This window comes from Pseudomonas sp. NPDC077408, assembly GCF_050269105.1.
In the GTDB taxonomy this organism is placed as follows: Bacteria; Pseudomonadota; Gammaproteobacteria; order Pseudomonadales; family Pseudomonadaceae; genus Stutzerimonas.
On the sequence record NZ_JBNNHS010000001.1, the window covers coordinates 224526 to 337312 of the forward strand.

The following is a 112787-nucleotide window of genomic DNA, read 5'->3' on the forward strand; positions in this document are numbered from 1 at the left end:
GGGGTTGCTTGGCAGGCTCACGATCAGCATCTGACCGGGCTGTAAGGTCAGCGGGCAGTCCGCATCGTCGTTCAGCGCGATACTGCTCGGCGGCGTACTGGCGCAACCGGCCAGCAGGAACAACGGGGCGAACGACAGCAAACGGGCAAGAGGCATGGGCGACCGGCTCCAGAGGGAAGAAAGAAAACGCTCGGGCGTCGGTGGAAACCATAAGGCGCCAGGGCCGGTGGGTAAAGCCATTCGCAACGGCGACCGGCTATACGCAAGCGGAAGGGGCCGTGCCGCCGGTTCACGGCCCTGATTCCAGTATCAGAACAAGACCTTGACCACGTCACTGAAGCGCTTGGCGAAGTGCATCGTCAGGCCTTCTTTCAGATAGTCCGGCAACTCCTCGAAATCCCCACGATTCAGCTCCGGGATGATCAGTTCGTACAGTTTCAAGCGCCGCGCCGCGATGACCTTCTCTCGCAATCCACCGATCGGCAGCACCAGCCCGGTCAGGGTCAGCTCGCCGGTCATGGCCACGCCTTTCTTGGGCGCCTGGTTACGTGCCAACGACAGCAGTGCGCTGGCCATGCTGATGCCGGCACTCGGGCCATCCTTTGGCGTAGCGCCTTCCGGCACGTGCATATGCACGAAGGCCTGATCAAAGAACTTCGGATCGCCTTTGAATTCCTTCAGGTGCGAATTGACGTAACTGAAAGCGATTTCAGCCGACTCCTTCATGACATCACCCAGCTTGCCGGTGAGCTTAAAGCCACGGTTGAGCGTATGAATCCGCGTAGCCTCGATCGGCAGTGTTGCGCCGCCCATGCTGTTCCAGGCCAACCCGGTGACCACGCCGACTCCAGTGAGCAGCTGTTCAGGGTGCCAATACGCCATGCCCAGGTAGCTTTCGATATCTTTCGGCCCGATCTTGATCTTGCTCTCAGGTTCATCGAGCAGCTTGACCACGGCCTTACGCACCACCTTGCCGAGCTGCTTGTCGAGCTGTCGAACACCGGCCTCGCGCGCGTAGCCTTCGATGAGGTTGCGCAACGCACTGTCGTTGATCGCCAACCGGTTCTTCGGCACCCCGGCGCGCTGCAACTGCCGCGGCCAGAGGTGGCGCTTGGCGATCGCCAGTTTCTCTTCGGTGATGTAACCCGACAGCCGGATGATCTCCATGCGGTCGAGCAGCGGGCCCGGGATCGAATAAAGGCTGTTGGCGGTGCAGACGAACAGGACCTTGGACAGGTCCAGGCGCAAATCAAGGTAATGATCGAGGAAACCGACGTTCTGTTCCGGATCCAGCGTTTCCAACAGCGCCGAGGCCGGATCGCCCTGATGGCTATTGCCGAGCTTGTCGACCTCGTCGAGCATGATCACCGGGTTCATCACTTCGACTTCCTTCAGTGCCTGGACCAGTTTGCCGGGCAGGGCGCCGATGTAGGTGCGGCGATGGCCCTTGATCTCGGCCTCGTCTCGCATGCCGCCAACGCTGAAGCGGTAGAAGGGGCGGCCCAGCGATTCGGCAATGGACTTGCCAATGCTGGTCTTGCCGACGCCTGGCGGGCCCACAAGGAGCACGATGGAGCCGGAGATTTCACCGCGGAATGCGCCGACGGCGAGGAACTCGATGATCCGGCTTTTGATATCGTCGAGCCCGGCATGGTGCGCGTTGAGCACCTTGCGGGCGTGCTCCAGATCGAGCTTGTCTTCGCTGTACAGGCCCCAGGGCATTGAGGTCGCCCAGTCCAGATAGTTACGGGTTACCGCATACTCCGGCGAACCGGTTTCCAGCACCGAGAGCTTGGTCAGCTCGTCGTCGATCCGCTTCTGGGCGGCTGGTGGTACTACCTTGCCCTCAAGGCGGGAACGAAACTCGTCGGCATCAGCGCTGCGGTCGTCCTTGGTGATCCCCAGTTCTTGCTGGATGATCTTCAGCTGTTCCTTTAGGAAGAACTCACGCTGACGTTCGCCGATCTTGCGGTTCACTTCGCCGGTCAGTTCTTTCTGCAGCTTGGCGACTTCGACTTCCTTGCGCAGCAGGGGCAGCACCTTCTCCATACGCTTGAGCACGGGCACGGTGTCCAGGACCTCTTGCAGCTCGATGCCTGGCGCCGTGGTCAGCGCCGCAGCGAAGTCGGTTAACGGCGACGGCGCGTTCGGGCTAAAGCGGTTGAGGTAGTTCTTCAGCTCCTCGCTGTACAGTGGATTGAGCGGCAGCAGCTCCTTGATCGCATTGATCAACGCCATGCCGTAGGCCTTCACCTCGTCGCGGGGATCTTCATCGCTCTGCGGGTATTCGACTTCCACCAAATAGGGCGGTTTACGGCGCAGCCACCCTTTGATTCGAACGCGGGCCATGCCCTGGGCGACGAATTGCAACCTGCCGCTTTCCTTCGATGCGTGGTGCACGCGAACCATGGTGCCGTGTTCGGGCAGGCTGTCCGGATCGAAGCTGGCGGCATCCTGTGCTGGGCTGTCCATATAGAAGAGTGCCAGACGCTGATGCGGCGTCTTGGAAACCAGCTCCAGAGTCTCAGCCCAGGGCTCTTCGTTGACGATAATCGGCAGCACCTGTGCGGGAAAGAAAGGCCGATTGTGGATCGGGACGATGTACAGCTTGTCGGGCAGGTCCTGATCCGGCAGCACCAGACCCGTGGAAGAGGCGTTTTGCTCGAATTCTTGATGGATGTCGTCGTTCATGCGGCACCTGTGGCGAGTACGTGCTCTTTAGATGGGTATCTGGCGAATGATTTCAATCCAATCGTTGCCTGGCTGTTTTTGCCCACGGCTATAAAAACCGCCAAGCCTCCGGTAGAGTGCGGCCCATACCCCAGGTGCCCCTCCATGCTCAATGCCCGTCTGCTGCGCCTTGATGATCAGGCCCACGAACATGCTCACGACTACCACCAGTTGGTGCTGTCGCTCTCGGGCAGTGCCGCGTTTGAGGTCGACGGCGCGGGCGGTGAGGTGTGCCGTATGCGTGCCTGCCTGGTGCCGGGATACGCCGAACACGAGTTCGCCGGCAAGGGTGATAACCGCATGCTCATCATCGACCTCGATGAGCAGGACCTCAGCGCCGACGATCCGCGCCTGCTGGCGCAGTTGTTCGAAACGCCTCGTTATCCGGCGCTGGATGCCGACTTTCACAACCTGCTGAACTACGCGGGCGCCGAACTGGCCCGCTATGGCAGCGACCCGTTGCTGGCACGGGCGCTGGGCGGTGTGCTGTTGCGTGCGTTGCACTTGCGGGTGTTTGGCGAAGCGACATACCAGCCGAAAGGGCCGCTGGACATCGCGCGCCTGGATGCGCATATCGAAAGCAATCTCGCGCGCCGGATCACGGTAGCCGAGCTGGCGCAGGTGGTGTGCCTGAGCCCCAGCCACTTCCACGTGCAGTTCAAAGACAGCGTCGGCCTTACCCCGCATCAATACCTGCTGAAGAGTCGCCTCGATCGCGCCGCCAGGCTGCTGCGCGAAAGCCCGCTGCCCCTGGTGCGGATCGCTGAAGAGTGTGGCTTCTCCAGCCAGAGCGCCTTGACTACCGCCACCCGTCGTTACCTCGGGCTGACGCCGAAACGGCTGCGACGCAGCGACGAGTGACCGACCCTAAACGCACCGAGACGGTGCGTTTCGCGTTCTACCGCCCCCGCTATGCACCGCTTTAGCGACTTTTCATGACAGGGTTTTGACGCTCATCAAAACCCATAGGTTTTTGAAAAAGTTCCGTAGTTTTGCGCAACAACCGAAAACGCCCCCGCCTTAGATTCGCCTACCCGTTTGGCGAACCGCCCGCGCATTGCTGCCCGCGCGTCGCCGTCGAACCAGATCCAAACACAACAACACTCCACGAGAGGAGCGGCGCGATGTTCAAAGCCGGTCAAGTCTTGCAGGGCGATTTCGCCAACCTGAAAGCCGCCGAATTCTTCCCCGCCATCAGCGCCAATTACAGCGTTGACGAGGCGGCCTACCTGAACGAGCTGTTGCAACTGGCCGATCCTGGCGAGGCGGGCATCGAAGCCATTCGCCGCGAAGCGCGCAGCCTGATCGAAGCGGTGCGCGGTCGTGATAACGCCGTCGACACCCTCGACGCACTGCTGCGCCAGTACAGCCTGGATACGCATGAAGGCCTGATGCTCATGTGCCTGGCCGAAGCCCTGCTGCGTGTGCCGGATTCGGCCACGGCCGACGCGCTGATCCGCGACAAGCTCAACGCCGCCGAGTGGGAACGCCATTTAGGCCAGAGCGACAACGTGCTGGTCAATTTCGCGGCCTGGGGTCTGGTGATGACTGGCAAGGTGGTCGACCCGGACAATTCCGACGGCCGCCCGAAGAATGTCATTGGCCGGCTGGTCAAGCGCTCCGGCGAGCCGGTCATCCGCGCCGCGATGAATCAGGCGATGAAGCTGATGGGCAAGCAGTTCGTGCTTGGCCGGACCATATCCGAAGCCTTGAAGAACGGCCGTCCCGAGCGCGAGAAGGGCTACACCTATTCTTTCGACATGCTCGGCGAAGCGGCGCTGACTACCGAAGACGCGCGCAAGTACATGGCTGACTACCGGCAGGCTGTAGAAACCGTCGGCGCCGAGCCGCAGGTCGGTCCGGGACCGCGCCCGTCGGTGTCGATCAAGCTGTCCGCGTTGCACCCGCGTTATGAAGTGGCTCAACGTGAGCGCGTGCTCACCGAACTGTTCGAAAGCGTTCGCGAGCTGGCGATCCTGGCGCGCCGCCTGGATGTCGGTATCACCATCGATGCCGAGGAGGCCGATCGCCTCGAGCTCTCGCTGGAACTCTACGAAAAACTGATGCGCGACCCGGCTATTGCCGGCTGGGGCGAGTTCGGCCTGGTGATTCAGGCGTATTCCAAGCGCTGCCTGCCGGTCCTGGTCTGGCTGACCCTGTTGGGTAAAGAGCTGAACGCGCGCATCCCGCTGCGTCTGGTGAAGGGCGCCTATTGGGACAGCGAAATCAAGCAGTGTCAGGTTCAGGGCCTGGACGGGTATCCGGTATTCACCCGCAAGGAAGGTACCGATACCTCCTATCTGGCCTGCGCGCGCTACCTGTTGTCCGAGCACACCCGCGGCGTGATCTACCCGCAGTTCGCCAGCCACAACGCGCACACCGTGAGCTGCATCCTGTCGATGGTCGGCCAGTTGAAGACGCCGCGCGAGTTCGAATTCCAGCGCCTGCACGGCATGGGCGACGCGCTCTACGACACCGTGATCGAAAAGTACCGCAAGAACGTACGCATCTATGCGCCGGTCGGTGCCCACAAGGACCTGCTGCCGTATCTGGTGCGTCGTCTGCTGGAAAACGGCGCCAACTCATCGTTCGTTCACCAGCTGGTCGACCCGCGTGTGCCGGTCGAAACCCTGATAGACCACCCGGTCACCCAGCTGCGTCAGTTCAAGACCCTCGGCAACCATCGCATCCCGCTTCCGCCGGCGCTGTACGGCAACCGGACCAACTCGCAAGGCATCAACATGAACATCCAGACTCAGTGGAACGAACTGTCCAGCGCCTACCAGACTTTCCTTGACCGCCAGTGGCAAGCCGCGCCGGTGATCGCCGGCCAGAAGCTCACTGGGACGCCGCACAAGGTGCATTGCCCGTATCAGCTCAGCCAGGAAGTAGGTACCGCGCAGTTCGCCACTGCCGAGCAAGCCAAGCAGGCCATCGATGGTCTGGCCGCTTTCTGGCCGCACTGGAACGCGACGCCGATCGAGCAACGTGCGCAGATCCTCGAGCGTCTTGGTGACCTGCTGGAGGCCAACCGCGCCGAGCTGATGGCCATGTGCACGCTGGAAGCCGGCAAGACGCTGCAGGACGGCATCGACGAAGTCCGCGAGGCGGTCGATTTCTGCCGTTACTACGCGCTGCAAGCCCGCCTGAAACTTGGCCGCGAAGAACTCAAAGGTCCGACCGGCGAGCGTAACGAGCTGTTCCATGAAGGGCGCGGCGTGTTCGTCTGCATCAGCCCTTGGAACTTCCCGCTGGCGATTTACCTCGGCCAGATCACCGCGGCTCTGGTCGCCGGTAATACCGTGCTCGCCAAGCCGGCCGAGCAGACCAGCCTGATCGCCGCCCGTGCGCTGGAGCTGATGTTCGAAGCTGGCCTGCCGAAGGAGGCGATTGCCTTCCTGCCGGGCGAGGGCGCGACCCTGGGCGGTGTGTTCTGCCGCGACCCGCGTGTGGTCGGTGTGTGCTTTACCGGTTCGACCGACACGGCGCGCATCATCAACCGCCAGCTGGCCGAGAAGGAGGGCGCCATCGCCGCCCTGATCGCCGAAACCGGCGGCCAGAACGCGATGATCGTCGACTCCACCGCGTTGCCCGAGCAGGTGGTCAAGGATGCGGTCGGTTCCGCCTTCACCAGCGCTGGTCAGCGCTGCTCGGCGCTGCGCGTGCTCTACGTTCAGCGCGACATCGCCGATCGTGTCATCGAGTTGATCAAGGGGGCGATGGATCAGTTGAAAGTGGGCCCGACCCACCTGCGCGAAAATGACCTGGGCCCGGTGATTGACGCCGAAGCCCGCGAAGGCCTGTTGGCGCATATCCAGCAACTCAAGGCCGAAGGCAAGCTGATCGCCGAAGCCAAGCTGCCGGGCAGCCTCAACGGTCACTTCGTCGCGCCCGTGGCGTTCGAAATCGGCGGGATTCACGAGCTGAAAAAAGAGCAATTCGGCCCTGTATTGCACGTGGTGCGCTTCGACGCGGCGGAGCTGGAGAAGGTCGTCGCTGACATCAACGCCACCGGTTATGGCCTGACCCTCGGTATCCACAGCCGCAACGAGGAAACCGCAGCCCGCATCGAAGCGCTGGCGCGGGTCGGCAACCTCTACGTCAACCGTAACCAGGTCGGCGCGGTGGTTGGCGTGCAGCCGTTCGGTGGCTGTGGCCTGTCCGGTACTGGCCCGAAAGCCGGTGGCCCGAGCTACTTGCTGCGCTTCGTCAACGAACGCACGACTTCCACCAACACCACGGCTGTAGGCGGTAACGCGTCCCTGCTGTCGCTGGGCGACGATTGAGGGGCCTGGCGGCCTGCATTCGCCGCGAGGGCGCGCCTCCCACAAAGGCAGCGGTGTACACCTGCCGCTTTCGTGGGAGGCCCGCCTCGGGGCGAAGCTTTTAAGCTCAAGCTTTGTATGCCGCACTGGTTTCACTCCGGCCGCCCCGGCGATCGGATCACAACAACAACCAGAACAGTTGGCGGATCGCTCTTCCGCCTCTGATGGGCTCAGGTGAGCCCGTCCCGGTGATGGCGCGAACCGCCATCGCCCTCTGCCAGGTGGGATCGGGAATACCCTCGCGCCCATCAACAACAACTAACGAGGGAACAAAATGAGCATCAGTACTCCCACTTTGATCACGTTCGTGATCTACATCGGCGCCATGCTGTTGATCGGCTTCGTCGCCTACCGTGCCACCAAGAACTTCGATGACTACATCCTGGGGGGACGTAGCCTGGGAAGTTTCGTCACCGCACTGTCGGCAGGCGCTTCGGATATGAGCGGCTGGCTGCTGATGGGCCTGCCAGGGGCCATCTTCGTCGCGGGGCTTTCCGAAAGCTGGATCGCCATCGGCCTGATTGCCGGTGCCTGGCTGAACTGGCTGTTCGTCGCCGGGCGCCTGCGTGTGCACACCGAGCGCAACAAGAACGCACTAACCCTGCCTGACTACTTCTCCCACCGCTTCGAAGATGAAAGCCGCACGTTGCGGATCTTCTCGGCTTTGGTCGTACTGGTGTTCTTCACCATCTACTGCGCCTCCGGTGTGGTCGCCGGCGCGCGTCTGTTCGAGAGCAGCTTCGGCATCCCGTATGATCTGGCGCTGTGGATCGGTGCTGCTGCAACCATCCTCTACGTATTCATCGGCGGTTTCCTCGCGGTCAGCTGGACCGACACGGTGCAAGCTACGCTGATGATCTTCGCGCTGCTGATCACCCCGGTGTTCGTAATCCTGGCGCTGGGGGACATGGGCGCTGCGATGGACACCATTGCTACGCAGAACCCGGCTGCGTTCGACATGTTCAACGGCCTGTCCTTTGTCGCCATCGTGTCCTTGCTGGCTTGGGGCCTGGGCTACTTCGGTCAGCCGCACATTCTGGTGCGCTTCATGGCCGCCGATTCGGTCAAGACCATCCCCAACGCCCGCCGCATCGGTATGGCCTGGATGATCCTGACGCTGGCCGGCGCCGTCGCGGTGGGCTTCTTCGGCATCGCCTATTTTGCAGGCCATCCGGAATTGGCCGGTCCGGTCAGCGAGAACGGTGAGCGGGTGTTCATGGAGCTGGTGAAGATCCTGTTCAACCCCTGGGTTGCCGGCATCATCCTTTCCGGTGTTCTGGCTGCCGTGATGAGTACGCTCAGCGCACAGCTGCTGGTCAGCTCCAGCGCGCTGACGCAGGACTTCTACAAAGCCATGCTGCGCAAGAACGCCTCGCAGACCGAGCTGGTCTGGGTGGGTCGGGCAATGGTCCTGCTGATCGCCTTTATCGCCCTTGGCATCGCTTCCAACCCGGACAGCAAGGTGCTGGGCCTGGTCTCCTACGCTTGGGCGGGCTTTGGTGCTGCCTTTGGTCCGGTGGTGCTGATTTCGCTGCTGTGGAAGAACATGACGCGCAACGGCGCGCTGGCTGGCATGGTCGTCGGTGCGGTGACCGTGGTGGTGTGGAAGGAATTCATCGGCATGGGTCTTTACGAGATCATCCCGGGCTTCATCCTCGCCAGCCTTGCCATCGTGATCTTCAGCAAGGTCGGAGCCGGTGCTTCACCGAGCATGATCAAGCGCTTCGAGGACGCCGAGCGCGAATATCAAGGCCGCTGATTGAGTAGCTGACGTAACCAAAAACCCCGCTGCCGGCATTCCGGCAGCGGGGTTTTCTTTTGTATCCGCGATCAACCATTAACCGCTGGTCGGCGATGGCTCATGTGGCGTGGTTAGTCGTCGACAACAAGGTTCTTGCGATCGTCCTTAGCGCCTGCTGCGATCAGATGCTCAGCCATGTCTTCGGTCACGTGAACGCTATGGCCGCTGATATGAGCCATGGACATCCGAGCTGCTGGATCTGTCGAGACTCGGACGTCCTTGATGGCGCAGGTCTGGGTGGCGTTTTCGAGTGTGGTTGAACAGGTGCCGTTTGCAGTATCGATGTTGACTGTCATGGCGGGTCTCCTCGGGTGTGCGATGGAGCCGCACTGAAAGGTGCAGCTACTCAGAGTGAGACCGTAGCCAGGACGATCTGTTTGTGCGTAGCGGTAATTGAATCCGACAACGGCGTAGGTAGAAGCGAAAATTATGCTGATCAACTGATGGCAATAGGCTAGCCTGATCAGGCCAGCAGGTTGCCAAGGAAGGCGGTAGTCCCACGGTAATCGTCAAGGTGGCGGAGTCAGCCAGATGTTCAATCGTGTTGTGTGGTCCAGTTGTTTTCTGCTGCTTTGCGCCCTCACCAAATCAGCGCAGGCCCAGCCGTTCAGCGCGTTTGTGTTCGACGCGCAGGGGCGTCCGGTGGAGGGCTCCGTGCTCAGCCTGGCGGGGCAGGCGCAAGCCAAACCCGTCGCCGTGGCGGTCATGGATCAGATCGACAAACAGTTCTCACCGGCCGTGCTGGCCGTTGCGACCGGCACCGCGGTGAGCTTTCCCAATGGCGATGACATTCGCCATCAGGTCTACTCGTTTTCAGCGGCAAAGCGGTTCGAGCTGCGCCTCTACGAAGGCACGCCGAGCGAGCCTGTTATCTTCGATCAACCGGGGCTGGTGGTGCTGGGCTGCAACATCCATGACTGGATGCTCGGCTACGTCTATATCACCGATGACCCATGGTTCGCCGTCAGCGACGAGCAGGGTCGCATCCATTTGGACGTGCCGGCCGGCCAGTATCCCTCTACGCTCTGGCACCCGGCGTTGGTTGATATGCCGCCTATCCAGGCGGGGCGGCTGGAAGTGGGGGCTGTGCCGATCAAGCTGAAGCTGCCGATTGCTATTGCCGCTGCGCTGCAACCCTCGGCGCCGCCACCCACACCCTTTGCCGACGCGTTCAGAAAAGCCGCCCATGACGCGCACCCTTAGTTTTCACGCACGTCTTTCGTGGATCCTCGCCGCCTTTCTGCTGGTGGTGATCGGCGCTCTGTATTTCTCTGTGCGTCTGGTGACCGAAGCGGCCGTGAGCCGGCAGGCCGCCGAGCGGCTCGATTCCGGGTTACGAGTATTCGAGCGTTTGATCGACATTCGCAGTCGTCAGCTGCGTGACGGCGTACAGGTGCTGGTCGCGGATTTCGGCTTCAAGGAGGCGGTGGCCACCGGCGATACCCTGACCTTGCAATCGGCGATGGCCAATCAGGCCGCCCGGATCAATGCCAGCGAAGCCATGCTGATCGGCCTGGACGGTCGGGTGCTGGCCTCGAGCCTGTCCAGTGCCGTACCCGGCGATACCTTCCGCTACGCCGCCGAACTGCGAGACGCGCGAGGGCAGGGGCCGACCCTGCTCATCGTAGTGCTCGATCAACAGGCGCACCTGTTGGTCGAGGCCGAAGTCCGCGCGCCTTTGCCCATTGCGCGGGTGGTGATGGGATTCGCCATGGACGAAGCGCTTGCGCACGAGCTCAAGGAACTAACGGGCCTGGACGTGTCCTTTCTGGCCAAGGCGGAGGGCAACAGCGAACAGCTGGCGACCACACTCAAGTCCGAGGCCCATGCCGAACTGATCGATGGTTGGAGTCGTCATGATCATGCCAACGGCATCGAAGAGCTGACACTCGATGGTGAGCGCTATCTCAACGAGGACGTGGTGCTGTCGCAGGGTGACGGCTATCGCGTGATTGCCCTGGCCCACAGCTCGCTGGACGACGCGCTGGCGGGCTTTCATCAGTTAGATACGCGGATCCTGCTGATTACGCTCGTTGGCCTGATTGCCTCCTTGTTGGGGGCGCTGATGTTGGCGCGTAGCCTTTCAGGACCGGTGAACGCGCTGGCTCAAGCCGCCCAGCGGGTCGGTCGCGGTGACTACCACACGCCCATCGAACTGGACCGCGATGATGAACTCGGCAGCCTGGCCAAAGCACTGAACCAGATGCAGCGCGGCATCGCCGAACGTGAGCAACTGATTGCACACAACATGCTGCACGACGATGTGACGGGCCTGCCCAATCGATCCCTGGCCGCCGAATTGCTTTCCCGCGCTGTCGAGGCCGGCCGGATCACGGCGGTGTTGCACATTGGTATCGGCAACCTCGACGCTGTGCAGGACAGCGGCGGCTCCGAAGGCGTAGACCAGGCGCTGCGCGAGCTGACCCAGCGCCTGCAGGCAGGCTTGCAGCCCGGTGATCACCTGGCGAGGATGCTCTCCGATGAATTCCTGCTGATCGTCAGCGATACCTCCGCTGACAACGCCTTCAGCGCAGCGGTGGCGGTGCAGCAGGCATTGGCCCTGCCAGTGCGCGTCGCCGAGCTTGAAATGCGCATCGAAGCGCACATCGGCGTGGCCGGTTATCCGGACGATGCCGGCAGCGTCGACGAGTTGCTGCGCCGCGCCAGGATCGCCATGCAGGACGCGGCGCAGATGCCGGACGGTCTGCAGCTCTACCAGCATGGGCGTGACGATGCCCATCAGCGGCAGATCAGCCTGATTCGCGACCTACGGCATGCCGCAAACGGAGGTGGTCTACATCTGCATTTTCAGCCCAAGGTTGATCTCGAACACGGTCGGGTCTACCAAGCCGAGGCGCTGCTGCGCTGGAATCACCCGATCTATGGCCTGGTGTCGCCCGGCGAATTCATTCCGTTGGCTGAACGCACGGGCAGCATCCAGCTGCTTACCGCCTGGGTGATCGAGGCGGTGCTGCGGCAGCTACATATCTGGAACGGTCGCGGTCTGTACATGGAGGTGTCGTTGAACATTTCCGCCGAGGACCTCAGCAGCCTGACCCTGGAGCAACGGGTGACCGAGTTGCTGCAGCGCTACGTGATTCCGGGGGACCAGCTGGTATTCGAGATTACCGAAAGCGCCATGATGCGCGATCCAGAGCGCGCGCTGACGATGCTTCATCGGTTGCGTGCGTTGGGTATTCGGTTGTCGGTGGACGACTTCGGTACCGGCTTCTCCTCGCTCGCTCAACTGCGGCGCATGCCGGTACAGGAGTTGAAGATCGATCAGTCGTTCATTCGCGAGCTGGACGACACCTGTGGCGATGCGGTGATTGTCCGTTCGACCATCGACATGAGCCATGCGCTGGGCCTCAAGGTCGTCGCCGAAGGCGTCGAACATGGCGAAACGCGTGATCTTTTGCGGGCTTGGGGGTGCGACACCTTGCAGGGGTATTTTTTCAGCCGACCGTTGCCTGCTGATGCCTTCGAGGCCTGGTTGAAACAGCAACCCCACCTGGCTGCGCGACCGCTCAAGGAGCCTTCATGACAGCCCTGCGAACACTGCTGCTGGCCGTGTGCTGCGTGCCGATGATCGCCAGTGCCGATGCGGGGCGTTTATTGGCTACCGGTGGCGCGACGGGGATCGAAGGTGCTGCAGGCGGCGGGATCACGCCATGGGCTGTGCTGGCGGGGTACGGCGAGCGAGGCGAGTGGGGCGGCGATGTCTTCGCGACTCGTGTCGAAACGGGCGACTACCGGCTAGATGTCGCCGGTGTGGCGTTTGCCTTCGATAATCGCCTTGAGCTGTCTTTTGCGCGGCAGCGTTTCGATCTCGGCAATCTGGCGCGGGACCTGTCGCTCCCGGAAAACAGCCTCAGCCAGGACATCTTCGGCGTCAAACTGCGGTTATTCGGCGATCTTCTCTATGACCGGTTGCCGCAGGTTTCGCTAGGCGCACAGCATAAACGTCAGAAGGACTTCCTGATCCCGTCGTTGATCGGTGCTCAGCGCGACGAAGACACCGAGGCCTACCTCACCGCGAGTCGGCTTATCCTCGGCGGTGCCTTTGGTTACAACCTGCTGCTCAACGGCGGCGTCCGTTACAGCCGCGCCAACGAACTCGGCCTGCTCGGCTTCGGCGGTGACCGTCGAGACAGCCGCAGCCTGCTCAAGGAAGGCTCAGCCGCTGTGTTGTTCAATCCGAACTGGGTGCTCGGCGTCGAATACCGGGAGAAGCCCGACAACCTGTCGTTCGCCGGCGAAAGCGATTGGGCGGATTTGTTTCTCGGCTATTTCCCCAACAAGCGCCTTGCCGTGGTGCTGGCTTATGCGCGGCTCGGTGAAATTGCCACGCTGGACAATCAGGATGGCGCTTACCTGTCCGTACAAGGGAGCTTTTGATGCATCGGCTCGTCCTGCTGTTCTGTTTGTGGCTTGCTGCCTGCACCCAGCAAGCGATCAAGGATGACAGCCTGTACCGGCAGCTGGGTGGCGAGCCCGGTATTACCCGCATCGTGGAAGGGATGCTGCTGCGCATTGCCCGGGACCCGCGCATCGTCGAACACTTTCAAGCTGTCGACATCCAGCGTGTGCGCGACAAGCTGATCGAGCGGTTCTGCGTCGAGGCGGGCGGCCCGTGCACTTACACCGGCGACAGCATGGAGGAAAGCCACAAGGGCCTGGCGCTGACACCCAGCGACTTCAATGCGTTGGTGGAAGATCTGCAGGCGGCGATGACCGATGAGGGTGTCTCGATGCCCGCGCAGAACCGTTTGCTGGCGCGCCTGGCGCCCATGCGCGGGCAAGTCATCGACCGCTGAAAGCGCTAGCGGTGACGATCAAAACAAACCGCTGCATGACCGGTCCGCCAGCCTGGTCAGGCAAAGACGGCCATAGGTCGTTCCGTTCGCACCTTTCCCGGTCAAAACTGTCCGGTCACGAGCGCAGCGTGCATCGAGACGCTATGCTTTCGTTCTAACCCGACCCATCCGTTGCCAACGCTGCGCCACAAGCGTTCGCGTTTCGTCAGTGGAGGCGGGGGCCTGGCCCCTGCAGCACAAGGAAAACAAAACCAATGAATGTGAGTACCCCCACTCTGATCACCTTCGTGATCTACATCGCGGCGATGATCCTTATCGGTTTCACTGCCTACCGCGCTACCAAGAACTTCGACGACTACATCCTCGGCGGCCGCAGCCTCGGCAGTTTCGTCACCGCATTGTCGGCGGGCGCGTCCGACATGAGCGGCTGGTTGCTGATGGGTCTGCCGGGCGCCATCTTCGTTGCGGGCCTGTCCGAAAGCTGGATCGCCATCGGCCTGATTGCTGGCGCCTGGCTCAACTGGATCTTCGTCGCTGGCCGTCTGCGCGTGCACACCGAGCACAATCACAACGCCCTGACACTGCCGGACTATTTCTCTCATCGCTTCGAGGACACCAGTCGCCTGCTGCGCATCTTTTCGGCGCTGGTGATTCTTGTGTTCTTCACCATTTACTGCGCCTCCGGCGTGGTGGCGGGCGCCCGCCTGTTCGAGTCGACCTTTGGGATGGAATACGGTACCGCGCTGTGGGTAGGTGCAGCGGCAACCATTCTTTACGTGTTCATCGGCGGCTTCCTCGCGGTGAGCTGGACCGACACCGTGCAGGCCACACTGATGATCTTCGCGCTGTTGATCACACCGGTCTTCGTGATTCTGGCACTGGGCGACATGGGCACTGCCATGGACACGATCGCGGCGCAGGATCCGTCGAATTTCGACATGTTCAAGGGACTGTCCTTCATCGCCATCATTTCGCTGCTCGGCTGGGGTCTTGGCTACTTCGGTCAGCCTCACATCCTGGTGCGCTTCATGGCGGCCGATTCGGTGAAGACCATTCCCAACGCCCGCCGCATCGGTATGACCTGGATGATCCTGACGCTCGCAGGCGCTGTAACCGTAGGCTTCCTCGGTATCGCTTACTTCGCCGACAACCCCGCGCTGGCCGGTCCGGTCACTGAGAACGGCGAGCGGGTGTTCATGGAACTGGTCAAGCTGATGTTCAACCCCTGGGTGGCCGGCATCATCCTCTCCGGCGTACTGGCTGCCGTCATGAGTACTCTCAGCGCGCAGCTGCTGGTCAGCTCCAGCGCACTGACCCAGGACTTCTACAAAGCCTTCCTGCGCAAGGGCGCGTCGCAGACCGAACTGGTCTGGGTCGGTCGCGGCATGGTGCTGCTGATTGCCTTGATCGCCATCGGCATTGCGTCAAACCCGGACAGCAAGGTGCTGGGATTGGTGTCCTACGCCTGGGCAGGCTTCGGCGCTGCATTCGGGCCAGTGGTGTTGATCTCGCTGGTGTGGAAGCGCATGACGCGCAACGGTGCGCTGGCGGGCATGTTGGTCGGCGCTATCACCGTGGTGGTGTGGAAGGAGTTCATTGGGCTCGGACTGTACGAAATCATCCCAGGCTTCATCCTCGCCAGCATCGCCATCTACGTGGTGAGCATCATGGGCAAGGAGCCGGCGGCTTCCATTCAGCAGCGTTTCGAAGTGGCTGACGCGGAGTACCGTGCCGGCTGATCGCACCGCGTCGGGATCATCGTCACAGCGGCGATGATCCTCGCGCTTCGCTTCTCGCTTGAATCTCCTGTCGTTACTCCCCGCCGCAGAGGATACTGGTCCTCAGGCGCCAGCCCTTGGCGCCCAAAGGAAATTCAGGAGTATTCCAATGAAAGCGCAATCCGTGATGACTCGCGCCGCAGCCGTCGTGCTGGCGGCTCTGTTGATGACTGGCTGCAGCCTGCGCTTGCCAGGCGTCGGTATCGACATCGGTGATGGCGGTGGCGGTGGCGGTGGCGGTGGCCACGGCGGCAATCACTGCCCGCCGGGCCAGGCCAAGAAGGGTAACTGCTGACCCAGGCGAAACCCCTCGCACCAACTGAATGGCGACTGCCATTCAGTACCCCTCCAAGTGACGCCAGGATCTTCTCCTGCTTGATTCGGTTTCCTTGTTCGCCTCGCTTACCCGTGCTCACCCATCATAACCACGACGACAGTCCTGATATTTACGAGACGACATAGCCGCTCATCCCCTGAGCCGCCGAACGGTTTGACAGGTCTAACCTTTCTGCCACGGTTAGTCTGGAGTGCGCGTACCGCTTGCGCTTGGCAAGCCCGGCAAAGCTCGCATCGCTAAAACAAAAACAATAAACATCTGAGGAACCTCTCATGCTTCCAAGCAAGTTGGCTTTAGCCTGCACGCGTGCCATCGCCGGTGTGGTGCTGGTCGGTACTATCGGAATAGCTGCCGATGTTCAGGCACGGTCCAAGCCGATCAAGCCCCCGGTCTCCCACAGCGAATCACGTGAACAGGATTCGCGCGCCTTCGTTCCGATTGTCTCGCCGTTGGCCGCATTTCCCGGTCTGCCCAGCGAGCGCTGGACCGGCGTTTACGAGGGCGCGTCCTACCAGATCGAAGTGCCACCTAATTGGAACGGCATGCTCGTCATGTATGCGCACGGCTATCGCGGTACCGGACCCGAACTGACCGTTGGACCGCCGCCGATCCGTCCATGGCTACTGCAACAGGGATACGCCTGGGCAGCCTCCAGCTACAGCAAGAATTACTACGATGTGCGCGCCGGCATTGAAGACACCAACGCGCTGGCGCTGGCCTTCAGCGAGCTGACCGGCAAAGCCCAGCCGAGCAAGACCTACATAACCGGGCATTCCATGGGCGGCCACGTCGCGGCGGCCGCGGTGGAAGCCGAGACCTACGCCACCGCTAACAATCCGGTGCGCTACAGCGGCTCGGTGCCGATGTGCGGCGTCACGGGTGACGTCTATGAATTTGAATACTTGATGAACTTCACCCTGGCCGCACAGCACTTGGCCGGGCAGGGCCCGACCACCTTCCCGGCGGCAGATTTCCAGGCCAAATTGCCGCAGATTATCGGAACGCTGTGGGACAGCTACCCGACCGACCCGTCGCCGCAGGGTGAGAAGCTGGAAGGCATCGTTCGTGACCTCAGCGGTGGTGAACGCCCCATCTTTGCTGAAGGCTTCCGCACCAGCCTGCAAAGTGTCGTGTTGGGCACCGGAGGCCAAGACGGTTCGGTAAACGGTATTCTGGCCGACTCGCTCAGTGGCAACCTCGCCACCCGCTACCAGTTCGACACGAACAAAGCGATGTCCCGCGAAGAACGCGAGTTCAACGACTCGATCATCCGCGTGGTCGGCCATCCACCGGCCAACAGCATCCGTCCGGACGGGCTGCGCTGGATTCCGGTCGTGAACGGCCAGTTCAACGTCCCGGTGGTCAGCATCCACACCCTCGGCGACCTCTACGTGCCGTTCAAGCACCAGCAGATCTATCGCCGCAACGCCGAAGCCAACGGCAACGGGGACTTGCTGGTGCAGCGTGCCATTCGCGCGCCCAGCCACTGTGACTTCACGTATCAGGAACAGGTTGAAGCGATGGCCGCGATGCTCCAGTGGGAGCAGCAAGGCATCAAGCCGGCGGGCGATAACGTCCTCAACCCGCGTGTAGTCGCCAATCCCGCCTACGGCTGCGAGTTCACCCGTAACGACGGCACGCAGAATCGGACGGCACTGCCGGCCTGCCCAGGGAGTTGAAACACTAGCGCCTGAGTCCAGAAAGCCCTGCTCAAACAGGGCTTTTTGTTATCCGATAGCGGGTCAGGCTTTCCCTCGGGACGACCCGCCATGCAGGCTCGCGTTACCCCAACTCCGAAGCGCATCCTGTTTGATGCTCGAAATGTTCCAGTCTCCCTCGCTGTTCTCGAAGCCAAATTCATAGCTGCCGCACGAGTGAAAGAAGTCGTCGTCCGAGCCGGCAGGGTCAAAGCGAAGAATCAAGTAATTGCACCGCGCACTGACAGCGCGCTCGTCTGCGCCGGGCGTAATTAGCAAATTGGAAAAGCTGTGGTGCTTGGCCAGCGTGTCTACGGCGTTCTGCCTGCGGCTGACGAAGTCCTGCCCACTCATCGTCGTGGGCTGCTCCCGCCCCGAGGACGAGTAATCAATCGCGACCTGTGGCGCCAGGCACTCGACCATGGCAGGCCAATCCCGCCGATCAAAGGACAGGAAGAACCGGCAGAGCAGGTCGTTAATCTGCATGAAGACGGCTGGGTCGACTGTTTTCAAAATACGCTCCCTTGGCGTGGCTAATACTCGATGGATTAAAGCACCGCGTGGCCATCCAGGCGAAAGCCGCACGCCAGTGAAGGCCTCGCGCCTGCAGCGGCCGGCCTCCCCACCGATCGCTCACCGATCGCTCATCGTGATCGGGGAAAGCTGCGCTGCTGGAGCAAGCCGTCCTCTCTCTTATTTTGACCCCGCACGTCCGGTCTGATTGACCCGGCCCTCGGCTCTGAATACTGTATGCACATACAGTAATGAGGTCTGTGCCATGCCCGTGCATTTCCTGGGGCCCGCCGCTCCGTCCGCCATCGTCCTGCCGCTTTTCAGCTTCTGCATACCCGCTGGCTTCCCCAGCCCCGCGCAGGACCACATGGAAGGCACGCTCTCGCTCGATGACCTGATGAACATCCGCGCGCCACACACCTACCTGGCGCGAGCGGACGGCGACAGCATGATCGACGTTGGCATCTTCGACCGGGACATCCTGGTCATCGATCGAGGGCGTGAGGCGGAGAAAGGGGAGGTTGTCATCGCTGCGCTTAACAACGAGCCGCTGGTGAAGATCTTTGATCGGCAGGGCGACCGGATCGTCCTGCGCTCGGCCAATCCCAAATTCCCCCCACGTTATCTGCTCGAAAGCGAAGAACTCTACGTCTGGGGCGTGGTGCCCTTCAGTGTGCGCACCCATGGCAAATACTGACCGCGTACTGGCCCTGATCGACTGCAACTCGTTTTACGCCGCCTGCGAGCGCGTCTTCCGGCCCGATCTGCTGCGTAAACCAATCGTTGTGTTGTCCAACAACGACGGCTGCGTAATCGCCCGCTCGGCCGAGGCCAAGGCCCTCGGCATCAAGATGGCCGCCCCGTACTTCCAGATCCGAGATGACCTGAGGCGCTGGGGCGTGGTGGTGTTCTCCAGCAACTACGCGCTTTACGGCGACATAAGCGAGCGGGTGATGACCGTCATCGAAGGGATGGTGCCAGCGGTGGAGGTTTACTCTATTGACGAGGCCTTCGCCGACATGACCGGCGTGCCCGATGTGGAATCCCTCGGCCGTCGCATCCAAACCAACGTGTTGCGCCTCGGCATACCGGTCGGCGTGGGCATCGCCAACACCAAGACTCTTGCCAAACTGGCCAACCATTCGGCCAAGCGCTGGATGAAGCAAACCGGCGGCGTTGTAGACCTGCTCGACCCCGAGCGGCGCGACAAGGTGCTGCGCATAACCAGCGTGAGCGACGTATGGGGCATCGGCCGGCGCATGACCGAACACCTCAATAGCATGGGCATTCGCAGCGCCTGGGACCTGGCCAACGCCGACGCCTGGACCCTGCGTAAACAATTCAGCGTGGTGGTCGAGAAAACCGCCCGCGAATTGCGCGGCACGCCCTGCCTCGAACTGGAAGACGTGACCCCACTCAAGCAGGAAATCTGCTGCTCACGCATGTTCGGCGACCGCCTGCGTAACATCGCCCCGATTCGCGAAGCCGTCGCCACCTACGCCGCCCGCGCCTGCGAAAAACTGCGCGCCCAACACTCTATGTGCAAACGCGTACGCGTCAGCATCCGCACCGGCATGTTCAACCCCGACGAGCCCAGGTTCGCCAAAGGCATTGTCTGCGAACTGCCATACCCCACCGACGACACCCGTTACATCACCCGCGCCGCCATCGCCGGGCTGGAGCTTGTTTATCGAGAGGGCTTCGCCTTCAGCAAAGCCGAAGTGCTGTTGATGGACCTCTGCCAACGCGGCGAATACACCGACGACCTCTTCACCGAAACCCAACCCGCCGCCGCGGAGCGCGTCATGGGCGTGCTCGATGCTGTAAATGCGAAGTGGGGGCGCAATACTCTCAGGCCAGGGCGAATACCTACTGCGCCTGATTGGGGCATGCGAAGGGAGATGATGAGCCAGAGTTTTACGACGCGGTTGGATCAGTTGTGGGAGGTGGGGTGTCGGTAAAAGACCAGCAAACAGAAAGCCCTGTAGAACAGGGCTTTTCTAGTTTTGGAGCGGCGAAGGGAATCGAACCCTTTTGCTTAGTGTGTCGTTCCGTCTCAAAGCGTGTCGTTATGCTGGTTCCGGCTCACTTGCTTGCTCGTTTCGGCACAGTACGTCACAGTGATTTCGACACTTTGTCGACACCCATCTTAAGGGGTTGTAGTTTTTGCAGGGAACAGCGGACCTAATCGCTGATTCCTACCTATTAATTGAGTATCAGATAGGCTTGCTAGCTCTATTTCCCCAGTAAGGGTGCGTTCCTTCTTTTGACTATTAAAGTGAGCCAATACAACCTTGTTGCCATAGATCTCAACAAGCACTCTATTTTGATTAATCACGAAATACTTAACTTTGTCCGATGCAATATTGTACCCGGCACTAAAGCTCAATCCTGCAACGATAAAAGAGAAGAAAAGAAACTCCTTTATTTTTCCAGCCAAAACATGATCTTCACTTTTTGGAAGATTCTCATCAGTAGGGCGATCACGACGCAACTCGAGCATCACAATCAGATAGAACAAAGCCACGGCTCCGGCAGCAATCCAGAAAAGAAAATAGAACTTAAAAAGAATAGCAAATAAGCTAATTAGAACGCCGGGAATTAGCGAAACTAAAAAGGCTCCTACAAATTTATTGGATTTTCGTGCCAGGCCAAATATAAGCGAAAAAGCCTCGATTACAGAGTAAAATAGCACGATCAGGCATACGCAAGAAACAATAACCTTATAAACATCAACTTCGATAACAGCTAATGGTGCGCCGTAAAAGCTTAAGTAGCCCATTTCAAAAATAAATGTCACGGCAATTGCGGCGGCAGGAATCGCACTGAGTACAAAAGCCTCTGCTTTTAAAAAAATCACAAAATCTGAAATTTTCATAAGGTTATCCCATCGGGTTGAAACTGCTCGATGCCGAGCAATACCGTGTCTTCATTCGATCACTATGGGTCTTGCGGTCATTGTCATAGCGGGCACGCCAGGTTCTGCACTGCTCATGAAAGTGCTGTTTGGCAGCCTTGCGGCATTCACGGTAGTCGATTGAGCCTCGGCGGTGATTGCCGCACACGCTCGTTCCGTCAATAAAGTTATTCACGGCCGTCCACTCGGCCTGATAGTTGGTGCCGCCATTCCAGCTTTTGATCCATCTGGAGGTGCGTTCGCGGTTGACCGTGCGCGACTTGCGTTCGTTAGTAGTGGGCGTGGCTGCGGTGACCCGATGACCTGTCGGTGGTGTATAGGTGCTGGCGGGCTGCCTAGGCATGTAGTTATTGTCATTGAATGATGTTTGGCGAGGTTGGGACGCGCGTGCGGCGGCTTGTTTAAGCCATACGATTTCTTCCTGGCTCAGCTGACGCTGCCGGGGCGCTGGTGTCGGCTCTACTGCTGGGGCTTCGTAGTTTGCAAAGGACGGCCCGCTAATCGGCTGCGTGTGCTGTGGCTGTGCTGGCTCTGTTTTGAATAGAGGCTTGCCGCCGATATGGATGCCTTGCTTGATCTGGTTCATGTCCAGGCCTATCGGCTTTCCGAACGTCAATGCCAGTGCCGTAATGACCGCTGAACCGATCCCTAGTATCGCTAGGAGTCGCCATGGCCCATGCTGCTTCCTGCTGCGTAGATGCTCGGGCGCATCTTCCCAGTCTGATCTCATGTCGCCTCCTTGCGTTAGTCCATGGAGCAAATATATGGCTCAAGTCGGGGCTGTAGCTTTCAATGCCGCTGCTATCACGAGTATCAATAACAACAGTAGCACTATGCATAGAAAGCCGACGAAGGTAGGTAAAAAATACAAATAGCTATTAGTGTCCTTGTAGCGACCGAAGGTCAGTACCATCAGTACCCAAAGGCCTAGCCCCCTAAGCGCAACCTCGAATATAAGTCCGACAATCGTTTCCATGTTATATGCGGCTTCCTTGCCCTAGAAGAACGCTAAATAAATCTATACCTTTTATCTTCTTTTATAAAGCATTCAATGTTGCTGGGAAATGTGCCTGTGCTATATGTCTTTAAAGCTTTGCGCTAGAGGCTTTGATAGTATCTCAACAACCGATTTCTGACTGGATATGTCCGTATCTGACGGAGCGTATCCAGTTGATTGAGGCGAAAAAATGCAGCTTGCGGCTTGAATTAAAACTGCATCACGGACGCCTGCCTCACCCGATGCTTCGACTAGGGCTGCGTGGGTCATTAGAGCATTTTGCCTGTGCTTGTTAATAATTGCGTTGTGCTTGTGATTAAGGAAATTTTTGGCCGCAAGAAATAGCATGTATGAAATGACGAAAAATATTAAGAACTTGCTAATAGATAGTTGGACGGCATCGTAAGTGTTGCTTGGCACTAGAAATGGAATTTTGTGTATGAAAAGAGACAGAAAAGCAAATAAGCCAAGCCCAATGGCTAGATAAACCGAATAGCTCTGCCATTTTTTTGCTTCAGCCGTATGGTGTTCGAACTCTGCGTGGAAGTGTGCTGCTTGTTTAGTCACGCCTTCTTCGGCGGCGACTTTTCGAATTTCAAGAAGCACCGCCTTTGCGTCTTCCTCGTATCCGGCCAATTTTACTGATATCTCTGTAGCTTTGTCTTCAATGGATTGGAATGTCGCTCGGGCCTGAGAGTCTAGACGCTGAAAATCTGCCGACCTATGTAGAGAGTAGGATATATACGGATGCATCGCCTGAAATGCGGCAGGGTACGAGGACTTAATTCTCTCGACAATGGTGTTTCTAGTGGCGCTGGGATTGGTTTGTTCAACGTCAAATTCTAGTACTTGGTTAAACAAGTTGTATATGTTGTTTGAGTTGTCTTGGATCGTCTTCAATATAGGGTCTGGAAAATCTTCTAACGCTACTACACTGAGGCGCTTGAAAATATCAACCAAAAGCTGAGCAGGTTCCTGTGCTTCTTCGAAGTTGATTCGACTTCCTAGGTCGGCTGTTCGTGGAAGAGAACTGGTGTCGAATTGCTGGACTCGCTCTAATGCCTTTTTGGTATCTTCATAGATACCCTCGCTTCCTACGATCATTATTCGTTCCTTGGTGTGTGTTTGGCTTTCTAGTTGGTTTTTTGGAAAAGGGGATAGATTTATTTTTTTCCGCCAAGCTTGCCTGGACCCTTGCCGAAACAAGCCAAACCCTAAACGAAAAAGCCCTGCGATTGCAGGGCTTTTTTAATCTGGAGCGGGCGAAGGGAATCGAACCCTCGTCATGAGCTTGGGAAGCTCAGGTAATGCCATTATACGACGCCCGCGTAGGCAGCCTTTGTACCAGAAGGGCGAGGGAAGGAGAAGCGGGTGCGGCGTTTGGGCGGATAAATGCTTTTTAGATCTGCGCAATTTCAACGGGCGTTAGGCTGCGGTATTGGCCGGGGGCGAGGGCGGGGTCGAGCAGCAGCGGGCCCATGCGTTCGCGGTGCAGGCCGGTGACCTTGTTGTTGAAGTGGCCGAACATGCGTTTGACTTGGTGGTAGCGGCCTTCATGCAGGGTCAGGCGGGCCTGGTGCAAGCCGAGTAGTTCGAGTTCGGCGGGCCGGGTGGTGAGGTTTTCGAAGCGAAAGTAGAGGCCTTGGGCGAAGTGGTCGACGCAGATGGGGTCGATCGGGTCTTCGGTTTCGACGAGATAGGTTTTGCCCAGCAGGCTTTCCGGTTGGGTGAGGCGGCGGGACCAGAGGCCGTCGTTGGTGATGATCATCAACCCGGTGGTGTTGAAGTCCAGCCGCCCGGCAATGTGCAACTCGTCCTTGTCCGGTTCGTTCAGCAGAGCCAGCACCGTGGGGTGTTGCGGATCGGCGGTGGCGCTGACGCAGCCGACCGGTTTGTTCAGCATAAAGAAGCGTGCGGGTTTGCCTGCCTGCAGTAGCTCGCCATCCAGTTCGATACGATCGAAGATGCGAACGTCATGGGTGCCGTCGCAGACTGTCTTCCCGTTCACCGCAGCACGGCCCGAGGCCAGCAGCAGGCGCGCTTGGCGATGGCTGCAGTGGGGCAGATTGGCGAGGAAACGGTCGAGGCGCATCAGGGTTTTGCAGGCAACTCGCCGCGCGCGCAACGCGGGCAGATGCAGGCTTTATTGAGCGCGTCATCAGGAATCTGTTCGCGGGCTTCGGGCGCTATCTCAACGCTGAAGCACCAGCAGGGCCGTGTCGCAGTGGCTGGATTAGCCAGGCCACAGCTGTTGGGCTCGCCACAAATCGGGCATCTATTAGGTTCGGGTGTATCGGTCATAACCGCCTCCGGGCAGTGGCAGCGCGTGATGCAGTGGAGCGGTTAGTTCGTATCAAAATCAGGCACTCGGCATTGCACCGAGCGCCTGTGCTATGGCTTCGTCACTTGACGCGTTGACCGGGCTTGGCGCCGCTGTCCGGGCTGAGCAGGTAGATATCTTCACCGCCAGGGCCGGCGGCCAGTACCATGCCTTCGGAGACGCCGAACTTCATCTTGCGTGCGGCAAGGTTGGCGACATAAAGCGTCAGGCGACCTTCAAGTTTGCTTGGGTCCGGGTAGGCGCTCTTGATGCCGGAGAACACGTTGCGCTTGGCGTCGCCGATGTCGAGGGTCAGGCGCAGCAGCTTGTCGGCGCCTTCGACGAACTCGCACTTCTCGATCAGCGCGATGCGCAGGTCCACGGCGGCAAAGGCGTCGAAGGCGATTTCGGCGGCGATGGGCTCCTTGGTCAGCTCTCCATTGCCGCTTGGCTGGGCGGCGGTTTCGGTGGAGGCGAGGTCTTCCTTGGATGCTTCGATCATGGCTTCGATTTTGGCAGGCTCGATACGGGTCAATAGCGGAGTGAAAGCGTTCAGCTGATGGTTGGTCAGCAGCGTTTGCAGGTCGGTCCAGCCAAGAGGCTCGACGTTCAGGAAGCGCTCGGCGTCGGCGGCCAGGTTCGGCAGCACCGGCTTGATGAAGATCATCAGTTGGCGGAACAGGTTGATGCCGGTTGCGCAGATGGCCTGCACTTCATCCTGCATGCCTTCTTGCTTGTTCAGTGCCCAGGGCGCCTTGTCGGCGATCCAGGCATTGGCTCGGTCGGCCAGGGCCATGACCTCGCGCATGGCGCGGGCGAAATCGCGGTTCTCGTAAGCGTCAGCAATGGCCGGTGCGGCGGTCTGGAAGGCGTCGGTCAGTTCCGGCGCAGCGTTGCGCTCGACCATCAGGCCGCCGTTGCCCTTGTGGATGAACCCTGCGCAACGGCTGGCGATGTTGACGACCTTGCCGACCAGATCCGAATTGACCTTCTGCACGAAGTCTTCGAGGTTCAGGTCCAGGTCATCCACGCCGCGGCCGAGCTTGGCGGCGTAGTAGTAGCGCAGGTATTCGGGGTTCAGGTGGTCGAGGTAGGTGCGCGCCTTGATAAAGGTGCCGCGCGACTTGGACATCTTCTGCCCGTTCACCGTCAGGTAGCCATGCACGGCGACGGCGGTGGGCTTGCGCAGGCCGGCGCCTTCGAGCATGGCGGGCCAGAACAGGGTGTGGAAGTTGATGATGTCCTTGCCGATAAAATGATAGAGCTCGGTGGTGGAATCCTTCTTCCAGAACGCATCGAAGTCCAATTCCGGGCGGCGTGCGCAGAGGTTCTTGAAGCTCGCCATGTAGCCGATCGGCGCGTCCAGCCAGACGTAGAAGTACTTGCCGGGCTCATCGGGGATCTCGAAGCCGAAGTAGGGCGCATCGCGGGAGATGTCCCACTCGTGCAGACCGCCATCGAGCCATTCGGCGATCTTGTTGGCGACCGAGTCCTGCAGGCTGCCGCTACGAGTCCATTCCTTCAGCATCGCCTCGAAGTCGGGCAGCTTGAAGAAGAAGTGCTTGGAGTCGCGCAGCACTGGGGTGGCGCCGGAGATGGCGGAGCGCGGGTTCTTCAGCTCGGTGGGTTCGTAGGTCGCACCGCACTTTTCGCAGTTGTCGCCGTACTGGTCTTCTGCCGCGCACTTCGGGCAGGTGCCCTTGATGAAGCGGTCGGCGAGGAACATACCTTTCTCGGGATCGAAGTACTGGGTCACCGAGCGGGTTGCGATGTGCCCAGCGTCGCGCAGACGGGTGTAGATCATCTCCGATAGCTCGCGATTCTCTTCCGAATGGGTCGAGTGGAAGTTGTCGAAGTTGACCAGAAAGTCGGCGAAGTCCGCACTGTGCTCGGCCTGCACGTTGGCGATCAGCTGCTCGGGCGTGATGCCTTCCTTTTCGGCGCGCAGCATGATGGCCGAGCCATGGGCGTCATCGGCGCAAACGTAGATGCACTGGTTGCCGCGCAGCTTCTGAAAGCGCACCCACATGTCCGTCTGGATGTACTCGAGCATATGGCCAAGGTGTATCGAACCGTTGGCGTAGGGCAGGGCACTGGTAACGAGGATCTGACGGGCTTCGGACATGGGGGAAATCTGCAGTCGGGGTTGCGAAGTGAGCTGGTCACTATAAAGGTGCGACGTTTTTTTTTCACCCGCACTGGCGCGGCTGGTGCCGGTCAGATGCCGAGTGCCGCGCCATGTTGACGCGGTTGATGAGCCCATACGGCACCACGGGGTAAGATGCCCGTCTGTTTTACTAGGTTTTCTTGGGAGTAGTCATGACCGTCACACGCGAAGCTGTGGAAGCCGTACTGCGTCAGTACACCGACCCTAACCTGAACCAGGACCCGGTCACTGCCGGTTGCGTGCGTTCCATTGATGTTCAGGACGATCGCGTCAGCGTGCAGATTGAACTCGGCTACGCCGCCGGACTGTTTCGCAGCGGCTGGGCACAGATGTTGGCGATGGCCATTGAGCAGTTGCAAGGCGTCACTCGAGCGGACGTGCAGGTCGAGTGCGTGATCCGCTCGCACAAGGCGCAGGACCAGCTCGAGTCGATGGCCAATGTAAAGAACATCATCGCCGTCGCTTCCGGCAAGGGCGGCGTGGGGAAATCCACCACGGCCGCCAATCTGGCACTGGCGCTGGCTCGCGAAGGCGCACGGGTGGGTGTGCTGGACGCGGATATCTATGGCCCGAGCCAGGGCATTATGTTCGGCATTCCCGAAGGCACTCGTCCGGAAATCCGTGATAACAAGGCCTTTATCCCGCTGGAAGCGCATGGCGTACAGATTATGTCGATGGCTTTCCTGGCCGATGACAAGACACCGATGGTCTGGCGCGGCCCGATGGTTTCCGGCGCTTTGCTGCAGCTGATCACTCAGACGGCCTGGAAGGATCTGGACTATCTGATCGTGGACATGCCGCCGGGCACAGGCGATATCCAACTGACCCTGGCGCAAAAGGTGCCTGTGGTTGGGGCGGTCATCGTGACCACGCCGCAGGATCTGGCGCTGCTGGATGCCAAGAAAGGCGTTGAGATGTTCCGCAAGGTGAACATTCCGGTGCTGGGTGTGGTGGAGAACATGGCCATCCATATCTGCTCGAACTGCGGTCATGCCGAGCATCTGTTTGGCGAAGGCGGTGGTGAGAAGCTGGCAGAGCAGTACAACGTGGAGCTGCTGGCCTCGCTACCGCTGTCGATGGCAATTCGCAGCCAGGCCGATGCCGGCAAGCCGACCACCATTGCCGATCCTGAAAGCCAGATCGCGATGATCTATCAGCAAATGGCGCGCAGTGTGGGCGCACGGATTTCGCTGAGCGGGCAGATCATTGCGCAGTCGATGCCGAACATCGTCGTAACCGACGACTAATTTCAATGCGGGTGGCGCTTCGCGCTGCCCGTGGCTGATCGGTCATCAGTAAATCGCAGGCATAAAAAAGCCCCGCCGAAGCGGGGCTTTTTCAGCAAAGAAGCTTCAGGTTAGATAACCTGAACTTCCTCAGCTTGCATGCCCTTCTGGCCGCGAGTAGCGACGAAGGAAACTTGCTGGCCTTCTTTCAGGCTCTTGAAACCGTCGCCTTGGATGGCGCGGAAGTGTACGAAAAGGTCGTCACCGGATTGCGGAGTGATGAAGCCGAAGCCTTTCTCATCGTTGAACCACTTAACGGTACCGGTTTGGCGATTGGACATTTGAAATGTCTCCTTGAACAAGGTGTAGAGATAATTTGAACGGGCAAATACCCCGAACGGTGACTGTGTGCAAGGAGTTAGGAGTCGTAGCAATGATCGGATCGAAATCTAAACATGTAGCGATTCACGGTGACACATGCAGCAGCAGCCAATGAAAGATACTCCATTTCTGTCGCAATGCGAGCATTATTTTCAGTTTCCGGCCAAAGCGTCAGAGATGCGACGCATGGACCCGGTTCGTGGGCTTTGAACCGGCTCCGTGGGGTCGGTAAGATGCACACCCTTATATGAACGCCCACCAGCCCAGTCAGGACGCCCGCCATGAGCATCAAATCGGATAAATGGATTCGTCGGATGGCCCAGGAGCACGGCATGATCGAGCCCTATGTCGAACGCCAGATGCGCGGCGAGGGCAGCGAGCGCTTGATCTCTTACGGCGTGTCCAGCTATGGCTACGACGTGCGCTGCGCCGATGAATTCAAGATTTTCACCAACATCAATTCGGCAATCGTCGATCCGAAGAATTTCGACGAGAAGAGCTTCGTCGACATCAAGAGCGACGTTTGCATCATCCCTCCCAATTCTTTTGCACTGGCGCGCACGGTCGAGTACTTCCGCATTCCACGCAACGTGCTGACCATCTGCCTGGGCAAGAGCACCTATGCGCGCTGCGGCATCATCGTCAACGTGACGCCGCTGGAGCCAGAGTGGGAAGGGCACGTGACCCTGGAGTTCTCCAACACCACCACCCTGCCAGCGAAGATCTACGCCAACGAAGGCGTGGCGCAGATGCTGTTCTTGGAATCGGATGAAGAGTGCGAGACCTCTTACCGTGATCGCGGCGGTAAGTATCAGGGGCAGCGTGGCGTGACCTTGCCGAAGGCGTGATTCGATCAGCCGAGTTGGCTGCCAACTCAAGCGGGTGGCGGCAACTGCCGCACGCGTGTCTCATCCTTTAACTGTCCAGGTGCAGTGGGGCGGCTGTCCAATTGGTCTAACCGCCTTCTAGAGCGCGTCTCCGAGGTGAGCAGCGGTCCTTCGGCAGACGGGCTTCTTGTCGAAGCTGTCACTGTTCCGCTGCTTCTGTTTCGTTTGAATAAAAAATGCCCGCACAATGCGGGCATTTTTGGTGCCTGGATGATGAGGCGACAGGCGCCCCATCAAGCAGACGGGACTCAGGCGAAGTTCTTCGCGACGAAGTCCCAGTTGACCACGTTCCAGAACGCTTCCACGAATTTCGGGCGGGCGTTGCGGTAGTCGATGTAGTAGGCATGTTCCCAGACGTCGCAGGTCAGCAGTGGCTTGTCGCCAGCGGTCATCGGGTTACCGGCACCAATGGTGCTGGCCAGGCCGACGCTACCGTCAGACTTCTTCACCAGCCAGGCCCAGCCGGAGCCAAAGGTGCCGATAGCGGTCTTGGTGAACTCTTCCTTGAACTTGTCGAAGGAGCCGAACGCAGCGTTGATGGCATCAGCCAGGGCACCGGTCGGCTGGCCGCCGGCGTTCGGAGCCATGCAGTTCCAGAAGAAGGTGTGGTTCCAGACCTGAGCGGCATTGTTGAAGATGCCACCGGAAGAGGTCTTGATGATGGTTTCCAGGTCCTTGCCTTCGAACTCGGTGCCCGGAACCAGATTGTTTAGGTTGGTCACGTAGGCCTGGTGATGCTTGCCATGGTGATACTCGAAAGTTTCGGCGGAAATGTGCGGCTCGAGGGCGTTCTTTTCAAACGGAAGCGGCGGCAATTCGAAAGCCATGGTGTATCTCCTGCTCAGGTGTCGAGAATAGATGCGGCTCGGAAGGAGGCAGTCTGCGCTGGTGGCCAGCGCCTCGCGGAACGGAGAAAACTACTGCACTGATGTTCGTCCGTTTACGCCTGTCTTTCCCTTCGCTCGCTACATAGGTGCGCATTCTTCGGCCGATCACGGGCGGCCGCAATGGCGGGCTGAAGCGTTCCACTCCATGCCCGCGGACCAAGGATCATAGCACTCAGCCTGTGGCAAAACCACGCATCAACTGTGTGGAGAAGCCGGAGCCAGAGCCTCTTAATCGAGATCTGGCAAAAGGTGCGAGGATACCGAGGCCCTCTGCGTGGACCTCCGATTGACGGGGGCGTTCCTTAGGCGAGGACAACAAGCTGCGCGGCCACCGCGAACATCATGGTCGCGACACCCAGGTCGATTAGTCGCCAGGTCAGCGGTCGTGCTAGCCACGGTGCAAGCCAGGCTCCGCCCAGGGCAAGGATCAGGAACCATAGCGTCGACGCGCTTGCGGCGCCTAGCGTATAGGCCCCTGGCTCGGGTTGCTGCGCCCCGAGTGAGCCAATCAGTAATACCGTATCGAGATACACGTGCGGGTTCAGCAGGGTGACGGCCAGCGCGGCGAGCAATACGCTCCGCAGCGAGCGCGGACCGCGTTGGGTGTCTTCCAGCAGGGCTTTCGGGCGCGCTGCGCGGCGCAACGCAATGACGCCATAGAGCAGCAAGAACAGCACGCCACCCCATCGGGTGATTTTCAGCAGCAAAGGGTTTTCCGCCAGCACGGCGGCGAGGCCAAAGACGCCGACACTGACCAACAGAATGTCGCAGAGAATGCAGAGTGCGGCTACGGGCAGATGGTGCTCGCGGCGCAAGCTCTGCGCCAGCACGAACGCGTTTTGCGCGCCGATAGCAACGATCAGGCCGGCGGTGACCAATAGTCCGTTGAAGTAGCTCTGCCACATGATGCGCTGCCTGTGTTTGTTGAAAGGTGCTCGCAGTGTCAGGGCTGTTGCATTATAAGAAAAACGAAATTAGGTAATGCCCCATAAGGAAATCGAATGTTCGATTACAAGCTGCTGGTCGCTTTGGCGGCGGTGGTTGAGCAGGCCGGCTTCGATCGCGCTGCGCAGTCGTTGGGGCTGTCGCAATCGGCCGTGTCGCAGCGCATCAAGTTGCTCGAAGCGCGTTTGGGGCAGCCGGTGTTGTTGCGCGCTTCGCCACCGCAGCCCACCGAGGTTGGCCGGCGTTTGCTCAACCACGTGCAACAGGTGCGACTGCTTGAGCGGGATCTTCAAGGGCAGGTGCCGGAGCTGGACGAGAGTCGGCTACCGGAGCGGCTGCGTATTGCGCTGAACTCCGACAGCCTGGCTACCTGGTGGCCAGGTGCGATTGCACCGTTCTGCACACGGCATGGCGTGGTGCTCGATCATGTGCTGGAGGATCAGGATGTTGGGCTCAAGCGCATGCGCGCCGGGGAGGTGGCAGCGTGCGTGTGTGCAGTCGAACGGCCCTTGGCCGGTGCGCGAAGCGAATTTCTCGGGGCCATGCGCTACCGCGCTCTTGCCAGTCCTGCCTATGTCGCCCGCCACCTTAAGCCGGGCGCGCCAGCGGAGGCTTTGCTGAAGGCGCCGGCAATTGTCTTCGGTCCTGACGACCAGCTGCAGCATCGCTATCTCGCTGCGTTGGGCCTGAAGGGGGCTTTCAGCCATCACTTGTGCCCCTCGTCAGAAGGGTTTGTTCGCCTGCTGCAGAGCGATCTGGGTTGGGGGTTAGTGCCTGAACTGCAGGTGGGCGCGGAGCTGGCCAGCGGAGCGCTGGTGGATGTGTATCCGGGTGATCCGATCGATGTGCCGTTGTACTGGCATCATTGGCGCAACGGCGGTGAGTTGCTCGCCGAGCTTACGCGGCAGCTGTCGCGCTCGGTTAGGCAGTGGTTGATCTATTGAGCCGGTTCAGTTCAGAACTCGCTGGCCGCGGTAGATGCGCACCGAGGGCCCGCTGCGGCTCGCTGTTGGTGATGGCGTTCGGTCGGGAGCTGGCATGTCGCTATACGTGGCCAGCTGTTTGCCCAGGTCCCGTGTCATCTCGTCGCCAGAACAGAGGCAGGCGGTCAGCATGGCCTGGATCGCGTCCGGTTGGCTAAGGCGAATATCCAGCTGTTGTTCATCGCGCAGCCGGCGGCGTAGGTGCTGCATGCAATCCAATACGGCCTTGTTGAACTCCATAATGAAACATCCTCCAATCTAGCGACCATTCGACGTTCTTGGCCCGACATCCGTGTCGGAAAGCGCTATCCGCTGGCATCAAAACCCAAAGCAACAGGCGTACCAGTTCCTGTTCGGGCTGACTTCTTTCGATGTGCAATGCTGGATGAAGCCCACCGCGGTTAACCTTGCCGCTTGGATGCTGTCTTCCCAACATGGCGCAGTGACGAGCTGATTGCTTGCCCGTTATGTCGGTTTGCACGGTCTTGATACACCGCGGTGCGGGGCGCCTGTTCCGGGTGCAGTTTATGGGTGGTGTTCGCGCTGAAGTGCCTGTGCTGAATCGTTATACTGCGCGCTGTCTTTCGCTTCGCGCCATTAAAGGTATCCCATGCGCAACGATGCTCACGACGAACTGGACAACATACCCAGCCTGACCGCAGGCCGCGATCGAGATCCGTATCCTGCGCCTGAGCTCGAGCCGATCGGCCAGTCTGCCAGCAGCGCACCCGACGATGCGCGCCCTCGCCAGAAGCGCCGTACCGTCAGCACCGCACCGTTGTGGTTCCTGGTCCTGGTGTTGTTCGGCTTGCTGATAGCGTTGGGTTGGTGGGGCATGCAGCAGGTATCGAGGCTCGAGGCTCAGTTGGTTGCAACTCAGGAAAGTTTCGCGCGCATCAGCGAAGACGCGAGCGGTCGTCTGCAGGACATTTCCGGCAAGATTGTGGCAACGGAATCCAGCGTCACTACAGAAGGCGAGGCGCTTAAACTGCGCATCAAGCAGCTGGAAAAGCAGGCATTGGACCTGGCCGAACAAAAGCGCGCCATCACCACCCAGCAGCAAAGCCTGACCGGTAAACAGGGCAATCAGGATAAGCGCCTGGACGAGCAGGGCAGCCAGATCGAGCGAATCGCTACTGACGTACGTGGCCATCAGTCTGCTACGGCCGCGCTTGCCGAGTCCGTGAAAAAGGTCGCCGGTGAGCAGGCGGCGCTGACCTCATCGATGGCGGGGCTAAAGGGCACGGTGGGCGAGCTAGACAAGATGTCTGCTCGAATCGACGGACTGAGCAAGGACATCGCAGCGTTGAAACAACGGGGCGACGCCAGTCAGGCGATCAGTCGCTTGGAGCAGGATGTACTTGTCTTGCGCAGTGAAGTGGATAACCGACCTGCGGCTACGCCAGGCGTAGTGACGTCCGAGTTCGACGCATTCCGGGCCCAGATGACCCGCAGCATCAACACGTTGCAGGGACAGATCGCCAACTTGCAGCAGCAGATTGACCAGCGCTAGTTGCCGTTTAAGAAAAAAGCCGCTGCGTATATGCGCAGCGGCCGGGCGAGTCAGCCAAACGAGGAGTAGCGGTTTACAGGTCCAGCGCCAGAGATAAACCAACTCCCTGGTTGCGGTTGTCATTGCCCTGGTAGTTGTAATTAGCGCGAATGCTGACCCCGGCCGTCAGCTGATGAGCGATACCGATACTGAAGCGGGTTTGGTCGCCAGTCGGGGTCGCACCCGGTAGCTCGAAGCTATTAGTTGTTACGCTATTCAATGACATGCGCAGATCCTCGCGCTTCTCATCCTCTCGCTCGACCTCGCGTGCAACCTCGCCAAACAGTCGAGTGCGCTCCGTCAATGCGTAATTGCCAAACATGCCAACCGCCAAACGAAGTGAATCGAGCTCCTGATCTTCATAGGTCAAAGCGGTCGAGCTGGCGCCCTGTTCGCTATAACCGTCCACGTCGATTTTCTGATAGCTGGCACCGATGAACGGGCCGAACTGTAGCGGATCACCCATTTGCATCAGGTTGAAGCCGGTCTTGGCCGAAACGCCCCAGACCACACCTTCCGTACTACCCTTCTCAGAGCGCTCCGCTATACCCAAAGAGAAGTTCCGGTCCAGTGAGTCGTAATCGAGATACCCAGCGCTGGCATTGAGGTCGGCAAAAAAACGGTCCTGTTGATAGCTGGCGAAGGCAGTCGCTAAATAGCTGCGCATGTCAAAGTCCGAGTCTCCTTCACCAAGGCTCAGGGAGTTTTGCGCCAGGCCTAGGCTGAGGCCCGCCAGCCAGTGTTCGCTGACACGGTTGGTCATGCCGATTGCCAGAGTCGGACTGTCGCCATCGCCGCCACCGAAGCCATCGTACTCCGGCCGGTTGTAACCGCCTTGGACGAAAGTTCGCCATCCACCTACCGACTGCCAGTTGCCGTGCTGGGCAGCTAGCTCGTTGCCCAGTAGCTGCAAGTGGTTGCGCAGCGCGGAGCGGCCCATTTCGGGCAGCAGTGATACCTCTGCCGGTGCGGAAAGAATCGAATAGACATAGTCGGCGCTTATTTGGTGGACTGCGGTAGTTGGATGCACCTGATCGTTGAATAGCAGGCGACTCGGGTCAGCGTTGGCGCTACCCAGGCCGTAAGTCGGGTCGAGCGGGCAATTGCCTCCATCAAAGCAGACCGAAGTTTGATTGATGGTCGGATCGAATCCGTAGCGAGCGAGGTCGGCGCGAACTTCCGAGAGCAACAGCCGATTGTTCAACAGGACGTAGTTACCGCCCTGCGCCTGGAGTCCAGCAGCAAGTTCAGCGTTGAACGCGTCGCTTAGGTTGTTCAATACATTGCTAAAGCCCGGCAGGCTGTTACCTAACGGGGTGTTGCCCACATCCGGCAGGTCGGAGATGACGATATAGCGTGCACCGGCCGCCTGCAGTGCGCCGACAGCCGCAACCATATTTCCAGCAGCCTGCGCCATGGTTACAGGATTGGTTTGAAGCTGGAAAATGTCGTTGGCACCACCGTTGAGGTAGTACAGGCCATTCGGGTCGACTCGTGGGTTTTCCACCAGATATCCCGGGCGACTGCGTGATAGTCCACCGCCAGCGTCGACGGTCGAGGTACCGATGAGCGAGTCAAGAATCTGATCCGTACGGTAACCACCTACCGCGTAGTTGGTACCGTCAGGATTGCCTGTTAGAAGGCGCGGCAGGATCGGCGTCGATGGCAACGCCTGCAGTCCGAGGCGATTAGCGAGTAGCTGGGTAACAACCTGTCCCGCATATTCGGTGTTTTTCGCCGCGTAGGTCGGGCCAGTGCGATTGGTAAAGCGCAAACCACCTGTTGGGTTTCCTCCTAATAGGGGGCTACCAACGTCTGGAAAGTTGCCGGCATCGCTCAGCGAGTCGCCGAAGTTAACGAATTGGCTATATGGGCTGGTATCCGCATTTGCTGCAACGGATACGCCCGCCAGCAAAATGGCGAGGGCGAGGGGCTTAAGAGCGCTCTGCACTGGGTGTCTCCTTATTGTTCTTGTTTGGCAGCCGAAGTCGTAGCTCCGACACTAGCCAAGCTAGTCGGCAATGCAGGAAGACATAAGCGCTCTAAAGCGTCATTTAGCGGGCGATTTGCTGTCGCTCGAACGGATTACTGGCGTAAAGGAGCTGCCAAACGGTTTGTTACAAATTTTAAGACAGTATTGCTATAGAGCGCTCGGCAAAGGCCGCTAACCATCAAAGCCGCATAAAACATGAGGATTTTATGCGGCGTTGTCATTTGGCGGGCCCTTCGGTTGACAGCGGGGTTAGCAAAGGTCTTCGGATGATGCGGCGCTTTAATGGCTAAGTGCTACTATTCGGCGCGGCTGGCACGAGGACGTGGATGGCCGCTCCAATGTTCTGTCGGGTGATTATAAAAAATGCCGTCCTTGATCGATCTTCTGTTGAACCGCCTGGCTACACTGCTGCCCAGTGAGCTCAGGTCCACTGAGTTCATGAAGCTGGTCATTCCACACCGCCATTCCATGCTGATGAGCGAGCGTCGCGCGACCATGATCGTCAACCGGGTCAGGCTTTTCGCGTTTCTTTTCGCGGTACTGACGCCGGTGTGGGGGATCATCGATCTGATGGTTTTTACCTATCCACTTTGGCTCGGACTGGCAACTTTTCGCTTGCTCGCCTGCGCCGCCTTTGCCTGTCTGCTGCTGTTCTATCGGCCCAGCGGCAATCTGTTTGATGCGTATCGGGCAGTTGCGCTGCTGTTCGCCATTCCCACCGTGTTTTATATCGCTTCGCATACGTTGCTCGGGGGTTATCAGCTCACCCAGGTCTCGGCAGTGGTAGCCACTGGGTATGCGTTCCTGCCGTTCGTGCTGATGGCCGGGCTGGCCATATTCCCGCTGACCTTGTTAGAGAACCTTGTCATGGCGTCCGTCCTGCTTCTGGCGCACGCACTGGCCGGTTATCTGTCGTGGACGACGCTCAACTGGCCTTCCTACGCGGGCGGATTCTGGTTGCTGATACTGATCGCCGGGGTCACGTCACTGGCGAGTCTTAGCCAGCTGGCCTTCATGATCGCGCTGGTGCGCCAGGCCATTCGAGACCCGCTCACCGGCGTCTTTTCTCGCGGCAGCGGGCAGGAGATTCTGAAACTGCAATGGGACACCGCACGACGTCACGACACCGGCCTTGCCGTTGCCTTCATCGATCTCGACCACTTCAAGCAGATCAATGACTGCTTCGGCCATGAGGCCGGCGACCAGGTGCTGCGCGATTGTACCCAGCAGATGCTGGCCAGCTTGCGCAGCACCGACAGCTTGCTGCGCTGGGGGGGCGAGGAGTTCGTCGTGATCATGCCTGACACCGACCGCGAACAGGCGCGTTTGGCGCTCGCTCGCATGGTCAAGGACGGTCTTGGCGCGCGTCCTGACGGCAGCCCTGTCACTGCCAGTATTGGCTTGGCTGAGCGCTGCGTTGACTTTGCCGAAAGCGCGGACGAATTGTTGGACCTGGCCGACAAACGGATGTACCTGGCTAAAACGTCCGGGCGCAACCGCTTATGTTTCGAGACGCCAGGCGAGCTATCCGAAGAGCCTCTATCAGCCGCTTGAGCGGGTCAGCGATTCACCCCAAACACATGCTTGAGGTAGCTAACGAAGGCTTCGTCCCGGCACATGGTCTTGCCCGGTGAATCTGAGATCTTGGCTACGGGTTGACCGTTGCAGCTGGTCATCTTGATCACCATGTTGGTCGGTTCGACCCCGGGTATGTCACAGGTCAGCTGAGTGCCGATGCCATAACTGGTGTTACTGCGCCCGACCAAGGCGCGATAGATACTAAGCGCCTTTGGGAAATCCAGTCCGTCGGAAAACACCAATTGCCGCGTCATCGGATCGATGCCCAGCTGTCGGTAGTGGGCGATGGCTTTTTCCGCCCACTCGACCGGATCGCCCGAGTCATGGCGCAGGCCATCGAACAGCTTCGCCAGATACAGATCGAAATCCGCCGTGAAGGCGTCCATGGTGATGCAGTCGGTAATGGCGATGCCCAGCGCACCGCGATATTCACGTGCCCAGCAGTCCAATGCCGCGCTCTGGCTATCGATCAGTCGGGGGCCGAGTTGCTGGTGGGCCATGATCCATTCATGCGCCATGGTGCCCATGGGTTTGAGGCCCAGGGTATGTGCCAGATGCACGTTGCTGGTGCCGACGAAGTGACCGGGGAATGCCTCGCTCAGCCGTTTGACCACCGCAGCCTGGACGCCGAACGAGAAGCGCCGACGCGTGCCGAAGTCGGCCAGTTTGAAACCGGCCAGTTCTGCGGGCGTGGCTTCGTCGCGCAGCCACTGCAGCTTCTCTTCCAGACGGTCGGTGGCCTGCTCCAGCGTCACCTGCGGATAGCGGGCACGGTTGCGGACCTCGCTGATGATGGCCAGCAGTGGCACCTCAAAAAGGATCACGTGCAGCCAGGGGCCGCGCAGGTAGACCACCAGCTCGCCGTCTTCAAGCTCCACCCGCACGTAGCGGGGGTCAAAGCGGAACAGCCCGAGAAACCGGATGAAATCCGGCTGCATGTAGGGAATGCGTTCAAGGAACGCCAGTTCTGGCGGTTCGAATCGCAGCTCCGCCAATGCTTCCAGCTGTTCTCGGATGGCGCCCAGATAAGGTGTCAGGTCTTCTTCGGATCGACTGCGAAAAGCCCACTCCACTTCGGCGTTTGGGTAGTGGTGCAGCACCGCCTGCATCATGGTCAGCTTGTAATAGTCGGTGTCCAGCAGGCTCTGGATGATTCGTTCGGAGAAGGCGCTGACACGCATGGGCTGTTTCCTGGTTGCGGAGGCGGGATCAGGCTCCGCCGATGCCTTCGATCACCTTACCGGTGCCGCCGCAATTTTTACATTCTCCTGTATCGGTACGGCCATTACCGTTGCATACAGGGCAGATATTTTCACCGGTGCCCGGCGTCCCTGGCGCTGCTTCATCGCCGGGGTTGGTTGACGAGGTGCCATGATTAGAAGTGTTCATATCGCTAGTTCCTCGGTTGATAGCTTTTTCTTTGTTGAAGCTGAATGAAGATTCAAGCAAATGGAAGTTTTGGTGCCGGTTTATTGTCGTGAAAAAAAACACCATTTCAACTTCGAGTAGTTGCGAATAAAAAAGCAGCGGGCAACAAAAAAGGGCAAAGGTTTTACCTTTGCCCTTTGGTGCCTATAGCATCAGCTGTTGCTGTTGCGACCACCGCCGTGGCTATTCTGTCCGCCTTTGCGGCCGGCTTCGGAGGCCTTTTCACGATCATTGGCGAAGTTGCCACCGCTGTTATGGCCGCCCTTCTTGCCTGCTTCAGACGCTTTTTCGCGGTCATTTGCAAAGTTGCCAGGATTTTTGTTTGCCATGTCTTACTCTCCTCAATGGACAAGACTTTCTGCGGGGCTGAACAACTTCATCAGCCTTCAATATTTCAGAGCCGAGGAGCAGGCCAGTAGTTTCCGTTTTTTAACGAACTGCGGACGAGTGGTTGCCCCTGACGGTTCATGGCTAAGTGCAACTACAACGAAGCGGTAAAGGGCAGTGACATTATTTAACATGCAGCAATTTCGATGCCCCCATTCGCCAGGCTAGGCCACCAATGCAAGTTGGCGTTGTGCCAGCAGACGCATCACGTAACCGATCTTCAGCGCGGTCGGGCCCAGAATCACCAATGCATGGCTGGCCACCACCGCACCGAGCAGCAGGTGGTCATCAAATACATAAGCGCCGGCGATGCCCAACAGAAGCAGCAGCACTCCCAGTGCCATCGACAAGTTGGCGACAGTCAGCAGACGGTGCGAGTCGAGTGGTTGCATGAACATGGGAAACTCCTCGTGTCGGTGATGGGAGTGGACCAGCCCTCGGACCGGCCCGTCCGGGTTTACTCCAGTGCGCTTGCCGGTCCGAAGAACTCATGCCGCGCCTGCTGAGCCGGCACCCCGAGTGCGTGCAGTTGCCGACGCACCGCTGCCATGAAGGGTTTTGGCCCGAGGAAGTACGCGTCCAGGTCGCGTTCGGCCGGCAACCAGGCGTCCAGTCGTGCTTCGGTCAGCAGCCCGATGGCGTCTGGTTGCTGCTCCTCGCCGCTATGTTCGTCATAGCAGTAGAAGCGCTTGAGCTGACCGTGCTGCTCGGCGAGCTGGTCGATGGTTTCGCGGAAGGCATGCGCTTCGGCGTTGCGTGCGCAGTGGATGAAGTGAATCGGCCTGCGGGTGCCTATCGCGGCTTCGAGCATTGCCAACGTCGGGGTGATACCAACGCCGCCGCTGATCAGTACCAGCGGCTTGTCACCGGGCTGCAAGGTGAAGTCGCCAGCGGGCGCGAACAGCTCCAGCGTCTCGCCAGGCTGCATCCTGTGCAGTGCGGTGGAAGCCACCCCGCCGGGTTCGCGTTTGACGCTGATCCGGTAGTCCCGGCCGTTGCTCGCGGCCGAAAGCGAATAGTTACGGCGGATCTCCTGCCCATCGATTAGCAGACGCAAGCCGATGTATTGCCCTGGCTTGTGCTCAACCACCGGGCCGCCGTCTTCCGGCTCCAGATAGAAAGAGGTGATTTCGCTGCTCTCGGTTACCTTGCGCGCGATTCGGAAGCGACGCGCTCCACGCCAGCCACCAGGCGCCTCGGCTGTCGCGTTGTAGAGCGCCTCTTCAGTTCCGATGAGAATATCGGCGAGCTGCTCGTAGGCCGCACCCCAGGCCTCGATGACCGGGTCCGTGGCGACATCGGCGCCAAGTACCTCGCGAATGGCTCGCAGCAGGCACGAACCGACGATGGGGTAGTGCTCTGGCAGCACCTGCAAGGCGACGTGCTTGTTGACCACCTGCGAGACGAGGCCGCCGAGCTGATCGAGGCGGTCGATGTGTTTGGCGTACATCAGCACACCATTGGCCAGCGCACGCGGTTGGTCACCACTGGCCTGATGCGCCTGGTTAAACAGCGGGCGGACCTCTGGGTATTCGGCCAGCATCAGTTTGTAGAAATGATCGGTGAGGGCTTCGCCGCCGCTTTCCAACAACGGGACGGTGGCGGTGATAAGGGCACGGTGTTCGGCGCAAAGCATGGAAGGCTCCAGTCATCGATAAGGCTGTCTCTCATAAGGCGACGTGGTGACCACGCAACCGGGACAGGTATCCATGCTGTTTCAATAATCGTTCCAGGCTGAAATTGACCGGAATCAAGGGCCATAGGGCAGTGATGGTTGTTTTTACCCCGATTATCTGGGTTTATCGAACCCGGTGGGGTAAATTGAACCCAGTATTCAGGTGCCAGCAGCGACCGATCGAACGGTCAGCAACCGCAGCGTTCTATAACCTCGACTATCGATGAACGACGGAGGGCAACATGGAGAACTACCACATCACGCATGATGACGATCGCTGGGTATTGCGCGAGGAGGGCGACAAGCGCGCGCTGCTCGAGGCGGCGACCAAGGAAGACATCATCAACGAGACCCGCGACTACATGAAGTTGCGCACCGCCTCGGTGAAGATCCACACCCTAGAAGGCAAAATCGAAGAGGAACGGACCTACCCGCGGGACCAGGACCCTCGCGCCACCAAGGGTTAAGGTTCAGCTCGGCTGCAACCCGCCTCGGCCCTGATGCTGGCGTTTGCCCAGCGTGACTGCCCAGCAGGCGAGGATGAAGGGCATGGTCAGCGGCGGCAGGCCGAGCTGATCGAAAAACAGTCGGAAGATGATCGCCAAGCCGATGCCCAGCGCTGGCACCAGTGGCGAGCGGTGGACCTGGCTCAACGCCAAGGCTGCCAGCGCCGGGTTATAGCCAGCCAGCCCGGCCAGGGCCGTTGGCTCGGAGGCGCCAGTCAGCAAGGCTACGTAAATGCCAACCGCCGAGCCGCATAGCGCCCACGCTGCAGCGCGTCGATCAGCCAGCAGCAACGCCGCAAACAGGCACAGTCCCGCAAGCGGATCTGCAAGAAATAGCACCTGACCCAGCCCTTTCACTATGCCGCCCAGCGCACCCCATCCACCCAGTTGGTGTTCGGGGACGCGCGCCTCAATGACGCCGTCCAGAACACCACAGACTCCCATCGCCAACCAACCCAACAGTACGAAGGACAGGGTGAAGCCCGGCAGGCTACGCCGCTCGCGCATACGTCTGAGCAGGTGGTGCTGCACGGGAGTCGCCAGAGCGCCAGACAGGATGGTCAGCAGACAGGCCAGCGGCACAGGACCAAGCATCAGGGTGATCAACAGCCCCAGCAGCGCCGCGTTGTAGCCGTACAAGCCGCTTTCGATATCGTCACGCGGATACCCGAGTCGCCATGCCATGCAGGTGCCGCTGAGTAGCCCGAGCAGGGCGCCGGCCAGCAGCGCGCGATCATGCAGGCCGATCGCAACGAGGATCAGCAGGCCGCAGCCCAGATGGCGCTGCAAAAAGACTTGGCTGATGCCGTTGAGTGTCGAGCGGATCAGATAAGTGAGATGAAGGTGCATGGGCACGTCGGAAGGGGGCGCAGGCCTGCGCCGATGGAATGCGACTCCACCGGCGCAAGCTTCGCTGGGCGGGTTAGTTGAGCGTTTCGATACGTAGCGAGTTGGTCGTGCCAGATTGGCCGAGCGGCACGCCCGCGGTGATCACGACGGTATCGCCGGTGCCCGCCATGCCCTGGGCACGCGCCAGTTCGAGCGCGTTGAGGCAGACCTGCTCCATGTCGTACATGCGCGCGTCGATCACCGAATAAACGCCCCAGGCCACGGTCAGCTTGCGTGCGGTCGTCAGATTCGGCGTCAGGCTGAGGATTGGCGTGGCCGGTCGCTCCCGCGAAGCGCGCAAGCTGGAGCGGCCTGATTCCGTGTAATTGACCAGCACCGCAACCGGCAGGATGCCGCTGATACGGCGGATGGCGCAGCTGATCGCATCGGGCAGGGTGGCCTCGGCGCTTGGCCGATTGACGTCCAGCTGAGCCTGGTAATCCGGGCCGCTTTCCACCTGGCGGATGATCTTGCTCATCATGCTCACCGCTTCCAGCGGGTACTCGCCGGATGCGGTTTCCGCCGAGAGCATCACCGCGTCGGCGCCTTCGGCCACGGCGTTGGCCACGTCAGTGACTTCGGCACGGGTCGGGGCGGGTGAGAAGCGCATCGATTCGAGCATCTGCGTCGCGACCACCACCGGCCGGCCCAGCTGGCGGCAGGTGCGGACGATGTTGCGCTGGATACGCGGGACATTTTCGGCCGGCACTTCGACGCCCAGATCGCCACGTGCCACCATGATCGCGTCGCAGAGCCGCGCGATTTCTCGCAGGTGCTGTACCGCTGAGGGCTTCTCGATCTTGGCCATGAGGAAGGCGCGGTCGCCGATCAGCTCGCGGGCTTCGTGAATATCCTGCGGACGCTGGACGAAGGACAACGCCACCCAGTCGACGCCCAGCTCAAGACCAAACGTCAGGTCGCGACGATCCTTTTCGGTCAAGGGACTCAGCTCCAGCACCGCTTCGGGCACGTTTACACCCTTGCGATCGGACAGCTCGCCGCCAGCCACCACCCGCGTGTCGATCGCGTCGGCGTGCTTGGCAGTTACCGTCAGGCGCAGCCGGCCGTCATCCACCAGCAGGCTCATGCCGGGCTGCAACGCATCGATGATCTCAGGATGCGGCAAGTTGACCCGACTGCTGTCGCCCGGCGTCGGGTCGAGGTCGAGGCGCAGCGCCTGACCGCGCTTGAGCTGCACCTTACCCTCGGCAAAACGACCGACGCGCAGCTTGGGGCCCTGCAGGTCCATGAGAATGGCGATCGGCTGATTCATCTGACGTTCGACTTCGCGAATCCAGCCGAAGCGCTCGGCATGGTCGGCGTGCTCGCCATGGCTGAAGTTGAGGCGGAACAGATTGACCCCGTTTTCCACGAGCTCGCGCACATCATCGATGCTGCGCGTGGCAGGGCCCAGGGTGGCGAGAATCTTGACCTTCTTGTCGGGTGTCATGGCAGGCTCTATCGGCAGTTGTGGTTATGGACCGTGCATGCCGGTGCCCCGCTAGCGGGACGACGGCAGGATCAGGATGGCGCGAAAATCGTTGACGTTGGTCCGTGTCGGCCCGGTCATCAGCAGCGCATCGAGCGCCTGGAAATAACCATAGCCGTTGTTATCCGCCAGCTCGTCGGCGGCTTTGAGGCCCAGGGCTTCGGCGCGGCCATAGCTGTCCGGGGTCATCAGGGCGCCGGCGTTGTCTTCCGAACCGTCGATGCCATCGGTGTCGCCGGCCAGTGCATACACGCCCGGCAAACCCTGAAGGTTTTCCGTCAGGCTCAGGAGAAACTCGGCGTTGCGGCCGCCACGACCGTTGCCGCGCACCGTCACGGTGGTCTCGCCGCCGGACAGGATCACGCAGGGCGGGGTTATCGGCTGATCATGCAGCACGACCTGACGGGCAATGCCGCCATGGACCTTGGCCACCTCGCGTGACTCACCTTCCAGATCACCTAGGATCAGCGGCGTGATGCCGGCGGCGCGGGCTTTTTCAGCTGCTGCTTCGAGGGACTGCTGCGGCTTGGCGATCAGCTGGAAGTGGCTGCGCGACAGGCACGGGTCGTCTGCCTTGACCGTCTCGGAATGTGGATCTTCCAGCCACGCGCGAACGTTCTCGGGGATCTCGATGTGGTAGCGCGCCAGAATCGCCAGCGCCTGGGCTGAGGTGGTTGGGTCCGCCACGGTCGGGCCGGAGGCGATCACCGTGGCCTCATCGCCCGGCACGTCAGAAATCGCATAGGTGTACACACTCGCCGGCCAGCAGGCCTTGGCCAGGCGGCCGCCTTTGATCGCCGATAGGTGCTTGCGCACGCAGTTCATTTCGCCGATGTGGGCGCCGGAACGCAGCAGCGCCTTGTTGATCGCCTGCTTGTCGGCAAGGCTGATGCCTTCGGCTGGCAGTGCCAGGAGTGAAGAACCGCCGCCGGAAAGCAGAAAGATCACTCGGTCGCTTTCCTCCAGGTTGCTGACCATCTTCAACACGCGACGGGCAACGCGCTCGCCAGCGTCGTCCGGCACCGGGTGCGCGGCCTCGACCACCTCGATCTTGCGGCAATTGGCACCATGACCATAACGCGTCACCACCACGCCGGAGAGCTCGCCTTCCCAAGCCGCTTCGATGGCTTCGGCCATGGCGGCTGCCGCTTTGCCTGCACCGATGACGATGGCACGGCCGCCGCGGTCCGCCGGCAAATGGTCGGCCAGCACCTGGCGTGGATGGGCGGCATCGATGGCGGCGGTGAACAGGTCGCGCAGCAGGGCTTGCGGGTCGAGGCTCATGTACTGCTCCTTCTCTATTAGGTCTGGGGCCGATTCCAGACCTTAGGGCTCGGTTATGCAAGTACAAAAGGCAAGTCCTAAGGTTTGGAATCGACCCACCCGGCAGTCAGGCCGTGACTCCTCGTGCCGAGCAGGTCGAAAGGGTGCCGCCCGAGGGCAGCGATCGGATCGCAGATGCGCAGGGCTGAGGTTGTGGGGGACGCTGTGATTCCGACCCCATGCAACTCCAATCCGACCCTTTGAGCATCGCTGCGCCAAGTGTTGCGGTTCCCACCACCTGGTCTGTCTGTCCCTGAAGGTGGGGCGCTTGGCTCGGCGCAACGTGCTCGAAGGCTGAGGTTTCTGTTTAGTCCTTGCGGATCGAGAAGTTGGCCATGTGCTCCAGGCCCTTGATCAGCGCCGAATGGTCCCAGCCGCTACCGCCGATGGCCGCGCAGGTGCTGAAGACCTGCTGGGCGTTGGCGGTGTTGGGCAGGTTCAGGCCCAGCTCGCGGGCGCCGGCCAAGGCCAGGTTAAGGTCCTTCTGGTGCAGGCTGATGCGGAAGCCCGGATCAAAGGTGCCCTTGATCATGCGTTCGCCGTGCACTTCCAGGATCTTGGAGCCGGCAAAACCGCCCATCAGCGCTTCGCGGACACGGGCCGGGTCGGCGCCGTTCTTCGCGGCGAACAGCAGGGCTTCGCCCACTGCCTGAATGTTCAGCGCAACGATGATCTGGTTGGCCACCTTGGCGGTCTGGCCGTCGCCGTTGCCACCGACCAGGGTGATGTTCTTGCCCATCGCCTGGAACAGCGGCAGGGCGCGTGCAAAACTTTCCTCGCTGCCGCCGACCATGATCGACAGCGTCGCGGCCTTGGCGCCGACTTCACCGCCCGATACTGGCGCGTCGAGGTACTGGGCGCCGGTGGCGTTGATCTTCTCGGCGAACGCCTTGGTGGCGCTGGGGGAGATCGAGCTCATGTCGATCACCAGCTTGTTCGGGCCGACGCCCTCGACGATGCCGTTTTCACGGAACAGCACGTCTTCTACATGCGGGGTGTCCGGCACCATGACGATGATGAACTCGGCTTCCTGGGCCACTTCCTTCGGGTTGGCCAGGCCAACGGCGCCCGCTTCGAGCAGAGCTGCTGGCGCCGCATCGTGGTGAGTCGAAACGAAAAGGCTGTGGCCCGCCTTCTGCAGGTTCTGAGCCATGGGCAGGCCCATGATGCCGGTGCCGATAAATCCAATCTTAGCCATGATAATTCTCCTCAAATTCGTTCTAGTTGCTGAAAAACTACCTGCGTTGGCAATACTTCGTTGAACTCGGCCTGGGGCGTCAGCCCGGTCAGAATGCTCATTTAGAAAACTAAACTCGCACGCGAGCCCGGTCCGCTTCTTCGGCCTCCTTCGCCTCGTCTTGCCTGCCTCGCTTACGTTTTTTCGGCTATTTATTAGATCGCGTTGTGGCTCTTCAGCCAGCCGAGGCCGGCCGCAGTGGTGGTGGCGGGCTTGTACTCGCAGCCGACCCAGCCCTGGTAACCGGTTCGGTCCAGGTGCTCGAACAAGAAGCGGTAGTTGATCTCGCCGGTGCCTGGCTCGTTGCGGCCAGGGTTGTCCGCCAACTGCACGTGGTTGATCACTGCCAGGTTGTTCTCGATGGTGCGCGCCAGGTCTCCTTCCATGATCTGCATGTGGTAGATGTCGTACTGCAGGAACAGGTTGGTGCTGCCGACCTTGTCGCGGATCTCCAACGCCTGCGAGGTGTTGTTGAGGAAGAAGCGCGGGATGTCTCGGGTATTGATCATCTCCATGACCAGGCGGATGCCTTCTGCTTCGAGCTTCTTCGCCGCGTAGCGCAGGTTTTCGATAAAGGTCATTTCCAGCTTGCCCAGATCGGCGCCGCGAGGCGCGATGCCGGCCAGGCAGTTGATCTGGGTGTTGCCCAGCACTTTTGCGTAGGCAATAGCCGTGTCGACACCAACGCGGAAGTCCTCGACGCGCTCGGGATCGCAGGCAATACCGCGATCACCGCCCGCCCAATCACCGGCCGGCAGGTTGAAAAGAACCTGGGTCAGCTTGTTGGCATCCAGCCGAGCCTTGATCTCTTCGGCGGGATAGTCGTACGGGAACAGGTACTCGACACCGCTGAAGCCGGCTTCGGCTGCGGCGGCAAAGCGGTCGAGAAAGTCCAGCTCGGTAAACAACATGGACAGGTTGGCGGCGAAACGGGGCATAGGTATCTCCTTGTGATCTGTAGGGATCGGTTCGGTACGTCGGTGCTACGTTTTTGGTGGATATGCTTCGCGATATCCACCCTACGGGTCTGCTTTTCGTAGGAGCCAGCTTGCTGGCGATCAGTCGGGCATGGCGCTCGGGATCGCCAGCAAGCTGGCTCCTACGGGCGGTGCGTCTTCCATCAATCCAGCAACGCGACCGCGGTCGGTGCGTCTTCTCGGCCCTCGGCCAGCGGCTCGAATTCGTTGATGGCGTCGATCTCGGTGCCCATGGCGATGTTGGTTACACGTTCGAGGATCACCTCGATCACGACCGGCACCTGGTGCTCAGCCATCCAGGCCTGGGCCTGATCGATGGCAGGGCGCAGGTCTTCCTGCTTGAACACGCGGATCGCCTTGCAGCCCAGGCCCTCGACCACCGCGACGTGATCCACGCCGTAGCCTTCCATGCCGCTGTGGTCGGCATTGATGTTCTCGAAGCCCAGCTGCACGCAGTAATCCATCTCGAAGCCGCGTTGCGCCTGGCGGATCAGGCCGAGGTAGGCGTTGTTCACCAGGATGTGGATGTAGGGCAGCTTGAACTGCGCCCCCACGGCCAATTCCTCGATCATGAACTGGAAGTCGTAGTCGCCCGAAAGCGCTACCACCTTGCGGGTCGGGTCCGCTGCGACCACGCCCAGCGCTGCGGGAATCGTCCAGCCAAGCGGGCCGGCTTGACCGCAGTTGATCCAATGGCGCGGCTTGTACACATGCAGGAACTGCGCGGCAGCGATCTGCGACAAGCCAATGGTGCTGACGTAGCAGGCGTCGCGGCCGAACGCGTTGTTCATGCACTGATATACGCGCTGCGGCTTCATCGGGACCGAGTCGAAGTGCGTCTTGCGCAGCAGGGTGCGCTTGCGTTCCTGGCAATCGGCCGCCCAGGCATTACGATCCGGCAGCTTGCCCGCGGCCTTGCGTTCCTTGGCGACTTCAACGAACAGTTCGAGCGCAGCACCTGCGTCCGAGGTGATACCGAAGTCCGGTGAGAACACCCGGCCGATCTGGGTCGGTTCGATATCCACGTGCACGAAGGTGCGGTCCTTGGTGTAGACCTCCACCGAACCGGTGTGGCGGTTGGCCCACCGATTGCCAATGCCGAGCACGAAATCCGAGGCGAGCATGGTGGCGTTGCCGTAGCGGTGGCTGGTCTGCAAGCCGCACATGCCCGCCATCAGCGGATGGTCGTCAGGGATCGAACCCCAGCCCATCAGCGTCGGGATCACCGGCACGCCAACAGTCTCGGCGAATTCAACCAGCAGGGCTTCTGCACCGGCGTTGTAGATGCCGCCACCTGCCACGATCAGCGGGCGCTCGGCGGCGCAGAGCATGTCGATGGCCTTCTCGATCTGCTTGCGAGTCGCGGCCGGCTTGTACACGGACAGCGGCTCGTAGGTCTCGACGTCGAATTCAATCTCGGCCATCTGCACGTCGAACGGCAGGTCGATCAAAACCGGGCCCGGGCGACCCGAGCGCATCACGTGGAAGGCTTGTTGGAACACGCGCGGCACCAGCGCTGGCTCACGCACGGTCACGGCCCACTTGGTGACCGGCTTGGCGATGGATTCGATGTCCACGGCCTGGAAGTCTTCCTTGTACAGGCGAGCACGTGGCGCCTGGCCGGTGATGCAGAGAATCGGTATCGAATCGGCCCAGGCGGAATAGAGGCCGGTAATCATGTCGGTACCGGCCGGGCCCGAGGTGCCGATGCACACGCCGATGTTGCCGGCCTTGGTGCGGGTGTAACCCTCAGCCATGTGCGAGGCGCCTTCGACGTGGCGAGCCAGAATGTGACGGATGCTGCCGTCGGCGCGCAGGGCGGAATACAGCGGATTGATCGCGGCACCGGGGATGCCGAAGGCGGTGTCGATGCCTTCCTTGCGCAATACCGCCACTGCGGCATCGATTGCTCTCATTCGGGCCATCTGTCGTTCCTCTTGGCTTAGAACCTGTTCACGATCTGCTGCGCGTCGGCCCTGCTGCGTTAAAACCAGGCTCGGAATGCTCATTTGCAACAGCAAACCCCGCTTCCTCGCCTGCTTTTGCCTTGCAGGTCTCTAGCTCGCAAGATCGTGAACGGCTCTGTTTCGATAGTTTTTATACGTGGCCCAAGCATGAAGGGCTGGCCGGAACGAGGGAATTGGCCGAAACTTCAGTTCTGTCGATATCAGGAGTATCGAATGGATCGCTATACAACCCTGCACAGCTTCGTGCTGGTCGCTGAAAACGGCAGCTTTGCCGCCGCTGCGCTGAAGGAAGGCGTGACGCCAGTGGTAATGGGCCGCCGACTCGATGCGCTGGAGCGACACCTGGGCGTGAAGCTGATGCACCGCTCCACGCGCGGGCTGGCGCTGACCGATCTTGGCGAGCAGTACCTGGAGCGCGCCCGCGGGCTGCTCAAGGATTTCGAGGAAGCCGATGCCAGCATCAGCCACCACGGCACCTCGGTGCGTGGGCATCTGGTGGTCTCGGCGCCGGCGGCGTTCGGTCGCCGGCATATCGGGCCGCACGCGCCAGCCTTTCAGGCGCGCTACCCGGACCTGCAGCTGTCGTTCAACTTCACCGACAGCGTGGTCGATCTGGTGCGCCACGGTTACGACATGGGCATCCGCATCGGCGAGGTGACCGATCCCAACTATGTCGCCATCAAGCTGTTTCCCAACCGCCGCGTGGTCTGCGGCGCGCCGGACTACTTCGAGCGACAGGGCGTGCCGCGCACCCTGGAAGACCTGGCGCGACACAACTGCCTGGCGTTCAACCTGCAAGGCGGGCAGCAGCGCGGTTGGACCTTTTTGCGTGACGGCAAGCAGGTAGCGGTGCGAGTAGACGGTAACCTCGACTGCAATGACGGCGAGCTCTTATTCGACTGGGTCAAGCAAGGGTTGGGGATCGGCTGGCGCTCGACTTGGGAGATCCAGGCGGAGCTCAAGCGCGGCGAGCTGGTAACGGTGCTCGACGAGTTTGCGTTGTCGGCCTATGACATCCAGGCAGTGTATCCGCAGCAGCGCTACCTGCCGGCCAAGGTCCGTTTCTTCATCGATTATCTGAAGCAGATCTACAACGCGCCAGGCTACTGGGAAGTGCGTTGAGTCAAACCTCCACGCACCGTCTGGTGGGCTAAAGCCCACCCTACGTGTGTCGATCTATGGCTGGGGCGGGTTTCGTATCACTGCGATCTGTAGGGTGGGCTTCAGCCCACCGAGGGTCCACACGCATGTTTTGGTGGGCTAAAGCCCACCCTACGTGTGCCGATCTATGGCTGGGGCGGGTTTCGTATCACTGCGATCTGTAGGGTGGGCTTCAGCCCACCGGGACACCGGGAGTCCACACGCATGTCACGGGTGTAGGGGTAATTGAACACGGCGAACCCCGCTGCCCCGTGACGAGTCACAACAAGGGTCATGAATCGGCGCGAGGCTACCCGTGGACTCCCTGAAAATTGCCACCTTCAACATCAACGGCATCCGTGCCCGTCGGACCAACTTGCTCGAATGGCTGGAGCGCGAACAGCCGGACGTGGTCTGCCTGCAGGAGCTGAAGGCGCAGGACGCCGATTTCCCCATCGATGACATCCGTGCGGCCGGCTACGGCGCCATCTGGCACGGGCAGAAGTCATGGAACGGCGTGGCGATTCTGTCCAAGGGCGACGACCCGCTGGAAATCCGCCGCGGCCTGCCGGGCGATCCGGACGATACACACAGCCGCTACCTTGAGGCTGCCGCCCACGGGGTGATCGTCGCCTGTCTCTATCTGCCCAACGGCAACCCGCAGCCGGGGCCTAAGTTCGAGTACAAACTCGCTTGGTTTGAGCGCTTCATCGAACACGCCGCTGGGCTGTTCGACAGTGGCCATCCTGTGGTCCTGGCCGGCGACTACAACGTCGTGCCCACTGACGAAGACATCTACAATCCTCGCTCCTGGACCAAGGACGCGCTGCTGCAGCCCGAGAGCCGTGAATGCTACGAGCGGCTGCTGGCTCAGGGCTGGACTGACGCGTTGCGCGCCAAATATCCGAATGAGCGGATCTACACCTTCTGGGATTATTTCCGCCAGCACTGGCAGAAGAATTCCGGGCTGCGCATCGATCATCTGTTGCTGAGCGCTGATCTGGCGCCGCGGCTTGTCGATGCCGGGGTGGACCGCTGGGTGCGGGATCAGGAACACGCCAGCGACCACGCGCCGACCTGGATCACGTTAACAGGCGAGGCGAGCGCCAAGGCGGTGCAGGAAAAGCCAGCCAAACGCAGCAAAGCCAAGACAACCAAGTAAACTCGCTGCGCCAGCGCTCAACGCGCCTGGCGCTTTCCGCTTCTGCTGGAGCTTGCCCGTCATGCGTCGCCCTAGTCGTGCGCCTATCTGGATAGCGGCCTTTGCCGTTCTGCTGCATCTGTTCGCGATGCCGCTGATGGCCGCGCATATGCAAGGAATGGACGGTACGGGCGGGCATTGCCCAATGGCCGAGGCCAGCCAGCATCACACCGGCCACGTCCAGCACGCCCACGTCGATGAATCTACGCCCAAGCCCAGTCATCACCAGGGGATGCCCTGCTGCTGTGCGGCGGGTTCGGAATCTCTCGCTGCGATTACGACCGGCTCGCCGGTGCTCCATCAACCTCATCTGGTACGGGTCGGCAGCCTGCGCACAGCAACCGCGCCGCAGCTGTCGCCGCGTTACCGTTGGCCTGCACTGAATCCCCGCGCATCCCCGCTCGCCTGATCGATAACCCCTGATCTGACCGGTAGCCATCGGCGGTCGCGTATGCGTGCCGCCGCTAATTGCTGGCCCTTGCTGCAGGCCTGCGTCCCGGCCGGCAGCGCGAAAATACGGTCCCGCCTTTGTAGGAGCGAGCTTGCTCGCGATCCCGATCCATTACAGTGCCATTGATCGCCAGCAAGCTGGCTCCTACAGAGAAGCTGCTGCCGTTTTGATCGAGTAAATAGTCATGACTTCAAGTACCACTGGCGCCCGCCCCGAGGCGCCACCCCTGGTTTCCCACACGCAGCACCCGTTGCTGGCGCTGTTGATTCGTCTCCACCTGTATGTCGGGCTGCTGGTCGGCCCTTTTATCTTCGTTGCTGCGCTGAGCGGCCTGGTCTACGCGCTGACACCGCAACTGGAAGATCGGCTCTATGCCGAGCAGCTGTACACCGACAGCACCGGCACGCCGCAACCCTTGGCCCGACAGATCGAGATTGCCCAGGCCCATGTCGGCGAAGCGGCGACGCTGTCGGCGGTGCGCCCGGCGCCGGAACCGGGCACCACCACACGGGTGATGTTCAAATCGTCAGAGCTGGGCGAGTCAGAGAGTCGCGCGGTGTTCATCGACCCCGTGACTGTTGAAGTCCGCGGTGACTTGCTCGTCTACGGCACCAGTGGCGTGCTGCCGTTGCGTACCTGGCTCGACCAGTTCCATCGCAGTCTGCTGCTCGGCGAACCGGGGAGGCTGTACAGCGAACTGGCGGCGTCCTGGTTGTGGGTGGCGGCGCTGGGCGGTTTCGCGTTGTGGATCATCAGGCGGCGGCGCGCCTCGGGTACGCGCTCAAAAGGGTTGAGGCACTGGCACTCCACACTGGGGCTGTGCCTGTTGATCGGGCTGCTGTTTTTCTCCGCCACGGGGCTGACCTGGTCGCGCTGGGCGGGCGACAACATCGGCGTCGCGCGGGCGGCGCTGGGCATGTCGACGCCGAGCGTGTCCACGGCGCTGGATGGTGAAGCGGTAAAAGCTGCGGGTGAACACGCGCACCACACCGGGATGGCCATGCCGGTGACACGAACCGCTGAACGGAAATGTTCGATAGCGTGCTGCGCGCTGCACGTGAGGGCGGCATAGACGCTGGCAAGGTCGAAATCATGCCCGCCGCCGGGCCGAATCGTGCCTGGACGGTGACCGAGATCGACCGCAGCTGGCCCACCCAGGTCGATGCCGTGGCCATCGATCCGCGCACGCTGCAGATCACCGATCGCACCGATTTCGCGAGCTTTCCTGTCGCCGCGAAGCTGACGCGTTGGGGGATCGATGCGCATATGGGGTCGCTGTTCGGTCTGGCCAATCAGCTGTTGCTGGCCGCTACCGCGCTCGGCTTGGCGGTGCTGGTGGCTTTCGGTTATCTGATGTGGTGGCGACGTCGTATGCCACGTCGAGTCGGCGGGCAGGGGATAGTCCAGGCGATGCATAAGCTGTCACCCCGTGCTCGCTGGGTCACGGCCACCGTAGCGCTGTTGTTCGGCTACTGCCTGCCGGTGCTGGGCGGCAGTCTTCTGCTGTTTCTAGTGGTTGATCTGGTGGCTGTGGTTGGCCGGCGTACAGGGCCCGGTGTGGTCCGGCGGGATGCCTGAGCATAGCGGTAGAGCAACAGGCGCGGTCTAGAGCCGGCCGTCGCCGAAAACACAGCATGGCCATTTGTATCAGTAGTATCTGGCCAACTGTTCAGGGTCCGCACCCGCAAGGCGCGGATCCAGGCAGGGCTATCTGCTTGGACGTCCGGCGTCGATCACTGCGCCGGTCTCCAACGCATTTGACGGGTCGATCCTCAACCGCTGAGCCCTCAGCTCAGTGCCTCTGATCAGGGTTCGGCTTGCCAGCCACCGCCCAATGCCTGGTAAAGGCTGATCAGCGCATTGAGCCGGCTCTCGCGCAGCTGTACGGCCGCCAGTTCTGTATTGAACAGGTTGCGTTGGGCATCGAGGGTCTCCAGGTAGGACGAATAGCCCGCGCGGTAGCGGTCCTCAGCGTAGGTCAGGGAGCGCTCGAGTACCGCGCGGCGAGCCGCGACGCGTGCTAGCTGCTGGCGCAGATTACTGACCGCCGAAAGGCTGTTCTCCACTTCCCTGAAAGCGTCCAGCGCCGCGGCGCGGTAGGCAAAGGCCGCCTGGTTGCGCTGGGCGACCGCGATGTTCACGCCTGCCTCCAGGCGGCCAGCATCGAATATCGGTGCCAGCACGCTGGCGCCGAGATCCCAGACACGCACCGGGTCGTAATCGAGTGAGTTGACGAATAGCCGACCGAGACTGGCAGACAGCTGTACCTGCGGCAGGAATCGGTCACGCTGGGCTTGCAGGTTCAGGCTGCTGGCCGCGAGCAGCAGCTCGGCCTGCTGGATGTCCGGGCGGCGGCGCAGCAGCTCTGAAGGCAGCACGCCCGGCACCGGAGACGGCTCGATGGCCAGCAGCCCGGCGCCGCGCTCCACGTTCCCTGGGAAGCGGCCGGTGAGCAGGCGCAGGGCATTTTCCTGCTCCCGGATGGCCTGCTGCAGCTGCGGCAGCAATTCGGCGGCGGCTTCGTATTCCGATTGCGCCTGGGTCAGCTCCAGCTGCGAGGTGTAGCCGAGGGCTGCGCGGTCCTCGGCGACGCGCAGCGCCTCTCGGCGGGAGTCGACGGTTTCACGCGTGACGTACAGCTGGCGGTCCAACGACAGCAGCGACACATACGCTCGGGCGGTGGTGCTTGCCACTGCCAAGCTGACGGCGTCGCGCTCGGCCTCGGTCGCGCGATATTCAAGTTGCGCCGCATCCTTCAAGCGCCGGAGCCGTCCCCAGAGGTCGACCTCGTAGGACACCTGCAATGCCGGCTGCACGGCCGTTGTATGGGTCATGCCCAGAACGCTGAGTTCGCGGGTGCGTTGCGCTCCCAGCGCCGCGTCGAGCGATGGCAGCAGCGCGGCCCGCGATAGCTGGATCTGTTCACGTGCCTGTTCCACGCGAGAAGCGGCGCTCAGCACCTCGGTGTTGTACGCCAGTGCCGCCTCGACCAGCGCCGTCAGCTGAGGATCACCGAACGCCTGCCACCAGGTCGCGGACACGTCGGCCATGTTCGATCCCGGTTCCCGCCAGTCTGCCGGTGGGGTGAACGCGGCTTCAGGCGGAAGCGGCTGCCGAGGCGGCATGCAGCCGGCCAGCGTAACCAGCAGCAGACCTGGCATCAGCCGGCGCAGGGCGCGGACCAGGCCGCTCATTGCGTACTGTCCGCGGTGGATCGCTCCGCTGCCTCTGTGGCGCCGGTATCCACATGAGTCACCACCGACAGACCGGGGCGCAGCCGCTTGGCGAGTGGCTGATCCGGGGCGATGGAGATGCGTACTGGCACGCGCTGAACCACTTTGGTGAAGTTGCCGGTGGCGTTGTCCGGGCGTAGCACGCTGAATTCAGAACCGGTGGCAGGGGCCAGGCGCTGTACATGGCCGCGGAGCCGCGCGCCGTCCAAGGCATCGACTTCAATCTCGACCGGCTGGCCGGGACGCATGGCGAACGTCTGGGTCTCCTTGTAGTTGGCGATTATCCAGAGCTGCTCCGGCACCAGGTACAGCAGCTGCGAGCCGGCCGTCACGTATTGGCCCTGGCGCACCGTGACCTCGCTGACCTGCCCGTCACGCGGCGCCTCGATTACCGTATTGTCCAGATCGATCTGCGCGCGCTTGAGCGCCGACTCTGCGATTTCTACCTGTGCCTGCAACCCGCCGCGTGAGACTTCGCTGGCCTTCAGCGTTTGTTCGGCGATGTCGATGGCCGCCCGCGCCTGTTGCACCTGGGCCGAGTCGGCGCGAGCGGTTGCACGGATCTGATCGCGCTCGCGGATCGAGACTGAACCCCGTTCGGCCAGCTCGTTGACACGCTTCTCATCCGCCAGGCCCCGTTTCAGCTCCGCTTCGGCGGCGGCCAGTTCGGCGCGGCGGGCGGCCAGCGTCGCCCGGTTGGAGGCCAGGGTCTGCGCCAGGTTCTCGAGCTCGAAGCGGCGCGCTGCGAGCTCGGCCCTGCGCTGTTCGACCAGCTGGCGGTACTGACGATCATCGATGCGCACCAATGGCTGGCCTTGCTCGACCTCTTCGAAGTCCTGCACCAGCACCTCGGTCACATAGCCGCTGACCTGTGGCGCCAGCACGGTGATCTGCCCGCGCACATAGGCATTCTCGGTGACCGCCACGCGGCCGGTGAACGGCCACAGCTGCCAGGCATAAAGGATCGCCAGGACGCCGATGAGCGCTACCAGCACCATCAGGATCACCGATCGGCGGCTCGGTTTGATGGTTTTCGGCGGATCGTCCGGGGTCGGTCCCGCGTCGGTCGCAGCCGCAGAAGGCTGCGTGGGTTGGGCCGGCTGCAGGCTTTGCTGTTCCTCGGGTTGGGTGCGTTCGCTCATGGAGAGGCGGAATTCCTGTTCTGCTGCGCAATGCGCAGGGTGCGATAGAGCGTCCAGCCGAACACGCCGATGGAAAGCATGCCGATCAGCCGGAATACATCATTGAAGGCCAGCACGTTGGCTTCTCGTGTGGCCGCTTGGCTCAGCTGCGCCGCGCTCTGTGCCTGGCGAAGCCGAGGGTCGCTCTGGCGCGGTATCAGCGCCTGGCTCTGGGCCTGCAAGCGTCCGGCAACCCGCGGGTCGCCGGCCACCACCTGTTCGGTGAGGTGGCTGGAATGGTACTTCTCACGCATCACCTGATAGGTACCGAACAGCGCTGGCGCGGCCAGGCCGCCGAGGCTCTGGGTCATGGTGAACAAGACGATGAACGTCACCAGATAGTTCGGACCGTTACGCAGCGCCCGGCCGATACCGGTGATCAGCAGCGGACCGAGGAACATGCCACTGGCGAAGGCCAGCAGGCCCTGGCTGAGAAACATGTCGTGTGGACGGGTCAGGTTGGTGGCATCGATATCGAGAAAGCTGGCGATGGCAATCAGCACGATCGACAACAGAATCTGCGGAAAGGCCCGGGTCGGGCTGAAGGTCATCGCGCTGCCGGCAATGCCCATGACCAGGCCCAGCAGGATCACCGCGTACAACGGCTGCAGCTGTTCGGTGCCCATGCCGAGGGTCTGCAGCAGGCCCACCGCGCCATAGGTCTGTTCGGACAACAGCAGCCGCAACGCCAGCGCGCCGAAGGCGAAGCGCAGCATCTCGGCAGTGCCCAGCCAGCGTGTGTGCAACAACGGGTTGCGCCGGTGATGCTCGATCATGAAGGCGGCGCAGAACAGCAGCAGCGCGGCAATCAGGGCGTAGCCCAGCCAGGGCTCCTCCGTCCACCAGAGGATGCGACCCTGGGCCAGCACCGCCGCGATCAACGCCAGCGCGGGAGCCAACAGGGCGAAGGTGAGGAAATCCAGCGGTTCGAACACCTTGATGCGCTCGCCCAGCGGTAGCTTGAGTACCACCACGGCGGCCAGCGAGCAGAGCGCCAGGCCGCTTTCGAACACATACAGGCGATGCCATTCGCCCATCACCAGCAGCGCAGGGGACATCAGCCAGGCCAGGGGTGTGCCCAGCTGGGAAATGCCGAAGCCGAGGATCACCGCCTTGGGCAGATCGACCTTGCGAAACGCCTGCAGCATGTAGAACAGGCCCAGGGAGGAGGTGGTCGCAGCGGCCAGGCCACTGGCTGCGCGAACGAACACGGCCATCTCAAAGCCTTCGACGAAAACATGCGCGATGCTCAGCAATGCGTAGAGCGTCAGGCCGATCTCGGCAAAGCGACGCAGGCCGTATTGCTGGCGAAACTTGATCATTAGCAGGTTGGCCGACACGCTGACCATGAAATAGGCCGCCGGAAGCCAGGCCGCCTGGGACGGCGTCAGGCCCAGATCGCCCTGGATGCTCGGCAGGTTGGCGATGAACAGGGCGTTGCCCAGCCCGCCGGTGATGCCGACCAGTACGGCAACACAGGCATAGGCGATGCGCAGCGGCATGGGATGCAGCAGGATCGCCGGCGAGCCCGGCATCGAGGGGCGTTCTTCGGGTTCCCAGCGAGGAACGGGGGCGAGGTATTGCGGCATCGTAAGCAAGGCTCGAAGGGCGGTTTCAACTGATCGGAGCGCCGCATCGAGGCGGCGGCTACTCCCTTGGGACAATCTTTAGCGTGAAATGATTGGTCACATTTGGCAAAGCATGGTGCCGCTGCTCTCGGCGACGGCCGTGCAGCTGGTCCGTTACATGAACGAACGGGGACGGCAACTTGGCTATGTTTGTGGGTCTCTTCGAGTTTGGCGGCTGCGGGCTGCTATGGCGTGGCTGCTTGTGATCAACAGCTATTCAGCCAATCGATGGAGCCGCCAGGATGCAGGCCAGACCGGTTCAGGACGTTCAGCGCCAGGCAAATCGACGTTAGAAGCACGCAGCGGGGGACCCTTCGTCCGGAAAACTCAGGCGAGTCGCCAGAAACCAACAACACTGGCCAAAGGTCTCAATGATGCAGCGGGGCGCACTTGTGCTCGCCGCTGGATAAGGACCGTCAACCCGAGCCGTCGAAAACGAAACGGCTATTTCACCGGAGGTGTGAATGCTGCAGAACGTTCGGTTGGGACCCGAGGCATTCGAGCGAGGCGGCGACCCGGCGGCCATGCTGCGGGACCTGGAAACAGCGGGCCATACGGTAGGCGACATGCTCTGCGAAGCGTTGCGTTCAGTGCGCTCGCACCTGGGCATGGATGTCGCGTTCGTCGCCGAGATGGTGCAGGGCTTTCGCGTGTTCCGCCATGTGAGCGGCCGTAGCGATCCGCCGCCGATATGTGTGGGCGGCTCCGATCGTCTTTCAGACAGCTACTGCCAGCGGGTGGTGGATGGCCGGCTGCCACAGCTGATCCCCGACACCAGCAAACTGCCCGAAGCGGTGGCGCTGCCCATCACCGAGATATTGTCGATCGGCGCCTATATCAGCGTGCCGATCCGTTTCAGCGATGGTCGCTTGTACGGCACCTTCTGCTGCTTCAGTTCCAAGCCTGACGGCACCTTGAACGAACGTGATCTGGATACCCTGCGGTTGTTCGCCGATTTTGCCGGCCGGTTGCTCGAGACCCAGGCCAAGGAGCAGCGCGAACAGGAGGAGCGGCTCGCGCGCATCAACAGCGTGCTGAGTGAACAGGCGTACAACGTCGTGTATCAGCCGATCGTCGATGTGAGGCAGAACGACGTGGTGGGCTACGAAGCGCTGGCACGATTCTCCGGCGAACCACAACGTACCCCGGATCTCTGGTTCGGCGAGGCCGAGCAGGTCGGTCTGCAATGCGAACTGGAAATGGCGCTCGTCCAGGAAGCCCTGAAATGCCTGGGTGGCATTCGCCAGGATCGCTATCTGTCGCTAAACGTCTCGCCGGAAACGATCCTGGCCGGGGCACTCGGAACCCTGCTGGACGGCCAGCCTCTGGACAGGCTGATGCTCGAGGTGACCGAGCACGCGTCGGTGCGCGACTATGACCTGATCGCCGAAGCGCTCGAACCCATGCGCGCGCAGGGCCTGCTGCTGGCGGTGGATGATGCAGGTGCCGGCTATGCGAGTTTTCGCCACATCCTCAAGCTCAAGCCGGACGTGATCAAACTCGACGGCAGCCTGATCCGCAACATCGACAGCAACCGCGACTGCCGGGCGCTGGCGTCGGCATTGATCCGCTTCGGTCAGGAGACCGACTGCAAGATCGTCGCCGAATGCGTCGAGACAGAGGCCGAACTGGAAATCCTGCGCGAGCTTCAGGTGACCAAGGCGCAGGGCTATCTGCTCGGCCGCCCTGGGCCGCTGGGTGGCAGCCAGCAGACCTAGACGAGGCCGCGACTGACAGGTGTAAACCGTCTGGTGTCCTGTCAGTCGGCCCTTTCTGATGGCTCAGTTGCCCCGATAGGTCGAGAAGCCGTATGGGTTGAGCAGCAGCGGGATGTGGTAGTGCGGCACGGTGCCGTCCACCTCGAAGATCACCGGGACTTCCGGAAAGAAACTCGCCGTATCGTGCGCCTCGAACCAGTCACCGGTCTTGAAGGTGACGCGGTAGGTGCCTTTTTCCAGCGCCTTGTCCTGCGGATAGAGCGCGGTGATGCGGCCTTGCTGGTTGGTCACGCCATCGTTCAGGGCAGTCCACTGCTTACCGTTTTGCTTTTCCAGCGTGACCCTCACATCAGGCGAGGGCAGGCCGTCGTTGAGGTTGAGCACATGCACGCTGAGCGGGTTGTCGGCAGCCATGGCGAGGCTGGAAAGGCTGGCAAGAGCGAGGCTGGCGCAAAGGGTTTTCAGGTTAGTCATGTTGAGCTCCGGTTAACGGGTGGAAGGAAGCAGTTTTGCGATTGCCTGAGTGGCGCAGGCCTCGTCGGTCTCGGCGCCGCCGGCACCGGCTACGCCAATGGCGCCGATGACTTCATCGCCGACCCGCAGCGGAACGCCGCCGCCGAGCAGTAACAGTTCATCGAAAGTGTTGAGGTTGGCGGCGTCCGGGTTGTTGCGGGCGCGCTCGCCGAACAGGCGGGTCGGTGTCTTGCTGGACAACGCGGTGTAGGCCTTGCGCTGGGCGGCGATGGTGTTGTGCGGGCCGACATTGTCGTCACGCTGCAGCGCGATCAAGTTGCCGCCACGATCGACCACTGCCACCGCGGCGGTACGGCCCTCGGCATGGCAGGCCGCCATGGTCGAGTCGAGCAAGGCATTGGCCAGTTGCAGCGAGACGTTCTGCTGGGTAACAGGCTGCGGCGTGGTGGCCATGGCCATGGCCTGGGCACTGGCAAGGGCCAGGCCGACCAACGAAAGGGGGACAATGCGCATCGGTTTCTCCTCAATGGGCTCCGTGGAGCAGGTGGCGCCATCCTGCGCGGTCGGCCCCGTCAAACCCATTGCCTGCGCATTACGTATTTGTAATGGGATAAACGCTCGTGGGCGCCTAGCCTATGCGCCTCGCCCGGAGGAAGCAGATGCGCATACTGGTAGTAGAAGACGAGTTCAAGACAGCTGATTACCTGCGCAAGGGGTTGAGCGAGTCGGGCTATCTGGTGGAGGTCGCGCTCAACGGCCTGGACGGTCAGCACCTGATTCAGGAAAGCGAGTTCGACCTGATCATCCTCGACGTCATGTTGCCGGGCATCGACGGCTGGCAGCTGCTGCAGATCGTGCGGCGCAAGGCGCAGACGCCGGTGTTGTTCCTCACCGCGCGCGATGCCGTGGAGGACCGGGTCAAGGGCCTTGAGCTGGGCGCCGACGATTATCTGGTCAAGCCGTTTTCCTACGCTGAGCTGCTGGCGCGGGTGCGCACCTTGCTGCGCCGCGGGCCGCCGCGCGAAGTCGAGCAGTTCAAGGTCGCCGATCTTGAGCTGGACCTGCTGCGCCGTCGGGTGACGCGTCAGGGTGAGCGGTTGACGCTGACCAACAAGGAGTTCGCCCTGTTGCATCTGCTGCTGAGCCGCGAAGGCGAAGTGCTGTCGCGGGCGCAGATCGCCTCGCAGGTCTGGCAGATGAATTTCGACAGCGATACCAATGTCGTCGACGTCGCGATCCGCCGGCTGCGGGCGAAGGTGGACGACCCTTACCAGCCCAAGCTGATCCACACCGTGCGCGGCATGGGCTACCTGTTGGAAGTGCCGGAATGAAGCTGCTGCCACGCTCGCTGAGCCTGCGTCTGGCACTGATGTTTGCGCTGGTCAGCACGGCGCTGCTGGGTGCGATTGGCTTCTACCTCTATCAATCGCTGGAGCGCGAGATCGCCTGGCGCGACGACCAGGCGCTGCTCGGGCGGCTGGAGCGCATGGCGGCCTTGCTCGATGACAGTGACAGCATCGAGGTGCTGCGCGAGCGACCTCAGCTCTACGCCAACATGCTCGGCAATCGCGACAGTCTGCTGTGGGTGCTGGGGGAGAGTGGGGCGCCGCTGATCGAGATCAATCCCGTTCAGTTGCCGATCCCGCAGTTGCCGCCGTCGGATCACCCACGGCTGGAGGATCTGGGTGATCAGGCGCGGCTGGCCTGGATACAGATCGAACGACCAAGCGGCGACCTGACGTTGATCGCCGGCAAATTGCTGGGCGAGCGTGAGCAGATGCTTGCCGCGTACCGCCTGAAACTCTGGCTGGCCCTGGCAACCGGTGCGCTACTGGCGTTTCTGCTGGGCTGGCTGGTGAGTGAACGAGGACTGCGGCCGGTTCGTCAGCTGACCCGCCGGGCGCTGGCGATCGACGTCCAGCACCTGCATCTGCGCATCGAGGACAGTGCCGAGCTGAGCGAGTTGCGGGCCTTGAGCGAGGCACTGAACCAGATGCTGGCGCGGCTGGAGGCCGGTTTTGCCCAGCTGTCGCGGTTTTCCGAGGATCTGGCGCATGAGATGCGCACCCCGCTCAGCAACCTGATGGGCCAGACCCAGCAAACCTTGCGGCGGGTGCGTTCGCTGGAGGATTACCAGAGCCTGCTGGCTTCCAATCAGGAGGAATACGAGCGTCTGGCCAGGATGATCAACAACATGTTGTTTTTAGCCCGCACCGAGCAGGTCGATGCTGCAATTCACCGGCAGGACATCGACCTGGCCGAAACGGTGGAACAGCTCGGTGATTATTTCGAGGGCGTTGCCGAAGAGCACCAGATGCGGGTAGTGAACGAGGCGAGCGGCAGCCTGCACGCCGATCCGGATCTGCTGCGCAGGGCGCTGGCCAACCTCATCGCCAATGCGCTGCGCTATGGCGCGACGGGAACGGAGGTCCGCGTGAGCTGCGAGCGTACCGCTGATAACGTGGTGATCACTGTCGAAAACAGCGGCGAGCCGATTGCAGCCGAACACCTGCCGCGGCTGTTCGACCGCTTCTATCGCTGCGATCCGTCACGTGCCCAACCGGGCGACTCTGGCGGGTTGGGGCTGGCAATTGTGCGCTCGATCATGCAGCTGCATGGCGGTGAAGTGCGGGTGACCAGCGACGCGTCGGTTACCTGCTTCAGCCTGTCCTTTCCTCGCTGAACGTTGCGGTCCCACCGGGCAGACGGGCTGAACCTTTATCGAAACGGCACAGTCGACTTAACAGGTTGGCCGTGTTTGTTCCGGCCGTTCATAAGCTCTTAGGAGGACTTTTCATGGATACCAAAGACACGATTTCCGTACTTAACGATCTGATCGAAACCAGTAAAGACGGTGAGAAGGGCTTCCGCGAATGCGCTGATGACCTGAAGAATCCGCAGCTGAAGACCACCATGAATCAACGTGCCCAGGATTGCGCCACGGCAGCCGCTGAGCTGCAGCAATTGGTCCGCACCATGGGCGGCGATCCGGAAACCTCCACCAGCACTGCCGGTGATATGCACCGTCGCTGGGTCGACCTGAAGACCAAGGTCACCGGCAAGGATGACGAGTCCATCCTCAACGAGTGCGAGCGTGGCGAAGACGTTGCCCTCAAGAGCTACCGCAAAGCGCTCGAGAAGGACCTGCCAATGGATGTGCGTTCGGTGGTCGAGCGTCAGATGCAGGGCGTGCAGCGCAACCATGATGAGGTCAAGGCACTGCGCGACGCCGAGCGCGCCCGTAGCTGATCGATCCTTGTTGCGAAAACGCCGGCCTCAGTGCCGGCGTTTTTTTGTCAATGCTAGACCCGTGATGCGGGCTGCTGCGTCATCCACAAACGGGTTCCGCCGTTCGGGTGAACGGAGCGTATTGATAGAGCTGTTCGGCTGACATGGGGCGGCTGAAATGATAGCCCTGGGCAATGTCGCAGCCCGCCAGCTTCAGGTAGACGAGCTGATCCCGTGTTTCCACGCCCTCGGCCACCACCGTCAAACCCAGGCGCTTCGCCAGCGTGATGGTGGACGAGACGATGGGGTTGTCGTCATAGCTGTTCGACAGTGGGGCGATCAACGCCCGGTCTATCTTCAGGGTATTGAGCGGCATCGAGTGCAGGTGGGCGAAGCCCGCATAGCCTTTCCCGAAATCGTCAAGGCTGATATTCAGCCCGGCCACGCGCAGCCGTTCGAGATGTTCGACCGCCATCCCTTCATCATCGAGTACGACCGTTTCGGTAACCTCTAGCTCGAATTGCCAGGCTTCTATGCCACGCTGCGCCAGCTCGCCCAGCAAGCGCTCGCTGAAATCGGCTTGTCGAAGCTGGATGGCCGAGACGTTGACGGCTAAACGCGAGGAACGACCTTGTGCCCGCCAGTGCTTGAGCTCCTCGAGCGCGAGACGTATCACTTCCCAGCCGAGCGCGACGATGAACCCGCTGCGCTCGGCCAGCGAAATGAAGCGATCCGGGTAGAGCAGGCCGAATTGCGGGTGTTCCCAGCGCACCAGCGCCTCATATCCGCAGACCTGCATCGAATCCAGCTGGATTTGCGGTTGATAGTGCAGGACGAATTGCCGCTCGCTCAACGCGGCAACCAGCGACTGCTCCAGAGAGAATTCATTGATATCCGTAAGGTTCAGGGAGGGGTCGAAGAACCGATACTGGCCGCGGCCGGACTGCTTGGCCGAGTACATCGCGGCGTCAGCGCAGCGGATCAAACCGTCGACCTCCTGACCATCACGGGGACAGATGCTGACACCGATGCTCGGGCTGGTGTTGACCTCATGTTCATCGAGGGCATAGACGGCGGTGAGCTTGTTCACCAGATCGCGGACCCAGGTATCGATCTGCTCTTCACTTCGGTCGCCGGCGAGCAGCACGACGAATTCATCACCACCGAAGCGAGCCGCCTGATCACCGGGCTCCAGCGTGCGGCTGATCCGGCCCGCCACGGCCTGCAGTAGCAGATCCCCGACCTTGTGCCCCAGCGAATCGTTGATCGATTTGAAGCGATCCATGTCGATGAAGAGTATCGCCATCAAACGTCGCAGATTGCGCTGGCGAGCCAGGGTTTCAGCGCAGATATCCAGGAATTGCCGGCGATTGTGCAGGCCGCTCAGGTGGTCGGTAGCGGCTGCATGGGTGCTGCGCCGATGTTCGTCCTCCAGACGACTGATCCGCTCTTGGTCGATCCGATGGGCCTGCTCCAGCGCGCAGAATGCCTCGTGACGCCTCTGCAACAGCCGCATCGCCCAGATTGCCCCGCCGAGGATGAGCAGCGTCATGCCCAGATTCATCCACAACTGACGGCTGAAATTGCGCTGGTGGGCCGCGAGAATGTCGTCGATCTGCTGGCTGACGACCACACTGAAGCCACTATCACGAGCGCGGCTGTAAAGGCTCTGATATTCCTGATCAGTGCTGTATTGGATGGTCATGCCGACATCCGACGCCGCAGGCAGACCGGGTCTGAGGCGTTTGCCTGCGGCGGTCATGCCACCGTTTGTGAAGTGGAGCCGTCCCTCGTCAGCACTGTCCAGTAATCGCACCAGCCCGGTAGCGCCCAGGTCGGCGTGATTGAGTAGAACGGCGAGTGGGCTGACGTCCAGCTGCACCAGTAGGATGCGCTTCAACTCAATCGAGTCGGGGCCGGTCAGCGGTATCAGAAAAGGCAACTGCCAGCTTGCAGGCGCTGCGGCCTGCTGCAACGCCATAAGTCGTGGCAGGAGGGGCTTGTTACCGTGTTGCGCAATATGGGCGTGGAGTTCCGCGAGCCATTGTTCTGGCAGTGGCGGGGAGTCAGACGTGCTGGCGAGCAGGCGTCCGTTCAGATCGTAGAGATTCAAGCGTTTGAGAGTAGGATCCTCGGCAAGCATGCGAACGAGGCTTTGATCGTCGGAGCTGAAGCCGTCGCTCAACATCAGGTGACCGATGACCCGCACCCGGTCGACGCGTTGTTGCAAGTTCTCCACGGCACTACGGGCCAGGCTGAGATGCTCGGCGCCCTTGGCTTGCAACGCCGCCCTTCGCGACGTCTGTCCGTGGTGCCAATACGTTCCCCACAGGAATGCCAGCGTGGCTATACAGAGCGATAGCAACAGCGCTTGAGGAAACGTGGGGGAGGACAGGAACCGTCGAATCACGGCAGGGCACTCAATGCGTAGTGGTGGCAAAATATCATCACGTTATGTCATGGCGATGACAGCGCTCGGAGACGCACATTGGCTGGCTGCGGATGCTCCGCCGCGAATCGCCGGGTTCTGCACACAAAGGTCCTCATCGCTCAGGCAAAATCAAACGAACTGCTAAGCTGTTTCATCCGTTTCCGGAACCCGCTGCTCATGAATTCCTTCATTTCCCCATCGAGTGACGAGACCAGCGCACAGCGCGCCGAGCTGGCGCGGCTGGTCGAAGGCGCGGTCAGCGGCGACGGTATGCACCCGACCGCCATCGAGCCGCTGCATCTGATCCGCTGCGCAACGCCTGGCGAGATGACTTATGGCCTGCATAAGCCGGCCTTGTGCGTCATCGTTCAGGGCGGCAAGGAAGTGCGCCTGGCTGACGAGCTGTATCGGTACGACCCGCTGCACTATCTGGTGGTATCGGTGACGCTGCCTGTTGCCGGCTGCGTGATCCGGGCGTCCAGCGAGGAGCCTTACATCTGCATTCGGCTGGACATCGACCCATCACTGATTGCCGGGCTGGTTGCCGACGCCAACCCGGCGCCAGCGCCGGAAGATACCGCGGGGCGTGGCCTCTATCTGGACCGTATCGACGCGCCGCTGCTGGACGCCACCCTGCGGCTGGTGCGCCTGCTAAACAACCCCAAGGACATCCCGGTCCTCGCGCCATTGGCAGTGCGCGAGATTTTCTACCGACTGCTCTGCGGGCCGCAGGGACACCACCTTCAGGCGGTGGCGCTGCAAGGCAGTCAGTCGCACCGGGTCAACGATGCGATCGAGTGGCTCAACCGCAACTACGTCGAGCCGCTGCGCATCGATGAGTTAGCACGACGGGTCAATCTCAGCAGCTCCAGCCTGCATCATCGATTCAAGGCACTGACGGCCATGAGTCCGTTGCAGTACCAGAAGCAGCTTCGCCTGCAGGAAGCCCGCCGGTTGCTGGTGGCCGAAGGGTTGGAAGTGTCGGCAGCGGGATACCGGGTGGGCTATGAAAGTCCCTCGCAATTCAGCCGGGAATACAGCCGCTTATTCGGCGCCTCCCCGGTCAAGGACCTGGCCCGCCTGCGCAGCACGGCCTGACTCAGCGCGGCGAGTCATGCCCTTGGCTGGGCTTGAGTTCGAAGGCAATGGACCAGTTGTAGAGCGGGTAGGGCTTGCCGACCAGCGCCTCGATGTTTGCCTCTTCCGGCATGCCTTCGTCGGGCAGGTATTCATAGGTGGCGTCCGCTACGGTCGGGTCACTGTCATGCAGCTCACCGGCGCCGCCTGTTGCATGGCTGGCGTAGCGGATGGTCGGGATGCCCACCAGATCGCGACCGACAACCAGCCGCAACACGGTATCGGCAGCGGCTTCGATGTTTTCCACGGGCACCTTGCCCTTGTCATCGGTGATGACGAAACCATAGTTCTCGATCATCTGCGCCTTGTGCCCGAGATAGGGCTCGCTGAACGCCAGCGGCGGATGTGGCACGTGGAAGTCCATCAGGATTTCACGACCTTCGACGGTCGCGCGCAGCGGTGACAGCGGTTGCCAACCACGTTGCTCGATCACCACTTGATGGAACACCTTGCCGAGCATCTGGCCGAACCAGCGATAGCCATTGGCGGATAGATGCGTGCCTTTGTCGACGTAGGGATAGACCGGGCCGGCGAGGTACCAGTTGGGTTCTTCCTTCGCCAGTTCCCACTGCGCAAGACCGATGTCCAGGCTGCCATCGACGACCGACGTCTTGGCGTCGGTCTGGTAGCTGATGAACGCAGGCATCCGCTGCTGGCCGATGGCCTTGGCGGTGTCCTCGTTCAGGTCGTTGCGTAACTGACGCAGCATCTTCTTGTAGGTGGCCTTGTCGTTGATGCCGCCCTGGACTTCGGCATAGTCATATTCGCCCTGCAACCAGAACAGCGCGCTGAGGGTGTAGCTGGCGTCATCGGCTTGCGCGACCTGCCGGGCCTGATCCACCACCTGGAGTACTCGCTTGTATTCGTGAGTGCCGCCGACCTTGGATAGTTGTGCGATGGAACGGCCGGAGGTGGCGGCGTTGCTGGCGACGAGCAAATGCTCTGGGTCGGCCTTGATGCCTTTGCTGTCGAGATAGAGCCGTCGGGCCATGTTCAATGCGCCCACCTCGACCGACTCGCCTTCTTCCTGCGCCTGTTCTTCCAACTGCGCGACGGCCTGCGGGTGGAGCAGAACCTTGGGGTCACGTTTGAGCTGCACCACCGCCTGCAGCGGCTTGAACGCGGCACCACCGACCGGCACGAAACGATCACCACTGAAGGTCGCCGAGCGCGTCGCGTCGCCCAGCATCAGGTTGTCGTAGCCCGGCTTTTTCGACAGCGCGGGCCAGCCCTCGGCTGCCGAGGCCAGCGACTGACCGAAGGTGATGATGTGGTTGTACTTCGCGTCGAGCGCTGGCGGCTGATGCTTGGGTTGCTCGATCATCTGCTGGCTCCAGCGCTTGTTCTGCGCGTCGCGCGCCGCGATAGCCTGTTCATCGGCATGGGCGAGCAGTGCGGCGCCTGATAAAAGCAGGCCGCTGAAGGCATAAGCAATCGGGGTGCGAGGGGCCAGGAAGGTTCGGCGGGACTGGTTGTCAGCAGTGAGCATCGATCGGTTCCTTGTGATTGAGGCGCAGACGAGCGCGATGCAAGAGGAGGCGGCCGGATGCGGCGTACCGCAAGCGTAGGGCTGGCGTTTCGACGGCCTGGGATGCGCTTAGTTCTGGTGGAGTGCGCGCGACGGGCCCTAGCCATCAAGGCGATGCACATCGCGAGCGGCAAGGCTGTGGGGGGCCAAGATGGTTTCGACCACGCCCTTGAGGGCCGCTGCCAATTCTTCCAGCCGGTAGGGTTTGGCCAGCACCTGTACGCCTTCGGCTTCGGCCGTTTGCTTGATTGCCTCGGCGTAGCCACTGGTGAGCAGAACCGGCACACCGAACTGGCGCGCCCGGATTTCCCGTGCCAGCTCCAGGCCGTTCATGCCGCCGGGCATCATCACGTCGGAGAACACGACATCGACTTCCCGCTCATTGGCGAGCGCACCCAGCGCTGCCGCGGCGCTGGCGGCATAGGTCACCTCATAGCCGAGGTGTTCGAGCATCTCGCCCACCAGTGCGGCCACTTCGTCATCGTCATCAACCAGCAATACGTTGCCCACCGAGCGCCGGGCCGGCTCGTTCACCAGCGGTTGGTCTTTCGCCGGGCTCGGCAAGTTGGCCGAGCGCGGCAGCAACATCACCACGCTGGTGCCCTGGCCGCATTCGGTATCGATCCACACCGTGCCGCCGGATTGCCGCGCAAAGCCGTAAACCTGAGCGAGGCCGAGCCCGGATCCCTTGCCGATTTCCTTGGTCGTGAAGAAGGGATCGAAGACCCGATTGCGAACATCAGCAGGGATGCCGACGCCGGAATCGATGACCGCCAGGCGAACAAAGTCGCCCCGGCGACCCAGCACCTGCTCGCCGGGAGCGTTACAGGCCTGCAGAAGAATCGAGCCACCTTCAGGCATGGCATCGCGCGCATTGACCGCGAGGTTGAGGATGACCAGCTCGAGTTCGCCTGGATCCACCTCGACGGGCCAAAGGTCCGACGCAAATTCTTCTTTCACGTGCACATCGCCGCGCAAGCTGCGGTCGAGCAGTTCGCGCATCTGGCTGATCCGCTGAGCCAGGTCGACGGCTTCCGGCGCCAATGACTGACGGCGGGAAAACGCGAGCAGCTGACGGGTCAGTGCCGAGCCGCGCTGGGCGGCTTGTCGCATGCCGTCCATGAGGCGCTTGCGGCGCTCTGGATCGGCGCGGCGATCAAGCATGTCGAGCCCGCCAGAGATCACCATCAGCAGGTTGTTGAAGTCGTGGGCGATGCCGCCGGTAAGCTGGCCGATGGCTTCGATCTTCTGCGTTTGCCGCAGGGTTTCTTCGATGTGCGCACGCTCGGCCATCTGCGTGCGCAATTCGAGGTTGGTGCGTTCCAGTTCGCTGGTGCGCTCCACCACCAGCGCTTCGAGCTCTTGTGAGGCCCGTTCGCGCGCGTCGATCAGTGCGCGCACTTCGTACTGACGCAGGCGACCCCGTACGGCGGCCTGAACGGCGCTGGTCAGGGTGATGCTCTGCACCGGCCGCTCCAGCAGCGAGACGTTGCGCAGCGCCGCCACCATGCGCTGACGCCAGGCGGCAACGGCGGGCTGTTGGTGCTTGCTGGTGAGGACCACAAACGGAAAGTCCGACCAGGGCGGTTGCTGATCGACCCAGTCGGACAAGGCCTGTAGATCATGGCCAAAAAGGCCTTCTTCGGCGATGAACACCGCCGCGGCATCGGTTTCGGCGCGTTGCAGCACTTCATCGACGCCATGACAGACCACCGCATCCATGCCGCTGCGGCGCAGCAGTTCGGCTGTGGCCGGGCCATCCCGGCCGATGGGGGCGTAGACGACGATCAGCGGATGCTCTGGTTTAGTGGGCGTCGTCATGCTCGTCTGTCAGTAGCTCAGTCGCATCACCGGTGTATTCCGGTGTGCCCGATAGAATCCCGCTGAAGTGACTCAGCGGTGGCCCGACCTCGACGCCGGTAGTGCTGAGCCGGTATTCGCGAACGGTGTTCTCGTGCCGCCCGCTGCGCTTCTTGACCACGGACAAGGCCCTGCGGACGATGCCGGCGTGCTCGAAGTAGCGCAGCATGATAACCGCATCGCTGAGGTAGCTGATATCGATTGGCGTATCCATTGGGCCCACTAGTCCATGCTGGGCCAGCACCATGATGCTGATCACGCCTTTCTGCCCCAGATAGCTCAGCAGCTCGTGCATCTGCAGAATCAGAAAGCGGCCATCCGGCATCGCATGCAGGTAGCCATTGAGGCTGTCCAGGATTACCAGCTTCGAGCCTTGCTCTTCAACGCTGCGACGCACGGCTGCGGTGAATTCACCGGGTGACAACTCAGCCGGATCAACCTGTTGCAGATGCAGCAGGCCCTGTTCGATCCAGGGCTCCATGGCAAGCCCTAGCGACCGTCCGCGCGCCAGCAGCGTGGCGATGTTTTCGTCGAAGACGAAGAATGAGACCTGCTCGCCGCGCTTGCATGCGGCTACCGCAAAACTCAATGCCATCGACGACTTGCCGACGCCCGCTGCCCCGACGAACAGCGCGTTGGTACCGCGCTCCAGACCGCCGCCAAGCATGATATCCAGTGCGGCATTGCCGGATGAGGCCGCCTCGCCAATGTAGCGGGAGTGATGCTCGGCCGCGATCAGGCGAGGGAAGATCTGCAGCCCGCCTTTGCGGATGACGAAGTCGTGATAGCCGCCGCGAAACTGGATGCCGCGCATCTTCACCACGCGCAAACGCCGCCGCTCGGCGCCGTAGTCGATGGCCAGCTGCTCCAGCATGACCACGCCGTGGGAGATCGAGTGCAGCTGCAGGTCGCCCAGTTCCGAGGTCTGGTCGTCCAGCAGGATCACGGTACAGCGGCGGGTGGTGAAGAAGTGCTTGAGCGCCAAAACCTGACGCCGATAGCGCAGCGGGCTTTGCGCCAGCAGTCGCATTTCCGAGAGGCTGTCGAAGATTACCCGGGTCGGGTTGGTTTGTGTCACGCGGTCGAAGACTTGCTGAGTGGTTTCGCTCAGCTCCATCTCTGCCGGATGCAGGACGGTCAGTTCTAGCTCGGGGTCGAGGCTGGCCTCGGGGGTTACCAGCTCGAACACGTCGATGCCTTCGAGCGACCACCCGTGCCGCTTGGCGACCAGTTCCAGTTCTTGCTTGGTTTCCGACAAGGTCACATAAAGGACCTGTTCGCCCTGACGAACGCCCTCCAGCAGAAATTGCATGGCGATGGTGGTTTTACCGGCGCCCGGGCTGCCTTCGTAGAGGTACATCCGGTTCGGGTCCAGGCCGCCGCCGAGGATGTCGTCCAGTCCTTCGCTGCCTGTGGAAATACGAGGGAAGTCTTCGTCCGGGTTGAAGGAAGGATCAATGTGATCGGTCATTCCGTACTCCTTACGCAGGCTTCTGTATGAATGAAGCCGCGCTCATCGTTCCTGCCGGCCGAGTCCATGCATTCAGAACAAGGGCCATGCGGAACACGCCCGTAAAGTGCCTATTCGGCGGGTCGGGCTAAAACCCTCTCGAACAATCGTCAGAGGCATACCGAGCGAGCTTATTGCAGGCGTTCGGCGGACGATAGCCGAGGGGCGCAGTCAGATATTCCGACTCGTTTTTCCCTGGCCCGTTCCGTGTCAGCCTGTTTGCCAGACGCGCTCAGCCGGCTTTATGGGGGGCTTGATAGCCCGCCAAGACGTTTCGCTTGTTGTGTCGAACAGGCTACTGACGAGATGACGACGCAACAGGTTGCAACCATTGACCCTTGGTTCATCTGGTCAGCTGCCCCATGATCAGGCTTTGCCTGCCGCGGGTAACCTGCATGTCTCGTTTCTCTCGCCCATCGGCGTCTGCACTGGGGCGCTTCCTCAATCTCGGCGGCACCGGCGCGCGTATCGCCGGGAATCTGCTGGTGCAGCGCATCACCCCCGGCAAGGCACGCATCGACTGGGCGCCGATCGGGGCCTTGCTGGGGGATACGCTGGGGCAGATGAAAGGCCCGGTGCTCAAGCTCGGCCAGCAAGCCTCGCAGTGGCAGGACGTTCTGCCCCCACCGGTCAGTGCGGCATTGTCTCGTCTGCAGAATCAGGTGCCGTCGCTGCCGTTCGCCTCTCTCGAATCACACCTGCAGCGTCGCTATGACGGACGCTTGTACGAACTGTTCGACACCATCGAAGCGCAACCCGCCGCGGCGGCGTCCCTGGGGCAGGTGCACCGGGCGCGTGATCAGCAGGGGCGGGCGTTGATCATGAAAATCCAGTATCCGGGCATCCGCGCCATCTGCGACGCCGACCTGCGTCAGCTGCGCCGGCTGATGCCGCTGGGGCGATTGTTAGGCACGCCCTCGGCGCGACTCGAATCCGTCTACCGTGAGTTGCAACGCGGCATCGACCAGGAACTCGACTACGACGCCGAGCGCCAAAACCTGGAGTGCTTCCGTCAGCACTTTGCGGATTGGCCAGGTGTGCATATTCCCTTTGCCGCAACGGAACTGTGCCGCCCAGGTGTGCTGGTGCTGGAGGAGCGGCCGGGGCGCTCAATGAACGAGGTTGAGCAGGCGCCTACCGAAATTCGCCAACGACTGGCCGAAGCGCTGTGCGACTGGCTTGCCGAGCAGGCGTTCGGCCTCGGGCAGCTGCACGCCGATCCGCACCCGGGCAATCTGGCCTGGACCGAGACGGGGGAGCTGGTGGTCTACGATTTTGGCAGTGTGGTGCCACTGCCGGAGCGTTTGCTGCGTGCTTATGTGCAGATCTTCGATGCCCTGCGCGGCCCCTCCAGCGAGGCGCTGGAGGCGGGCTTCCAGGCACTCGGCGGTCGCCAGCCTGGGAGCGCGCCACCGCATAGCCTGTATCGCCGCATCCATCTGCTGCTGCACCCGTTGCTGCAACCGGGCGCGCAATGGGATTTCCGCGGCGCATCGCTGCATCAGCAACTGATCGAGCTCTCGCCGCTGTTGATGTCCGCGCTCGGCAGTCTGCAGCCGGCGTCCGGTACGCTGCTGGTCAACCGCACGCTGGAAGGGCATTACTGGAATCTCTACCGACTCGGCGCATGCCTGCCGGTGGCCGACCTGCTGGCGAACCATATCGAGCAATGGCGCGCCGGCCTGCAAACCAACAAACCGGGCTAAGCGCTCGATCTGAACCGAGCCCGACCCACCCAACCAGGCCGGATCTTGGCCAGAGGCAACCATGATGCAGATGGAATCGTTCCCCGAGGGCTATCGCGCGCTGATCATTGGTGCCTCCGGCGGCATCGGGGCTGCGCTGGTCGACGCGTTGCGCACGGACCCGCGCTGCTCATCAGTAACGGAACTGGGGCGCTCGACTTCGCCGCCGCTGGACTTGTCTGATCCGGTCAGCATCGAGCAGGCTGCGGCAGAGCTAGCCAGGCATGGGCCGTTCCACCTGATCATAAACGCCGCCGGCGTGCTGCACAGCGATGCGTTCATGCCGGAAAAACGCCTCGCTGACCTCGACCATCAGCAGCTACTCGAAACCTTTCAAGTCAACACCTTTGGCCCCGCGCTGCTGCTGCGGTATTTCTCCGGATTGCTCGACCGTCAGCGGGGCGTACTGGCGATGCTCTCAGCCAAAGTCGGCAGCATCGGCGACAACCGCCTCGGTGGCTGGTACAGCTATCGCGCCTCCAAGGCCGCGCTGAACATGCTGATCAAGACCGCCTCCATCGAAATCAAGCGCAGCCAGCCGAATGCCGTACTGCTGGCGTTGCATCCAGGCACGGTCAGCTCGAATCTATCCCAGCCCTTCCGCGGCGCCGAGATTGGCCGGCCTGCCGCCGATGCAGCGGATGATCTGCTGCGTGTTATCGACGGGGTGGGACCCGAGGCGAGCGGCGGGTTTTACGCCTATAGCGGTGAAGCGTTGCCCTGGTAGAAGCGGGCGATGAACTGGGGAGGGCAGGGACTGCTGATTTTCAGCTACATAGGGTGTGTCGTTTCTAATTGCTGGTGGCGCGGCAGCTTGAGGTAACCCGGTTCGACTGATCCTGAACTAAATAGCCTTCAGGAAACGGTTCCACAACCGAGCGCAACGGGACTTACGTCGAGCCGTCCGCGAGGGGAAAGTATGCTCGAATAGTCTTCCCTGCCACTGACCCCTAGCATCTGTCAGGCGCGCTCCCTCTATGTTCATGATTTCACAATGGGAGTGATGGTCCGTTTTGCGTATATTCCATTAAAGAACCGCAGCGCTACGTATGACCCGGGCACACGCGAACATAAGACAGGCTTTGGCAGATGGATCTATATAAGCAGGTATTGTTCGCGTTTATTGTGCTGCTGGCAGCGGCGCAGACACGGGCAGCACCAGAGGTAGTAATTGGCGAGCACCCGATCAAACAGACCGATTTTCGGATGGGCTATTTTGTCGATGCCTCGCACAACCTGACGTTTGATCAGGCCAGAGCCCAGCCATTTAACGAAACTGGCAACCGGACCTCTCTTGGCGCTGATGCAAGGGTCGCCTGGTACCGGCTTATTCTGCGCAACGCATCGGATACGGATCAGAAGCTGTTTATTCACCTTCCGCATGCATACCATCTGCGCTCTGTTGAAATTTATGAAGAACGGGACGGCAAGCTGCGGCAACGCGAACAGCTTAATATGAACCAAGCTGCTGATTCCGACTTGATGTTTCGCGGAACTTTAGTTTTCCCGCTGGCGCTTCCCGCGCAGCAGTCCACCACGCTGTACTTGCGCAGCGTATCTTATTCTCACCAATGGTTCGCGATCGATATTTATAACGAACGAGCGTCGCGTCTGGCATTGGTAAGTGTTAATACCGATATCGCTCTTATGGTCGGCATGCTGCTCGCTCTCGTGTTCTACAATGCGCTGCTGTATTTCGCCACCAGTAACAAGGAGAACATCTACTATTCGCTTTATCTTATCTCAGGGCTGGTCTGGATCGCGCTCTCCTACGGCCTGATTGCCAGCGTGTTTAATGGGTATGGTGACGCAGTTTTCCAGCTGAACATGTCGCTGATTACGATGCCCATCTTCTTGCTGCTGTTCATGATGTCAATCTTCGAGACGAAGTTGTTATACCCCACCGAGCACCGCTTTCTGCAAGCACTGATTGCGCTCCTGGCGGCCACCTTCATATGGTCCTTTTTCGATATTTCTGCTGCGCTCAAACCGGCAAGCACTCTGGCAGCGCTGATGATGCTGGTCACCTTTTCGGTCAGCATCTCGCTGTATCGCAAAGGTCATCCGCTCGTAAAGTATTTCCTGGTTGGCCACAGCTTCTTCGTACTATTCAATATTCTTGCCGTGCTTACTTATAAAGGCATCCTTTCACCGACCTATGTAAGCAGTCATGGGGTTGGCATCGGTATCGTGCTCGAAGCGCTGACGCTAGCATTTATCATCTCGCACCGAATCAAGCTGCTAGAGGATATGCGTGCCGCTCAAGAGGATTTGAAAAAGCAGGCGGACACTGACCCGCTGACCAAGCTGTATAACCGACGGTACTTCTTTCCAGAATCAGATTACTTACTCAAGCTGGCCAGAAGCTCCCGCACTTCGATATCGATCGTGACGCTCGATATTGATCATTTCAAACGCATTAACGACTCCCACGGCCACGCCAGTGGCGACCAGGTCATCAGGCTCTTGGCGAAAACTCTGAAAGAAGAAAGTCGCACTATTGACCTGGTTGCTCGTTTGGGCGGCGAGGAGTTTGTCGTTCTGCTGCCAGGGGCTAACCTCTTGGAGGCTGGCCAATTTGCCGAGCGCATCCGTTGCGCCGTGCAGGTGCTGGAAGTTACGTCCAGCATAGGCGAGAACATTCAGGTCACCGTAAGTATCGGTGTCGCAGAGATCGATACCACCCAAGAGAGCATCGAGTCCGCACTGGCGCGCGCCGACGGGGCGCTGTACGAGGCTAAGGAAAGCGGTCGCAACCGCGTGTGCCAAGCAGAGCCCGCTATGGTTTCTAGCATCGAAGCGTTGGCTGATTGCGTAAGCGATTGAACCGATTGGTGTGCCCGTTGTGACCCAACCGCCTGACCATCGGCGGGACGGATTGGGCAACTCTCTATATAGCCATATGGATGGGTCTTGCCTGGCGCGTCGCTGCTGATGCGCTGCGGCATCGCATAGGTCCCGTGACGACCTGATGCGGTTGTTTCTTTGCGACCAACTCCTCCACGCCAAGGGCATTGCCCAGGTGCTCGATCCACACGGCGTTGCGTTGCGAGCTGGCCGAGCACTGTCCCCATCCTTATTGATCGACACAGCTGCCGAAGCGACCGCAAATGCGTGTCAGACGGCAGCGCTGCAGGTTGATCGCCACGGGCGCGTCAAAGCCAGCTGTTCGCCGTCCGGTTCCTCGCCGCTTGGCTCGAACCTCTGCATTCGATCGGGTTCAGTTTAAGAACAATGCAAGCTTCAGCGGCGTTTAATGCTGGCTGAGCTTGAATGCACCCCTATGCGATGCCCTATGTTTGACGAGGAGACAGCGTTTTGCAAAAGCTTTTGGGACCCAAGGAGCCCCATGCAGACGAGCGACCGTCCAGTTGCAACAGACAAAGCACAGTAAGAGGGTTCGATATCGAGTTCTATGACGGATCGAATGCTGAACTCATCGCCCACATCATCGAGGCGAGCAACCGCGAGTTCAGCTATATCGTCACCCCTAACGTCAACCATGTGGTCCGGCTCGAAGACGATCCCGAACTGCGCCGCGCCTATGCCAACGCCAGTCACAGGATTTGCGACAGCCAGGTGTTGAAAGGCTTGATGACACTGCTGCGCATCCCTGTCCCGGACGTTATCCCTGGCAGCGACCTGACCGCGGAACTGATGTATGTCGCCGAGGCGAAAAGGTGGCGGGTAACGGTGGTTGGCAGCGACGCATCGGGCGTACGAACGATGCGTCAGCTATACCCGAATGTGACCTTTTTCCACCACAACCCGCCCATGGGGTTCGACGACAACCCGCAGGACGTTCAGAGGTGCATGGACTTCGTCATCGGTCATCCTGCCGAGCTCGTGGTACTTGCCGTAGGTTGCCCTCGCCAGGAAGTTCTGGGGCGACTGATTCGAGCAGATGGCCGAGCAAGAGGGGTCGGACTTTGCGTCGGGGCGTCAATCGACTTCCTCTCCGGCAAGGTTAAGCGAGCGCCGAGATGGATGCAGCGCATGTCGCTCGAATGGTTGCACCGTATGTGCACCGAACCGCGACGCCTGGCAAAGCGCTACGCCAAAGATGCGGTTCGCATCATGCCTATCGTGTACCGGCAATTTCGGTGATGGCCGGAGCGTGACGGCCGTCGTTCCCTTTTACGACTGCCGTCCGACCCGACGCTGTCGTTGATCTGGTTGTAATCGAAAGAATTTCGCCAGCCCAACCCATGGCGGCGCAGCCGCCACCCACCCTCGATCGGGATAGGTCCACCGAGTAACGCACATCCCGACGAGCGGCGAGATATTGGCGTTACTAAATTGACTTGGGTCAGGGGTGGCTGAGGCTCAAACTGAAAAAATACCGCCGGTCAAAAACGGATTCCGCGCAGCCTGTTCGGTATACGTCGGCCTCTGTATTGGGCATCCACGAAAAGCTTCTGAGCATCTACGAAAAGCTTCGACCGCCCAAACAGACATAAAAAAAACCGCTCTCACGCATCGGATGCATTGCATCCAGGTGCAGCGGAGCGAGAAATGCCCATGCCTGCGCCGCTCCGTGAAAACGGAGCATGAGGTTCCTATGCTGAAAAATATTCCCCTGAGCGCGAAGCTCGTTCTCATTCTTGCGTGCCCGGTACTCGGTTTCCTTTGGCTGGCCAGCCTGTACATCGCTAACAGCTACAGCACGCTGAAACAGATGGAGGACACTGTAGAGGCCAGCGTGGCCGCGCAGACCGTCAGCCGTCTGATCACCGCATTGCAGCGTGAGCGCGGCGCCAGTGGCGTCTACCTGGGGAGCCAGGGACGCACCATGGCGAATCGCCTGCCAGGCATGCGTCAAGCTACCGATGAAGCGTTGAGCGCCGTGAGGGAACTTGCCGCACGTGATAGCTCGCACATAGGCAGTGTTCTAAAGGGCCTTGATGAACTTCCGGCAACACGTTCACAGGTCGACACGTTTGCGATCACCAATGTGGAGTCGGGTGCGCGCTTCACCGGACACATCAGATCCCTGATCGGTTTCACACATGCGGTGGAACGCGGCGTGCAGGACGCCACGCTCGCACGAGCGCTAGGCGGCCTCAATCAGTTCATCGAAATGAAGGAGCGTGCAGGCCGCGAGCGCGCGATGCTGGGTGTTGTCTTCGCTCAGGATCGCTTCGACGCGCCTTTGCTTGCATCCTTCAGCCGAAACCTCGGTGAATTCTCTGCCTATATGGAAGGCTTCCGTCGAGCGGCGGCGGAGGGTTTTACCCGTGCGCTGGACGAAAAGCTGCAGCAGCCGAGCGCGCTCGAAGTGGCGCGGCTGCAACGGTTGGCTTTTGAGGTGCCGATTGGTCAAAGCCTGGGCGTTGACAGTGAAAAGTGGTTCGAGACAGCCACCAACCGGATCGATCTTATGGGTGAGCTGGAACAGACACTGGCTCAGGACGTCGGGACCTTGGCCGCTCACGCGCGCGACGAGGCACAGAGCGCTTTGTGGATGACCGTCTCCGCGGTGGTCATCGCGCTGTTGGTAGTGGTTGGCCTGTCCTTGCTGATCATTCGCAACATCAAACTAGCCGTTCGAGAGGTCAATCAGGCGCTGCTGGCGCTGTCGGCGCGGGATCTAACGGCCAAGTCGTGCTACGAGGGCAAGGACGAGTTCGGCGAGATCTCACGCAACCTCAACCTCATGGCGATGGAACTGCAGCAGGTCGTTCAAGAGATCAGTACCGCAACGGCGCAGGTGGCGACCGCCGCCGAGGAGTCATCCGCAGTCACCGTACAAACGAGCGAGAGTATCGATCGGCAGCGTCAGGGAACCGAGCTGGTGGTGACCGCCATCAACGAAATGAGCGCGACTGTGCGCGATGTGGCCAGAAGCACAAACGATGCGGCCGAACTGTCGCAGCAGCTCAACACCAATACCGCTCAAGGGCGAGCCGAGGTTGAAAGCACCATTGGCGTCATTCGTGAGCTTTCTGACCAAGCTGACCAGACGGCAAGCATCATCGCGGACCTGAAGCGTGAGAGCGATTCCATCTCGTCTGTGCTGGATGTGATCCGTGGGATTGCCGACCAGACGAACCTGCTGGCGCTCAACGCGGCCATCGAAGCTGCACGAGCAGGGGAGCACGGGCGTGGGTTTGCCGTCGTCGCGTCTGAGGTACGGACGCTTGCGCAGAAGACACAGGAATCAACCGGCAGCATTCAGGAGATGATCGCCAACCTCCAGGGCGGGGCTGACCGGGCAGCTCGCTCGATGCAGGAAACACTGGTCAAAGCGCAGAACGGCTCCAGCAACATTGGCCGGGCGGGTGAGTTGCTCGCAGAGATTGCCGAAGGTGTGTCGGCGATCAGTGATCGCAACCTGCAGATCGCCACGGCAGCGGAGGAGCAGAGTGCGGTGGCCGAAGACATCAACCGGAACATTGTTGAAATCAACGATGTCGCGATTCAGGTGAGCGCGGGCGCAGAACAGACGGCCACGACCAGTCTGGAACTCGCCCGCCTGGCTGAGCAACAGCAACAGCTGGTGGGCCGGTTCAAGGTTGCTTGAGCCGCGACACTGCGGTGCGAGGCCACTGCCGCAAAGCAGCCGCTCGCTACGTTAGTGGAGCCGTACCGCAGGCGGAGCTATCCGTTACGCGCTGCAGTGCGGTCCACCCACGGTAGTTACCGCTTTTTGTTGATGAGGTGGAGAAGGGATCTAATCTAATACTCTAAATTCGCCACTGTCAGATACTAGGCTTGTCAGTCCCCAGCCTTCCTCACTATAGATAGATGCCCTGTTACCACCCAAGGCTTCAAAAGCGCTTGCAAGCTCTTCACAGGAGAAATCATCAAATCTGTAGAAGCCCGAGCTAAGGTAGGAACTCTCTACGGTGACAGTGATGCCATCTGCACGATCATCTATGCTGCAAAATGGCGCATGGCTGTATGCCAGAGATCTCTCTACAGCCCTCGCAACCAACTCTAAATATTGCTGATAGTGAAGTTCGTATGCTTCATATTTCGAAAAAAGACTGGAGTAAACCTCTGACAGTACCCCCATATCGAATACCGCCAGCAATCCTATTTGGCCGATCTTAAGCTTTAGGCACATGCTACTCCATGTGTCGAAATAGTTAAAATCAGGGCCAGTGCCGTCCTTGACTTTATATATAAATATCGAGGCAGGAACTTCGGAGCTATTACACCTAAAGTCGATTGGTTTTGATACTCCTTTGAGGATAGCCTGAAGGACTCTGTATGGAAATAGTTCATCTGGCTCAAGAATATTTCTAGAGCCTGGGAAAGATCTATTCAAGTTCAATGCAGTCTCTTTTCTTAACATCCCCAGATAAATCTTTATCAACCAAAGAGCAAGCCGCCCCTTGTCTAGTTTGCAAAAAGCCTCATAGCCATCTGTGAAAGCATTTTTTACCTCTAGCTCGATTGAGGATAGGTGCACATTATTGCAGAGCTTGCAGCATGGAATTTTAATATCCTTGTATCTAATTCTGCTGCCATTCAAAAGAATTATGCTTTCATTCCAAAGGGAGAATTTATTTAATAACCATTTAGGAAATACGTGTTCTTGTGAGTAATTGTGTTGTTTTTCATGAAGTTCCTCGCCACACACAAAGCAGCATTTGGGATCGAATATCTTTGTAAGATTGCTGTGCTGAGTAATGTCCATATAGTCTCGTTAATATCGCCAACGTAGTGACTATACTATTGCGAGGCAAGAATAATTTCCAGAAGATATCTGGATATGTATTTGTTCAAAGATTGACATGACATTTATTATCCATCGGCCGGCTGCTCTTGCCGAAAGCAGACCTTCGTCATTCCCATCCACGCTGGATTTCACCGTCATCAGCAATTCGGATCTGTATATCCATACAGATAATTCTTGCCTGCCGTGTCGTCGCTGCGCATGCTAGTCAGCATGGCAAATGACCCAGTGACAACGTGATGCGGCTGTTTCTCTGCGAAAAACCTTCTCAAGCCAAAGATATCGCTCAGGTGCTCGGCGCCACGCGGCGTGGCGATGGTTGCTGGCTTGGTGCTGGCGTCACTGTGACCTGGTGCATCGGCCATTTGCTGGAAACCGCACCGCCGGACAGTTATGACGCGCGTTACAAGCGCTGGGTGCTGGCTGATCTGCCGATCGTGCCCGAGCGCTGGAAGATGCTGGTCAAGCCCAAGACCGCCAGCCAGTACAAGGCCGTGAAACGGCTGCTGGGCGAAGCCAGTGAACTGGTGATCGCCACCGACGCCGACCGCGAGGGCGAGATGATTGCCCGCGAACTGGTGGAGCATTGTCGTTATCGAGGGCCGATTCAGCGGCTGTGGCTGTCGGCGCTGGACGATGCTTCGATTCGCAAGGCGCTCGGCGGTCTGCGCGCGGGTGCCAAGACATACAATCTCTATCAGTCGGCTTTGGGGCGCTCCCGAGCCGATTGGCTGATTGGTATGAACATGAGCCGACTGTTCACGCTGCTTGGTCGGCAGTCCGGCTATCAGGGTGTACTACCGGTTGGTCGGGTGCAGACGCCGACGCTGCGGCTGGTGGTCGACCGTGACCGCAGCATTGCGGACTTCGTGCCGCAGCCATTCTGGGCCATCGAGGTGCAGCTTTTGGGTGACGATCCGGTGCCCTTTAGCGCGCAGTGGCGCGCGCCGGAGGCACACAGCGATGATCAGGGGCGTTGTCTCGACCAGGCGCTGGCGCAGCGAGCGGCCGAGGCCATGCGCGCGGCGAGCAGCGCTCGGTTGCAACGACTCAAGACCGAACGCATGCGCGAAGCGGCGCCGTTGCCGTTCGATCTGGGCACCCTGCAGGAAATCTGCTCGAAGAAGCTCGGCCTGGGTGCTCAGGAAACGCTGGATATCGCTCAGGCGCTCTACGAAACCCACAAGCTCATCACCTATCCGCGCAGCGATTGTGGCTACCTGCCGTTGAGTCAGCACAGCGAAGCACCGGGCATTCTGGCCGCGTTGGCGCAGGCCGATCCATCCCTCGGCGAGCTCGCGCCGCGCCTCGAACCCCGGCGCAAGTCGCGCGCTTGGAATGACGCCAAGGTCGGCGCGCACCACGGCATCATTCCCACGGCGGCAGCTCGCGCCTTCGAACGACTGTCGGGCAAACCGCGGGCGGTCTATACGTTGATCCGGGCGCGTTACCTGGCGCAGTTTCTGCCCGCGCATGAATACGATCGCACCCAGGCCGATTTCGACTGTGCTGGCCAGGCGCTGCGGGCCGTCGGCAAGCAGATCGTCGAGCCGGGCTGGAAGCGCGCCTTGCCCGATGCGCTGGCGGCCAATCGCGGCCGTGAGGCGCCAGGGCCGCAGACACTTCCGACGTTGCGTGAGGGGCAGATATGCCCGATCCACGACCTGACCTTCAAGGACCTTTGGACCCAGCCGCCCAAGCCCTTCACCGAAGGTGATCTGATCAAGGCGATGAAGAACGTGGCCAAGTTGGTAAACGATCCCAAGCTGAAGCAGAAACTCAAGGACACCACGGGCATCGGTACCGAGGCGACGCGCGCCGGGATCATTCAGGGTCTGCTCGACCGCGGCTACCTAACCAAACAGGGCAAGGCATTGGCGGCGACGCCGGCGGCCTTCAGCCTGATCGATGCAGTGCCGCGCGCCATTGCCGACCCCGGCACCACGGCGATCTGGGAACAGGCACTGGACATGGTGCAAAGCGGCGAAATGAGCCTGGACGAATTCGTCAGCAAGCAATCGATGTGGATGAGCAAGCAGGTCGAGCGCTGTAAGGGCGTTCGCCTGGCTATCAGCGGGCCCGCCGCGCCTGCCGGTCGCGGCGCACCCTGGAAAAAGCGCAAGGGCGCGGGCCGCAAAGCTGCACCTAAGACGCGCCGCGCTGCGAAGTCACCCAGCCCCGCATGACGGTCTGCTATCCGGCAAACCAGCCCTGCAAGAGGTAATAGCAGGCGCAACCCAGCACCGCCGTGACGATCAGCCCCAGCCGTGTCGCCACAGCGATGCCCGCCACCAGCGCCAATGCAACGGTGGCGGCGAGCGGTGCCTTGGCGGCCTCGCTGTAGAGGATGTACACCGCGAAGTTGATGAACACGGCGGTCGGCAGCACGCGCTCAAGAATGCGCCGGGTCGCGTCGCTCAGGTCGAGCGTGACGAACACCGGCAGAATGCGCACCAGGCAGCTGGTGGCGAACAGCGCCGCAATGGCCAGCAGCACGGATGTGTTCATGAGCGCACCCGCGCCAGTACGAAGGTGGCGAGCAGCACGCTGGGAATCCAGAAATACAGCGGCCCGAGCAGCATGATCAGCGCCACGGCGATTAGCGTGCAGAGCGCGACGGCCAGCGACAAACGAACGTGGCTGACGCTGAGTTGGGGCAGGCGCGAGCGGAGCTGGCTGGCAGAGAGGAACATCAACACGACGCTTGCCGGGAAGCCCAGGTTCAGGTCGGCGGCGAGCCAGGTCGCCGGGATCAGATTGCCGATTACCGCACCTGCCACGCCGGCAAGCACCCAGGTGAGGAACAGCGTGGCGCGGATCACGGCCAGCGATGCCCAGTTGTCCTGTTCACTTTCGGTGGCGTAGGCCTCGTCACCTAGCATATGGGCAAGGAGCGCGCGTAGCCCCCTGGTTCGCGGCAGCCGTGAGGCCGATACATAGGCGATTGGCAAATAGCGACTGTTGATCGAAGCGGTGAGCAGCAACATGGTGATGAACCCGGCGCCGGAATCGGCCAGCGGCAGCACGGCAAACTGACCGCTGCCGGTGAACCCCAACAGGCCTATCAGGGCGACTTCTAGCGGGCTCCAGTCCGAGCGGCCGGCCAGCACGCCAAACAACAGGCTGACCGGGATGATCGCCAGCGCGGCGGGTGCGACCCGGCGCAGGGCGTCGAAGGGTCGGTATGCGGTGGCTTCCATCTGTCGCTGTCCTTAATGGCTCGAAGGGTGCGCTCATCGCACCGGGCCGAACAGTCTAGACCGGGCGCTGTTTTGCTGTCTCGGCTGCGGTAGCCAGCAAGCGAGAGTCCGCCTAGTTGTCCATTGCCCCGCAGGTGTGCCCATTCGCGTTTAGAATGCGCGCGCCTTTTTCGAGACGATTGAACATGCAACCAGATGCCCTCGCGACCCTCCAGCAGCACCTCAGCCAAGCCTTGTCCCAGGTGCCGGACGAAACCCGCCGGTTCTTTCATGGGCGCGGGCGCTGCTGGGCTGGGCTCGAGCACGTCACGGTGGATTGGCTGCAGGGCGTGGTGCTGGTTTCGCTGTTCCGGGAGCCAGCTGCCGAAGAACTGGAGGCGCTGATCGGGATGCTGTTGGCGCTGACCGAGGCACAGCCTTGGCAATCGAGCGGGGCGCATACCCTACTGCTGCAGCACCGCTACCTGCCTGACAGCCGTATGCAGCCGCTGCTTGGAGAGCCGCCCGAGGAGTGGGTGATCACCGAGGATGGCCTTCGCTACAAGCTCGACCTGGGCATCAAACAGAACAATGGGTTGTTTCTCGACATGCGCTACGGCCGGCGCTGGGTCCGCCAGCAGGCGGGCGGCAAGCGTGTACTCAACCTGTTCGCTTACACCTGCGGCTTCTCCGTGGCGGCTATCGCCGGCGGTGCTGAGCATGTGGTCAACCTGGACATGGCGCGCGCTGCACTGAGCCGCGGGCGTGATAACCATCGGCTCAACGAGCATGACCTCAGTCGGGTCAGCTTTCTTGGCCACGAGCTGTTCAAGTCCTGGGGTAAGGTCAAGAAGACCGGCCCTTACGATCTGGTCATCATCGACCCGCCGTCTTTCCAGAGGGGCAGCTTTGCGCTGAGCCGCGATTACCAGAAGATCCTCAGGCGTCTGCCCGAGTTGCTCACCGAAAGCGGGACGGTGCTGGCCTGCATCAATGACCCGGACACCGGTCCAGATTTTCTTATCCAGGGGATGGCGACCGAAGCGCCGGAACTGGTGTTTCAGGAGCGCCTGGAGAACCCGCCGGAGTTCCCCGACATTAGCCCCGACAGTGGTCTCAAGGCTTTGTTTTTCACTCGTCGCTCTTTTTAGACGGAGCGATCCGAGTCTAGGGCTGAAGCAAGGCCAACAGACATACCTTCAGACAGGCGCTGGCGTACTGGTTTGGCGAATAGCTCCGGTGGCGCCTATAGCCGGATTAGGCGATGTGAGATGGAAACGAAACTGCCGGCACACGGCCGGCAGTTTTGGCTGCTGCGATATCAGTGTTGGCTGACGATAGCCATGTTGTTGAGGCCTGCCTGGCTGATCAACGCGGTGTTGCCGATACCGCTCTGCATGACGTCTGCGGTGTGGTTGCTACCGCTCTGCATGACCGTAGCGGCATGGCTCTGGCCGTTCTGGACCAGGTCTGCCTCGTTGAAGAAACCGTTCTGGCTGACGCTGGCCATGTTGAAATCGCCGGCCTGGTCGATGTCGACGTTGTTGTTGACACCCGTGCTAGAGCCGGTGATGCGGTTGCTGTCGCCTTCCTGATGCGCCACCAGGATGTTGCCGACGTCCGACTGGGTGAAGTTCAGCTCGTTGTATTTGCCTTGCTGCTCGACTTTGGCTTGGTTATAGCCGCCGTGCTGGTCAACCTTGGCGATCTGGCCGCGTCCGTTCTGGTCGATTGTGGCTGCGTTATCGAGGCCAGTCTGGTTAGCGGTAGCTGTGTTGCCATTACCGCGCTGATCCAGAAATGCCTTGTGCAGGTTGCCCTGCTGGAACACGAAGCCGTTCTGATTGCTGCCGCGCTGAGCGACATCCACCATGTTGTATTTGCCGCTTGAGTAGGTGTAGGCCTCTTGATTGCGTCCGGTTTGATACGCATCGGCATTGTTCGCCGTGCCGATTTGCTCAACCTCGGCTACCGAGCCATTGCTCCAGGTCTGCGTCACGTCAGCCATGTTCTGGTCGCCCAGCTGATCGATCAGGGCGCTATCACCGGAGCTCAAAGTCTGGCTAACGGTAGCCTCATTGAGGTTGCCGTCCTGATACAGCGAACTCTTGCTGCCATTGACTGCGTACTGGTAGCTGGTCGCTGAGTTGCCGTTTCCTTCCTGCTTGGTGAACGCTTCGGCGCCATAGCTGGCGCCCTGCTCAGTATTGGCAGTGTTGTCCTGGCCGCGCTGGCGCTGTTCGGCGCTGCTGCCCCAGGTGCCGCTCTGACTGACGCTGGCTTCATTCGAGTGCCCGTACTGCCATTGCACGGAGCGGCTGTTGATGGCCAGGGTCTGGTTGACGTTTGCCTCATTGAAATTGGCGGTCTGGGTCTGCAGGGCAGAGGAAGACAAGGAGCCGGTCTGCTCGACCATCGCGTCGTTGCCCCAACCGCTCTGCACCTGTTTGGCTGCGTTGGAGCTGCCGTAGCTCTGGATGACCTCGGCGACATTGTTGACGCCGTTCTGGCGTTGTTCGGACGTGTGATCGGCTGCCATAGCCTGAGCGGCGGCAACGGTCAGCAGGGCAGCTACTAGGGGTTTGATCTTGAACATTGTTGTCTCTCCATGAAATGTTTTCAGCGGTACTTCCTGGTGGTGCTTTTAGCGGTACTGGCGGACCAGCACGCTCAGACCCCGGCCATGCTGCGTGACGCTGCTGCTATGCCCAGTGCCGGTCTGTTCGATCTGCGCGTCGTTGTACGCGCCGTACTGTTCAATGCGGGCCTGGTTGTAGCTGCCCGACTGAACAATCAATCCCTGGTTATGGCTGCCGTACTGCTCGATGGATGCTTCGAGCGCATAGCCGCTCTGGAGGATCAAGGCTTCCAGTGCATGGCCTGTCTGACTGATATTTCCGCTCAGGCTGCCCCCAGCCTGGGTGAGGAACGCCAGGTTACGGGTTGGGGAGCCGGTTTCGGATAGTGTCGGTGCGATCGCGTGAGACCGACCGGAGGCGATTTCGTCAGGGGCGAGATCGAGCGAGTTCGGAATGCTGGCGGCGAGCAGGGTGGGGCTGCCTAGTGCTGCTATGAGCAGCGGTAGCACTGCTCTGCAAGCAATCCGTTGCGCGTCGATCATCAGTCATCCCTGGTTAAGTCGCGGTAGGTCATCCTGACCTAAACCGCGATCTGGCAAATCCATCGAACGGCTGAAACCGCTTCGTTTGCTATGGATTGATTGACGTGCCGAGGTATTTCGCCAATTGAGCGTCGACCGCCGGAGAGCTGTCGGCGGTCTGCCACAGGCGGCGATCGACGCCTTGGGCGATGAGGTGTGCAACCGCCGCCTCGATGGCGGACAGCACACAAAGCTGCGCCGGCTCGTTGGTCGTGTAGCCGGCCTCGGCTTCGAGCAGCTCCTTGAATTCGATGAACTTGTAGACGTTGGCGCTGCGTCCGATGGAATAGATCGTCTTGGTGGTCATCACGTTGGACAGCACCTGGCCGCTGCGTACGTCGATGGCGCGCAGGTTGACCGTGACCTGATCGACCCGATATTCCTGCGATATGCCGATGCCCAGATAACGAGCACCTTGCCCACCACTGCGCACGTTGGTTTCGTAGGCGACGATGGCGCCTTCCATGATGATGTTTGCGGCCAGCAGCGACGGCAGTTCGGATTGGATGTTCGGGGCCACATCCGGTTTGGCTTGTGATGCACGAATGATCTTGCGCTCGGTCAGCACGTTCTGCAGACCTTCACGCTCGAGCACGATGAACCAGCCGCTCGCCTGCATGGCGTCGACCAACATGCTCGCTGCGCCCTGGGTTACCGCCGTGGAAAAGGAACTGGCGGGGCTGGGCTTGTACTGCCCGGTCTGGTCGCGAAAGCCATAGACCGCCGCTACCAGCGGGCCTCGAGGGCGAGGCAGCTCAAGCAGGTCCTGATAGGTCGATGTGCGCGGTGTCAGTGTTGGGGTTTCCTGGTCCGCCGACATTGGCTCGCGTACCGCGCAGCCCTGTAGAACGGCCATCATCCCGATGGCTACGAATAGGCTTCTCATGGCCTTTGCTCTCCCTGACTAGATATTGCCGAGAATGATTTCTGAAAGTTCGCCGGTCAGTCGGTCGGTGATTTTCACGACCGTATTGCCAACTTCGTCTTTGCGGATGTCGACGATAAAATCATCCGTCGTGATCGAACCTGTCTTGCCATCTTTGACGTTGCCCAGCAGGTCCGACAACAATCGCGACTCCAGCTGACTGGTGAAACGGTCAAGCGCTGAGGTGCCGGCCAGCGAGCCGCGATCAAAGGCATCTGGGTCCTTGGTGTCGTTCTGCGCCTGGGCACTGCCCAGAAGCCATGCACCGTTGAGGGGGCTGCCGCCAAATGATGGATTGACTGGGGTGTACACCAGTTCGGTGGCACTGAGGCCGGAGCTAAGCAGCAATCCGGCCAGGAAGACGCCGGTGATTTTTTGTTGTGGCCGGTTCATAACTCATCCTTCGCGAGGTCAATGGTGTCTTCGAATAGTGCTTCGACTTTCCTACGGTTTATCTCTTGCAGCACGAAATCCGCCGCTTCATAGGCGGTCTGTTCCATGTCGCTGACGTTCGGTTGCAGAAAGCGGCGATACAGCGGCTGGTTGTTCTGCTCCACCCAGACCAGAATCCCCCAGCGCGCCGAGGGGCGCTCTTTGACGGCCAGGTTGAAATCCAATGCGCTGGTGTCGTTGAGACGTTCACAAAATTTGCGGTAGAACTCCTGGCCGGAGCGTGAAACCGTATTGTTGGTGATGAATCCCTTGAGCTCGGCCTCGTCGGCGCAGGCCTCGATGCTGAGCAGCAGCATCAGACCCAGGCAGGCCATCTTCATATCCCGGCCTCGCCGACATGCCCCAACACGAGCGATGCGCCCTGTGCGCGGTTGGAGGCACCCAACTTGCCCAAGGCGTTATGGATATGACTCTTGATGGTGTGGGTGCTCAGATGCAGGGACTCGGCGATTTCGGAATTGGAAAGACCTTTGCCGGCAAGTGCCAGGATCTGTTTTTCCCGTACCGACAGGTCGTCGATGGCACGCGAGGCATGGGTGATTTGGCGGTAGCGGCCCAGCAGCTTTTCCATCAGCGCACGTGGCAGCCAATCGCCGCCGTCGAGCATGACGCTGATGCCGCGGCTAAAATTAGCGCGGCTGGTGTTCGGGTAGAACACGCCCTTGATCCACGGGTGCTGTACCAGCAGACCGCGCGCCTGGTCAGCTTGGGCATTGATCAACGCGGTTGGGGTGTCGCGCAGTTGCCGGAGCAGGCGCAAACAATCAGCTTCCGTGAAGCTGCCAACGTCGAGCAGAACCAGGTCCGCGTCGTTTACGCCTGGACGAAATGTGCTACTGCGCGTCAGACGCAACTGTGGTCCACCGTGGAGATGTTGATGGAGCAAGCCGTCCAGCAATTCGCTATTGGACAGCAGGACAAGACGAGAAGAAGCGACGACCGCAGGGGATTCATCGAGCATATGCATATCCTTTGCAGAAGTGACTGGGGAGTAGCGCCCGTGATCCTTGCCGGGACTGGCGCTTTGACATTGCTCGGGAAAAGATAGTTCAGAGCGGTGACAATAAAAAGTCATTGTTGCGAAATAGTGACTGTTTTCCGACGAGCCACATCACTCTGGCGAACGCGGGTGGTGGCAGACAGACGCATGCTGAACTACATTTATTGGTCTTTTTTCGCGGGCAATAGGAGCAGGTGATGTCCGATCCAACGTTCTGGCTGGTGTTTTTCTCGGCCGCGCTGGCACTGAATCTCTCGCCAGGGCCAGATCTGTTGTTCGTGCTGTCGCGCACCCTGTCCGGCGGGCGCCGGGTCGGTGTGGCCTCAGTGTGCGGCGTTTGCAGCGGTGCCTTGGTTCACGTCGCAGCGGCTGCGCTGGGAATATCCGCCATTCTCGCCACCTCGGCGCTGGCCTTCGCTGTGGTCAAGTATGTGGGCGCGGTCTATTTGCTGTATCTCGGCGTTCAGGCATTGCGCTCTGCCGGGTCGGCTGCGGCGCTGAACCTCAAAGCAGCTCCGAAGGTCACCCTATGGCAAGCTTATCGCCAAGGCATTCTCGTCGACGTGCTCAATCCGAAAGCGGCCATTTTCTTTATGGCGTTTCTGCCACAGTTCGTACGGCCCGACCAAGGCGCCATAGCGCTGCAGCTTCTGGTATTAGGCGTGTTGGTTGTGCTGGTGGCGGTCGTTGTGGAATGCGCCATGGTCTTTCTGGCGGCTCGGGCTAGCTCGGCGTTGCGTGGTAACCGTCGCTTGAGTCAATGGATCGACCGCGTGCTCGGCTCGGTCTTGATCGGTCTGGGGATTCGTCTCGGCTTGGCTGAGCGTACATAAGCGTCCAGACCTAAGTATGGGAACGTCAGCCCCGGTTTCGGTCTGAAGGGTATGCGGTACGCTGTTTATAGGCGCAGCCGCGGCAACCGAAAGGAGCGCTCATGTCTCTGTACAGCAAGAACACCACCTCCAATCTGATTCCCTGTCTGCGCTATCGGGATGTGCCCGCGGCGCTGAAATGGCTTTGCCAGGTTTTTGATTTCGAGCAGCAGCGCGTAGTCGAAGACACGCAAGTCGGGGTCATCCACGCGCAGCTCAGTTTCGGCAGCGGCATGCTGATGCTGGGGCCGGTGGCCGATTCGGACTACGGTCGCCAGGTCAAGCAGCCGGACGAGGTCGGTGGCGTCTCGACCCAAAGCATCTATGTGATCGTCAACAGTGCCGACGCCCTCTATACCAAGGCCAAGGCAGCCGGCGCGGAGATCGTTGTCGAACTGAAGGACGAAGACTATGGCGGTCGTGGTTTCAGTTGTCGCGACCTTGAGGGGCATCTGTGGAACTTCGGCACCTACGATCCGTGGGCCAAGCCGGTTGCTGAGCAGAACGCACCGCGGGGGGACTGCTGATGCGTAACCTCAAATTCGCCGACGGCGCTAGCGTTCCCGTGGTGGGGCAAGGCACCTGGCACATGGGCGAGAACCCGGCCGAGCGCAGCAATCAGGTAGCCGCCCTGCAACTGGGCATCGAGCTGGGCATGACGCTGATCGATACCGCAGAGATGTACGGCGAAGGCGGTGCTGAAGAGGTGGTCGGCGAGGCGGTCCGCAATTGCCGTGATCAGGTCTTTCTGGTCAGCAAGGTCTATCCGCACAACGCCAGCCGCAAAGGCGTGCCCGAAGCCTGTGAGCGCAGTCTGCGGCGGCTGGGGACCGAGTGCATCGATCTATATCTGCTGCATTGGCGCGGGCAGTATCCGCTGGCGGAAACGGTCGAAGCGTTCGAGCGATTGAAAGACGCGGGCAAGATTCGCCGTTGGGGTGTATCCAACCTGGATCTGGACGACATGCGCGAGCTGGATGCGCCGGACTGTGCTGTCAATCAGGTGCTCTACAACCCGCAGGAGCGAGGCATCGAATTCGATCTGCTGCCCTGGTGTCAGGCGCAGGGAATGCCCGTCATGGCCTACTGCCCGATAGGACAGGGCGGGGATCTGTTGCGCCACCAGACGATGCTGGAAGTGGCCCAGCGGTATAACGCACAGCCCGCCCAGATTGCACTGGCATGGGCGCTGCGTCAGCCCAACGTGCTGGTGATTCCAAAGTCATCAAACCCGGCCCATCTTCGAGCAAACGCCAGCGCGGCGGAGTTGACGTTGCACACCGATGACCTGGCCCTGCTCGACGAGGCCTTTCCGCCCCCGTCGCGTCCACGCCCATTGCAGATGGTCTGAAACTCCGCTTGCTGGACGAGGCGGGGGAATGTTTGTCTCACGGTAGCTGTCAGCTTATGACTGACAGCAAACCGGAGAAGCGAACATGAGCGAGTCCAGACTCGACGGCGTGGTAGTGGTCATCACTGGCGCCTCCAGCGGTATCGGCCGCGCCGCAGCGCAGGCGTTTGCGCGTGAGCAGGCCCGAGTGGTTCTGGCAGCGCGCGACGAGGAAGCGCTGCACGAAGTGGCCAATGAATGCCGCGCTTTGGGCGCCGAGGCGCTGGTGGTGCCGACCGACGTGACGCTCAGCGATTCGGTCGAGCAACTGGCCAGCGCGGCGGCCGAGTTTGGTCGCGGGCGTATCGATATCTGGATCAATAACGCCGGGGTCGGTGCTGTCGGGGCCTTCGACGAGACGCCAATGGATGCGCACGAGCAGGTGGTGCAGACGGATCTGATCGGTTATCTGCGCGGGGCCCATGTCGTCCTACCGTATTTCAAACAGCAGCACGGCGGCGTGCTGATCAATACGCAGTCGGTGGGTAGCTGGGTACCGCAGCCTTACGCGGTGGCGTACTCGGCGAGCAAATTCGGGCTGCGCGGGTTTTCCCATGCGCTGCGTGGCGAGCTGGCGCAGTGGCCGGGCATTCATGTCTGCGATGTGTACCCCTCGATGGTGGATACCCCCGGTTTCCGGGACGGCGGCAATTTCGCCGGTCGCTCGCTGCAGCCGCCACCGCCACTGTGCGATCCCCGTCAGGTGGCCGACGCGATGGTCAGTCTCGCCCTGCATCCGCGGCATACGACATCCGTTGGGCTGACGGCGACGCTGCTTCGTTTCGCCCATTTCATTACGCCAGGCTTCGACCGCTTGTCCGGCCTGCTGACCGGTGCTGCCTTGGGCCGTGCCGACCGTGTCGCGCCGTCCTCGGGCAACCTGTTCCATCCGGCGTTGGGCGAGCGTCGAATCGATGGTGGCTGGCGCAGTGATGAAAAGCCGCAGCGCAGTTTGTTACTAGCGGGGGGAATTGCCGCAGCGGGCGTAGTCGGGCTGCTACTGGCTCGCCGGCGCCGTTAGCGTTTCATATGCCGGCGGCGGCTGGTCAGCGAGTCGCCGGCAGGCAATCCAACGAGCTGAGGTCGCGCCTCATATCCTGCAGACGCTCATCAAGATGACGACGCTGGGTCGCGTCAGCCATGTCGTACAGGTCGATCACCAGGTCGATTGTGGCCTGTTCGACGGCCGGAAAGGCGGCGCGATAGGGCGCCGTCCAATAGACCTCACGATCTTGAAGCAGCCGGGCGATGCGCTCGTCAAAATTTGCCTGTTCCCGATTGCGAACGGCGTCGACCAGTGATCGCTGCCACTGGGCGCGGTTATCGAGCCAGAGCTGATTCTGCTCGCTAAGCGCTCTAGCCCACTCCTGGATGCGTTGGCGTTGAGCGGCGCTGGCTTTGCCTAACCATTGCTCGACGCGTTCTTGCATACGGTCGGCTCGCTTACGGATTTGCTGGTCCACCGGTGGTTCCAAGTATTTCTTCTCGCGCTCTTGGAGGTCTTTCTCAAACTGTTCGTCCAGTTCACGCACCTGGCGGTCTTCAAGGTCACGAAGCAGTTGAACGGTCGTTGGGGTGATTTCCAGCGCGATCGTTTGAATCGCCTCTTGGGCTTTCTCATAGTGCGCTCGTAGCGCGGACTCATTCAGCGAGCCCCGGCGGACCTGAGCCTGCACGCGCTCGATGAGATCCAGATAGCCGGGTAGCTGAGTACGGCAGTGCCAGCTGATGTGCTCCCGCAGCTGCGCACGAAAGCGCGTCTGCTGGTCACGATTCATGTCCAGGTAATCGTTGAGCGACCAGGGGATCAGCAGATCCAGGTTTCGGTAGGCCAGATTCATGCGGCTGCAGCCGGACAGCACAACGGCACACGCCAGCAGGACCAGAATCGATTTACGCCCAAGCACCTGGCTGATCTGCATTGCAGTCCTCGTCGGGTTGTCGATGCGGGTTTCGGTTGCGTTGTTCTGTAGAGCCGCAAGTACCTCGTCAGTTCGAGGCGAAACAGCAACGGCTTGTTTCTGCGAGAAAACGCCGGCGGTTGTGGTCCTAGTTCAAGAGAGCGCCGCAAGCGCGACGCTCGGAAGCTGACAGCAAATAGCGGAGGTGAATATGCAACGCAGGATCAAGCATCTGACCGGAGATGAAGTACCTCAGGGTTGGCGGCCAACCTGGGTCACTTGTTGGGTGGTCGAGATTGATGGGCAAACGATTGCCGGCCCGTACGCCACCGAAGCGGAAGCGCAGGCAGTGCTGGATGGGGAGCAAGACCCCAAGGTCTCGCAGACACCTACGCCGCAGTGATGGCCGTCAGAGGCATTGATTAGCGCAGGGATCGCCTCTTTCCGGGAGCGGCGGAGGCGGCTCGACGAGCTGGGAAATCAGCTCCAAGGCTTTCTCGAACGAAGGATAGCCACTCTGCGCAACGTCCAGCCCGGCATAGGCCTGGCGATATTCTTCGGCCTTGACAGCGTTGCGCTCATCCAGCAGGTAGGGTTCCTGGTAGATTTTGTATAGCAGCGCTACGGCGTGCGGGTGGCCCTTGGTGCTGGCCTGTTCGAGCAGGCGCAGGACCTGTTCCGGTTGTGGGCCCTGACGGATCAACAGTAGCGCCTGGTAGAACTCTGTCTCGCCTCGTTCATCGAGGCGAGCGCTGCGCTCGAGCAGCGCATCGGCCAGTTCATAGCCGTTTTCGTCGCCGATGGAAATGAGGATCTTGGCCTGTAGCAAATCGTTCTGATAGAGCAGCCGCTCTGCGCGACAACTGCCGTCGCTGCCATATTGGTCACATGGCTGAGAGGCGCAGCCGCCCAGCACAACGAGCAGTCCGATCACCAGTGCGTTCTTCATTGCTGCCTTGTTCTCTCTATTATTTAGTGTGTCAGCGCGTGTTCTGACCCGCGTATGGCATAACTGTTCAGCCTGTTTTACTGCGCAGTGGCAATGGGCTGCAGTCCGTAATGGAACAGGAGGATCTGCCACTTGGGGTTCTCTGGCAAGTTCTCCACGAATCGGGCGAGATACTGGGTGGCAGCCTGGCCAAGCGCATCGGCGACCCATAGATGCCGAGTGAACTGGTACAGCGGCGTATTCGAGACGTACAAATCCTGGAGCTTTTTCTCTTTACGGTAGTAGAGCCAGGTGGAGCGTGGAATCAGCAAAGTGCCGATGCGACCTGAGAGCAGCTTCTCGAGGTTTTGCAGGTCGCCTTGGGCGTTCTGGCGCTTGATTGCACCGCTGGCGATATCCGCTTCGAGCCCTTCGTATCGGTGCCCGAGCACGCCTCCCAAGACAAGGTTGTGTAGCGATTCGGGGTTTTCATATTCAAAGGGGGCATCGGGCAGCGAAACAAAGTCCTGTTGATCGATCAGTAGCGGCCTTGACCATTTACCGTTGGCTGCTTGCTCGGCAGTGAAGAAGTTCGGAGTGGCCCAGAGCAAAACGCCAGGTCGCTCTCGTGCTAGCCGTATATCGACGCGCTTGCGCGGCAATTTGACCAGCTCGAAGCGAAAGCGCTGGTTGTTAGCGGCGTCGTTGTTGAGCAGGTCGACGAAGGCATGCGAAAGTCCCTCGCCGTCTTCGAGAATGAATGGTGGTGAAAAATGATACGTCCACACCTCGACTCGTTGTTGAGCCCCGCTGATCGAGGGCAACAGAACGAACGTCAGCAACAGGACGAATCTGTGCATGGTGATCCTGTATCTCGGAATAGCGAAATGCGGCAATCAGGGCCTGGCGCGGCGGCCGGCAGCTGATGTTTGTATCCGGTACATTGGCACCAGCATAGTCCAGCGATCGCCAGGTGCGAGCCGTCAGGGGTTATGCAAGAGACGTCGCTAGGCTAGAAGCGTTCATGCTCGCCGAGAAAACGCCACTCTCCGACCGGCAGCTTGGCCATCGACAGGCGGCCGATCCGTATTCGCTTGCAGTTGAGCATTTCCAAGCCGATGGCTTCGCAGAGCTGACGCATATCGCCGGCCTGGGGATTCTTAAGCACGACGCGCAGGCGGGTCTCGTTCTGCCAACTGGCCTTCGCTTTGGGCAGAACCCTGCCGCGATGGCCGATCCCTTTGCCCAGCAACGCCAGGCCGCCTTCCTCCGGTTCGCCAGCGACTTCGACGATGTACTCCTGCTCTAGCATGTCGCGTGGATCGGCCAGTTTCCGAATCACGTCGCGTTGCTGGCTGAATATCACCAGCCCGCTGATGTCCTGCTCCAGCGGCAGCAGGGCGGTCTGGCGCGCGAAATGGCGCCCGCGAGGTGCCAGGCGCGAGCTGTCGCCGCTCCAATGGCCGGCCTCGGCAAGTTGCCTCAGCGCGTCGGCAGGTTCTGTAGTGGTGGGCTGGCCGGCGGGTTTGTGCAACATCAGCGTGACCGGCGGCTGTTCAGTCGCGGTGGCGCCGGGCAGCAGTTCGATGTGCTGCTCGTCGACCTTGAAATAGGGCGCTTCGATGATATGCCCGTCGACACTGACCCAGCCTCCCTCGATATACAGTTCGGCCTCGCGCCGGGAACAACCGATCTGCTCGGCGAGGCGTTTGGACAAGCGTATCGGGTCTGTCATGGCGGGCTCGGTGTTTCGGAAGGGGAAACCTGGCGAGCCACTGCAAACGGCTAAAGCAGTGGGGCTCGCTTACTAGGTTAGGTGTTGCGGAGGTTACTTCTTGCTGATGGTGATCTGGCGCGAAGGGCCCTGAGTCTGGCCGCTGACCCCGTTGGGGATCTTCTGGACTTCGCCGCCGGCCTTGAGGAAGGCTGCCATCTGGCTGGCTAGTGATGCGCTGGTTTCACTGGCGGGTTCGGGTTTACGCTTGGCGGTGGTGGTCTTGGAGGCCATCGTCATCTGGTTCCTTTGGTCAGTCGAACCGGACATTATACAGATCTGGCTAATTTTTGTTCGATTTTTCGCCGGCCTTGAATACTGCGTGCGTTTCTTCTTTGCACCTGTTCACCCGGCTCGTTGCCACTGTCGTTGCCTGGGACTCAAAAGATGGGCAGCGCGTGCGGTAGCAGGCGTAGGCCGTCAATAAAACGCGTCTGCGATTTTTCGCCTGGATGGGGGAGCATTCTCGCCCACCGCCGGTCCACTCAATATCGGGTCTGGCGAAGCGATCGTCTGCCCCGGCACAAATACAGGCAGGGGACGCTCGCGGCAAAGTTATTTGTTTCGTCATCTCCAGCCCCGGAAAAATGGAAAAGGAGCGGAGAGTGGCGGTCGTCATTAGTGCAATTCTGTGCATCATCCTGGGCCTGGCGCTTGCAGTCGGGGGCTGGAAAGTCATCGCGCTCGGCGGTACCTGGTATTTTGCAATCCTCGCGGTCGGTTTTCTGCTTACGGGCGCTTTGCTGTTAGCTCGGCGCCGCGCGGCGCTTTGGGTCTACGCGCTAATGATGCTTGGCGCGCTGGGCTGGGCAATTTACGAGGTCGGCTTCGACTGGTGGCAACTGGCACCGCGCGCCAGCATTATTGGCCCGCTTGGGCTGTGGTTCCTGACGCCCTGGGTCGCCCAGCGACTGGGTTGGCAGCACTTCGGTGCGCGCGCCTGGGGCGGTAGCGCAATCCCGCTGATGATAGCCGTGGCACTATGGGGCGCGACGGCTCTGCACGCCTTGACCTCCGACAGCAGTGACATCAAAGGCATGCTGCCGCCGCCTTTGGCTGCTGCGCCAGCGGCTGAGGTGAACACCGCTGATAACGTGCCGGCCAGCGATTGGCATGCTTACGGTCGCACCCAGCACGGCATGCGCTACTCACCGCTCGCGCAAATCACGCCAAGCAACGTCGAGCGGTTGGAAAAGGTCTGGCATTACCACACCGGCGACATGCGACGTCCAAGCGATCCCAACGAGACCACCTACGAAGTCACGCCGCTCAAGATCGATGACAGCCTGTTCATCTGCACGCCGCACAACTTCGTGATCGCGTTGGATGCCGAGACCGGGGAAGAGCGCTGGCGCTTCGACCCTGAGGTTCCGGATTCAACCAATCGGCAGCATCTGACGTGTCGCGGGCTTTCCTATCACACCAGTCAGACCCCCATGGAGGGACAGGCCTGTCAGCAGCGCCTGTTCATGCCCACAGCGGATGCGCGCCTGATCGCCTTGGACCCAGAGACCGGCAAGGTCTGCGAATCATTTGGCGAAAACGGCGCGGTGAATTTGTGGAAGAACATGCCGAACGTCAAGGAGGGTTTCTACTACTCCACCTCGCCACCGGTTGTGGCTAATGACCTGGTTATCGTCGGCGGGGCGGTCAACGACAACGTCTCGACCACCGAGCCATCTGGCGTTATCCGCGCGTATGACGCGATCACTGGTGAACTGAAGTGGAACTGGGACCCGGGCAATCCCGAGCAGACCGCACCCATCGCGCCAGGCGAAACCTACAGCGAGAGCACGCCGAACAGCTGGAGCATCTCCAGCGCTGACGAGGAGCTGGGGCTGGTTTTCGTGCCGATGGGCAATCAGGTTCCGGATCAGTGGGGCGGCAACCGCAGCGAGAATACCGAGCGCTTCGCTTCGTCTATTGTCGCGCTGGATCTGGAAACTGGGCAGCTGCGCTGGGTGTTTCAGACCGTGCACCATGATCTCTGGGATATGGATGTGCCGGCACAGCCAAGTCTGGTCGACATCCAGACCGAGTCGGGCATGGTCCCCGCACTCGTTCAGCCGACCAAACAAGGCGACATCTATGTACTGGATCGCCGCACGGGCGAGCCAGTGCTGCCGGTGCGCGAGGTGCCCGCGCCGCAAGGTGCCGCGAAGGGCGATTATGCCGCTGCTACTCAACCTGTGTCGGCACTGTCGTACGAGCCGCCGAAGCTGCAGGATTCCGATTTGTGGGGTGCGACCTTCATTGATCAGATGATGTGTCACATCCAGTTTAATTCGTTGCGTTATGAAGGGCGTTACACGCCGCCTTCGACCCAGGGTTCGCTGGTCTACCCTGGCAATTTCGGGGTGTTCAACTGGGGAGGGGTAGCTGTCGATCCGGTCCGGCAGATGGTGTTTAGCGCACCGTCCTACCTGGCTTTCACCTCAACGTTGATTCCGCGCGAGAACGACGAGAAGGCTTACGTCTCCGACAGCGAACCGCACCTGAACGAAAACTTCGGCGCGCCGTTTGCGGTGGACCTGAAGCCATTCGTGTCGCCGATTGGTCTGCCGTGCACTGCGCCGCCATGGGGTTACGTGGCGGGCGCCGACCTGCGCACGGGTAAAACCCATTGGCTGCGCAAGAACGGTACGGTGCGTGACCGGGCACCGGTGCCGCTGCCTTTCGAAATGGGTGTGCCGAGTCTGGGCGGGCCGGTGATCACTGCGGGCGGGGTGGCGTTCCTCTCCAGTACGCTGGATTACTACGTGCGTGCCTATGACGTCACCACCGGTAAGCAGCTTTGGCGGGCACGGTTGCCAGCGGGAGGCCAGGCGACGCCGATGACCTATCAGAGCCGTTCGGGGCGCCAGATGGTCGTGGTCGTTGCCGGCGGTCACGGGTCGCTCGGCACCAAGGCCGGGGATTCGGTCATCGCCTACGCACTGCCGCGATAACGGCGTTGCTGCGCGCGCGCCGCAGTGGTGCGCACGCGGCAAGCGGGTGGCCTGCTAGAATCGCCGCCTTCGACCCAGAGGAATCGCTACATGGCCGCAATCGGGCGCTTCAACAGCCTGCAAATCGTCAAGCACACCGGTTTCGGTCTTTATCTGGATGGCGGTCCGGATGGCGAAATCCTGCTGCCCAACCGCTACATTCCGAAAAACACGCCGACGGAAGTCGATGACTGGCTGAACGTCTTCATCTACCTCGACAGTGAAGACAAGCTCATCGCGACCACCGAGAAACCCAAGGTGCAAGTCGGCGAATTCGCTAGCCTCAAGGTCGTCGAGATCAACCGGATCGGGCTGTTTCTCGACTGGGGGCTGCCCAAGGATCTGCTGCTGCCTCACTCTGAAGAAAAGCGGCCGCTCAACGAGGGCGATTATTGTGTCGTTCACGTCTACCTCGACAAACACACCCGTCGCATCACCGCTACCGCACGGTTGGACCGTTACCTGGACAAGACGCCCGCGCGCTACAAGGTTGGCGAAGCCGTTGACCTGTTGGTGGTGGAGCCCACTGACCTGGGGCACAAGGCGATCATCAACGGCAAACACTGGGGCCTGATCCACAAGAACGAGGCTTTCAAGTTCCTGCGTGGCGGCATCCGCGAGAAGGGCTACATCAAGGAAGTTCGCGCGGACGGCAAGATCAGTCTGAGCCTTCAGCCGGTGGGCAGCGAGGCGGCTGATGCATTGCAGGCGCTGATTCTGCAGAAGCTGCAGGAAAACCAGGGCAGCCTGCCCGTCAGCGACAAGACCGCCGCAGACGAAATCGCACGCCTGTTCGGGGTCAGCAAGGGCAACTTCAAGAAAGCCATCGGCGGCCTGTACAAGCAGGGGCGCATCGTTATCCATCCTGATCGTATCGAGCTCGCCTGAGCAGGCCGGGCGATACCGTTGCCTGCCCTTGGCATCGCTGCAGTTAGCAGTGTGTTCGTTCGGCGCCGGATGGCGAGTCGATGCATCGGCTCGCTGCCCCTAGTGCTAAGGGTTGTAGCGTCTCGTCCATCTGATCGAGGCCGTTGCAGCCCTGTCTCGTCCCATCAAGCGGCAGCCTGCTGACCGCTGATCCTCGGCTAATCTTATTCAGGCTCACGACACGGAACTCGCTGCTCTCACGCCGGGTCCAGAGAGGGTCCCTGATGTATCTAGGCGTGTGGGAGCCTAGCGGAAAGGCCGCTCTGGATGCTGGCAGGGATGTGTATCGCATTGTCTTGCAGGTTCAGAGCTTAACCATCTGTTCTGTTCTGGACGCCTGTTTTCTTCGTGTATGACATCGGCGCTGTCCCGCGCCGCACGGCACGATGCTGCCGCGCTAATAACAAGACCTAAGCCAACGCTACGTTTCGCCAGCGCTCGATCCAGTGATCGAGCGCTGAGCGCAGCTTGGTTGTGGGCAAGTGGTCACCGGATGTTCCGTCACAGGCGCCGTGCCTGGAGCGGTAGCGTATTTGAAATGGCTGTATCAGGCCTGCTGCAACAGAAAAGCGGTTGACGACCGAAAAGAGGCCCGCTGATCGAATGTGCAACTGTCGGGGATATTTGCGGTCTGTTGCGTGTCTATGCCTCCTCACAGCAGCCAGGCGACGCGGCCAGAGGGCGGGTATGTACAACAATTTATCTCCGAGAAGGGATTCCATATGAGGAAGATCACGCTTCCATGCTTAACGCTGCTGTGCCTTGCAGCTACCCAGAGTTGGGCGCAGAGCGAGCGAGAGCCCCGTTACATTCAGCTGGGTGGGTTCGAGTTCACCCCGACGCTGGTGGTTCGAGAAAGTTATGACGACAACTATCGTGGCCTGTCGGACAACGAACAGGCGTCCTGGGTCACCGGCATTAATCCAACGTTCGTGCTTGGGACAGGTAATCGCAACAGCGAATACGAACTCGAATACTCGTTCAACAGCGACATCTTCCATTCGGATTCCGAAGCCAGCAACACCGACCACCATTTGCGGCTCAGAAGCGCCATGGAATTCACCTCCCGGCATCGCCTGACCTGGGGGCTTGCCTATCACCGTGTGGAAGAGACCGCCGACACGGAGGTCAACACCGAGAACGACAAGTACAGCACTGCCGTTGCCCAGGCAGCTTATCGTTTCGGTGCCCGCACTGCTCGCAACCAGCTGGAGTTCGGCACGCACTACGAGCAGCGTCGTTACCACAACAGCGGCAACATCAATGCGTCGGAAGAACGCGACAGCCTGATGTTCAACTCCATCTGGTTCCATCGGCTGGGTTCCAAGACCCGTTCGCTGGTTGAAGTTCGCCATACCGACCACGACTACAAGCTCTCCAGCGCGTTGCGCGACAGCACCAACGTGGCATTGCTTGGCGGTGCTACCTGGGACGCGACCTCGAAGACCTCCGGCACGTTCAAGCTGGGCGCCGAGCGCAAGGACTTCGACAGCGATCAGCGTGAGGACTTCACCAGCCCCATGTGGGAAGTCGGTGTCACCTACAAGCCGCGTAGCTATTCGGCGTTCACCATTAATTCTCGCCGCGCCTTCGACGAAGGCGATGACGGGGCCAGCACCATCAACGACTGGACGACTATCGCCTCTTGGGATCACGAGTGGACGTCGCGGATCTCGACCGAGCTGCTCTACCGCTTTTCGGATCGCGAGTACGAAGGGATTAACCGGGACGACGAACGCACGGGCTATGGCGCCGGTGTTACCTGGTCTCCGGATCGCTGGGTCGACGTAACCCTTTCCTACCTCAGGACGGAAAACGACTCCAGCCTGAGCTCGGAAACCTACGACCGTAACGTTTACCTGCTGAGTTTCGACCTGAGCCTCTGAGCCCAGGTAGGACGTTAACCAGTGCCTAAGGAGGAGCCGCCAATGCGCATCCCGAACATGTTCAAACTTTTTTCACTGCTGCTGATGCTGGCGTTCAGCGCCGGCGCCGCCGCTGCGCAATACCAGTTGGGCTCGGGTGATGTCATTCGCATCAATGTGCATGGCGAGCCGGACCTGACCTTCGAAGAGCTACGTCTGACCGATGCCGGCACGTTCACCTTCCCCTTCATTGGCGAGGTAGATGCCAATGGCAAAACACCGGGCGAAGTTCGCAATCTACTGGTCGAGAAGCTGAAGGATGGCTATCTGGTTGACCCCCGCGTGTCGGTATCGGTTGCCAACTATCGCGAGTTCTACATCGCGGGTGAGGTAAAGCTTCCAGGTGGTTATCCATTCCAGCCCGGCCTGACGCTCGATCGCGCCATCGCGCTGGCGGGCGGTCTGACCGAGCGTGCCTCGACCAAACGCATGACTATCGTGCGCGGCTCGCAAGGCAGCCGCGAGGAAGAGAAAGCCACCATGAATACCCTGGTTCGCCCTGGCGACACGATCAACATCGATGAAGGATTCTTCTGATGAACAGCCCAGTTCGCCCGGATCGACCATGGCAGCGCCCCGCTGGGCCCGCGGCTGATAGCGACTTCATAGATCTGAAAAAGATCTGGCATGCAATCTGGTCGCGCAAGTGGGGAATCATCCTGCTCGTTGCGGTCGTTGCGGTATTAACCCTGTTCCTGCTGTCGCGCATGACTCCGATCTACAAGGCTGTCGCTACGGTGCTCATCGAGTCCAAGGGAACACCGGTTCTATCGTTCCAGCCGGCAGCCGATACCCCCGTCGAGCTTAGCGAGTATCTGCAGACGCAGCTCAGCCTGATGCAAAGCCGGGGCGTTGCCGAGCGTGTCGTGCGCGACCTGAATCTGACCGAGCACCCCGAGTTCGATCTGCGTCAGCAGCCGGGCCCGCTGGTTGATATTGGTGGTCTCATCGATACGCTGACGGGCGAAGAACCCGAGCCGATCACTGAAGCGGAGGTCATGGATTACGCCACGCAGAAGTTCATGGAGCGCACTTCGGTCTGGGTTGAAGGCAAGAGCCAGCTGGTTTATCTGGCAGTGTCCATGGCCGATAACCTGACCGCTGCACAGGCCACCAACCAGTTGGCGCAGGCCTATATCGAAGCGCAGTTGGAAGCCAAGGTCGACATGTCGATGACGGCGGCCAGCTGGATGAATGAACGCCTGGTTTCCCTGCGTGAGAATCTTCAGGCCTCGGAAGATCGCCTGCAGGCATATCTCGACGCGGAAGGGCTGGTCGACCTCAATGGCGTCGGCACCATCAGCGCCAACGAGCTGTCGCTCACCGGTGATCGCATGATCGATGCACGTCGCCAGCGTGCCGAGGCAGAAAGCCAGTACCGCCAGGTCCAGTCCATGCGCAGCCAAGGCTGGGAGCGTCTGGCCAGCGTACCGGCTGTTCTGGGTCACCCGCTGATCCAGCAGTTCAAGGCTGACCAGGCCCATGCCCGTTCGCGCGTCGAAGATCTTTCGCGTCGCTACGGCAATCGTCACCCGGCGATGGTTTCGGCTCGCTCGGATTTGAACGCCGCTACCGCGAGCTTGAAGCAGCAGGTCGAGCAGGTCGTCGCCAGCATCGAGCGCAACTATCAGTTGGCCGTCGCCAACGAGAGTTCGTTGAAGGCGTCTTTCGACGAGAACAAGGACCGGATCCAGGACATCTCCCGCAAAGAGTTCAAAGTGCGTGATCTTCAGCGTGAGGTCGAAAGTGACCGCGCGCTCTACGACACCTTCATGACTCGCCTGCAGGAAACCACCGCGACCTCCGATCTGAGTTCGACCAATGCTCGCGTGGTCGATGCGGCCATCCCGCCAACCGAACCCAGCGCGCCGAACAAGAAGCTAATTCTGGTGGTGGCGTTGTTCCTGGCGCTGGTGCTGGGTATTGCTCAGGCAATCATCCGCGAAATTCTCGACAACACCTTCAAGAGCTCCGAAGAGGTTGAGGCCAAGCTGGGTCTGCCAGTGATGGGTATCGTCCCGCAGGTGCCGCGCAAGCTGCGTAAGGAAGTCAGCCATCTGTTCGAGCGCAGCGGCGACAAGCGTTTTTGCGAAGCGGTACGGACCATCCGTACCAACCTGCTGCTGACCGAGGCCAGCCAGCCTCGTCAGGTTCTGGTCATCACTTCGACCGCGCCGGGGGAAGGTAAGAGTTCGGTCTCCGCCAACCTCGCGTTTGCCATGGGGCAGTTGCATCGCGTGCTACTGATCGATGCCGACCTGCGCCGCGCAACCCTCGACAAGGCGTTCGACTTCAAGCCGGGCACGCCTGGCCTGGTTAACCTGATCGGTGGCAATGCCAAGCTCGAAGATTGCATCCATACGGTCGGCAACGTGGACATGATCGCCGCCGGTGCGGTGCCATCCAATCCGCTGGAACTGCTGTCTTCGCCGCGCTTCGCCAAACTGCTTGAAGTGGTCAAAGGCCGTTACGACCGCATCATCATTGATTCGCCGCCGAGCCAGGCGGTCAGCGATGCCGCCGTTCTGTCGACGCTCGCCGACGCGGTGATCTACGTCGTTAAGTCCGACAGCACGCTGATACCTCACGTGCAGAAAGGCGTGAGCCAGCTGCAGAACAGCAACGCGCCGGTCACTGGCGTAGTGCTCAACCACGTCGATATCGAGAAAGCCAAGAAGAACGGCCAGTTCCGTGGCTACTACGACCATTACGGATACAGCGAGCCACAAACGGTGTGATCCGGCTCGTTTAATCCTTTACCGGGGTGTGTCCAGCCATGCGATTGGCCCGCCCCGGATTGACTGTCTGCCCAAGCAATAAAATTGCGCCAACGGCCACCGAAAAGGGTCGCGCCGAGGCACGCCTGTATCAATGTCTGAATCGAGGATCCTGCTATGAATATCACCGTCGTTGGAAGCGGCTACGTCGGGTTGGTTACCGGAGCCTGTATCGCGGAGATGGGTAACACGGTCTACTGCGTCGACGTCGACAAGACCAAGATCGATAACCTGAAGCAGGGCATTCTGCCGATCTACGAGCCGGGCCTCGAAGAGATCGTCACCGAAAACCATCAGTCTGGCCGTTTGCATTTCACCACCTCGCTGTCCGAGGCGGTCGAGCAATCCGAGGTGTTCTTCATCGCGGTAGGCACTCCGCCGGGCGAGGATGGTTCCGCCGATTTGCGCTACGTGCTGGAAGTCGCCAAGCAGATTGGTGACATGTTGACTGCCCCGGCGATCGTGGTGAACAAATCGACCGTCCCGGTGGGCACGGCGGATCTGGTGCGCGCAGCGATCACCGAGCGGCTTGTGGCGCGTGGCGTCGAGATCGAATTTTCAGTCGTCTCGAACCCCGAGTTCCTCAAGGAAGGTGCGGCGGTCAACGACTTCATGCACCCGGACCGCATCGTTATCGGTGCTGACAATGAGCACGCCCGCCAGGTAATGAGCGCGCTCTATGCACCCTTTATCCGCAATCGTCCACGCACCATGTTCATGGGGATTCGCGACGCGGAGATGACCAAGTACGCCGCCAATGCGATGCTCGCCACCAAGATTTCGTTCATGAACGAGATCGCCAGCCTGTGCGAGCGTCTCGATGTGGACGTCGAGAACGTGCGCCTGGGCATCGGCTCGGACGAGCGTATCGGCTACCACTTTATTTATGCCGGCTGCGGCTACGGCGGCTCCTGCTTCCCGAAAGACGTCAAGGCGCTGATCAATATCGCGCACCAGAACGATTTCGAGCCCAAGCTACTGCAGGCCGTCGAGGCGCGTAACGACCAGCAGAAACATTCGCTGTTCAACAAGCTGTCCACCCACTTCAAAGGCGACCTGAGCGGCCGCACCTTTGCGGTCTGGGGACTGGCGTTCAAACCCGGTACCGACGACATGCGCGAGGCGCCAAGCGTCGTACTGATCAACAGCCTGATCAATGCCGGCGCCAAGGTCCGCGCGTTCGACCCGGTCGCCCGTGAAACGGCCCGTCGCGAATTCCCCGAGAGCTGGTTCACCGACGGCCTTTTGCAGATCGTTGAAGGCCAATACGAAGCGGCCATCGATGCTGACGCGCTGTGCCTGGTCACCGAATGGAAGCCGTTCCGCCGTCCCGATTTCCGGGCGCTCAAGAAGCTGTTGAATACACCGCTGATCATCGACGGGCGTAACCAGTACGACCGCGAGCAGGTCAAGCGTGAAGGCTTCAGCTATTACGGCATTGGCCGTCAGCCGGTTCACGCCTGAGCGAGGGGCTGCGAGTGAGCGCCATCGATCAGTCCAGCATGCGGCGCGGTTCGTCTCCAATGAGGGAACGTCTGGCCGCACTGCTGCGCGCGAGCATGCGCAGCAAGCTGCTGCGCAATATCCTGACTGTGGTGACCGGCACAGCCGGTGCGCAGGCGATCACCCTGGCCTTCATGCCGGTGATCACGCGCATTTACGGTCCGGAAGCGTACGGGGTACTCGGTACCTTTCTCAGCGTCACGATGATGTTGATCCCGGTCGCTGCGCTTACCTATCCCATCGCGATCGTGCTGCCCAAGCGCGATGGCGATGCGCGGGGGTTGGTGCGATTGGCGCTGGCGATAGCCTTGTCGCTAGCGACGGTGGTTGCGCTGGCATTGCAGTTCTTTGGCGATCAGCTTGCTCGAACCCTCGAGATCGAGATCATCCAGCCGTACCTGATGCTCATCCCGTTCGTGATGTTCTGTGGCGCGGCGCTCGAGATCTGTCAGCAGTGGCTGTTCCGCACCCAGCGCTTCCGTATCACGGCGAGCGTGGCGGTGGGGCACTCGTTGCTGTTCAATTCGATGCGGACCCTGGCCGGTCTGGTGCAGTCGTCTGCGCTGGTGCTGGTCTGCACCACCGCTCTGCAACAAGCGCTGCACGCAGCGATGTTGGGGCTGGCGATGCTGCGGGCCAAGCCTCATGCGGACAATCATATAGATGAAGTCGAGCAGGGCCGCCCCGGCATGCTCGAACTGGCTCGCAGGCACAGCGACTTCCCAAGGTTTCGCGCGCCGGTGATGTTGATCAATGCCGTGTCGCAGCATTTGCCGACGTTGGTGCTCGCCGCCTACTTTGGCCCGGCGGCTGCCGGTTTCTTCGCCCTGTGCAAGCAGGCGCTGACGATGCCGACCAACTTGATTGGCAAATCAGTAGCCGACGTCTATTACCCGCGCATCAGCCGCGCCATCCATGACCGCGAGCCGGTCGCGGCGATGCTGCTGAAGGCAACCGCCGCACTGGGTCTGGTCGGCTTGGTGCCGTTTTCCCTGGTGGCCGTGTTCGGCCCATGGCTGTTTGCACTGGTATTCGGTGAACAGTGGCATGTGGCGGGCGAATACGCCCGCTGGCTGGCCCTGGCCGAATACGTGATCTTCGTCTCGCGCCCTTGCGTGGTCGCGGTTCCGGCACTGTCGCTGCAAGCCCGTTTCCTGCTGTTCGAGATCTTCAGCACCAGCTTGCGTGTGCTCTCGCTGTTTGGCGGTGCGCTGTTGATCGGCACCGCGCTGGCCACCGTTCAGGCCTTCGCCGTTGCCAGCATCATCATCTATTCGTCGCTGATGGTGATCGTGTTGATTGCGTCGCGCAGGTGGTATGCGGCTCAGCAGAACGCGCAGCATCCAGAAGAGAGTTTCGATTGATATGAAAGTATTACATTTGGTCGCTGGCGAATTGACCGGCGGCGCCGCGCGCGGTGCCTACTGGCTGCATCAGGGGTTGCGATCGCTGGGTGTGGATTCCCTCGTCTACACCAATAGCCAGGAAACCCACGGCGACACCTCTGTGGTGTCCGTCAGCCGTAGCAAAAAAGACAAAATCATCAGCATCGCCAGAAGCCAGGCCGACCAAGCGTTCGCCAGCGTCTATCGCAAGCGCCAGTCGGGCATGTTCAGCGCAGGCGTCATGGGCGCCGATTTCACTGACAGCGCCGAGTGTCGCGAGGCGGACGTGGTGCATTTGCACTGGGTCAATGGTGGCTTCGTCGACATGAAGCATCTCGCCAAACTGCGTAAGCCTATTGTCTGGACCATGCGTGACATGTGGCCAATGACCGGCGGCTGCCATTACGCCATGGGCTGCGAAAAATTCACCACGGGCTGCGGCAGTTGCGATCAGCTGGGTAGCCAATCCGACAAAGACCTGTCGCGCTTCGTACTCAACCGCAAGCGCAAGTACCTGCCCGAATCGATGAAGATGATTGGCATCAGCGACTGGGTGTCCGAACAGGCCAGGCAAAGCCTGCTGTTCCGCGAATTCGATGTGCGCACCATCCACAACAATGTGGATGCCAGCGAGTTCTTCCCGCTGGACAAGGCCCTTGCCCGGCAATTGCTGGGACTGACCACCGAGAAAAAGATCATCCTCACCGGCTGCACCAGCGCCAAAGACACCTACAAGGGCTTCGGCAAGTACCTGGAGATGCTGACGCACCTGGATCCGGCCAAGTACCACCTGTGTTTTTTCGGCAGGTTAGACCAGTCCATTGCCGACGCCTTGGGCTTCGACTACACCTCGTTCGGCTACATGCACGACAGCATCTCGCTGCGCCTGCTGTATTCGGCCGCGGACGTGTTCATCGCACCGAGCCTGATGGAAGCATTCGGCAAAACCTTGGCCGAAGCCATGGGCTGCGGAACGCCCGTGGTGTGCTTCGACGCCACCGGCCCCAAAGACATCGTGACCCACAAGCAAGACGGCTATAAGGCCGCGCCCTTCGAAGCCCAGGGTTTAGCCGAAGGCGTCGAGTGGGTCACCGGCGAGGCGGACTATCAGCAGCTCGCGCTCAATGCGCGGGACAAGATCACCAGCACCTTCGACAGCCCTGTCATTGCCCGCCAATACCAGGCGCTGTACGAGGAAATGCTCGCATGAACGGTCCGTTCGTCCGCGCCGGGCAGGGCGGTAACGCCCCGTTAACGTCAACGGCCAACTATCGACTCAATCAGCTGCAAGGCGGGGCAGAGCGCTTGGTCGCCTCTGCGCTGTCTGCCCAGCATCAACTCAATACCCCTCTCGTCATCTGGAACCTACAGGTACTCTGAAATGGAAAAGAAACGCGCGCTGATCACCGGAATTACTGGCCAGGACGGTTCCTATCTCGCTGAGTTTCTGCTGGAAAAGGGCTACGAGGTACATGGCATCAAACGCCGTGCGTCGTCGTTCAATACGCAGCGGGTCGACCACATCTATCAGGACCGTCACGTTGAAGACCAGAACTTCGTGCTGCACTACGGCGACCTGACCGATTCGTCGAACCTGACCCGCATCATCCAGGAAGTCCAGCCGGACGAGGTCTACAACCTCGGCGCGCAGTCCCACGTCGCGGTCAGCTTCGAGTCGCCTGAATACACCGCCGATGTCGATGGGATGGGCGCTTTGCGCATCCTTGAAGCCATTCGCCTGCTGGGCCTGGAAAAGAAGACACGCTTCTACCAGGCCTCGACTTCCGAGCTCTATGGCCTGGTCCAGGAGATCCCGCAGAAGGAAACCACGCCGTTCTACCCGCGTTCTCCTTATGCGGTGGCCAAGCTCTATGCCTACTGGATCACCGTGAACTACCGCGAAGCCTACGGTATGTACGCCTGCAACGGGATTCTCTTCAACCACGAGTCGCCACGCCGTGGCGAGACCTTCGTGACGCGCAAGATCACCCGGGGCCTGGCGAACATCGCCCAGGGGCTCGAGACGTGCCTGCACATGGGCAACCTCGATGCGCTACGCGACTGGGGACATGCCAAAGACTACGTGCGCATGCAGTGGATGATGCTGCAGCAGGATCAGGCCGAAGACTTCGTCATCGCGACCGGCGTGCAGTACTCGGTGCGTGAGTTCATCAAGTGGTCGGCTGCCGAGCTGGGCGTTGAGCTGCGCTTCGAAGGGAGCGGCGTCGAAGAACGCGCCATCATTGCCGGTATCGAAGGGGACAAGGCGCCGGCACTGAAGGTCGGTGACGTTGTTGTCCGTATCGACCCGCGCTACTTCCGTCCCGCGGAAGTGGAAACCCTGCTCGGCGATCCGAGCAATGCCAAGAACAAACTGGGCTGGACGCCTGAGATCAGCGTGCAGGAAATGTGCGCCGAAATGGTTCGTGAGGACCTCAAGGTCGCCCAGCGCCATGCCCTGCTCAAAGAGCACGGTTTCGAAATTCCAGTGAGTGTGGAGAACTGAATATGAATCGTGACGCACGTATTTTCGTTGCTGGACATCGTGGCATGGTGGGTTCTGCGATTGTCCGCCGCTTGCAAGCGCTGGGATACACCAACCTCATCACGCGCGGTCGTGAAGAGCTGGATCTGGTCGATCAGGCGGCGGTCAATGCCTTCTTTGCTGAAAACAAAATCGATCAGGTGTACATGGCCTCGGCCAAGGTCGGCGGTATCCACGCCAACAACACCTATCCGGCCGAGTTCATCTATCAGAACCTGATGGTCGAGGCGAACATCATCCACGCGGCGCACGTCAACGATGTGAACAAGCTGTTGTTCCTTGGCTCGTCCTGCATCTATCCAAAGCATGCCGAGCAGCCGATGAAAGAAGAGGCGCTGGTGACCGGCGTGCTGGAACCGACCAATGAGCCTTACGCGGTTGCGAAAATCGCCGGCATCAAGCTCTGTGAAAGCTACAACCGCCAGTATGGGCGGGACTATCGCAGCGTCATGCCGACCAATCTCTACGGTCCCAACGACAACTTCCATCCGGAAAACAGCCACGTGGTGCCAGCGCTGCTCAAGCGCTTTCACGAAGCGACCCAGCGTGGCGACAACGAAGTGGTGATCTGGGGCAGTGGCAAGCCTCAGCGTGAATTTCTCCATGTCGACGACATGGCCGCCGCCAGTGTGCATGTGATGGAACTGGACGACGAAACCTATCAGGCCCACACCCAGCCGATGCTTTCGCACATCAACGTCGGTACTGGCGTGGACTGCAGCATCCGCGAACTGGCGGAAACCATTGCGCGGGTCACCGAATACCAGGGTGAGTTGAAGTTCGACAGCAGCAAGCCGGATGGCACGCCGCGCAAGCTGATGGATGTCTCGCGCCTCAAGGCGCTGGGCTGGCAGTCGAGCATCAGTCTGGAAGACGGTCTGCGCGACGCCTATCGCTGGTTCGTCGAAAACCAGCACCAGGCGCGTCACTGACCGAAAGAGCTGCCGCCAGGGATGCATCTTGCAGCAGCGGACCTTTCGTCCGCTGCTGTTGTCCATCCATGGCGCACGTTTTCCTCGCCGCAGTGGGCCGCCTCATCCAAGTCATCAGGATGGGCTGCTCGGTTCTATGTTTCGCCCGTCAATCGGATACTGGAGAGAGCGCTTGTTAAGGAAAGTTCTGGCGTACAAGAATCTGTTGTTCATCCTGTTACTGCTGAACTCGACCTGCTTCTTCCTGACGGATGACAAACGGGCCGGGATCGCGTACTTCCAAGAGCTGTTCCTGCTGCTGGTGGTTGCGGCAACGGCCTGTCTGTTCGTAGCGTGGAAATGGGTCTATCAGTCCAAGACGAGCCTGTGGATCATTTTCATGGGCTGCCTGTTACCGGTGATATCGGCGGTACTCGCCAACCTGAACTTCGGTCAGCCGCTGGCGTATGGCTTGCTGGAAGAACGTCGTTTCTTCCAGTACCTGGTGTTCTTTCCGACGCTGTTCTTGTTGATCAAGGCATCTCCCACCCAGGAAGAGCTGGCGAAGTACTTTCTCTATGTCGCACTGTTTTGCGCGACGCTGGGCTTTGCCTACTACTTAGGGATCATTCCCCAGAACCAGATCGCCGCGTTCACCGTCGATGACTGGACGCAGTATGAAGACCTGCTGCGCCCGAATCGTTTTCGTATCGGCTCGCCGTTCGTGACCGTTGCCGTGTTCATGGTGATGTACAGCATGAAGGACCGCGTCACTCTTGGGCGGCTGGCCATTCTTCTCTATTTCGTCGCCTACCTTTGGTTGGTCATGCAAACACGCCAGACCATGCTCGTCTGGGCGCTGGCCGGGGTATGGGTTTTCCGCAAGCGTATCGACTCGTTAATGAAGCTGAGTGCGCTGGGTGTGATAGTTCTGGTGGTGTCGTATCTGCTGGTTCCGGAGTTTTATCACGAGCAGTTCGCACGCTTCGACGCCTTGCTGTTCGATGCGACATCCGGGCCTGGGGTGCGTGACACAACTGTTTCGGTGATTCTCGACGCCATCAGCGCGAACAATTATTTCGGTATGGGCGCGCTGTCCCTGCAATGGAATGGCGGGTTCTCAAGGATCTATAACTCGCACTTCTATCTGGCGGATGTCGGAATATTCGGCGTCTATCACCGCTACGGTTTCCTGACGCCAGTCGTAGTCCTGATGTTCTATGGCGGCTTCATCTGGGTCATGCGCCAGTGTTCGGACAAGGGCAACCTTCTTGCCGCATTACAGCTTTCGTTCGTGGTGAGCATGCTGAATATCACTCTGTCCAACGCGCTGACGTTCTCGGGCGACGTGTATGGAATGGCGGCTGCGTTCTTTCTCTATTACGCCA

The 112787-nt window shown here is 60.5% G+C and carries 100 protein-coding genes, 1 tRNA gene and 1 pseudogene (2 of these 102 cut by a window edge); 52 read left to right on the forward strand and 50 right to left on the reverse strand.

Annotated features, from left to right (window positions below; all coding sequences use genetic code 11):
- Together ACQKEK_RS01105 and lon are read right to left on the reverse strand one after the other, a co-directional pair.
- Positions 1 to 156: the beginning of a protease inhibitor I42 family protein gene (locus ACQKEK_RS01105; protein ID WP_046162712.1), read on the reverse strand. It extends 234 nt beyond the left edge of the window; only the first 156 of its 390 coding nucleotides appear in the window; the start codon lies at positions 154 to 156; its stop codon lies off the left edge, out of view.
- A gap of 153 nt (positions 157 to 309) precedes the next feature.
- A complete protein-coding gene (gene lon / locus ACQKEK_RS01110) occupies positions 310 to 2691 on the reverse strand; it encodes an endopeptidase La (protein WP_499140787.1) in 2382 nt (793 codons plus the stop codon).
- A gap of 144 nt (positions 2692 to 2835) precedes the next feature.
- Here lon and ACQKEK_RS01115 point away from each other — a divergent pair, with 144 nt between their 5' ends.
- From ACQKEK_RS01115 to putP (ACQKEK_RS01125), 3 genes are all read left to right on the forward strand, one after another.
- Positions 2836 to 3591 (forward strand): helix-turn-helix domain-containing protein, encoded by a 756-nt coding sequence (locus ACQKEK_RS01115; RefSeq protein ID WP_499140788.1) that lies wholly within the window; start codon positions 2836 to 2838, stop codon positions 3589 to 3591.
- Between the two features lie 263 nt (positions 3592 to 3854).
- Positions 3855 to 7016 (forward strand): bifunctional proline dehydrogenase/L-glutamate gamma-semialdehyde dehydrogenase PutA, encoded by a 3162-nt coding sequence (gene putA, locus ACQKEK_RS01120; RefSeq protein ID WP_499140789.1) that lies wholly within the window; start codon positions 3855 to 3857, stop codon positions 7014 to 7016.
- Positions 7017 to 7329: 313 nt separating this feature from the next.
- Positions 7330 to 8814 (forward strand): sodium/proline symporter PutP, encoded by a 1485-nt coding sequence (gene putP, locus ACQKEK_RS01125; protein WP_128121502.1) that lies wholly within the window; start codon positions 7330 to 7332, stop codon positions 8812 to 8814.
- A gap of 113 nt (positions 8815 to 8927) precedes the next feature.
- Here putP (ACQKEK_RS01125) and ACQKEK_RS01130 read toward each other — a convergent pair whose 3' ends face one another.
- Positions 8928 to 9152 carry a DUF3203 family protein gene (locus ACQKEK_RS01130; RefSeq protein ID WP_045429298.1) on the reverse strand — a complete coding sequence of 75 codons (225 nt, stop codon included), beginning with the start codon at positions 9150 to 9152 and terminating at the stop codon, positions 8928 to 8930.
- A 235-nt stretch (positions 9153 to 9387) separates the two neighbouring features.
- Between ACQKEK_RS01130 and ACQKEK_RS01135 the strand changes: the two genes are divergently transcribed.
- The 7 genes from ACQKEK_RS01135 to ACQKEK_RS01165 all read left to right on the forward strand — a co-directional run bounded on the left by ACQKEK_RS01135 (position 9388) and on the right by ACQKEK_RS01165 (position 17467).
- Positions 9388 to 10059, forward strand: coding sequence for a methylamine utilization protein (locus ACQKEK_RS01135; protein ID WP_499140790.1), 672 nt, complete (start codon positions 9388 to 9390; stop codon positions 10057 to 10059).
- Complete coding sequence (locus ACQKEK_RS01140; RefSeq protein ID WP_499140791.1) at positions 10043 to 12400, forward strand: putative bifunctional diguanylate cyclase/phosphodiesterase; 2358 nt, start codon at positions 10043 to 10045, stop codon at positions 12398 to 12400. The genes ACQKEK_RS01135 and ACQKEK_RS01140 overlap by 17 nt, the downstream gene beginning before the upstream one ends.
- Positions 12397 to 13254 (forward strand): DUF3034 family protein, encoded by an 858-nt coding sequence (locus ACQKEK_RS01145; RefSeq protein WP_499140792.1) that lies wholly within the window; start codon positions 12397 to 12399, stop codon positions 13252 to 13254. Before ACQKEK_RS01140 ends, ACQKEK_RS01145 begins: the two co-directional genes overlap by 4 nt.
- Complete coding sequence (locus tag ACQKEK_RS01150) at positions 13254 to 13673, forward strand: group I truncated hemoglobin (protein WP_499140793.1); 420 nt, start codon at positions 13254 to 13256, stop codon at positions 13671 to 13673. Before ACQKEK_RS01145 ends, ACQKEK_RS01150 begins: the two co-directional genes overlap by 1 nt.
- A gap of 254 nt (positions 13674 to 13927) precedes the next feature.
- Positions 13928 to 15412, forward strand: coding sequence for a sodium/proline symporter PutP (gene putP, locus ACQKEK_RS01155; protein WP_128121498.1), 1485 nt, complete (start codon positions 13928 to 13930; stop codon positions 15410 to 15412).
- A gap of 148 nt (positions 15413 to 15560) precedes the next feature.
- On the forward strand, positions 15561 to 15746 hold the full coding sequence (locus ACQKEK_RS01160) for a hypothetical protein (RefSeq protein ID WP_499140794.1): 186 nt from the start codon (positions 15561 to 15563) through the stop codon (positions 15744 to 15746).
- 314 nt (positions 15747 to 16060) lie between these two features.
- The gene (locus ACQKEK_RS01165; protein ID WP_499140795.1) at positions 16061 to 17467 is read left to right on the forward strand and encodes an alpha/beta hydrolase; all 1407 of its coding nucleotides are present in this window, start codon (positions 16061 to 16063) and stop codon (positions 17465 to 17467) included.
- A 63-nt stretch (positions 17468 to 17530) separates the two neighbouring features.
- Here the strand turns inward: ACQKEK_RS01165 and ACQKEK_RS01170 are convergent, their stop codons facing one another.
- Positions 17531 to 17998, reverse strand: coding sequence for a nuclear transport factor 2 family protein (locus tag ACQKEK_RS01170; RefSeq protein WP_499140796.1), 468 nt, complete (start codon positions 17996 to 17998; stop codon positions 17531 to 17533).
- Positions 17999 to 18263: 265 nt separating this feature from the next.
- On the opposite strand from ACQKEK_RS01170, the gene ACQKEK_RS01175 reads away from it, so the two are divergent.
- On the forward strand, positions 18264 to 18695 hold the full coding sequence (locus ACQKEK_RS01175; protein WP_499140797.1) for a LexA family protein: 432 nt from the start codon (positions 18264 to 18266) through the stop codon (positions 18693 to 18695).
- The gene (locus tag ACQKEK_RS01180) at positions 18682 to 19959 is read left to right on the forward strand and encodes a Y-family DNA polymerase (protein ID WP_499140798.1); all 1278 of its coding nucleotides are present in this window, start codon (positions 18682 to 18684) and stop codon (positions 19957 to 19959) included. Before ACQKEK_RS01175 ends, ACQKEK_RS01180 begins: the two co-directional genes overlap by 14 nt.
- Positions 19960 to 20147: 188 nt before the next feature.
- Here the strand turns inward: ACQKEK_RS01180 and ACQKEK_RS01185 are convergent, their stop codons facing one another.
- The 7 genes from ACQKEK_RS01185 to metG all read right to left on the reverse strand — a co-directional run bounded on the left by ACQKEK_RS01185 (position 20148) and on the right by metG (position 26357).
- On the reverse strand, positions 20148 to 20876 hold the full coding sequence (locus tag ACQKEK_RS01185; RefSeq protein ID WP_499140799.1) for a hypothetical protein: 729 nt from the start codon (positions 20874 to 20876) through the stop codon (positions 20148 to 20150).
- A gap of 4 nt (positions 20877 to 20880) precedes the next feature.
- Positions 20881 to 21501, reverse strand: a complete 621-nt coding sequence (locus tag ACQKEK_RS01190; protein ID WP_499140800.1) for a hypothetical protein — start codon at positions 21499 to 21501, stop codon at positions 20881 to 20883.
- Positions 21502 to 21990: 489 nt separating this feature from the next.
- Positions 21991 to 23016: a hypothetical protein gene (locus ACQKEK_RS01195; RefSeq protein WP_499140801.1), complete on the reverse strand. Its 1026-nt coding sequence runs from the start codon at positions 23014 to 23016 to the stop codon at positions 21991 to 21993.
- 150 nt (positions 23017 to 23166) lie between these two features.
- Positions 23167 to 23240, reverse strand: a tRNA-Gly gene (locus ACQKEK_RS01200).
- 71 nt (positions 23241 to 23311) lie between these two features.
- Positions 23312 to 24004: a pseudouridine synthase gene (locus ACQKEK_RS01205; RefSeq protein ID WP_499140802.1), complete on the reverse strand. Its 693-nt coding sequence runs from the start codon at positions 24002 to 24004 to the stop codon at positions 23312 to 23314.
- Positions 24004 to 24213: a cysteine-rich CWC family protein gene (locus ACQKEK_RS01210; RefSeq protein ID WP_081262895.1), complete on the reverse strand. Its 210-nt coding sequence runs from the start codon at positions 24211 to 24213 to the stop codon at positions 24004 to 24006. The genes ACQKEK_RS01205 and ACQKEK_RS01210 overlap by 1 nt, the downstream gene beginning before the upstream one ends.
- Positions 24214 to 24314: 101 nt before the next feature.
- Positions 24315 to 26357 carry a methionine--tRNA ligase gene (gene metG, locus ACQKEK_RS01215; RefSeq protein WP_499140803.1) on the reverse strand — a complete coding sequence of 681 codons (2043 nt, stop codon included), beginning with the start codon at positions 26355 to 26357 and terminating at the stop codon, positions 24315 to 24317.
- Between the two features lie 194 nt (positions 26358 to 26551).
- Here metG and apbC point away from each other — a divergent pair, with 194 nt between their 5' ends.
- Positions 26552 to 27646, forward strand: a complete 1095-nt coding sequence (gene apbC, locus ACQKEK_RS01220) for an iron-sulfur cluster carrier protein ApbC (protein ID WP_499140804.1) — start codon at positions 26552 to 26554, stop codon at positions 27644 to 27646.
- A 110-nt stretch (positions 27647 to 27756) separates the two neighbouring features.
- On the opposite strand, the gene ACQKEK_RS01225 is transcribed toward apbC, so the two are convergent.
- Positions 27757 to 27966 (reverse strand): cold-shock protein, encoded by a 210-nt coding sequence (locus tag ACQKEK_RS01225; RefSeq protein ID WP_003282211.1) that lies wholly within the window; start codon positions 27964 to 27966, stop codon positions 27757 to 27759.
- A 321-nt stretch (positions 27967 to 28287) separates the two neighbouring features.
- Between ACQKEK_RS01225 and dcd the strand changes: the two genes are divergently transcribed.
- A complete protein-coding gene (dcd, locus tag ACQKEK_RS01230) occupies positions 28288 to 28854 on the forward strand; it encodes a dCTP deaminase (RefSeq protein WP_045161043.1) in 567 nt (188 codons plus the stop codon).
- Between the two features lie 287 nt (positions 28855 to 29141).
- Here the strand turns inward: dcd and ACQKEK_RS01235 are convergent, their stop codons facing one another.
- Both ACQKEK_RS01235 and ACQKEK_RS01240 read right to left on the reverse strand, forming a co-directional pair.
- The gene (locus ACQKEK_RS01235; protein ID WP_045429270.1) at positions 29142 to 29720 is read right to left on the reverse strand and encodes a superoxide dismutase; all 579 of its coding nucleotides are present in this window, start codon (positions 29718 to 29720) and stop codon (positions 29142 to 29144) included.
- 362 nt (positions 29721 to 30082) lie between these two features.
- Positions 30083 to 30685, reverse strand: a complete 603-nt coding sequence (locus tag ACQKEK_RS01240; RefSeq protein ID WP_128119558.1) for a LysE/ArgO family amino acid transporter — start codon at positions 30683 to 30685, stop codon at positions 30083 to 30085.
- Positions 30686 to 30781: 96 nt separating this feature from the next.
- On the opposite strand from ACQKEK_RS01240, the gene ACQKEK_RS01245 reads away from it, so the two are divergent.
- Positions 30782 to 31669 carry a LysR family transcriptional regulator ArgP gene (locus ACQKEK_RS01245; RefSeq protein ID WP_064481796.1) on the forward strand — a complete coding sequence of 296 codons (888 nt, stop codon included), beginning with the start codon at positions 30782 to 30784 and terminating at the stop codon, positions 31667 to 31669.
- A gap of 6 nt (positions 31670 to 31675) precedes the next feature.
- Here ACQKEK_RS01245 and ACQKEK_RS01250 read toward each other — a convergent pair whose 3' ends face one another.
- Positions 31676 to 31948 (reverse strand): hypothetical protein, encoded by a 273-nt coding sequence (locus ACQKEK_RS01250; protein WP_499140805.1) that lies wholly within the window; start codon positions 31946 to 31948, stop codon positions 31676 to 31678.
- A 370-nt stretch (positions 31949 to 32318) separates the two neighbouring features.
- Here ACQKEK_RS01250 and ACQKEK_RS01255 point away from each other — a divergent pair, with 370 nt between their 5' ends.
- Entirely contained in the window at positions 32319 to 33221 is a 903-nt protein-coding gene (locus ACQKEK_RS01255) for an ATPase (protein ID WP_499140806.1), read from the forward strand.
- Positions 33222 to 33294: 73 nt separating this feature from the next.
- Here ACQKEK_RS01255 and ACQKEK_RS01260 read toward each other — a convergent pair whose 3' ends face one another.
- Complete coding sequence (locus ACQKEK_RS01260) at positions 33295 to 35211, reverse strand: autotransporter domain-containing protein (protein ID WP_499140807.1); 1917 nt, start codon at positions 35209 to 35211, stop codon at positions 33295 to 33297.
- Positions 35212 to 35616: 405 nt separating this feature from the next.
- Between ACQKEK_RS01260 and ACQKEK_RS01265 the strand changes: the two genes are divergently transcribed.
- Complete coding sequence (locus tag ACQKEK_RS01265; RefSeq protein ID WP_499140808.1) at positions 35617 to 36807, forward strand: GGDEF domain-containing protein; 1191 nt, start codon at positions 35617 to 35619, stop codon at positions 36805 to 36807.
- Between the two features lie 5 nt (positions 36808 to 36812).
- Here the strand turns inward: ACQKEK_RS01265 and pncB are convergent, their stop codons facing one another.
- From pncB to hmpA, 5 genes and pseudogenes are all read right to left on the reverse strand, one after another.
- Positions 36813 to 38012, reverse strand: a complete 1200-nt coding sequence (gene pncB, locus ACQKEK_RS01270; protein ID WP_499140809.1) for a nicotinate phosphoribosyltransferase — start codon at positions 38010 to 38012, stop codon at positions 36813 to 36815.
- Positions 38013 to 38040: 28 nt separating this feature from the next.
- Positions 38041 to 38325: a hypothetical protein gene (locus ACQKEK_RS01275; RefSeq protein WP_499140810.1), complete on the reverse strand. Its 285-nt coding sequence runs from the start codon at positions 38323 to 38325 to the stop codon at positions 38041 to 38043.
- Positions 38326 to 38411: 86 nt separating this feature from the next.
- Positions 38412 to 38570: pseudogene (locus ACQKEK_RS01280) on the reverse strand (con-10 family general stress protein); the annotation flags it as partial.
- Positions 38571 to 38810: 240 nt separating this feature from the next.
- Positions 38811 to 39044 carry a hypothetical protein gene (locus ACQKEK_RS01285; protein ID WP_045429252.1) on the reverse strand — a complete coding sequence of 78 codons (234 nt, stop codon included), beginning with the start codon at positions 39042 to 39044 and terminating at the stop codon, positions 38811 to 38813.
- 59 nt (positions 39045 to 39103) lie between these two features.
- The gene (hmpA, locus tag ACQKEK_RS01290) at positions 39104 to 40282 is read right to left on the reverse strand and encodes an NO-inducible flavohemoprotein (protein WP_499140811.1); all 1179 of its coding nucleotides are present in this window, start codon (positions 40280 to 40282) and stop codon (positions 39104 to 39106) included.
- A 281-nt stretch (positions 40283 to 40563) separates the two neighbouring features.
- Here hmpA and ACQKEK_RS01295 point away from each other — a divergent pair, with 281 nt between their 5' ends.
- Entirely contained in the window at positions 40564 to 40788 is a 225-nt protein-coding gene (locus ACQKEK_RS01295; protein WP_128119550.1) for a DUF2188 domain-containing protein, read from the forward strand.
- A gap of 3 nt (positions 40789 to 40791) precedes the next feature.
- Here the strand turns inward: ACQKEK_RS01295 and ACQKEK_RS01300 are convergent, their stop codons facing one another.
- From ACQKEK_RS01300 to gcl, 6 genes are all read right to left on the reverse strand, one after another.
- Positions 40792 to 41676, reverse strand: coding sequence for an urea transporter (locus ACQKEK_RS01300; protein WP_499140812.1), 885 nt, complete (start codon positions 41674 to 41676; stop codon positions 40792 to 40794).
- A 73-nt stretch (positions 41677 to 41749) separates the two neighbouring features.
- On the reverse strand, positions 41750 to 43165 hold the full coding sequence (gene pyk, locus ACQKEK_RS01305) for a pyruvate kinase (RefSeq protein ID WP_200598850.1): 1416 nt from the start codon (positions 43163 to 43165) through the stop codon (positions 41750 to 41752).
- 51 nt (positions 43166 to 43216) lie between these two features.
- The gene (locus ACQKEK_RS01310) at positions 43217 to 44488 is read right to left on the reverse strand and encodes a glycerate kinase type-2 family protein (protein ID WP_499140813.1); all 1272 of its coding nucleotides are present in this window, start codon (positions 44486 to 44488) and stop codon (positions 43217 to 43219) included.
- A 346-nt stretch (positions 44489 to 44834) separates the two neighbouring features.
- A complete protein-coding gene (locus ACQKEK_RS01315; protein WP_128119546.1) occupies positions 44835 to 45725 on the reverse strand; it encodes a 2-hydroxy-3-oxopropionate reductase in 891 nt (296 codons plus the stop codon).
- Between the two features lie 194 nt (positions 45726 to 45919).
- Positions 45920 to 46702: a hydroxypyruvate isomerase gene (gene hyi, locus ACQKEK_RS01320; RefSeq protein ID WP_499140814.1), complete on the reverse strand. Its 783-nt coding sequence runs from the start codon at positions 46700 to 46702 to the stop codon at positions 45920 to 45922.
- Positions 46703 to 46884: 182 nt separating this feature from the next.
- Positions 46885 to 48666 carry a glyoxylate carboligase gene (gene gcl, locus ACQKEK_RS01325; RefSeq protein ID WP_499140815.1) on the reverse strand — a complete coding sequence of 594 codons (1782 nt, stop codon included), beginning with the start codon at positions 48664 to 48666 and terminating at the stop codon, positions 46885 to 46887.
- A 255-nt stretch (positions 48667 to 48921) separates the two neighbouring features.
- Between gcl and ACQKEK_RS01330 the strand changes: the two genes are divergently transcribed.
- The 5 genes from ACQKEK_RS01330 (at position 48922) to ACQKEK_RS01350 (ending at position 53078) form a co-directional block, all read left to right on the forward strand.
- Positions 48922 to 49830: a LysR family transcriptional regulator gene (locus ACQKEK_RS01330; RefSeq protein WP_499140816.1), complete on the forward strand. Its 909-nt coding sequence runs from the start codon at positions 48922 to 48924 to the stop codon at positions 49828 to 49830.
- Between the two features lie 334 nt (positions 49831 to 50164).
- Positions 50165 to 51010 carry an exodeoxyribonuclease III gene (xth, locus tag ACQKEK_RS01335; protein WP_499140817.1) on the forward strand — a complete coding sequence of 282 codons (846 nt, stop codon included), beginning with the start codon at positions 50165 to 50167 and terminating at the stop codon, positions 51008 to 51010.
- 61 nt (positions 51011 to 51071) lie between these two features.
- Positions 51072 to 51458 (forward strand): DUF2946 family protein, encoded by a 387-nt coding sequence (locus ACQKEK_RS01340; protein ID WP_499140818.1) that lies wholly within the window; start codon positions 51072 to 51074, stop codon positions 51456 to 51458.
- 226 nt (positions 51459 to 51684) lie between these two features.
- On the forward strand, positions 51685 to 52572 hold the full coding sequence (locus ACQKEK_RS01345) for a PepSY-associated TM helix domain-containing protein (RefSeq protein WP_499140819.1): 888 nt from the start codon (positions 51685 to 51687) through the stop codon (positions 52570 to 52572).
- The gene (locus ACQKEK_RS01350; RefSeq protein ID WP_499140820.1) at positions 52530 to 53078 is read left to right on the forward strand and encodes a PepSY-associated TM helix domain-containing protein; all 549 of its coding nucleotides are present in this window, start codon (positions 52530 to 52532) and stop codon (positions 53076 to 53078) included. The genes ACQKEK_RS01345 and ACQKEK_RS01350 overlap by 43 nt, the downstream gene beginning before the upstream one ends.
- A gap of 227 nt (positions 53079 to 53305) precedes the next feature.
- Here ACQKEK_RS01350 and ACQKEK_RS01355 read toward each other — a convergent pair whose 3' ends face one another.
- Genes ACQKEK_RS01355 through ACQKEK_RS01365 form a run of 3 tightly spaced genes read right to left on the reverse strand, consistent with a single transcriptional unit; the run spans position 53306 to position 57449 of the window.
- The gene (locus tag ACQKEK_RS01355; RefSeq protein WP_499140821.1) at positions 53306 to 54694 is read right to left on the reverse strand and encodes an efflux transporter outer membrane subunit; all 1389 of its coding nucleotides are present in this window, start codon (positions 54692 to 54694) and stop codon (positions 53306 to 53308) included.
- Positions 54691 to 55875 carry an HlyD family secretion protein gene (locus ACQKEK_RS01360; RefSeq protein ID WP_499140822.1) on the reverse strand — a complete coding sequence of 395 codons (1185 nt, stop codon included), beginning with the start codon at positions 55873 to 55875 and terminating at the stop codon, positions 54691 to 54693. Before ACQKEK_RS01360 ends, ACQKEK_RS01355 begins: the two co-directional genes overlap by 4 nt.
- Positions 55872 to 57449 carry an MFS transporter gene (locus ACQKEK_RS01365; RefSeq protein ID WP_499141327.1) on the reverse strand — a complete coding sequence of 526 codons (1578 nt, stop codon included), beginning with the start codon at positions 57447 to 57449 and terminating at the stop codon, positions 55872 to 55874. The genes ACQKEK_RS01360 and ACQKEK_RS01365 overlap by 4 nt, the downstream gene beginning before the upstream one ends.
- Before the next feature lie 557 nt (positions 57450 to 58006).
- Here ACQKEK_RS01365 and ACQKEK_RS01370 point away from each other — a divergent pair.
- Positions 58007 to 59260: a sensor domain-containing phosphodiesterase gene (locus ACQKEK_RS01370; RefSeq protein ID WP_499140823.1), complete on the forward strand. Its 1254-nt coding sequence runs from the start codon at positions 58007 to 58009 to the stop codon at positions 59258 to 59260.
- Positions 59261 to 59323: 63 nt separating this feature from the next.
- On the opposite strand, the gene uraH is transcribed toward ACQKEK_RS01370, so the two are convergent.
- The gene (gene uraH, locus ACQKEK_RS01375; protein WP_499140824.1) at positions 59324 to 59734 is read right to left on the reverse strand and encodes a hydroxyisourate hydrolase; all 411 of its coding nucleotides are present in this window, start codon (positions 59732 to 59734) and stop codon (positions 59324 to 59326) included.
- A gap of 12 nt (positions 59735 to 59746) precedes the next feature.
- Positions 59747 to 60247 carry a GlcG/HbpS family heme-binding protein gene (locus tag ACQKEK_RS01380; RefSeq protein ID WP_499140825.1) on the reverse strand — a complete coding sequence of 167 codons (501 nt, stop codon included), beginning with the start codon at positions 60245 to 60247 and terminating at the stop codon, positions 59747 to 59749.
- Between the two features lie 146 nt (positions 60248 to 60393).
- Here ACQKEK_RS01380 and ACQKEK_RS01385 point away from each other — a divergent pair, with 146 nt between their 5' ends.
- The 3 genes from ACQKEK_RS01385 to ACQKEK_RS01395 all read left to right on the forward strand — a co-directional run bounded on the left by ACQKEK_RS01385 (position 60394) and on the right by ACQKEK_RS01395 (position 62983).
- On the forward strand, positions 60394 to 61065 hold the full coding sequence (locus ACQKEK_RS01385) for a heavy metal response regulator transcription factor (RefSeq protein WP_127838681.1): 672 nt from the start codon (positions 60394 to 60396) through the stop codon (positions 61063 to 61065).
- Complete coding sequence (locus tag ACQKEK_RS01390; RefSeq protein WP_499140826.1) at positions 61062 to 62417, forward strand: heavy metal sensor histidine kinase; 1356 nt, start codon at positions 61062 to 61064, stop codon at positions 62415 to 62417. The genes ACQKEK_RS01385 and ACQKEK_RS01390 overlap by 4 nt, the downstream gene beginning before the upstream one ends.
- Positions 62418 to 62530: 113 nt before the next feature.
- Entirely contained in the window at positions 62531 to 62983 is a 453-nt protein-coding gene (locus ACQKEK_RS01395; RefSeq protein WP_499140827.1) for a PA2169 family four-helix-bundle protein, read from the forward strand.
- Positions 62984 to 63062: 79 nt separating this feature from the next.
- Here the strand turns inward: ACQKEK_RS01395 and ACQKEK_RS01400 are convergent, their stop codons facing one another.
- Positions 63063 to 65372 (reverse strand): putative bifunctional diguanylate cyclase/phosphodiesterase, encoded by a 2310-nt coding sequence (locus ACQKEK_RS01400; protein ID WP_499140828.1) that lies wholly within the window; start codon positions 65370 to 65372, stop codon positions 63063 to 63065.
- A gap of 198 nt (positions 65373 to 65570) precedes the next feature.
- On the opposite strand from ACQKEK_RS01400, the gene ACQKEK_RS01405 reads away from it, so the two are divergent.
- Positions 65571 to 66491, forward strand: a complete 921-nt coding sequence (locus ACQKEK_RS01405; protein WP_499140829.1) for an AraC family transcriptional regulator — start codon at positions 65571 to 65573, stop codon at positions 66489 to 66491.
- Between the two features lies 1 nt (position 66492).
- Here the strand turns inward: ACQKEK_RS01405 and ACQKEK_RS01410 are convergent, their stop codons facing one another.
- From ACQKEK_RS01410 to ACQKEK_RS01420, 3 genes are all read right to left on the reverse strand, one after another.
- Positions 66493 to 68019, reverse strand: a complete 1527-nt coding sequence (locus ACQKEK_RS01410) for a sialate O-acetylesterase (protein WP_499140830.1) — start codon at positions 68017 to 68019, stop codon at positions 66493 to 66495.
- Positions 68020 to 68157: 138 nt separating this feature from the next.
- A complete protein-coding gene (locus ACQKEK_RS01415; RefSeq protein WP_499140831.1) occupies positions 68158 to 69879 on the reverse strand; it encodes a response regulator in 1722 nt (573 codons plus the stop codon).
- Complete coding sequence (locus tag ACQKEK_RS01420; RefSeq protein WP_499140832.1) at positions 69863 to 71389, reverse strand: ATPase domain-containing protein; 1527 nt, start codon at positions 71387 to 71389, stop codon at positions 69863 to 69865. The genes ACQKEK_RS01415 and ACQKEK_RS01420 overlap by 17 nt, the downstream gene beginning before the upstream one ends.
- Before the next feature lie 434 nt (positions 71390 to 71823).
- Between ACQKEK_RS01420 and ACQKEK_RS01425 the strand changes: the two genes are divergently transcribed.
- The 5 genes from ACQKEK_RS01425 to ACQKEK_RS01445 all read left to right on the forward strand — a co-directional run bounded on the left by ACQKEK_RS01425 (position 71824) and on the right by ACQKEK_RS01445 (position 79696).
- Positions 71824 to 73134: an ABC1 kinase family protein gene (locus tag ACQKEK_RS01425; RefSeq protein ID WP_499140833.1), complete on the forward strand. Its 1311-nt coding sequence runs from the start codon at positions 71824 to 71826 to the stop codon at positions 73132 to 73134.
- A 64-nt stretch (positions 73135 to 73198) separates the two neighbouring features.
- Complete coding sequence (locus ACQKEK_RS01430; protein WP_499141328.1) at positions 73199 to 73900, forward strand: SDR family NAD(P)-dependent oxidoreductase; 702 nt, start codon at positions 73199 to 73201, stop codon at positions 73898 to 73900.
- Positions 73901 to 74262: 362 nt separating this feature from the next.
- A complete protein-coding gene (locus ACQKEK_RS01435) occupies positions 74263 to 75999 on the forward strand; it encodes a sensor domain-containing diguanylate cyclase (RefSeq protein WP_499140834.1) in 1737 nt (578 codons plus the stop codon).
- A 492-nt stretch (positions 76000 to 76491) separates the two neighbouring features.
- Complete coding sequence (locus ACQKEK_RS01440; RefSeq protein WP_499140835.1) at positions 76492 to 77280, forward strand: WecB/TagA/CpsF family glycosyltransferase; 789 nt, start codon at positions 76492 to 76494, stop codon at positions 77278 to 77280.
- Between the two features lie 454 nt (positions 77281 to 77734).
- Positions 77735 to 79696 (forward strand): methyl-accepting chemotaxis protein, encoded by a 1962-nt coding sequence (locus ACQKEK_RS01445; protein ID WP_499140836.1) that lies wholly within the window; start codon positions 77735 to 77737, stop codon positions 79694 to 79696.
- Positions 79697 to 79846: 150 nt separating this feature from the next.
- Here the strand turns inward: ACQKEK_RS01445 and ACQKEK_RS01450 are convergent, their stop codons facing one another.
- Positions 79847 to 80818 (reverse strand): hypothetical protein, encoded by a 972-nt coding sequence (locus ACQKEK_RS01450; protein ID WP_499140837.1) that lies wholly within the window; start codon positions 80816 to 80818, stop codon positions 79847 to 79849.
- Positions 80819 to 81096: 278 nt separating this feature from the next.
- Between ACQKEK_RS01450 and ACQKEK_RS01455 the strand changes: the two genes are divergently transcribed.
- Positions 81097 to 83043, forward strand: coding sequence for a DNA topoisomerase III (locus tag ACQKEK_RS01455; RefSeq protein WP_499140838.1), 1947 nt, complete (start codon positions 81097 to 81099; stop codon positions 83041 to 83043).
- 7 nt (positions 83044 to 83050) lie between these two features.
- On the opposite strand, the gene ACQKEK_RS01460 is transcribed toward ACQKEK_RS01455, so the two are convergent.
- Both ACQKEK_RS01460 and ACQKEK_RS01465 read right to left on the reverse strand, forming a co-directional pair.
- On the reverse strand, positions 83051 to 83365 hold the full coding sequence (locus ACQKEK_RS01460; RefSeq protein WP_499140839.1) for a hypothetical protein: 315 nt from the start codon (positions 83363 to 83365) through the stop codon (positions 83051 to 83053).
- Positions 83362 to 84057 carry an AzlC family ABC transporter permease gene (locus ACQKEK_RS01465; RefSeq protein WP_499140840.1) on the reverse strand — a complete coding sequence of 232 codons (696 nt, stop codon included), beginning with the start codon at positions 84055 to 84057 and terminating at the stop codon, positions 83362 to 83364. Before ACQKEK_RS01465 ends, ACQKEK_RS01460 begins: the two co-directional genes overlap by 4 nt.
- 185 nt (positions 84058 to 84242) lie before the next feature.
- On the opposite strand from ACQKEK_RS01465, the gene ACQKEK_RS01470 reads away from it, so the two are divergent.
- Positions 84243 to 85187, forward strand: a complete 945-nt coding sequence (locus ACQKEK_RS01470; protein ID WP_499140841.1) for a class I SAM-dependent methyltransferase — start codon at positions 84243 to 84245, stop codon at positions 85185 to 85187.
- Between the two features lie 170 nt (positions 85188 to 85357).
- On the opposite strand, the gene ACQKEK_RS01475 is transcribed toward ACQKEK_RS01470, so the two are convergent.
- The 6 genes from ACQKEK_RS01475 to ACQKEK_RS01500 form a co-directional block, all read right to left on the reverse strand.
- On the reverse strand, positions 85358 to 86632 hold the full coding sequence (locus tag ACQKEK_RS01475; protein WP_499140842.1) for a hypothetical protein: 1275 nt from the start codon (positions 86630 to 86632) through the stop codon (positions 85358 to 85360).
- Positions 86633 to 86680: 48 nt separating this feature from the next.
- Positions 86681 to 87157 (reverse strand): curli production assembly protein CsgB, encoded by a 477-nt coding sequence (locus ACQKEK_RS01480; protein WP_499140843.1) that lies wholly within the window; start codon positions 87155 to 87157, stop codon positions 86681 to 86683.
- Between the two features lie 88 nt (positions 87158 to 87245).
- Positions 87246 to 88082 (reverse strand): CsgG/HfaB family protein, encoded by an 837-nt coding sequence (locus ACQKEK_RS01485; protein WP_499140844.1) that lies wholly within the window; start codon positions 88080 to 88082, stop codon positions 87246 to 87248.
- Positions 88083 to 88100: 18 nt separating this feature from the next.
- Entirely contained in the window at positions 88101 to 88514 is a 414-nt protein-coding gene (locus ACQKEK_RS01490) for a curli assembly protein CsgF (protein WP_045429158.1), read from the reverse strand.
- Positions 88511 to 88894, reverse strand: a complete 384-nt coding sequence (gene csgE, locus ACQKEK_RS01495) for a curli production assembly/transport protein CsgE (protein ID WP_499140845.1) — start codon at positions 88892 to 88894, stop codon at positions 88511 to 88513. Before csgE ends, ACQKEK_RS01490 begins: the two co-directional genes overlap by 4 nt.
- A complete protein-coding gene (locus ACQKEK_RS01500) occupies positions 88891 to 89535 on the reverse strand; it encodes a helix-turn-helix transcriptional regulator (protein ID WP_046162100.1) in 645 nt (214 codons plus the stop codon). Before ACQKEK_RS01500 ends, csgE begins: the two co-directional genes overlap by 4 nt.
- Positions 89536 to 89771: 236 nt before the next feature.
- Here ACQKEK_RS01500 and ACQKEK_RS01505 point away from each other — a divergent pair, with 236 nt between their 5' ends.
- The 4 genes from ACQKEK_RS01505 (at position 89772) to ACQKEK_RS01520 (ending at position 92857) form a co-directional block, all read left to right on the forward strand.
- Positions 89772 to 90407, forward strand: coding sequence for a LysE family translocator (locus tag ACQKEK_RS01505; protein ID WP_499140846.1), 636 nt, complete (start codon positions 89772 to 89774; stop codon positions 90405 to 90407).
- Positions 90408 to 90508: 101 nt separating this feature from the next.
- The gene (locus ACQKEK_RS01510; RefSeq protein WP_499140847.1) at positions 90509 to 90973 is read left to right on the forward strand and encodes a VOC family protein; all 465 of its coding nucleotides are present in this window, start codon (positions 90509 to 90511) and stop codon (positions 90971 to 90973) included.
- Entirely contained in the window at positions 90973 to 91797 is an 825-nt protein-coding gene (locus tag ACQKEK_RS01515; protein ID WP_499140848.1) for an aldo/keto reductase, read from the forward strand. Before ACQKEK_RS01510 ends, ACQKEK_RS01515 begins: the two co-directional genes overlap by 1 nt.
- Positions 91798 to 91882: 85 nt before the next feature.
- Positions 91883 to 92857, forward strand: coding sequence for an SDR family oxidoreductase (locus tag ACQKEK_RS01520; RefSeq protein ID WP_046162096.1), 975 nt, complete (start codon positions 91883 to 91885; stop codon positions 92855 to 92857).
- Positions 92858 to 92882: 25 nt separating this feature from the next.
- Here the strand turns inward: ACQKEK_RS01520 and ACQKEK_RS01525 are convergent, their stop codons facing one another.
- Entirely contained in the window at positions 92883 to 93758 is an 876-nt protein-coding gene (locus ACQKEK_RS01525; RefSeq protein ID WP_499140849.1) for a DUF6279 family lipoprotein, read from the reverse strand.
- Between the two features lie 190 nt (positions 93759 to 93948).
- Between ACQKEK_RS01525 and ACQKEK_RS01530 the strand changes: the two genes are divergently transcribed.
- Entirely contained in the window at positions 93949 to 94140 is a 192-nt protein-coding gene (locus ACQKEK_RS01530) for a hypothetical protein (RefSeq protein ID WP_499140850.1), read from the forward strand.
- A 6-nt stretch (positions 94141 to 94146) separates the two neighbouring features.
- On the opposite strand, the gene ACQKEK_RS01535 is transcribed toward ACQKEK_RS01530, so the two are convergent.
- From ACQKEK_RS01535 to ACQKEK_RS01550, 4 genes are all read right to left on the reverse strand, one after another.
- Positions 94147 to 94686 carry a hypothetical protein gene (locus ACQKEK_RS01535; protein ID WP_499140851.1) on the reverse strand — a complete coding sequence of 180 codons (540 nt, stop codon included), beginning with the start codon at positions 94684 to 94686 and terminating at the stop codon, positions 94147 to 94149.
- Positions 94687 to 94763: 77 nt separating this feature from the next.
- A complete protein-coding gene (locus ACQKEK_RS01540; protein ID WP_499140852.1) occupies positions 94764 to 95525 on the reverse strand; it encodes a transporter substrate-binding domain-containing protein in 762 nt (253 codons plus the stop codon).
- Between the two features lie 152 nt (positions 95526 to 95677).
- Entirely contained in the window at positions 95678 to 96400 is a 723-nt protein-coding gene (locus ACQKEK_RS01545) for an RNA pseudouridine synthase (protein WP_499140853.1), read from the reverse strand.
- A 93-nt stretch (positions 96401 to 96493) separates the two neighbouring features.
- The gene (locus ACQKEK_RS01550; RefSeq protein ID WP_499141329.1) at positions 96494 to 96673 is read right to left on the reverse strand and encodes a PFL_1563 family small protein; all 180 of its coding nucleotides are present in this window, start codon (positions 96671 to 96673) and stop codon (positions 96494 to 96496) included.
- Positions 96674 to 97044: 371 nt separating this feature from the next.
- Here ACQKEK_RS01550 and ACQKEK_RS01555 point away from each other — a divergent pair, with 371 nt between their 5' ends.
- The 12 genes from ACQKEK_RS01555 to ACQKEK_RS01610 form a co-directional block, all read left to right on the forward strand.
- A complete protein-coding gene (locus tag ACQKEK_RS01555; protein ID WP_499140854.1) occupies positions 97045 to 99387 on the forward strand; it encodes a glucose/quinate/shikimate family membrane-bound PQQ-dependent dehydrogenase in 2343 nt (780 codons plus the stop codon).
- Positions 99388 to 99477: 90 nt separating this feature from the next.
- Positions 99478 to 100314 carry a CvfB family protein gene (locus ACQKEK_RS01560; protein ID WP_499140855.1) on the forward strand — a complete coding sequence of 279 codons (837 nt, stop codon included), beginning with the start codon at positions 99478 to 99480 and terminating at the stop codon, positions 100312 to 100314.
- 761 nt (positions 100315 to 101075) lie between these two features.
- Positions 101076 to 102239, forward strand: a complete 1164-nt coding sequence (locus ACQKEK_RS01565; RefSeq protein WP_499140856.1) for an outer membrane beta-barrel protein — start codon at positions 101076 to 101078, stop codon at positions 102237 to 102239.
- 42 nt (positions 102240 to 102281) lie between these two features.
- On the forward strand, positions 102282 to 102815 hold the full coding sequence (locus ACQKEK_RS01570) for a polysaccharide biosynthesis/export family protein (RefSeq protein WP_045429129.1): 534 nt from the start codon (positions 102282 to 102284) through the stop codon (positions 102813 to 102815).
- Positions 102815 to 105016 (forward strand): GumC family protein, encoded by a 2202-nt coding sequence (locus ACQKEK_RS01575; protein ID WP_499140857.1) that lies wholly within the window; start codon positions 102815 to 102817, stop codon positions 105014 to 105016. Before ACQKEK_RS01570 ends, ACQKEK_RS01575 begins: the two co-directional genes overlap by 1 nt.
- Positions 105017 to 105172: 156 nt before the next feature.
- On the forward strand, positions 105173 to 106519 hold the full coding sequence (locus tag ACQKEK_RS01580; protein WP_499140858.1) for a UDP-glucose dehydrogenase family protein: 1347 nt from the start codon (positions 105173 to 105175) through the stop codon (positions 106517 to 106519).
- A gap of 59 nt (positions 106520 to 106578) precedes the next feature.
- Positions 106579 to 107922: a lipopolysaccharide biosynthesis protein gene (locus ACQKEK_RS01585; RefSeq protein ID WP_499140859.1), complete on the forward strand. Its 1344-nt coding sequence runs from the start codon at positions 106579 to 106581 to the stop codon at positions 107920 to 107922.
- 1 nt (position 107923) lies between these two features.
- Positions 107924 to 109153 (forward strand): glycosyltransferase family 4 protein, encoded by a 1230-nt coding sequence (locus tag ACQKEK_RS01590; protein ID WP_499140860.1) that lies wholly within the window; start codon positions 107924 to 107926, stop codon positions 109151 to 109153.
- On the forward strand, positions 109150 to 109323 hold the full coding sequence (locus tag ACQKEK_RS01595) for a hypothetical protein (RefSeq protein ID WP_499140861.1): 174 nt from the start codon (positions 109150 to 109152) through the stop codon (positions 109321 to 109323). The genes ACQKEK_RS01590 and ACQKEK_RS01595 overlap by 4 nt, the downstream gene beginning before the upstream one ends.
- Position 109324: 1 nt before the next feature.
- Positions 109325 to 110449 carry a GDP-mannose 4,6-dehydratase gene (gene gmd, locus ACQKEK_RS01600; protein WP_499140862.1) on the forward strand — a complete coding sequence of 375 codons (1125 nt, stop codon included), beginning with the start codon at positions 109325 to 109327 and terminating at the stop codon, positions 110447 to 110449.
- A 2-nt stretch (positions 110450 to 110451) separates the two neighbouring features.
- Positions 110452 to 111420 (forward strand): GDP-L-fucose synthase, encoded by a 969-nt coding sequence (fcl, locus tag ACQKEK_RS01605; protein WP_045429120.1) that lies wholly within the window; start codon positions 110452 to 110454, stop codon positions 111418 to 111420.
- Between the two features lie 172 nt (positions 111421 to 111592).
- On the forward strand, positions 111593 to 112787 hold the 5' portion of the coding sequence (locus tag ACQKEK_RS01610) for a hypothetical protein (protein WP_499140863.1). The gene runs 89 nt beyond the window's last position; 1195 of the gene's 1284 nt are visible here — the first part of the coding sequence; its start codon is at positions 111593 to 111595; its stop codon lies beyond the right edge, outside the window.

What these genes read in the sequence shown, in the direction of transcription:
- uraH (WP_499140824.1), bottom strand. Translation starts at nt 59,734, where the DNA reads ATGACTAACCTGAAAACCCTTTGCGCCAGCCTCGCTCTTGCCAGCCTT.
- ACQKEK_RS01360 (WP_499140822.1), bottom strand. Translation starts at nt 55,875, where the DNA reads ATGAGCGAACGCACCCAACCCGAGGAACAGCAAAGCCTGCAGCCGGCC.
- ACQKEK_RS01550 (WP_499141329.1), bottom strand. Translation starts at nt 96,673, where the DNA reads ATGGCCTCCAAGACCACCACCGCCAAGCGTAAACCCGAACCCGCCAGT.
- ACQKEK_RS01545 (WP_499140853.1), bottom strand. Translation starts at nt 96,400, where the DNA reads ATGACAGACCCGATACGCTTGTCCAAACGCCTCGCCGAGCAGATCGGT.
- ACQKEK_RS01525 (WP_499140849.1), bottom strand. Translation starts at nt 93,758, where the DNA reads ATGCAGATCAGCCAGGTGCTTGGGCGTAAATCGATTCTGGTCCTGCTG.
- ACQKEK_RS01435 (WP_499140834.1), top strand. Translation starts at nt 74,263, where the DNA reads ATGGATCTATATAAGCAGGTATTGTTCGCGTTTATTGTGCTGCTGGCA.
- ACQKEK_RS01355 (WP_499140821.1), bottom strand. Translation starts at nt 54,694, where the DNA reads ATGAGCGGCCTGGTCCGCGCCCTGCGCCGGCTGATGCCAGGTCTGCTG.
- ACQKEK_RS01380 (WP_499140825.1), bottom strand. Translation starts at nt 60,247, where the DNA reads ATGCGCATTGTCCCCCTTTCGTTGGTCGGCCTGGCCCTTGCCAGTGCC.
- ACQKEK_RS01160 (WP_499140794.1), top strand. Translation starts at nt 15,561, where the DNA reads ATGAAAGCGCAATCCGTGATGACTCGCGCCGCAGCCGTCGTGCTGGCG.
- ACQKEK_RS01420 (WP_499140832.1), bottom strand. Translation starts at nt 71,389, where the DNA reads ATGACCGATCACATTGATCCTTCCTTCAACCCGGACGAAGACTTCCCT.
- ACQKEK_RS01285 (WP_045429252.1), bottom strand. Translation starts at nt 39,044, where the DNA reads ATGTTCATGCAACCACTCGACTCGCACCGTCTGCTGACTGTCGCCAAC.
- ACQKEK_RS01210 (WP_081262895.1), bottom strand. Translation starts at nt 24,213, where the DNA reads ATGACCGATACACCCGAACCTAATAGATGCCCGATTTGTGGCGAGCCC.
- ACQKEK_RS01330 (WP_499140816.1), top strand. Translation starts at nt 48,922, where the DNA reads ATGGATCGCTATACAACCCTGCACAGCTTCGTGCTGGTCGCTGAAAAC.
- dcd (WP_045161043.1), top strand. Translation starts at nt 28,288, where the DNA reads ATGAGCATCAAATCGGATAAATGGATTCGTCGGATGGCCCAGGAGCAC.
- ACQKEK_RS01165 (WP_499140795.1), top strand. Translation starts at nt 16,061, where the DNA reads ATGCTTCCAAGCAAGTTGGCTTTAGCCTGCACGCGTGCCATCGCCGGT.
- csgE (WP_499140845.1), bottom strand. Translation starts at nt 88,894, where the DNA reads ATGAAGATGGCCTGCCTGGGTCTGATGCTGCTGCTCAGCATCGAGGCC.
- ACQKEK_RS01180 (WP_499140798.1), top strand. Translation starts at nt 18,682, where the DNA reads ATGGCAAATACTGACCGCGTACTGGCCCTGATCGACTGCAACTCGTTT.
- ACQKEK_RS01560 (WP_499140855.1), top strand. Translation starts at nt 99,478, where the DNA reads ATGGCCGCAATCGGGCGCTTCAACAGCCTGCAAATCGTCAAGCACACC.
- ACQKEK_RS01195 (WP_499140801.1), bottom strand. Translation starts at nt 23,016, where the DNA reads ATGATCGTAGGAAGCGAGGGTATCTATGAAGATACCAAAAAGGCATTA.
- gmd (WP_499140862.1), top strand. Translation starts at nt 109,325, where the DNA reads ATGGAAAAGAAACGCGCGCTGATCACCGGAATTACTGGCCAGGACGGT.
- ACQKEK_RS01385 (WP_127838681.1), top strand. Translation starts at nt 60,394, where the DNA reads ATGCGCATACTGGTAGTAGAAGACGAGTTCAAGACAGCTGATTACCTG.
- ACQKEK_RS01485 (WP_499140844.1), bottom strand. Translation starts at nt 88,082, where the DNA reads ATGAGAAGCCTATTCGTAGCCATCGGGATGATGGCCGTTCTACAGGGC.
- ACQKEK_RS01475 (WP_499140842.1), bottom strand. Translation starts at nt 86,632, where the DNA reads ATGTTCAAGATCAAACCCCTAGTAGCTGCCCTGCTGACCGTTGCCGCC.
- ACQKEK_RS01505 (WP_499140846.1), top strand. Translation starts at nt 89,772, where the DNA reads ATGTCCGATCCAACGTTCTGGCTGGTGTTTTTCTCGGCCGCGCTGGCA.
- ACQKEK_RS01340 (WP_499140818.1), top strand. Translation starts at nt 51,072, where the DNA reads ATGCGTCGCCCTAGTCGTGCGCCTATCTGGATAGCGGCCTTTGCCGTT.
- ACQKEK_RS01540 (WP_499140852.1), bottom strand. Translation starts at nt 95,525, where the DNA reads ATGCACAGATTCGTCCTGTTGCTGACGTTCGTTCTGTTGCCCTCGATC.
- apbC (WP_499140804.1), top strand. Translation starts at nt 26,552, where the DNA reads ATGACCGTCACACGCGAAGCTGTGGAAGCCGTACTGCGTCAGTACACC.
- ACQKEK_RS01575 (WP_499140857.1), top strand. Translation starts at nt 102,815, where the DNA reads ATGAACAGCCCAGTTCGCCCGGATCGACCATGGCAGCGCCCCGCTGGG.
- ACQKEK_RS01535 (WP_499140851.1), bottom strand. Translation starts at nt 94,686, where the DNA reads ATGAAGAACGCACTGGTGATCGGACTGCTCGTTGTGCTGGGCGGCTGC.
- ACQKEK_RS01405 (WP_499140829.1), top strand. Translation starts at nt 65,571, where the DNA reads ATGAATTCCTTCATTTCCCCATCGAGTGACGAGACCAGCGCACAGCGC.
- ACQKEK_RS01300 (WP_499140812.1), bottom strand. Translation starts at nt 41,676, where the DNA reads ATGCACCTTCATCTCACTTATCTGATCCGCTCGACACTCAACGGCATC.
- ACQKEK_RS01350 (WP_499140820.1), top strand. Translation starts at nt 52,530, where the DNA reads ATGTTCGATAGCGTGCTGCGCGCTGCACGTGAGGGCGGCATAGACGCT.
- ACQKEK_RS01415 (WP_499140831.1), bottom strand. Translation starts at nt 69,879, where the DNA reads ATGACGACGCCCACTAAACCAGAGCATCCGCTGATCGTCGTCTACGCC.
- ACQKEK_RS01130 (WP_045429298.1), bottom strand. Translation starts at nt 9,152, where the DNA reads ATGACAGTCAACATCGATACTGCAAACGGCACCTGTTCAACCACACTC.
- ACQKEK_RS01345 (WP_499140819.1), top strand. Translation starts at nt 51,685, where the DNA reads ATGACTTCAAGTACCACTGGCGCCCGCCCCGAGGCGCCACCCCTGGTT.
- lon (WP_499140787.1), bottom strand. Translation starts at nt 2,691, where the DNA reads ATGAACGACGACATCCATCAAGAATTCGAGCAAAACGCCTCTTCCACG.
- ACQKEK_RS01455 (WP_499140838.1), top strand. Translation starts at nt 81,097, where the DNA reads ATGCGGCTGTTTCTCTGCGAAAAACCTTCTCAAGCCAAAGATATCGCT.
- ACQKEK_RS01530 (WP_499140850.1), top strand. Translation starts at nt 93,949, where the DNA reads ATGCAACGCAGGATCAAGCATCTGACCGGAGATGAAGTACCTCAGGGT.
- ACQKEK_RS01175 (WP_499140797.1), top strand. Translation starts at nt 18,264, where the DNA reads ATGCCCGTGCATTTCCTGGGGCCCGCCGCTCCGTCCGCCATCGTCCTG.
- ACQKEK_RS01520 (WP_046162096.1), top strand. Translation starts at nt 91,883, where the DNA reads ATGAGCGAGTCCAGACTCGACGGCGTGGTAGTGGTCATCACTGGCGCC.
- ACQKEK_RS01515 (WP_499140848.1), top strand. Translation starts at nt 90,973, where the DNA reads ATGCGTAACCTCAAATTCGCCGACGGCGCTAGCGTTCCCGTGGTGGGG.
- ACQKEK_RS01585 (WP_499140859.1), top strand. Translation starts at nt 106,579, where the DNA reads ATGAGGGAACGTCTGGCCGCACTGCTGCGCGCGAGCATGCGCAGCAAG.
- fcl (WP_045429120.1), top strand. Translation starts at nt 110,452, where the DNA reads ATGAATCGTGACGCACGTATTTTCGTTGCTGGACATCGTGGCATGGTG.
- ACQKEK_RS01135 (WP_499140790.1), top strand. Translation starts at nt 9,388, where the DNA reads ATGTTCAATCGTGTTGTGTGGTCCAGTTGTTTTCTGCTGCTTTGCGCC.
- ACQKEK_RS01250 (WP_499140805.1), bottom strand. Translation starts at nt 31,948, where the DNA reads ATGGAGTTCAACAAGGCCGTATTGGATTGCATGCAGCACCTACGCCGC.
- ACQKEK_RS01365 (WP_499141327.1), bottom strand. Translation starts at nt 57,449, where the DNA reads ATGCCGGGCTCGCCGGCGATCCTGCTGCATCCCATGCCGCTGCGCATC.
- ACQKEK_RS01580 (WP_499140858.1), top strand. Translation starts at nt 105,173, where the DNA reads ATGAATATCACCGTCGTTGGAAGCGGCTACGTCGGGTTGGTTACCGGA.
- putP (WP_128121498.1), top strand. Translation starts at nt 13,928, where the DNA reads ATGAATGTGAGTACCCCCACTCTGATCACCTTCGTGATCTACATCGCG.
- ACQKEK_RS01425 (WP_499140833.1), top strand. Translation starts at nt 71,824, where the DNA reads ATGTCTCGTTTCTCTCGCCCATCGGCGTCTGCACTGGGGCGCTTCCTC.
- ACQKEK_RS01185 (WP_499140799.1), bottom strand. Translation starts at nt 20,876, where the DNA reads ATGAAAATTTCAGATTTTGTGATTTTTTTAAAAGCAGAGGCTTTTGTA.
- ACQKEK_RS01295 (WP_128119550.1), top strand. Translation starts at nt 40,564, where the DNA reads ATGGAGAACTACCACATCACGCATGATGACGATCGCTGGGTATTGCGC.
- ACQKEK_RS01235 (WP_045429270.1), bottom strand. Translation starts at nt 29,720, where the DNA reads ATGGCTTTCGAATTGCCGCCGCTTCCGTTTGAAAAGAACGCCCTCGAG.
- ACQKEK_RS01205 (WP_499140802.1), bottom strand. Translation starts at nt 24,004, where the DNA reads ATGCGCCTCGACCGTTTCCTCGCCAATCTGCCCCACTGCAGCCATCGC.
- ACQKEK_RS01275 (WP_499140810.1), bottom strand. Translation starts at nt 38,325, where the DNA reads ATGGTGTTTTTTTTCACGACAATAAACCGGCACCAAAACTTCCATTTG.
- ACQKEK_RS01565 (WP_499140856.1), top strand. Translation starts at nt 101,076, where the DNA reads ATGAGGAAGATCACGCTTCCATGCTTAACGCTGCTGTGCCTTGCAGCT.
- ACQKEK_RS01510 (WP_499140847.1), top strand. Translation starts at nt 90,509, where the DNA reads ATGTCTCTGTACAGCAAGAACACCACCTCCAATCTGATTCCCTGTCTG.
- ACQKEK_RS01265 (WP_499140808.1), top strand. Translation starts at nt 35,617, where the DNA reads ATGCCGTCCTTGATCGATCTTCTGTTGAACCGCCTGGCTACACTGCTG.
- ACQKEK_RS01115 (WP_499140788.1), top strand. Translation starts at nt 2,836, where the DNA reads ATGCTCAATGCCCGTCTGCTGCGCCTTGATGATCAGGCCCACGAACAT.
- ACQKEK_RS01370 (WP_499140823.1), top strand. Translation starts at nt 58,007, where the DNA reads ATGCTGCAGAACGTTCGGTTGGGACCCGAGGCATTCGAGCGAGGCGGC.
- ACQKEK_RS01480 (WP_499140843.1), bottom strand. Translation starts at nt 87,157, where the DNA reads ATGATCGACGCGCAACGGATTGCTTGCAGAGCAGTGCTACCGCTGCTC.
- ACQKEK_RS01410 (WP_499140830.1), bottom strand. Translation starts at nt 68,019, where the DNA reads ATGCTCACTGCTGACAACCAGTCCCGCCGAACCTTCCTGGCCCCTCGC.
- ACQKEK_RS01310 (WP_499140813.1), bottom strand. Translation starts at nt 44,488, where the DNA reads ATGAGCCTCGACCCGCAAGCCCTGCTGCGCGACCTGTTCACCGCCGCC.
- ACQKEK_RS01590 (WP_499140860.1), top strand. Translation starts at nt 107,924, where the DNA reads ATGAAAGTATTACATTTGGTCGCTGGCGAATTGACCGGCGGCGCCGCG.
- ACQKEK_RS01390 (WP_499140826.1), top strand. Translation starts at nt 61,062, where the DNA reads ATGAAGCTGCTGCCACGCTCGCTGAGCCTGCGTCTGGCACTGATGTTT.
- ACQKEK_RS01445 (WP_499140836.1), top strand. Translation starts at nt 77,735, where the DNA reads ATGCTGAAAAATATTCCCCTGAGCGCGAAGCTCGTTCTCATTCTTGCG.
- ACQKEK_RS01145 (WP_499140792.1), top strand. Translation starts at nt 12,397, where the DNA reads ATGACAGCCCTGCGAACACTGCTGCTGGCCGTGTGCTGCGTGCCGATG.
- putP (WP_128121502.1), top strand. Translation starts at nt 7,330, where the DNA reads ATGAGCATCAGTACTCCCACTTTGATCACGTTCGTGATCTACATCGGC.
- ACQKEK_RS01465 (WP_499140840.1), bottom strand. Translation starts at nt 84,057, where the DNA reads ATGGAAGCCACCGCATACCGACCCTTCGACGCCCTGCGCCGGGTCGCA.
- pncB (WP_499140809.1), bottom strand. Translation starts at nt 38,012, where the DNA reads ATGCGTGTCAGCGCCTTCTCCGAACGAATCATCCAGAGCCTGCTGGAC.
- ACQKEK_RS01430 (WP_499141328.1), top strand. Translation starts at nt 73,199, where the DNA reads ATGCAGATGGAATCGTTCCCCGAGGGCTATCGCGCGCTGATCATTGGT.
- hyi (WP_499140814.1), bottom strand. Translation starts at nt 46,702, where the DNA reads ATGCCCCGTTTCGCCGCCAACCTGTCCATGTTGTTTACCGAGCTGGAC.
- metG (WP_499140803.1), bottom strand. Translation starts at nt 26,357, where the DNA reads ATGTCCGAAGCCCGTCAGATCCTCGTTACCAGTGCCCTGCCCTACGCC.
- gcl (WP_499140815.1), bottom strand. Translation starts at nt 48,666, where the DNA reads ATGGCCCGAATGAGAGCAATCGATGCCGCAGTGGCGGTATTGCGCAAG.
- pyk (WP_200598850.1), bottom strand. Translation starts at nt 43,165, where the DNA reads ATGACACCCGACAAGAAGGTCAAGATTCTCGCCACCCTGGGCCCTGCC.
- ACQKEK_RS01460 (WP_499140839.1), bottom strand. Translation starts at nt 83,365, where the DNA reads ATGAACACATCCGTGCTGCTGGCCATTGCGGCGCTGTTCGCCACCAGC.
- ACQKEK_RS01255 (WP_499140806.1), top strand. Translation starts at nt 32,319, where the DNA reads ATGCGCAACGATGCTCACGACGAACTGGACAACATACCCAGCCTGACC.
- ACQKEK_RS01190 (WP_499140800.1), bottom strand. Translation starts at nt 21,501, where the DNA reads ATGAACCAGATCAAGCAAGGCATCCATATCGGCGGCAAGCCTCTATTC.
- hmpA (WP_499140811.1), bottom strand. Translation starts at nt 40,282, where the DNA reads ATGCTTTGCGCCGAACACCGTGCCCTTATCACCGCCACCGTCCCGTTG.
- putA (WP_499140789.1), top strand. Translation starts at nt 3,855, where the DNA reads ATGTTCAAAGCCGGTCAAGTCTTGCAGGGCGATTTCGCCAACCTGAAA.
- ACQKEK_RS01450 (WP_499140837.1), bottom strand. Translation starts at nt 80,818, where the DNA reads ATGGACATTACTCAGCACAGCAATCTTACAAAGATATTCGATCCCAAA.
- ACQKEK_RS01225 (WP_003282211.1), bottom strand. Translation starts at nt 27,966, where the DNA reads ATGTCCAATCGCCAAACCGGTACCGTTAAGTGGTTCAACGATGAGAAA.
- ACQKEK_RS01490 (WP_045429158.1), bottom strand. Translation starts at nt 88,514, where the DNA reads ATGAACCGGCCACAACAAAAAATCACCGGCGTCTTCCTGGCCGGATTG.
- ACQKEK_RS01395 (WP_499140827.1), top strand. Translation starts at nt 62,531, where the DNA reads ATGGATACCAAAGACACGATTTCCGTACTTAACGATCTGATCGAAACC.
- ACQKEK_RS01470 (WP_499140841.1), top strand. Translation starts at nt 84,243, where the DNA reads ATGCAACCAGATGCCCTCGCGACCCTCCAGCAGCACCTCAGCCAAGCC.
- ACQKEK_RS01570 (WP_045429129.1), top strand. Translation starts at nt 102,282, where the DNA reads ATGCGCATCCCGAACATGTTCAAACTTTTTTCACTGCTGCTGATGCTG.
- ACQKEK_RS01245 (WP_064481796.1), top strand. Translation starts at nt 30,782, where the DNA reads ATGTTCGATTACAAGCTGCTGGTCGCTTTGGCGGCGGTGGTTGAGCAG.
- ACQKEK_RS01140 (WP_499140791.1), top strand. Translation starts at nt 10,043, where the DNA reads ATGACGCGCACCCTTAGTTTTCACGCACGTCTTTCGTGGATCCTCGCC.
- ACQKEK_RS01240 (WP_128119558.1), bottom strand. Translation starts at nt 30,685, where the DNA reads ATGTGGCAGAGCTACTTCAACGGACTATTGGTCACCGCCGGCCTGATC.
- ACQKEK_RS01150 (WP_499140793.1), top strand. Translation starts at nt 13,254, where the DNA reads ATGCATCGGCTCGTCCTGCTGTTCTGTTTGTGGCTTGCTGCCTGCACC.
- ACQKEK_RS01595 (WP_499140861.1), top strand. Translation starts at nt 109,150, where the DNA reads ATGAACGGTCCGTTCGTCCGCGCCGGGCAGGGCGGTAACGCCCCGTTA.
- ACQKEK_RS01315 (WP_128119546.1), bottom strand. Translation starts at nt 45,725, where the DNA reads ATGGCTAAGATTGGATTTATCGGCACCGGCATCATGGGCCTGCCCATG.
- ACQKEK_RS01500 (WP_046162100.1), bottom strand. Translation starts at nt 89,535, where the DNA reads ATGCTCGATGAATCCCCTGCGGTCGTCGCTTCTTCTCGTCTTGTCCTG.